At 38.9% G+C, this 87,158-nt stretch carries 80 protein-coding genes and 2 tRNA genes; 29 read left to right on the top strand and 53 right to left on the bottom strand.

All coding sequences use genetic code 11. The features are described from left to right. Positions 1-73: 73 nt before the first annotated feature. On the bottom strand, positions 74-811 hold the full coding sequence (locus KCG35_RS09615; protein WP_215819480.1) for an alanyl-tRNA editing protein: 738 nt from the start codon (positions 809-811) through the stop codon (positions 74-76). Between the two features lie 126 nt (positions 812-937). Here KCG35_RS09615 and KCG35_RS09610 point away from each other — a divergent pair, with 126 nt between their 5' ends. Continuing rightward, positions 938-2,332: an aminotransferase-like domain-containing protein gene (locus KCG35_RS09610; RefSeq protein ID WP_215819479.1), complete on the top strand. Its 1,395-nt coding sequence runs from the start codon at positions 938-940 to the stop codon at positions 2,330-2,332. Positions 2,333-2,482: 150 nt separating this feature from the next. Continuing rightward, positions 2,483-3,844, top strand: a complete 1,362-nt coding sequence (locus KCG35_RS09605) for a diguanylate cyclase domain-containing protein (protein ID WP_215819478.1) — start codon at positions 2,483-2,485, stop codon at positions 3,842-3,844. Positions 3,845-4,098: 254 nt separating this feature from the next. Here KCG35_RS09605 and KCG35_RS09600 read toward each other — a convergent pair whose 3' ends face one another. The 5 genes from KCG35_RS09600 to KCG35_RS09580 form a co-directional block, all read right to left on the bottom strand. Beyond that, positions 4,099-4,737: a response regulator transcription factor gene (locus KCG35_RS09600; protein WP_215819477.1), complete on the bottom strand. Its 639-nt coding sequence runs from the start codon at positions 4,735-4,737 to the stop codon at positions 4,099-4,101. A 5-nt stretch (positions 4,738-4,742) separates the two neighbouring features. Then, the gene (locus KCG35_RS09595) at positions 4,743-6,137 is read right to left on the bottom strand and encodes a cache domain-containing protein (RefSeq protein WP_215819476.1); all 1,395 of its coding nucleotides are present in this window, start codon (positions 6,135-6,137) and stop codon (positions 4,743-4,745) included. Positions 6,138-6,561: 424 nt separating this feature from the next. Then, entirely contained in the window at positions 6,562-7,656 is a 1,095-nt protein-coding gene (locus tag KCG35_RS09590; protein ID WP_215819475.1) for an ABC transporter substrate-binding protein, read from the bottom strand. Between the two features lie 301 nt (positions 7,657-7,957). After that, the gene (locus tag KCG35_RS09585; protein WP_215819474.1) at positions 7,958-8,704 is read right to left on the bottom strand and encodes a substrate-binding periplasmic protein; all 747 of its coding nucleotides are present in this window, start codon (positions 8,702-8,704) and stop codon (positions 7,958-7,960) included. Positions 8,705-8,947: 243 nt separating this feature from the next. Then, positions 8,948-9,706, bottom strand: coding sequence for a substrate-binding periplasmic protein (locus KCG35_RS09580; RefSeq protein ID WP_215819473.1), 759 nt, complete (start codon positions 9,704-9,706; stop codon positions 8,948-8,950). A gap of 582 nt (positions 9,707-10,288) precedes the next feature. Between KCG35_RS09580 and KCG35_RS09575 the strand changes: the two genes are divergently transcribed. Then, positions 10,289-11,302, top strand: a complete 1,014-nt coding sequence (locus tag KCG35_RS09575; protein WP_215819472.1) for a DMT family transporter — start codon at positions 10,289-10,291, stop codon at positions 11,300-11,302. On the opposite strand, the gene KCG35_RS09570 is transcribed toward KCG35_RS09575, so the two are convergent. From KCG35_RS09570 to KCG35_RS09550, 5 genes are all read right to left on the bottom strand, one after another. Then, positions 11,288-11,893, bottom strand: a complete 606-nt coding sequence (locus KCG35_RS09570) for an HAD family hydrolase (RefSeq protein ID WP_215819471.1) — start codon at positions 11,891-11,893, stop codon at positions 11,288-11,290. The two genes, KCG35_RS09575 and KCG35_RS09570, sit on opposite strands and share 15 nt — an antisense overlap. Positions 11,894-11,903: 10 nt before the next feature. After that, positions 11,904-12,767: an acyl-CoA thioesterase II gene (gene tesB, locus KCG35_RS09565; protein ID WP_215819470.1), complete on the bottom strand. Its 864-nt coding sequence runs from the start codon at positions 12,765-12,767 to the stop codon at positions 11,904-11,906. Between the two features lie 143 nt (positions 12,768-12,910). Further along, positions 12,911-13,618, bottom strand: a complete 708-nt coding sequence (trmH, locus tag KCG35_RS09560; RefSeq protein ID WP_215819469.1) for a tRNA (guanosine(18)-2'-O)-methyltransferase TrmH — start codon at positions 13,616-13,618, stop codon at positions 12,911-12,913. A 690-nt stretch (positions 13,619-14,308) separates the two neighbouring features. Further along, positions 14,309-14,599 carry a hypothetical protein gene (locus tag KCG35_RS09555; RefSeq protein WP_215819468.1) on the bottom strand — a complete coding sequence of 97 codons (291 nt, stop codon included), beginning with the start codon at positions 14,597-14,599 and terminating at the stop codon, positions 14,309-14,311. Between the two features lie 94 nt (positions 14,600-14,693). Then, positions 14,694-15,506, bottom strand: a complete 813-nt coding sequence (locus tag KCG35_RS09550; RefSeq protein WP_215819467.1) for an SDR family oxidoreductase — start codon at positions 15,504-15,506, stop codon at positions 14,694-14,696. Positions 15,507-15,838: 332 nt separating this feature from the next. Between KCG35_RS09550 and KCG35_RS09545 the strand changes: the two genes are divergently transcribed. Continuing rightward, entirely contained in the window at positions 15,839-16,621 is a 783-nt protein-coding gene (locus KCG35_RS09545) for a M90 family metallopeptidase (protein ID WP_215819466.1), read from the top strand. Here the strand turns inward: KCG35_RS09545 and KCG35_RS09540 are convergent. After that, entirely contained in the window at positions 16,618-17,349 is a 732-nt protein-coding gene (locus KCG35_RS09540) for an FAD-binding oxidoreductase (protein WP_215819465.1), read from the bottom strand. The genes KCG35_RS09545 and KCG35_RS09540 overlap by 4 nt on opposite strands. A gap of 101 nt (positions 17,350-17,450) precedes the next feature. After that, complete coding sequence (locus KCG35_RS09535; RefSeq protein WP_215819464.1) at positions 17,451-18,149, bottom strand: hypothetical protein; 699 nt, start codon at positions 18,147-18,149, stop codon at positions 17,451-17,453. 472 nt (positions 18,150-18,621) lie between these two features. Between KCG35_RS09535 and KCG35_RS09530 the strand changes: the two genes are divergently transcribed. After that, positions 18,622-19,569, top strand: a complete 948-nt coding sequence (locus KCG35_RS09530; protein ID WP_215819463.1) for a phosphatidate cytidylyltransferase — start codon at positions 18,622-18,624, stop codon at positions 19,567-19,569. Next, positions 19,547-20,206 carry a lysophospholipid acyltransferase family protein gene (locus tag KCG35_RS09525; RefSeq protein ID WP_215819462.1) on the top strand — a complete coding sequence of 220 codons (660 nt, stop codon included), beginning with the start codon at positions 19,547-19,549 and terminating at the stop codon, positions 20,204-20,206. Before KCG35_RS09530 ends, KCG35_RS09525 begins: the two co-directional genes overlap by 23 nt. 55 nt (positions 20,207-20,261) lie before the next feature. On the opposite strand, the gene KCG35_RS09520 is transcribed toward KCG35_RS09525, so the two are convergent. After that, positions 20,262-21,545 carry a zinc-dependent metalloprotease family protein gene (locus KCG35_RS09520; RefSeq protein ID WP_215819461.1) on the bottom strand — a complete coding sequence of 428 codons (1,284 nt, stop codon included), beginning with the start codon at positions 21,543-21,545 and terminating at the stop codon, positions 20,262-20,264. 34 nt (positions 21,546-21,579) lie between these two features. Further along, positions 21,580-22,281 (bottom strand): protease inhibitor BamI-like protein, encoded by a 702-nt coding sequence (locus tag KCG35_RS09515; RefSeq protein WP_215819460.1) that lies wholly within the window; start codon positions 22,279-22,281, stop codon positions 21,580-21,582. 568 nt (positions 22,282-22,849) lie between these two features. On the opposite strand from KCG35_RS09515, the gene KCG35_RS09510 reads away from it, so the two are divergent. Further along, positions 22,850-23,143: a PA4642 family protein gene (locus KCG35_RS09510; RefSeq protein WP_215819459.1), complete on the top strand. Its 294-nt coding sequence runs from the start codon at positions 22,850-22,852 to the stop codon at positions 23,141-23,143. Between the two features lie 91 nt (positions 23,144-23,234). Here KCG35_RS09510 and oppF read toward each other — a convergent pair whose 3' ends face one another. The 6 genes from oppF to KCG35_RS09480 all read right to left on the bottom strand — a co-directional run bounded on the left by oppF (position 23,235) and on the right by KCG35_RS09480 (position 31,257). Then, positions 23,235-24,227 carry a murein tripeptide/oligopeptide ABC transporter ATP binding protein OppF gene (gene oppF, locus KCG35_RS09505; protein ID WP_215819458.1) on the bottom strand — a complete coding sequence of 331 codons (993 nt, stop codon included), beginning with the start codon at positions 24,225-24,227 and terminating at the stop codon, positions 23,235-23,237. Then, positions 24,224-25,192: an oligopeptide ABC transporter ATP-binding protein OppD gene (oppD, locus tag KCG35_RS09500; protein WP_215819457.1), complete on the bottom strand. Its 969-nt coding sequence runs from the start codon at positions 25,190-25,192 to the stop codon at positions 24,224-24,226. The genes oppF and oppD overlap by 4 nt, the downstream gene beginning before the upstream one ends. A 12-nt stretch (positions 25,193-25,204) precedes the next feature. Then, positions 25,205-26,113: an oligopeptide ABC transporter permease OppC gene (gene oppC / locus KCG35_RS09495; RefSeq protein WP_215819456.1), complete on the bottom strand. Its 909-nt coding sequence runs from the start codon at positions 26,111-26,113 to the stop codon at positions 25,205-25,207. Positions 26,114-26,211: 98 nt separating this feature from the next. Beyond that, positions 26,212-27,135, bottom strand: a complete 924-nt coding sequence (oppB, locus tag KCG35_RS09490; RefSeq protein ID WP_215819455.1) for an oligopeptide ABC transporter permease OppB — start codon at positions 27,133-27,135, stop codon at positions 26,212-26,214. Between the two features lie 217 nt (positions 27,136-27,352). After that, positions 27,353-28,969 carry an ABC transporter substrate-binding protein gene (locus KCG35_RS09485; RefSeq protein ID WP_215819454.1) on the bottom strand — a complete coding sequence of 539 codons (1,617 nt, stop codon included), beginning with the start codon at positions 28,967-28,969 and terminating at the stop codon, positions 27,353-27,355. A gap of 953 nt (positions 28,970-29,922) precedes the next feature. Beyond that, the gene (locus KCG35_RS09480) at positions 29,923-31,257 is read right to left on the bottom strand and encodes an FAD-dependent oxidoreductase (RefSeq protein WP_215819453.1); all 1,335 of its coding nucleotides are present in this window, start codon (positions 31,255-31,257) and stop codon (positions 29,923-29,925) included. 907 nt (positions 31,258-32,164) lie between these two features. Between KCG35_RS09480 and KCG35_RS09475 the strand changes: the two genes are divergently transcribed. The 3 genes from KCG35_RS09475 (at position 32,165) to KCG35_RS09465 (ending at position 35,530) form a co-directional block, all read left to right on the top strand. Then, positions 32,165-33,544 (top strand): adenylate/guanylate cyclase domain-containing protein, encoded by a 1,380-nt coding sequence (locus tag KCG35_RS09475; RefSeq protein ID WP_215819452.1) that lies wholly within the window; start codon positions 32,165-32,167, stop codon positions 33,542-33,544. After that, positions 33,541-34,605 carry a tetratricopeptide repeat protein gene (locus KCG35_RS09470; protein ID WP_215819451.1) on the top strand — a complete coding sequence of 355 codons (1,065 nt, stop codon included), beginning with the start codon at positions 33,541-33,543 and terminating at the stop codon, positions 34,603-34,605. The genes KCG35_RS09475 and KCG35_RS09470 overlap by 4 nt, the downstream gene beginning before the upstream one ends. 337 nt (positions 34,606-34,942) lie before the next feature. Further along, a complete protein-coding gene (locus tag KCG35_RS09465) occupies positions 34,943-35,530 on the top strand; it encodes a YajG family lipoprotein (RefSeq protein WP_215819450.1) in 588 nt (195 codons plus the stop codon). A 101-nt stretch (positions 35,531-35,631) separates the two neighbouring features. Here the strand turns inward: KCG35_RS09465 and hemH are convergent, their stop codons facing one another. The 6 genes from hemH to hemA form a co-directional block, all read right to left on the bottom strand. Beyond that, positions 35,632-36,675, bottom strand: a complete 1,044-nt coding sequence (hemH, locus tag KCG35_RS09460; RefSeq protein ID WP_215819449.1) for a ferrochelatase — start codon at positions 36,673-36,675, stop codon at positions 35,632-35,634. 9 nt (positions 36,676-36,684) lie between these two features. Further along, positions 36,685-37,869 carry a Na+/H+ antiporter NhaA gene (nhaA, locus tag KCG35_RS09455; protein ID WP_215819448.1) on the bottom strand — a complete coding sequence of 395 codons (1,185 nt, stop codon included), beginning with the start codon at positions 37,867-37,869 and terminating at the stop codon, positions 36,685-36,687. Between the two features lie 213 nt (positions 37,870-38,082). Beyond that, positions 38,083-38,841: a HesA/MoeB/ThiF family protein gene (locus KCG35_RS09450; RefSeq protein WP_215819447.1), complete on the bottom strand. Its 759-nt coding sequence runs from the start codon at positions 38,839-38,841 to the stop codon at positions 38,083-38,085. A 144-nt stretch (positions 38,842-38,985) separates the two neighbouring features. After that, complete coding sequence (prmC, locus tag KCG35_RS09445; protein WP_215819446.1) at positions 38,986-39,837, bottom strand: peptide chain release factor N(5)-glutamine methyltransferase; 852 nt, start codon at positions 39,835-39,837, stop codon at positions 38,986-38,988. After that, on the bottom strand, positions 39,830-40,915 hold the full coding sequence (gene prfA, locus KCG35_RS09440) for a peptide chain release factor 1 (RefSeq protein WP_215819445.1): 1,086 nt from the start codon (positions 40,913-40,915) through the stop codon (positions 39,830-39,832). Before prfA ends, prmC begins: the two co-directional genes overlap by 8 nt. Positions 40,916-40,973: 58 nt before the next feature. Continuing rightward, positions 40,974-42,227, bottom strand: coding sequence for a glutamyl-tRNA reductase (hemA, locus tag KCG35_RS09435; RefSeq protein WP_215819444.1), 1,254 nt, complete (start codon positions 42,225-42,227; stop codon positions 40,974-40,976). A gap of 388 nt (positions 42,228-42,615) precedes the next feature. Between hemA and KCG35_RS09430 the strand changes: the two genes are divergently transcribed. The 10 genes from KCG35_RS09430 to KCG35_RS09385 all read left to right on the top strand — a co-directional run bounded on the left by KCG35_RS09430 (position 42,616) and on the right by KCG35_RS09385 (position 50,656). Next, positions 42,616-44,334, top strand: a complete 1,719-nt coding sequence (locus tag KCG35_RS09430) for a tetratricopeptide repeat protein (protein WP_215819443.1) — start codon at positions 42,616-42,618, stop codon at positions 44,332-44,334. A 19-nt stretch (positions 44,335-44,353) separates the two neighbouring features. Then, on the top strand, positions 44,354-44,992 hold the full coding sequence (gene lolB / locus KCG35_RS09425) for a lipoprotein insertase outer membrane protein LolB (protein ID WP_215819442.1): 639 nt from the start codon (positions 44,354-44,356) through the stop codon (positions 44,990-44,992). A gap of 24 nt (positions 44,993-45,016) precedes the next feature. Next, positions 45,017-45,871 carry a 4-(cytidine 5'-diphospho)-2-C-methyl-D-erythritol kinase gene (gene ispE / locus KCG35_RS09420; protein WP_215819441.1) on the top strand — a complete coding sequence of 285 codons (855 nt, stop codon included), beginning with the start codon at positions 45,017-45,019 and terminating at the stop codon, positions 45,869-45,871. A gap of 26 nt (positions 45,872-45,897) precedes the next feature. After that, positions 45,898-45,972, top strand: a tRNA-Gln gene (locus KCG35_RS09415). A 61-nt stretch (positions 45,973-46,033) separates the two neighbouring features. Next, positions 46,034-46,975: a ribose-phosphate pyrophosphokinase gene (locus tag KCG35_RS09410; protein ID WP_215819440.1), complete on the top strand. Its 942-nt coding sequence runs from the start codon at positions 46,034-46,036 to the stop codon at positions 46,973-46,975. A 206-nt stretch (positions 46,976-47,181) separates the two neighbouring features. Continuing rightward, positions 47,182-47,808 (top strand): 50S ribosomal protein L25/general stress protein Ctc, encoded by a 627-nt coding sequence (locus KCG35_RS09405; RefSeq protein ID WP_215819439.1) that lies wholly within the window; start codon positions 47,182-47,184, stop codon positions 47,806-47,808. Between the two features lie 26 nt (positions 47,809-47,834). After that, positions 47,835-48,428 carry an aminoacyl-tRNA hydrolase gene (pth, locus tag KCG35_RS09400; protein ID WP_215819482.1) on the top strand — a complete coding sequence of 198 codons (594 nt, stop codon included), beginning with the start codon at positions 47,835-47,837 and terminating at the stop codon, positions 48,426-48,428. A 31-nt stretch (positions 48,429-48,459) separates the two neighbouring features. Beyond that, a complete protein-coding gene (gene ychF, locus KCG35_RS09395; RefSeq protein ID WP_215819438.1) occupies positions 48,460-49,551 on the top strand; it encodes a redox-regulated ATPase YchF in 1,092 nt (363 codons plus the stop codon). Between the two features lie 120 nt (positions 49,552-49,671). Then, positions 49,672-49,748, top strand: a tRNA-Met gene (locus tag KCG35_RS09390). 290 nt (positions 49,749-50,038) lie between these two features. After that, positions 50,039-50,656 carry a hypothetical protein gene (locus KCG35_RS09385; RefSeq protein ID WP_215819437.1) on the top strand — a complete coding sequence of 206 codons (618 nt, stop codon included), beginning with the start codon at positions 50,039-50,041 and terminating at the stop codon, positions 50,654-50,656. A gap of 21 nt (positions 50,657-50,677) precedes the next feature. Here KCG35_RS09385 and KCG35_RS09380 read toward each other — a convergent pair whose 3' ends face one another. Beyond that, a complete protein-coding gene (locus KCG35_RS09380; protein ID WP_215819481.1) occupies positions 50,678-51,544 on the bottom strand; it encodes an AraC family transcriptional regulator in 867 nt (288 codons plus the stop codon). A gap of 227 nt (positions 51,545-51,771) precedes the next feature. On the opposite strand from KCG35_RS09380, the gene KCG35_RS09375 reads away from it, so the two are divergent. After that, positions 51,772-52,824 carry an NAD(P)-dependent alcohol dehydrogenase gene (locus KCG35_RS09375; protein WP_215819436.1) on the top strand — a complete coding sequence of 351 codons (1,053 nt, stop codon included), beginning with the start codon at positions 51,772-51,774 and terminating at the stop codon, positions 52,822-52,824. Positions 52,825-53,026: 202 nt separating this feature from the next. Next, entirely contained in the window at positions 53,027-53,974 is a 948-nt protein-coding gene (locus KCG35_RS09370) for an ABC transporter substrate-binding protein (protein WP_215819435.1), read from the top strand. A 31-nt stretch (positions 53,975-54,005) separates the two neighbouring features. Here KCG35_RS09370 and KCG35_RS09365 read toward each other — a convergent pair whose 3' ends face one another. Beyond that, positions 54,006-54,401, bottom strand: coding sequence for a hypothetical protein (locus KCG35_RS09365; RefSeq protein WP_215819434.1), 396 nt, complete (start codon positions 54,399-54,401; stop codon positions 54,006-54,008). Positions 54,402-55,292: 891 nt separating this feature from the next. On the opposite strand from KCG35_RS09365, the gene KCG35_RS09360 reads away from it, so the two are divergent. Further along, positions 55,293-55,628, top strand: coding sequence for an HU family DNA-binding protein (locus KCG35_RS09360; RefSeq protein WP_215819433.1), 336 nt, complete (start codon positions 55,293-55,295; stop codon positions 55,626-55,628). A 96-nt stretch (positions 55,629-55,724) separates the two neighbouring features. Here the strand turns inward: KCG35_RS09360 and KCG35_RS09355 are convergent, their stop codons facing one another. The 19 genes from KCG35_RS09355 to yiaY all read right to left on the bottom strand — a co-directional run bounded on the left by KCG35_RS09355 (position 55,725) and on the right by yiaY (position 74,749). Next, entirely contained in the window at positions 55,725-56,957 is a 1,233-nt protein-coding gene (locus tag KCG35_RS09355; RefSeq protein ID WP_215819432.1) for a beta-ketoacyl-ACP synthase, read from the bottom strand. Then, a complete protein-coding gene (gene fabG / locus KCG35_RS09350; protein ID WP_215819431.1) occupies positions 56,954-57,679 on the bottom strand; it encodes a 3-oxoacyl-ACP reductase FabG in 726 nt (241 codons plus the stop codon). Before fabG ends, KCG35_RS09355 begins: the two co-directional genes overlap by 4 nt. After that, positions 57,676-58,173, bottom strand: a complete 498-nt coding sequence (locus tag KCG35_RS09345) for a hotdog family protein (RefSeq protein ID WP_215819430.1) — start codon at positions 58,171-58,173, stop codon at positions 57,676-57,678. The genes fabG and KCG35_RS09345 overlap by 4 nt, the downstream gene beginning before the upstream one ends. Continuing rightward, the gene (locus KCG35_RS09340; RefSeq protein ID WP_215819429.1) at positions 58,173-59,363 is read right to left on the bottom strand and encodes a beta-ketoacyl-ACP synthase; all 1,191 of its coding nucleotides are present in this window, start codon (positions 59,361-59,363) and stop codon (positions 58,173-58,175) included. The genes KCG35_RS09345 and KCG35_RS09340 overlap by 1 nt, the downstream gene beginning before the upstream one ends. Then, entirely contained in the window at positions 59,360-59,953 is a 594-nt protein-coding gene (locus tag KCG35_RS09335) for a DUF3261 domain-containing protein (RefSeq protein WP_215819428.1), read from the bottom strand. Before KCG35_RS09335 ends, KCG35_RS09340 begins: the two co-directional genes overlap by 4 nt. A gap of 140 nt (positions 59,954-60,093) precedes the next feature. Continuing rightward, on the bottom strand, positions 60,094-61,344 hold the full coding sequence (locus KCG35_RS09330; protein WP_215819427.1) for an NAD(P)/FAD-dependent oxidoreductase: 1,251 nt from the start codon (positions 61,342-61,344) through the stop codon (positions 60,094-60,096). After that, a complete protein-coding gene (locus KCG35_RS09325) occupies positions 61,341-63,773 on the bottom strand; it encodes an MMPL family transporter (protein WP_215819426.1) in 2,433 nt (810 codons plus the stop codon). Before KCG35_RS09325 ends, KCG35_RS09330 begins: the two co-directional genes overlap by 4 nt. Before the next feature lie 7 nt (positions 63,774-63,780). After that, positions 63,781-64,389 (bottom strand): outer membrane lipoprotein carrier protein LolA, encoded by a 609-nt coding sequence (locus tag KCG35_RS09320; RefSeq protein WP_215819425.1) that lies wholly within the window; start codon positions 64,387-64,389, stop codon positions 63,781-63,783. Next, positions 64,376-64,825: an acyl-CoA thioesterase gene (locus tag KCG35_RS09315; protein WP_215819424.1), complete on the bottom strand. Its 450-nt coding sequence runs from the start codon at positions 64,823-64,825 to the stop codon at positions 64,376-64,378. The genes KCG35_RS09320 and KCG35_RS09315 overlap by 14 nt, the downstream gene beginning before the upstream one ends. Continuing rightward, the gene (locus KCG35_RS09310) at positions 64,815-66,356 is read right to left on the bottom strand and encodes an HAL/PAL/TAL family ammonia-lyase (RefSeq protein ID WP_215819423.1); all 1,542 of its coding nucleotides are present in this window, start codon (positions 66,354-66,356) and stop codon (positions 64,815-64,817) included. The genes KCG35_RS09315 and KCG35_RS09310 overlap by 11 nt, the downstream gene beginning before the upstream one ends. Before the next feature lie 10 nt (positions 66,357-66,366). Further along, a complete protein-coding gene (locus KCG35_RS09305) occupies positions 66,367-68,172 on the bottom strand; it encodes a glycosyltransferase family 2 protein (RefSeq protein ID WP_215819422.1) in 1,806 nt (601 codons plus the stop codon). After that, complete coding sequence (locus KCG35_RS09300) at positions 68,135-68,503, bottom strand: ApeI family dehydratase (protein WP_215819421.1); 369 nt, start codon at positions 68,501-68,503, stop codon at positions 68,135-68,137. The genes KCG35_RS09305 and KCG35_RS09300 overlap by 38 nt, the downstream gene beginning before the upstream one ends. Before the next feature lie 2 nt (positions 68,504-68,505). Next, positions 68,506-69,900: an AMP-binding protein gene (locus KCG35_RS09295; protein ID WP_215819420.1), complete on the bottom strand. Its 1,395-nt coding sequence runs from the start codon at positions 69,898-69,900 to the stop codon at positions 68,506-68,508. Then, positions 69,897-70,469: a COG4648 family protein gene (locus tag KCG35_RS09290; RefSeq protein ID WP_215819419.1), complete on the bottom strand. Its 573-nt coding sequence runs from the start codon at positions 70,467-70,469 to the stop codon at positions 69,897-69,899. Before KCG35_RS09290 ends, KCG35_RS09295 begins: the two co-directional genes overlap by 4 nt. 94 nt (positions 70,470-70,563) lie before the next feature. After that, the gene (locus KCG35_RS09285) at positions 70,564-70,815 is read right to left on the bottom strand and encodes an acyl carrier protein (protein ID WP_215819418.1); all 252 of its coding nucleotides are present in this window, start codon (positions 70,813-70,815) and stop codon (positions 70,564-70,566) included. A 127-nt stretch (positions 70,816-70,942) separates the two neighbouring features. After that, entirely contained in the window at positions 70,943-71,203 is a 261-nt protein-coding gene (locus tag KCG35_RS09280; RefSeq protein ID WP_215819417.1) for a phosphopantetheine-binding protein, read from the bottom strand. After that, positions 71,187-71,981 (bottom strand): lysophospholipid acyltransferase family protein, encoded by a 795-nt coding sequence (locus tag KCG35_RS09275; RefSeq protein ID WP_230409110.1) that lies wholly within the window; start codon positions 71,979-71,981, stop codon positions 71,187-71,189. The genes KCG35_RS09280 and KCG35_RS09275 overlap by 17 nt, the downstream gene beginning before the upstream one ends. After that, positions 71,981-72,730: a beta-ketoacyl synthase chain length factor gene (locus KCG35_RS09270; RefSeq protein ID WP_215819415.1), complete on the bottom strand. Its 750-nt coding sequence runs from the start codon at positions 72,728-72,730 to the stop codon at positions 71,981-71,983. The genes KCG35_RS09275 and KCG35_RS09270 overlap by 1 nt, the downstream gene beginning before the upstream one ends. An 867-nt stretch (positions 72,731-73,597) precedes the next feature. Further along, positions 73,598-74,749, bottom strand: coding sequence for an L-threonine dehydrogenase (gene yiaY / locus KCG35_RS09265; RefSeq protein ID WP_215819414.1), 1,152 nt, complete (start codon positions 74,747-74,749; stop codon positions 73,598-73,600). Positions 74,750-76,561: 1,812 nt separating this feature from the next. Here yiaY and KCG35_RS09260 point away from each other — a divergent pair. Next, the gene (locus KCG35_RS09260) at positions 76,562-76,954 is read left to right on the top strand and encodes a hypothetical protein (RefSeq protein WP_215819413.1); all 393 of its coding nucleotides are present in this window, start codon (positions 76,562-76,564) and stop codon (positions 76,952-76,954) included. 98 nt (positions 76,955-77,052) lie between these two features. On the opposite strand, the gene KCG35_RS09255 is transcribed toward KCG35_RS09260, so the two are convergent. From KCG35_RS09255 to KCG35_RS09235, 5 genes are all read right to left on the bottom strand, one after another. Then, positions 77,053-77,712: a hypothetical protein gene (locus KCG35_RS09255; protein WP_215819412.1), complete on the bottom strand. Its 660-nt coding sequence runs from the start codon at positions 77,710-77,712 to the stop codon at positions 77,053-77,055. A 285-nt stretch (positions 77,713-77,997) separates the two neighbouring features. Continuing rightward, the gene (locus KCG35_RS09250) at positions 77,998-79,209 is read right to left on the bottom strand and encodes a Bcr/CflA family efflux MFS transporter (protein ID WP_309227340.1); all 1,212 of its coding nucleotides are present in this window, start codon (positions 79,207-79,209) and stop codon (positions 77,998-78,000) included. 1,350 nt (positions 79,210-80,559) lie between these two features. Further along, positions 80,560-81,348: a TatD family hydrolase gene (locus tag KCG35_RS09245; protein WP_215819410.1), complete on the bottom strand. Its 789-nt coding sequence runs from the start codon at positions 81,346-81,348 to the stop codon at positions 80,560-80,562. Between the two features lie 128 nt (positions 81,349-81,476). After that, positions 81,477-81,740, bottom strand: a complete 264-nt coding sequence (locus tag KCG35_RS09240; RefSeq protein WP_215819409.1) for a hypothetical protein — start codon at positions 81,738-81,740, stop codon at positions 81,477-81,479. A gap of 45 nt (positions 81,741-81,785) precedes the next feature. Next, positions 81,786-83,627 carry a Na/Pi cotransporter family protein gene (locus KCG35_RS09235; RefSeq protein ID WP_215819408.1) on the bottom strand — a complete coding sequence of 614 codons (1,842 nt, stop codon included), beginning with the start codon at positions 83,625-83,627 and terminating at the stop codon, positions 81,786-81,788. A 172-nt stretch (positions 83,628-83,799) separates the two neighbouring features. Between KCG35_RS09235 and ppk2 the strand changes: the two genes are divergently transcribed. The 5 genes from ppk2 to KCG35_RS09210 all read left to right on the top strand — a co-directional run. Continuing rightward, positions 83,800-84,666 carry a polyphosphate kinase 2 gene (gene ppk2 / locus KCG35_RS09230; RefSeq protein ID WP_215819407.1) on the top strand — a complete coding sequence of 289 codons (867 nt, stop codon included), beginning with the start codon at positions 83,800-83,802 and terminating at the stop codon, positions 84,664-84,666. A 247-nt stretch (positions 84,667-84,913) separates the two neighbouring features. Further along, complete coding sequence (locus tag KCG35_RS09225; RefSeq protein ID WP_215819406.1) at positions 84,914-85,408, top strand: hypothetical protein; 495 nt, start codon at positions 84,914-84,916, stop codon at positions 85,406-85,408. Next, positions 85,398-86,015: an SCO family protein gene (locus tag KCG35_RS09220; protein ID WP_215819405.1), complete on the top strand. Its 618-nt coding sequence runs from the start codon at positions 85,398-85,400 to the stop codon at positions 86,013-86,015. The genes KCG35_RS09225 and KCG35_RS09220 overlap by 11 nt, the downstream gene beginning before the upstream one ends. 24 nt (positions 86,016-86,039) lie before the next feature. Beyond that, positions 86,040-86,534, top strand: a complete 495-nt coding sequence (locus KCG35_RS09215) for a copper chaperone PCu(A)C (RefSeq protein ID WP_215819404.1) — start codon at positions 86,040-86,042, stop codon at positions 86,532-86,534. A gap of 267 nt (positions 86,535-86,801) precedes the next feature. Next, on the top strand, positions 86,802-87,158 hold a 357-nt coding region (locus KCG35_RS09210; protein WP_215819403.1), incomplete at its 3' end, for a transporter substrate-binding domain-containing protein.

Genomic DNA, 87,158 nt, shown 5'->3' with positions numbered 1-87,158 from the left:
TACTTAAATATACTTCGTTAGAGGCAGTATACATCGAGTTAAATATAGTATTTTCTTTAAAAATATTGCCATATTATTCACAATGCAAGCCCAACACCTTTGGTTCTTCTGCAAAGCAAATAGTCACCCGCCTATTTTGTTTTCCTTTTGATTTAATATTAGAAACAACAAGCGCTGGAATTTCTCCTGTATTCGCTACATGAGTTCCTCCACAGGGTTGATAATCAATAGAATCAATTCGAATCATACGAATATTACCAACACCTGCGGGTGGTTTTACTGACATAGTTTTAACTAATTCTAGTTGTTTTTGCAGTAATTCTTCTGGTAATTGTTCCACTGACACAACATAATTAGCACAACAGAAATCATTTAACTGTTTTGTTATTTCTTCTTTGGTCAATGTTAACTCAGGACAGGCTAAGTCTATTCGAGCTGATGTCTCATTAATTTGACACCCTGTCACAGGAAAAGGTAGTACCGCTGATAACACGTGAAGCGCCGTGTGCAGTTGCATAAACTGATAGCGACGCTGCCAATCAAGTATTAGGTTAACCTGCAGTCCTACAGGAAGTACGCATGATTTATCTTGCAAATAGTGTACTACCTGACCGATTTCTCCCCCTTTTAAGGTATTCACAATTATTAACTGACTACCATCGCCAACAATTACCTTGCCTGTATCACCCAGCTGCCCTCCACCTTGAGGATAAAAGACAGTCTCCTGACAACGCAACCATCCTTCACCACTTTCCACTACCCTCGTAGCACATGTCTGAGCATAACTTTTTGTCAAAAACTGCATTTCCATAACGACCTTTCCCTGACAAAATTGTATCGATACAATTTAAAAATAAACTTATAATAATCGCTACAAAATAAAAACATTGTTAGTATTAATCAGCATACAATCAACTTCAACAAAAATATTGATACCATGACAATTCTTTGGATAAACCCCGAACATGTTAATGGGCAAACAGGCCCCAGCTATCAACGCATTGCAAAAGCGTATATTGAACAAATAAGAACATGCACGCTCACTCATCATAACCAGCTCCCTCCCCAAAGGCAGCTAGCCGACCGCTTGAGTGTTACTGTGGGCACCGTGTCACGAGCGTATAAACAACTGGAAGATCAAGGCTATGTATATGGACATGTCGGCCGAGGAACATTTGTTCGCCAACAACAACCTGATTCAGGCTTCCAAATTCAACAGCACATTGCAGAAAATCGTTCAGATCTGAGCCTGGGTATAGCCCCACTTACTGAGCAGCACTTTTTGCTCAGCCAAACACTAAAGCAAATGAGTCAACAACCTAAGTTTTTAGCATCGCTTATGGGGTATTACTCTGAGCAAGGCATGCCTCATCAACGAGAAATAATCGCAAGCTGGCTGAAGCAATTTAATTTAATGACTAGCGCTGAGCAGCTATTATTGACAAATGGCGGGCAACATGGGGTAAATATTGTCATTGCCAGTATTTGCAAACCAGGAGATACTGTACTGTGTGAGCAGCTTAGCTATCCAGGATTTATCGCCTCAGCACGTCAACACCGACTTCAGCTGCTTGGCGTTCAATTAGATGAAAAAGGTATTATTCCTGATCATTTTGAAGCACTTTGTCAAAAGTATCAGCCTCGCGCCATATACCTCAATCCAACGTTACATAATCCAACCACAAATACGACACCCGCTGAACGTAGGCAACAGATTGTTGATATCGCAAATAAATACAATATATGGATTATTGAAGATGATGTGCAGGGTCTTTTACAGCAGCCCCGTCCGCCCGCACTTTATAATTATGCGCCTGAACGTGTTTTTTATATTGGTAGTTTTTCAAAGCTGTTGGCGGGTGGTCTACGCAGTGGCTGGATTATTTCTCCACAAAGTACACTACCTTTGCTTGCCAGAAGCTTACGGGCCAACTGTTGGCTAACCCCCCCCATAACTCATGAAATAGCATGTCGCTGGTTGCAAGATGGCAGCGCCAATCAACTGATTAATTTACAGCTCTCCACATTAGCACAGCGTCATAAAATGGCAGCAAATATCTTGAGTTCTTTCAACCCTATCACCCACCCACAAAGCTACCATATTTGGTTACCCCTTCCTCCCATCTGGCAAGCTCAGGAACTGCATAATGCATTGGCACAAGAACACATTGATATAACGCCCAGCGCTTCATTTGCCGTAGGTAATGCCCCTATTCCTCAGGCTGTTCGAATTTCTATTAGCCATATAAAAGAAGGTAACCAGCTTATTCAGGCATTACAAAAAATCGCAGAACTACTAAACAGTATTCCTCCTGAACCAGAAGATTGGTAGTCCTGCTGCAAAGATAACATCACCGATCATATACCAACTGCTACACTTAACAGAAAATTAACGTGTAACACTTAAATAGCAGCACAGCACCAATAACAGCAGGAACAATAATTAATTATCAATAACTAGGTCAAAAAAGGTATAGTTATCTTGAACCATAGACCGTACAACGTACTGGTAGTAGCAAGTAATAATAAAGCACTCCATAACTTACTTAAAAACAGTAAGAAGCTTCAGGAAGAAGTTATACTGATTGCAGCCAGCTCCCTAAACGATGCTGTACAAACCATCGAATCATCTGAAATTGACGCAGTTATTGTCGATATTAATATTGGCTCTACATCACTTATTGAGTTTAATTATCAACATCCACAACTTCCCATACTTCTTGCGGGAGACCTGAGTACAGAGCTATCAGTTGACGAGTTGATTCATGAAGGGATGTATGACTTTCTGGATGTGGCAAACCTGCCTTTAACAAGTGTTGTAACCTCCATAAAATTATGCGTATCACGCTATGCTGCCCAAGGTATAGCCCATACTTGGCATCACCCTATTTTGCATAAACTAAAAAGCATGGAGCATATTTTTTCAATCACCTCACAAAAAGAAGACTCAACTTCAACCCAAATCCATAAAATGTTAGAAGCAAGTTGTGAACTCTTTGGTGAACAGTTTTGCTTTATATACCGTTTAATAAACGATCAATTTGCTGTAGATTTTCAACACGCTACAACAGAGCAAAAACCACTGATTAGCCTACCTATTCAAGAAAAACTTAATTATCTCGCAATTAACAGCCCTAATCCTATTCATTTTACCTACCAACAATTAAACGAGCATTTTAGTGAAGCGCAACTAGAACAAGTTACCAAATCATACATGGGTTGTCGAATTATCGTTCAAGAAAAAGTTTATGGGGTACTTTGTTTATTTAGTAATACGCCTCGAGTCATCCCTTATACAGGAATAGATATTAGCTTTCTGAAAATTCTTGCGGAATGGACGGGTACATTACTTAGCCGTCAACTTATTATTGACCAACTACAATATTCTGAAACTCATGATGCATTAACCGGACTACTCAAGCGTTATAGTTTCTTGGACCAATTAAAGCGTTGCTTTGCTAGAAGTCTATTATCAAATAATTATAGCTTTGCACTCATTATAATAGATATCAATAATTTCAAAGATATAAACGAACAATTTGGCCATACAGCTGGTGATGCCCTATTAAAACAGGTCACAACACGCTTACAGGCTAACACTCGCCCCAAAGATACTGTTGGCCGATTCGCAAGTGACGAGTTTATTGTTATAGTGGAAGATGCCGATCATCAACAGGCAGAACAGTGCTGTATGAGAATTCATAGCGCATTTACAGAACCCTTCGAAATTGAAAATACTAAAAGAAACGTTACATGTGCTATAGGCTTTGCAATAAGCCATGAACACCAAACAGAACATAACTTACTAAACGCAGCCGAAAGCATGCAGGTCAAAACTCAGTAACATAACCTCCAAGCCTTTATTTTCAACGATTTAATTAATACCCCAATAGTTAAGAATATATATCCATAACGAAGGGTTTTTAGGGGCGGCCGTCAAGCAAAGAAGCCCCAGGAGTTTATAATAATAAGTGACTGGGGTGAAGAGTGTCGACAACAAACCCTAAAAATGATTCGTGAAGGGTATATGCTTTTTACAGCTTATTTAAAGGTATTAGATCACATGGTAAAGTTATATGCGATTGCCCTGTAGCTTAATTACATAGCTTCTAAATTATGTGCTATTGCATAACGCGTTAATTCTGCCGTACTATTGATACCAAGTTTCCGTTTAATTTTCTGACGATGGGTTTCTACTGTACGTACACTGATGTGCAATTTCTTTGCAATATGTTTACTACCCTCTCCTTTTGCAAGCAAGGCAAGCACCATTTGTTCTCTTGGGGTTAGTGGTATATTTGGCGTCGTTGCTCCTTGCTCACTATCTAATAATGTCTGAGAAACAGTTCGACTCAAGTAGGTTCCGCCATGAAATACAACTTCAATAGCATTAATCAACTCATCTACAGAAACATCTTTAAGCACATAACCTGATGCCCCTGAACGCAAAGCACTCAGCAAATACTCTCGACTGTCATGCATCGTCAAAATCAATACAACTAAATCCGGATACCAGGATTTAATACGCTGTAAAACCTGTATGCCATTCATACCTGGCATACTTATATCCATCAACACAACATCAATTGGCGTATTTTCTATTTTTCGTAGTGCACTTTCACCATCACTTGCAACTGCAACCACATCTAAATTAGCTTGTTGCGATAAACGTGCTCTTATACCCTCTTGAACAAGGACATGATCATCTACTAATAATATTCTGATATGCTGACTCATAGTGACTATGAAGTTTCTTGTATAGCAAACAGAGGTAACTTGATTATTATTTTTGTACCTTTTTGAATTTTGGTATCAATGAACATTTCTCCTCCATGATAGCCTATGCGCTCACGCATATTTCTTAGCCCTACCCCTGTACAAACATCCGTTATCGCCGTGCCATTACCATGATGATTTAACGACATGCCCTGTCCATTGTCTTCAATATACATCATCAAGGCAAGCTTATTTACCTGAAACCAAAGCTTTACTTGCGTAGCGTTTGCGTGACGCTCAACGTTAGTTAATGCTTCTTGGGCAATTCTATACAGTGTTGTTTCTACATCACTTACCAACCTCAGGTTATCGACAGTGACATAATGTACCTCAATATGTGTGCGATGAGAAAAATCTCGACATAACGCTTCTAATGCAGGAAATAACCCCAGATGGTCTAATAAGCTAGGTCTTAAATCTCTTGATATACGTCTTATTTCTTGAATAGCCTCGTCCAAGCGCAGAATACCACACTGCAATTCTCGTTCTGCTGAGCTTTTTTTATTGACATGCTCTTTTGCCGCTTCTAACGAATATTTAATGCACACTAATAACTGGTTAATCCCATCATGAAGCTCCCTGGCTACTCTCGCACGCTCAGCTTCCTGTGAGTCAACAATTCGCTGAGTAAGCTCTTTTAACTTTTTATCTGCCAATTTTTTTTCACTGATATTGATAGACAAAATCAACATGATAATCATTGAGATACTAATAATTGTAACGACCAAAACTCGGACAAAGGTATTATTAAAGCTATTAGTCACTTGATTATTAAAGCTTTTTATTTCTTCATCTATATCATCAATATAAATACCCGAGCCTATCATCCACCCCCACTCTGGTAACGAAACAACATAGCCAATTTTAGGCATCTCTTTATTCACTGATGGCTTATTCCAACAGTACTGAAAGAATCCTCCTCCTTCTTTTGCAATTGTGACTAGCTCTTTAATGACTTGCTTGCCATTTTTATCTTTTACATGCCATACGTTTTTCCCCTGAATTTCAGGCAACATAGGGTGAACAATATTTGTACCGTCCATTGTATAAACAAAAAAGTATCCATCCGTATCAAAGCGCATACTATTCAGGAGATTCTTCACTTGCTGTTTTGCTGCAGCTTCCTCTTTATTAACATCGATAATATGACTAATGGAGTACATGGCAATATTTACATAACTTTGAAGTTCATACTTTTTTTCAGCCATGATGTTGTCTTTTACTATACGACGCTGTTCCTTTGCTAAATCAACAGATCCGAGAAAAAACATTAATGAGATCACCGTGATAACAACCACTAGTGGAATAATAGCTAAAAGGATTATTTTTAATTTTAACGAGCAAATCCCATAATCAGACATAGAGTTGTTCTCACTATTCCTTGTTTTAAAAAAATCTCCTATATCCTTTGCTGTGGGTATATTCAGTAAAGGTTACATAATGTTCAATGCAATTTTAATTACATCAAATTATTAGCAAAGTTATAACACGAGGAATATAATCTGCAACTGTGGTTCATTATTTTTATTGTCTAACAAACCAACAGATAAGTAGTTTTACTTAAGAAAAACTACTGAGCTAATTTGCGTAGTTTTGCGGATAGGTAAAATCAAAAAAAAAACATAGAATAGGAACTGTCCCATGCGGCTAATTGGCATGCTTGTTTGATCCTCTTGTCAGTGCAGATCTTTCAGTGAGTCAGGTAATAGGTAGTTTGAGTCAAGATCAGTACTGACCTTCTTTTCACTCCCTCTTATGCAAAAATCTCCCTGTTTGTCAAAAGACCTACAGAGAAAACACCTTGCTCATTTTTCCATCAGCATCCATTCTGAAAACCTCAAATTTAAACTGGTTTAGATCGCCCTCATCATTGAAAGATAATGAACCTATAAGCGTATCAAACGACTTCTGCCGTAAAGTATTGGCTATATCAGCTGGAACAAGAGACTTAGACTCTGATATTGCCTTTGCAAGCACCTGTACTGCAGCATAACTTGTGTAAATAAAAGGGCTACCCTCATCCAATCTTTCTTTGTGCAATCGCTCAACAATCTTTTTAGCTGCAGGCCACGTTGAAAAAGCAGGAGGTAGTGTTACCAACAAACCATCAGCAGCTTGAGAAGATAATGGCATTATATCCTGGCTAGCAATTGCCTCTGGTCCCATAGCTTGTATCGAAAGTCCCTGACGTTTACTTTGCCTAAGTATATGCGCTAGCTCTGGATAGTAGCCACCATAATAGATAAAATCGATTCCTTGCTTCTTCAGGATCTCCACTTCCTGATCAAAGCTCATTCGACCAACTTCTATCTCCAGCATCAACTTAATAGGAAACTTATTCTGCATAAGCGTTGCTTTAACTGCCTCTGCCACTCCCTTTCCATACTGTTGTCTATCATGAATTATGGCTAAGTTCTTAGGCTTATGATGCATAATATATTCTGCAGCCAATGGGCCTTGCTTTGAATCAAGCCCAATGGTACGAAACACAAACCGGTATCCTTGCTGAGTAATCGTAGGACTGGTTGAGGCAGGAGTTATCATCAATATGTTATTTTTTTCATAAATGGGAGCAGCAACTTGTGTAGCACTTGAACACAAATGGCCTATTACATATTGAATCTTTTGTTGAACAATTTTTTTCGCAACGTCAATGGCTTGTTGCGGGTCACAGGCATCATCAAATGAAATTAAGTTTAGGTGGACAGAATACGCTGAAGATTGATTAATATCATCCGCCGAATATCGAGCCCCAGTAAACTGCATATCACCATATTCTGTAACAGGGCCACTCCTAGGGCCAACCACTGCAACATTGACTTGGCTTCCAGCCCAGAGACTTTGTGAAACCCATAGCAGGATCACAAGCAATATTCGCATAAATATACCTACTTAGCGCTTTTAGTGATCAATTGCATTCAATTGGTATAAATCCTTCCTAAGTTATTTCTCAGAAATGATTTAAAATACCATTTATCCGGATCAATCTTAACATCCTGCAAAACAGACATCTTGAGTCAAATAAGAAAGTGCTACAAATATAATAGCTAATGAGGTATACTCTTCGCGAATCAATTTTATGGTTTGTTGTCTGTGCTCTTAACAGCCGCCGCTAAAAACCCTTCGTTATAGGTATATAACAAAAAATATCAATAAAATTCCATTATTTTTTTAATGAGTATTATCTAAAATAACTATTCTGAATTTCGTGAATACGCCCTGATTTATTTAGCTCTTCTGCAGCTTTTTGCATTTTGCTCACAACATCTGCTGGGACTTCCTTGTTAAGTCCAATAAACAAATCGATTTCACCAAATACAAAGACCTGCTTAACCGAAAGATCTAGCTTCTTTGCTAACATCTGCCCTGATAATTCACTCACTGCCCATAAATCTATCTTGCCTTCACCTAACTTCTTAGCAAGCCGATCATCTTTAAGCGATGTTTCTAAATTAAAACCATGGTCAGTCAAAAATTTTTCTTTAGCATCCCCTTTATAAGCACCAACAATATATTTCTTAGCATCATCAAGCTTGTTAACGGTAATACTACTATCTGCTTTAGCAAGGAAAACCCACTTATTCTTTGCTACTGGTCCTACCCACTGAAATAAACTCGCTCTTTCCGGCGTCCGAGCCATAGAAAAAATACCATATTCAGAGCGCTCTAATGTTTGTTCATAAATACGGCTCCAAGGAAAACGCAAGGTAATTTCACAAGATACACTTGCTTTCTTACACACTTCACGAACAACATTGGTTGCAATGCCTACTACTTGATCGCCTCGAGCAAAATTCCCCCCCCCTGCACTCATATTAAATGGAGGACTGTTTTCAGTAAGTAGTTTTAACTCAAAAGCGGGCAAGTTAAATGAAATACAGCCTAATAGCAAAAATATGTTGGCTATCAGCCAATTATTGCGGCTCATTAAAAATTACCTTTTAGAACAGGTAGTATTATCCATCCCACATAAAGCATTATACTTAAAACACTTCCTTAGCACTCATTAAACATTATTCATTGTTAATATAAATAAGTATGACGACAAGAGTAATCAATAGTCAATTTTAGATTAACTTCACAAAAAATTCTGGATATTTCTTTCAAAAATATCAAATAATAAACTATCGTTCATAAATTAAATATTTTACCTCATCTTTACCATTAAAACTTATAGATAACTATTGATCGTTTCTTCAATAAAGCCTTCTTTACGCATCTCATCCAACGCACTTTGTAGTTTATTAACAACCTCATCAGGTACTTCTGGATTAAGTGCTAAATACAGGTCTGACGTATTAAAGGTAAATACTTTCTTAAGGTTTCTAACCCCTTCTTGTTGAGCAAGATAACGTCCTGATGGATCACCTGTCGCCCAAAGATCAATTTTGCCCTGATTAAGTTTTTTCGCATTTTTGTTATCTTTTAACGATAAAATCAGTTCAAAACCTCGTTTTTGCAAGAAGTTTGCTGTGGCATCCCCTTCATAACCACCAACACGATATTTTTTAGCATCTTCCAAACGAGAAATAACGATTGAACTTGATTCTTTAGCAAGAAAAACAGAATCAAATTGAGCAATAGGCCCTACCCACTTAAACATTTTCTCACGATCCGAATTACGGACTGTGGAAAAGAGCCCATAGTTACTTTTCTCACGAGTTAAGTTAAAAATTCGATCCCAGGGAAAACGAAGTGTTAACGTATATCGAAGACCTGCCCGTTTAAACATCTCTCTGACAACATCTGCTGAAATACCATCAATATTATTATCTCGAGCGAAGTTTTTGTCATTGACGCTCATGTTATACGGGGGAAAATTCTCTGTGAGTAAAATAACTTTATAGTTAGGATCAATATCAGCTGTAGAAATATTAGCAAACCCAGCTGCCAGGCAGAGTACACACCATTTCAACCATTTATAGAACATGCCACTAACCTCGTTACTCGCTTACTTTATTGTTAGTTTAGGACGTGTGGCGTTCCTTGCTTAATAATCTCCTGTCAATTAAATGAAGTTCCGCTACATAGTATACGCATATAATTTACACAAGCGTTTTAACTTATACATTTTGAAAATATATTTAATAAGGAACAAAGTTTAAAAAACCTTGCTATTAAAATCTACTTTGTTATCTATCAACGCAGGTTATTAATTCATAACTGTCTAAATTATAAACGTTAACTAGAATGCTTCTAACTTATAATCCTATTCAAATATCTGTCAAGTGCTTTTCTCATAAGTTTTAAAGTAAGTCTACTCATCGCAAAAGGTTACATATAACCATAACGAAGGTTTTTTAGTGAGGCTAGTCTGACCAGTTAAGACGAGCGATAGCAACAACGGTTGTTTTAAAAGCCCAAGCTGGGCGGTTATGTTCATACAAGAATGCCAACAACGCCACCCTTTTGCCCTAGGTGTATAAAAATGATTGGTGAAGGGTATGCCGCTAAGTGAACAGGCATTAGTAACTAACCAAAAACCTCAGCGCTAAGGAACACATTGTGCGTAATGCCTAAACTTAATGTAGAATACGAGTTCAATATATCACTTCATTTAAGTTCAGCCATCGGCTATTGGTATATTTTTAACCATCCATTAATAGGAAACATTATGACGTATGCCCAGCGTTCTTCGGAGCTATATGGCATTTCACTTGCTGCGCTCGGCTTTTTATTATTCAGTTTGATGGATGCCAGTTCAAAATGGTTAACATCCAGCTACCACTTTGCACAAATCAGTTTTTTGACGTTCTTATTTAGCTTGTTGCCAATAGGGTTTATTCTACTACGTCAACGTAAAGGCAGTCGTAGTATCTTCAAAACACAACGACCTACACTTCAGTTAACACGAGGACTGGTCCTGTTAGGACTGAGACTTTGCGCTTTACTCGCCTTTAGTATGATGCCGTTAGCAGATAGTTTTGCACTCATTCTGACAGGCCCAATCATCTTGGCACTCTTAGCTCCCTTATTGTTAGGTGATAAGCTGAATAAACGACAAATTATGGCCATCATGATTGGCTTTTGTGGCGTATTAGTTGTACTTCGACCTGGGATGGGTAATTTTAATATCGGTATGTTAGGGGCTCTTGGTACCGCATTATGCTTTGCCCTTAATACTATTATGCTACGTATTATGAGCAAATCTGAGCAACAAAGCACCACACTCTTCTACGGTTGTCAGGTACCTCTCATTATTTCCGGCATACTCATGCTTTATTACGGATACACACCACCTACAGCTCAGGATTGGCTCATTTTTGCACTGTGCGGTTTTTTGAATGGTCTCGCGCAAATGCCAATTTTTGCTGCGTTAAAATATATTCCAGCCCCCATGGTCGGAGCCTTTCAATACTCTGTCGTTGTCTGGGGAGTTATTCTTGGCTACTTCATTTGGGGAGATATTCCTGATGCCTTCATAATAATTGGTGCAGCCCTTATTGTGTGTGGCGGATTAGTTATGGCTATCAATCCAAAACAGTTTCGTCGCCAACCCTTTACGGATAACTCAACTCAACCTTAATAATTCTTCGAGTGCAACTAAATCGTTGCACTCAACATCAGCGTATTTGCTATAAGCAAACTGTTGACGATAGTCCACATGAACAGTGGTTACTCCTGCAGCACGTCCCGCTTTTAAATCATGCCAATAATCACCCACAACAACTGTCTGCGCAGGAGCACAGGAAAAGTGAGCCATCAACTGTAGAACACCCGCTGGCGCTGGTTTTGGGGCTGCTTCTTTACGACCAATCACAGCTTCTGGCGAAAAGAATTCATCAAGCCCAATCATCGCTAGAGCTCTCAATGCATTTGCACGTGTATTTCTCGTCAAAACTGCGAGAGAAGCAAATTTACTCAAATAATACAAGCACTCTTTTACACCCGCTGCGGCTTCACTTTTTTCCACAAGAGACGTTTCTATTGACTCCAGCGACAGATGTAAACGATGGGCTTTTTCTGGCGCTTGCTGTTCAATAAACGTTAAAATATCTTCTTCTCGTGGAATAGATAAAGACTCACGAATTCCAATAAAATCATGAACAGGTTTAGTTAAGGTACCATCTAAATCAAAAATCCATAGAGATTTATTTTTTAATGAAAATGGCTTCATTTTAGGCTACTTATTTTTCATGCTGCCTGATTAATCCTTCCTGCATTGTTGAGGCAACCAATTGTCCCTGCCGGTTAAAAAACTGCCCTCGCACTAGTCCTCTTGCGCCTGAAGCAGATGGACTATCTACAGCATAAAGTAACCAGTCATCCATGCGAAAGTCTTGGTGAAACCACATAGCATGGTCTATCGTTGCAATTTGCATATTTTTTTGCCACAGAGAAACTTTATGCGGCAATAATGCCGTTATTAAGAAATAAAAATCTGATGCATACGCTAATAAATATTTATGCACGCGAAGATCATCAGGCATAGTACCCGTTGCCTTGAACCATACATAGTTAACAGGGTCCCGTCTTTCTGGCGCAAGCGGGTTCACTGGGTTTACAGGTCTTATTTCAATTGGCTTATCGCAGGTTAATTTTTCTCTTAACGGTTCTGGAATTAAATGCTTAAATTTTCGAGCCATTTCAAGCTCTGACATTAATCCTTCAGGACCAGGAACCTCTGGCATGCTATCCTGATGCTCAAAGCCATTCTCTTTACGCTGAAATGAGGCTGACATGTACAAAATAGGCTTACCATTTTGAATAGCCGCAACACGACGCGTTGTAAAACTTTTTCCATCGCGTATGCTATGCACATCATAAACAATTGGCTTAGAAACATCACCTGGACGTAAAAAGTAACTATGAAATGAGTGTACACTACGACTTTCATCTACTGTTTGCTTTGCCGCTGATAGTGCCTGCCCCATTACTTGACCACCAAAAACCTGTGGAAATCCCAAATCCTGGCTTTGACCTCTAAACAGGTTTTCCTCAATTTTTTCCAATTGCAGTAATGCTAACAGATTATTTAATACATCAGCCATAGATTACCTCAAATACAAAACTCATAAAAAAATGCTTTATTACTACCTGAGTTTAGTCAGTATCTAAAACATAAACTTTTTAAAACTATTTCTTGCAACCAAAAACAACTATGTTACATCCTAAAAAATGCTAACGTTTCCGTTTAATCATGTTTTTTTACTGAACTATTCAGCAATGCTTTCACCTGATTATACCACTGCTGTTGCTCAATAATTATCCCTTCATGATCCAGTGGAGGATAAGGCAGTTGGTGTTTATCACAAAGTTCAGCCACTAAAGGGTGACACCACCTAAACAGTAACTGCTGATAAACAAATTGTTCAAGCCTAACATGATTATAAAGCCCTTTATTCTCACGTTGTCGTTGTGCTTCACTTAAAATAATAGCGGCTGCAACAGACACATTATATGATGCCACCATACCTTGCATAGGAATAATAATATGCTCATCTGCAACCTCAGCAGCCGTTGCACTGACGCCCTGCTTCTCAGCCCCAAGTAAAATTGCACAAGGTTGTGTGTAATCAACCACTCGAAAGTTCACTGCTCGTGTCGAGAAGTGTGCAGCAAATATCTTAAAGCCTGTAGACTTCAAGTAATCAATGCCCTCTTGCACAGTATCATACGAGCGTCGAGTAACCCATTGGTGGCTACCCATTGTTGTACCAGGAAGGCTTCTATAACCTACTCGAGGGAGAGTGTAGTGAAACTCACCAATCCCCACAGCATCACATGTTCTTACAATAGCTGCTAAATTATGAGGTTTATGCACTCTGTCAGTGACCACAGTCAAATCTGGCTGACGACGATCCAAGGTTGTCTTATATCGCTTATAACGCTCAGGAGTCACTCAGTGTTCCTTCTAATTTACTACTACTGAAATTATCGCTATATACCACTAATCACACACTCTATTCACCTTTTGATTCAGTATATCTGCTATTAATGCACTTTTGGAGCGCCAAGTAGAACGACAGACTTAGCATCCACTACCGTAATGGATATACGAACACCTGCTTCTACTCATGTTATTTTAGTTTTAATTATTGCTCTTTCATTAATTTCGATCCCCATTTTTACTCAAGAAAATTTTATATTTAATACGGCAAGGGAATATCGCAGGGCAATCTCATATAGCTTTACCTTTATAAAAGTCATTTTCTAAAGCACCTTTGCCTAAAGTCTGTATAACGCCCTTCAAACACGTCGAGAATCCTGCCCTGGAGGCTTGGTTTCCGCATCCTTTCGGTAAACAGTTCGACCCAGACTTTGTTTGCCAATGACCTACATCGAAAAACCACAGATTGTTCATTTAATAATGATTGAGGTATAGCAAAAAGTAGATTTGCAGTACTTGAATTAGTTTGTGAAACAGGTGCTGGGAGCGACGCGTTATATAATGAAAAAAGGATATAGGGGAATATCCATAATATATTCATTTACAAAACAATTTGGTTATTTTTTCACCGATAAGGGGCTGACTGCAAACACTCCCCCCCCCCTTGAGTCCTAGAATTTGCAGAGGGTAGAGCAACATTTCCTAGTCTGTGTTATGTGGCTTACTGTTACATTCACCTGGGTAATATCCATAGACTTTTTCATCTGCACAGGCTTCACAACTATTTGACTTTTTCACCCACTCAACGGCTTCATCACAAGGTGTTGTTACACAACGAACCCCCGTATCACGCTCAGCACACACAGGTTGATAATTACGAGTACAAAACTCTGGTCTCGTCTCAGGGCAAGTAACATAATTTGCAGGTTGTTTAGCTACACAACCAACACATATACCCAATAATATACAGATAAAACTAAGATACTTTATCATCAACCTTATACCTTATCATCTTAAGCCTTATACCACTGCTGATTACACGCAAAGAAAAGGATATACTACTCTAATTTCCCATTCTCAATAATATTTAGGAATGACCCTGTTGCTCTTTCTTAATCTTTAACATCAAGCGCTCAAATAAATGCGGACAGAAATATGAAAGCATACGTGCTCGTCGACCTACATTTGACAGCACTAATAACCGTTTACGTTTTGTCGCTGCCTGATAGATCTCATCAGCCACATCAACGGGTGATGCTAACTGTCCAACCAACGAAAAAGGGGACTTAGTAATTGAACCATCGCCTTCAAGTGCATTTTTATGGATATCAGTGGCCGTAAAACCTGGACACACCATCATAATATTCACACCATCCTCATCAACTTCCAGTCTTAGACTTTCAAATAAACCATGTAATGCATGCTTGCTCGCACTATACCCAGAGCGATACCACATAGGTGTAAAGCCAGACATACTACTTAACGTGATGACTAACCCTTTACTATCTAATAATGCCGGTAAGGCTATTTTAGTGCAATATAATGCACCAAAAAAGTTGACATCCAACACACGTCGAAATACGGCAATATCTGTATCTATAAAAGCACTCCGATGTGTAATCCCTGCATTATTTATCAATACATCAATTCTTTTAAAATGATCAAGAATCAAATTAAAAGCATATTCAACATCACCTTCTCGACTTACATCACACGCAAGCCCCAATGCACGAGTATTAAGAGCTTCCAAATGATTAGCTAATGCATCAAGTTGAGATTGGTCAAGATCAATTGCAGCAATCCAAGCGCCTGCACGAGCAAAACGCAAGCACAGCTGTCGCCCAATCCCTGCACAAGCGCCTGTAATGACTACAACTTTATTACGAAAAAAATATTTCATTATAAAAGCATATTATTTTAATTATTCTTAAAAAACTCATACTAAAGAATAGCAAATTTTTTATTACGTAGCGGTTACCTTTTTCTCAGGAAGAAGTTCAAATCCAAATGCTATTTCAGTCACAAATGGATAATCACAAGCCATGTACTTGAATAATCACCAAAAGTCTTCATATTATATTACCTGGTTATCCACCAGAAAGTGCATACTCTGAAAGGGTATATTTCTTTTTACTTGCCCATAGGAATGTATTAGTGCCTGACGTTACACTCGTCATTTATACAGCAGTCTGTATTATTATACTGAGCTTTGTAGTATTCAAAGTATTTATAATGCCACAACTCCGGCGTAAACGTGTTCTCAGAACAGCATTTCCACAAGATTGGCATGATATCTTAAATAAAAATTTTGCTATTTATCACTTATTGCCTCAATCATTAAAACTCAGACTACAAAAATTAATCCAACTTTTTTTGTTAGAAAAAAAATTTTATGGCTGCCAAGGGCTTTCTTTAACAGAAGAAATTCGAGTAATCATTGCAGCACAGGCTTGCCTACTCATATTGAACCAACCCAAAGCATGGTACAACAAGTTACAATCAATCCTTGTTTATCCTGGTGCTTTCACCGTCCCTGATGCCCAACATTCTGAGCAAGGCATTGTTTCCTCAGCGCCTTCTCACCGTCTAGGTGAATCCTGGCATAATGGACGAATTGTTCTGTCATGGGATGATGTCATTACCGACAGTCGTCACCCACAACGAGGCCAAAACGTGACCTTTCATGAGTTTGCCCATCAGTTAGACGCTGAAGATGGGTATACTGATGGCATTCCTATTTTAGGTCCCAAACACAGCTTTCAACACTGGAGCCATTTGATGGCTGAAGAATTGGCACGCTTAAGGCACGAAGTGATAGTAGGTATCCCTCATGTAATTAACCGATATGGTGCTACAAATGCTGCAGAATTTTTCGCTGTGGCAACAGAAACTTTTTTTACTCATCCCCACCAACTGGCAATGCATAACCCAGCATTATTCCAAATTCTACATAGTTACTACCATTTAGACCCTCGAACCTGGACAAATAATCAACAGAAAAATACAACAACTTAATGATTTAGGATGTATTTTTCACGTTTTATTTGAGAGGCTTTTAAACCTTTTTCTTTTGTAAAAAGCGAAAAGCAACGATCCACCATATCTGGATGACCACAAAGCATAACTAAAGCGCTAGGGTGAGTATCAAGCACAATTAATCTGTCTTGTACATACCCCAAATGCCCATGTGGCAAATTTGTTGTCTGCAATCGACTGAAGCAGACAGAAAAGCGAAAGTTTATAAACCTCTCTGCAAGCATTCGAAAAGGATAATAGAAAAATAAATCTTCAGTATTTCTTACACCAAAGAATAGCTCTATTTGACAGCCCTTTTTCAGGTATTCTTCCAGTTCAGGCAACATGGCATAAAATGGCGCTATGCCAGTACCTGTTGCAACTAAAACAAGCTGAGGTGGACACTCACTAGCCTTTGATAACAATAAACGTCCATAAGGCCCTTTTAACCAAATTTGCCAACCTGGCTGCGCATGCTGAAACTGGGTAGAAGCGATACCATTAGCCAATAAGGTTGCAACAAGACTCAATGAGGTCATTCCTTGATACGGAGGTGAAGCTATACTGTAACTTCTGGCTACTTGCTGCCTGTTAACATCCCACTCAAGCTTGATAAACTGTCCTGCTTGGAAGCAGAAAGGTTCAGATAGCTGAAAGCGCAACCATAACACCCGTGGTGTTAATAGCATTTTACTTAGCAATGTAATTTTTTGACTCGATATATCCATTAGGTCTTTTCAATGTAAACTGCGCTGTCGTTTTAACTTATTAGACTAGCTCATTTTACATTTACCTAAACCCCTTTAAGTATGATCAAAAAACAATCACACTAGGTATATTGAGCGACAGAAGCTTTTATATCAATGTGTGTTTGTAATGAAGCGCCAATTAATGGTTTATCACCAACACCAACAACACCCAATGATTTAGCTTGCTTTTGCATAGCTGTTTCAGCAACTGTACGCATTGCTTTTCTCAAAGGCTTACCTAACTCTGAATACCACTTTTTCTGTAGTCGAAAATCTACCAACTGCCTTCTGGTTGCTTCATCAATTAACATGCAGCCATGATCTAACAGCATGACCATCCTTAGTAAGTTCCAAACAAGCGGGTCATTCCAGAGCACTTTGTATTGAACTTTGTTGTTAACCGCAGTTGCACACTGGGATAAATGTCCTGACAAGTCAATTTTTATTCTGGTTATAACTTGTTCCATCTGCTGATGTTGCTCTAATATCAATTTATCCCATTGTTTAATTTTCTTTTCGGCTTGTTGATCACCTAATTGCACACGATATGTCATTCTTTTAATCATTTTAGCAACGGCTTTAATGTCCAGCACTCTGGCGCCATTCACAAAGGCTTCATGATTATCCAGATGACGCATAGCCAAGGGTGAATAGATAGACAAAACACCAAACACCTTTTTAGAGCTAACTACTTCACCTTGCTTGATCTTTACCGTATTAATTGCTGCTTTGCTGTGCAAGGTTTGGCTATCGTCAAATACATCAACTTGATTACTCATCCCATAATACTCCTGCTATCCCTATTCAAACTAGGGCGCACTCTCAACTGCATATACTTTTGCAATAATGTCAAATTTATGAAGTAGAAGCGCTAATCATAAAGCGAGAGCTACACATAAAAGCAAGGACAGCTATGTTTTATAATCTATGTGTGATAGGTATAACTCTCATCAACGAATCTGTCTTAGCTTTTGACCACAAATATTACACTAGTGCTATTTTCATAATGGGAGAGGCCTCACAGCATAGTTTACATTCTGCAATAATTTTGAAAAATCAAACCTATTTTTACACGAATGTGCAAAATATCTGTTTTCCTCTTCACATTACTCTCTTGAACTCAATTCGTAGTATACTCACAACACTGTATACTTTTTTCATTTTTGTACCACCTTACAAGAGGCATTCATTAAACTTGTTACATAAAGATAAACTGTACATTTGTCAAAACTTATTCTTCAAAGGAACTTTATGAATAACCCGTTACTCGGTATACCCAATATCATCTTTATCATTTTTGGAGGAATATACAGCCTACTGTGTCTTGGCTCATTACTTATTTATCGTTTAAAACAACGTTTATCCGCTCGTGATTACCAAGAATTAACCAAACGGATTAATGCTTGGTGGGTGATGGTGACTATTATTTTTTGTACCTTTTTAGTACCTGAAGGGTTTACTATAACAGCTATTGGCTTTCTTAGTTTTTTTGCTTTCAAAGAATTTGTATCACTTATTCCTACCCGCCGTACTGACCACCGCCCCATCTTTTGGGCCTATATTGCAATTCCCCTCCAATTTTACTGGATCTATATAGGTTGGTATGGCATGTTTATTATTTTCATTCCCCTCTATATGGCACTTTTTTTACCCATGCGTATGGTATTGATTGGTAATACCAAAGGATTTATGGCTGCAGCTAGTACAATAAACTGGCTACTTTTATTTACCGTTTTTTGTTTAAGTCATATGGCATACTTTCTGAAGCTTCCTGATAGTGTTAACGAACACGCAAGTAATTATGGCTTAATTTTATTTTTAGTGTTACTTGCGCAATTTAATGACGTTATGCAATTTACTTGGGGGAAACTATTAGGCAAACATCCCGTTCTATCAACAGTAAGCCCTAAAAAAACAACCGAAGGGTTTATTGGAGGTTTAATAATTACCACATTATTAGCCTATCTATTAGCCCCTTACCTGACCCCCCTCACGGTATGGGAAAGCATAGGTGCAGGGCTAATGATTGCTACATTTGGCTTTATTGGAGATGTTTCCATTTCTGCCGTTAAACGCGATCTGAATATTAAAGACAGTGGCACTCTAATTCCTGGACACGGCGGCATTCTTGATCGTGTTGATAGTCTAATTTATACCACACCATTATTTTTTCATTATGTCTACTACTTACACTACTAAAACAAAAACCAAGTGGCTCAAACTATTTTTTTTTGCTGCGCTTATTAAAATTCTAATTGGCCTACGCATTTATAACCGTGAGCATTTACCTGACAATGGGCCTGCTATTGTTGTTGCCAATCACAACAGTCATCTCGATGCTATTGTATTGATGAGTTTATATCCGCTTAAAAAATTATCAATGGTAAGGCCTGTTGCAGCCGCAGACTATTTCTTAAGAAATCGTTTCCTTTCATGGTTTTCAACGCATGTATTAGATATTGTCCCCCTTTCTCGAAATAACACACAAAATAAAGAGGATCTCTTACACCCCTGCCATCAAGCATTAATAAATGGTCAAATACTCATTTTATTTCCGGAAGGAACTCGTGGTGAACCAGAACAACGTCAACCATTAAAAAAAGGAATTTATTATTTGAGCCAAGCACATACAGAGTGTACGGTTACCCCTGTTTTTATCTACGGACTCGGCAAGTCACTACCCAAAGGAGAAAAAATTATTGTTCCGTTTTTCTCAGATATTGTCATTGGACAATCAATTCCAGCAGCATCTAATGCCTCTGATTATATAGTCAACCTACAAGCAAGCTTCGATCAACTATCAAGCAAAATAAAAACTGATCGTTATATCATTTAAAACATAAAAAAAGCCACACATTGTGTGGCTTTCACTAAAATTATCAATATCTAATTTATAATTGCTTTATTCTCACATTATCTACAAAGAATCCTTTATATCCAGGAGTATACATATAAAGTTCAGCATATTTAATACTTTGATTAGGGACATTAACTACACCCTGTAATGTTGTCCAACGCCAACCAGAAACACTTTGTGTACTTACAGGAATCCACTGATACTGACCATTAGTATTTACAACATAAAGATATGCATATAATGGCGTTGAAGTACTTATCCAAGTATCAAAGCTAACTTGGAAATTTTCCCCTGCTTTAATATGCTCTTTCACATTGCCAATAGTTCCCGTCCAGTAGTAACTGCTGTTTTTAACTTCCAGTATCTGGTTACTTCTGTTCCGATGATCATAGGCATAGTTTAATGAACTATAAAACCCATTCCACCCTGACATTGATTTTGCAAAGTCATAGGTGAAGTCACTCTTTTGTTGTGTATAAACTGGTGTAGTTGTTGTGTTAGTAGTATTCGTCACTTTAGTGGGGCGGAAAGAAACAAGCTGATTACCCATTTCAGATAACGCTCTACTTGCATCTGCAACATTGTCACTGCCACAAGCTCGTCCTTCACAAATATTTTTTCTGGGGTTAGAGAATATAGGTTGAACATTCCAGGTGCCATAAGCTGAAGGATAAGCCATAGGTGTGTGAAATGTATTATTTTCACCCCAACCTCTACTGAACGTGAATGAGCCTAAGCTGTGATAATAGGGGTTATAACCACTTTCATTATCTTGAGGTAACGAGTGGCGAAGCCCCATATTATGGCCTGTTTCGTGCGCTACAATATAAATATAGCAATTTACTGCTGACAGGTTATAACCATGATCACCTCTTGCTGAATTACGGTAAAAAGAACCATCATTAGCGCCACTGGAAATCCAGCCAATACCACATGACTCTCCAGGAGGGTTTTTATAAACAACAGAAACAATATCAGCACCATATTTATCACGTAGCTGATTAATCCGCTGGTCATAACTTACTTGATTTAATTTTTGGTTCGTTGCCCTATTAAGATCGCCAGCCCAATCTACTTTCTGAATATGGACAATTCTGGCATCAAATCCTGCATCACTATTTTTTAACGTGCGGTTAAAGTACTCAACAAAACTATTAATTCGAGCATTTATATCTCGCCCTTCCCACGTTGTTGTCGCTTCAGGTGTATATAACAAAAGCATATCGAGTGTTTTTGCTTCTGCGGCTGAAAGCATAGTTAAACACGATAGTCCTATTGCTGTACTTAACCCAATCATTTTATTTTTTAATAATTTCATAATTTCCCTCTATTTAGTATCGGCTTTTGTTTACTTAAGAGTGTTCATGACCATGAACGTTATTATTCGTTAGTTGGTTTTTATCTATACCTGGAGGTAATGGCTCTTCAACTTTAGGTTGAATCAAGCCATCATTTTCATCAATGAATTGTTGTTTAGCGCGCTCTTTTTCATCAATTATTTTTGTTTTTCCTGTTTTATTATCAACAATAACGGTATAAGTTGAGTTTGCTGTAATAATCGTAAGATGAGTATCAAGCTTACCTTTAACGACAGAAGCACCTTGAGTTGTATTTGGAATATCTCCACTTACAATATCTATATCCCCAAACCCTTTTTTCTGTTTAGAAAAAGTTACTGAAAATGGAATCTGCTCTTGTGGTATTTGAAATGTCAGTGTTTGACCTGGAGCTAAAGAAGAAAACACTGCTGAATCAGTTTTTGTTTCATAATAAGTTAAGCCTTCCGCATCATAAGTCGGCTGCCACTCATCTACGCTCCATAATGTATTAGCTCCAATATTATTGACTTGCTTTGCCTTTTGTTCTTTCGTTTGATGAACCACTTTTTCTTGTAAGAATGGAAGATGAAAATCCTGCTTTACTTCAGGCGCTTCTACACTATTTTCACTTATTTTAATGGGAGTAGTGTTTGACTCTGTTAGTTTAACCAAACCTACGATGGCTGAGCCAAAGATAAAGCCTGCAACGGCTAGAGCTGTTTTTTTATGACGCATCCTTGTTACTCTTTATTACATTTTAAGGGTAATTAATACACGCAATTTATACCTATTCCGTCATAATTTTGTTTTGAAGCTCATCCCAAAACAAAGCGCATTTATAAAAACAATTGGAATTAAACAACTATTTTTTATTTTAAAAATATATAGTCCTTTAGGATTAGCATTTATCAGATGGCATTATGTATAGCCATAACAAAGGTTTTTTAGTGGGGCTAGTCTGGCCTGTTAAGACTAGCAATAACAACAAATCCTACTAATGTGTCGAATCTAGAAGTAAAAATTTTAAGGGATTAAAGGAAGTTATAAGGAGGGAAAATAACAATATATTTTAATGATTCATCTTTTCATGAAGTATACATCATTCCTATAGGAGCTTTTGCTATTTTCAAGCACCTAAAAATCGAGCTATAGGTATACGATCATAATCACTAAATATAATTCTATATAACCTTATCATTAAAAATTATAACAAAGTCTTTTACATTCAAGCAGATAGAAGAATAATACTGAGTAAGTTATTGAGTAAAAACAACGTCTACATACTGCAAACACTGTGAATAGCATGAAAAAAGACAAACAAAAAGTAATCGGAGAAACTCTAAGCGATGATCGCATTAAATCGCTTCTTGAAGTACATCCAGCAGATGATACTCCGGTAGGTTACTATATTTTACAGAGAGCCTATCAAAGCTTACGGGAGGATGACTTTGCTCACTTCTTAAGCTTTTATGTAGAAGCAGGCTTTGACATCAATGTAACAAATCCGTCAGGGAAGACTTTTCTAACACTTTTGTACCAACACGCAGAAGCTTCCCCCTATGTGACAGCCATGGAAAAGTTGGGAGCCAGTCAATAATAACCAGCATCCAAATACTTACTTCCAGGCACAAAGAAACGGCAAGTTTTCACTTGCCGTCAATATGATAAAGCCGAGTAGACACTTTCAGTTACTCATCCACTTTATGACATGCGACTCGATGCCCATCACGTGCTATCAATGTTGGGCGCTCACGAAAACAACGATCCTCACTGATCGGACAACGAGTACAAAAAACACAGCCAACAGGTGGGTTGATGGGTGATGGCAAATCCCCCTCCAATAATTGCATTTGCTTCTTACGTTCTTTTTCTGGATCAGGCACCGGAACAGCAGAAAGAAGTGCCTTTGTGTAAGGATGCAACGGATTATCATACAACTCGTGCCTATCGGCTAACTCAACCAGATTACCCAAGTACATCACCATAACACGATCACTGATGTGCTTTACTACGCTCAGATCATGAGCAATAAACACCAATGATAATCCCATCTCTCGTTGTAGTTCTTTCAGTAAGTTGACCACCTGGGCTTGTATAGACACATCCAGAGCACTCACAGGCTCGTCACATATTACGAGTTTAGGCTCTAAAATAAGTGCTCGAGCAATACCGACACGCTGACATTGTCCACCAGAAAATTCATGGGGATAGCGGTTAATCACATTTTGCAGAAGACCAACACGCTTCATCATGACTTCCACTCTTTCCTCAACCTTTCTACGAGCCAGGTGGGGATAAAAACTAATCAATGGTTCGGCAATGATTTCACCAATGGTCATTCTTGGATTTAAGGAGGCTAACGGATCCTGAAATATAAATTGCAAATCCTGCCGTTTAACCCGAAGCTTTTTCTCATCAAGTTGAGTTAAGTCCTGTCCCAGCCAAAGCACCTGACCATCCTGAGCAGGAATAAGCCCAATTAATGCTCTCGCCAAAGTCGATTTGCCGCACCCAGACTCACCTACAACGCCTAGTGTTTCGCCTTCATAGATATCAAAACTCACGCCATCAACAGCTTTTAAAACAGGCTTAGGGTCCCATGGCCAACGACGCCCTTTGTCAACCTGAAAGTGCACTTTTAAATCACGGATTTGGGCTATGACATTCTGTTGTGTAATCATGCGACCGCCTCCTCTTTCAGATGACAAGCACGCTGTTGATAATTATTAAAGGATGTTAAGGCTGGTTTCTCTGTACGACAGAGATCTACAGCATGTTGGCAACGTTCCTGGAATGGACAACCTTTAGGTAAACTCAATAAATTGGGTGGATTACCTGGAATGGTCCGTAATTCTGCCTGATCACTCTCTAAATCAGGAATAGAGTCAAGTAACCCTTTGGTATAAGGATGTGTTGGTTTGTAGAAAACATCTTGGACAGAGCCATACTCCATGGTACGACCAGCATACATTACCATGACTTTATCACATAGCCCTGCCACGACACCTAAGTCATGAGTAATCATAATAATTGCCGTATTAAATTCCTTTTTTAATTCCTGTAATAATGTGATGATTTGTGCCTGAACGGTAACATCCAATGCTGTGGTAGGTTCATCAGCAATAAGCAGTTTAGGCCGGCACAGCAAAGCCATCGCAATCATAACCCGTTGCCGCATTCCTCCCGAAAATTCATGGGGATACATATCGAAACGCTTTTTAGCTTCAGGAATTTTTACCGCATCCAATAATCGAATTGATTCTGCTTTAGCTTCCTGCTTTGACATATTTTTATGAAGGATTAATACCTCCATTAACTGCTTGCCTATTTTCATATAAGGGTTAAGGCAAGTCATCGGATCCTGAAAAATCATAGCGATTTTTTCAGCACGAATTTTATTTAATGTTGAAGGTGGTAAGTTTAAAATATTTTGCCCTTCAAACTCAGCTGATCCTGATACTTGACCATTTTTTGCGAGCAATCCCATCAAAGAAAATGCCATTTGGCTTTTTCCTGAGCCTGACTCACCGACAATACCAAGTGTTTCTCCCTCAGATAAGGAGAATGTTAAATCATCAACTGCGGTAACCACACCATCATGTGTAGAAAACTGAACTTTAAGATTATTTACTGCCAGTAATGACATACTATCTTCTCCCTAGCGGTCTTTGGGGTCTAATGCATCACGCAAACCATCACCAATAAAGTTAAAACAAAATAGTGTCACTACTAGAAATCCAGCAGGAAACAATAACTGCCATGGGTATAAATCCATGGTTTTACGTCCTTCAGATATGAGGGCCCCCCAACTCGTTTGGGGTTCTTGTATGCCTAATCCTAAAAAGCTCAAGAAAGACTCAAATAAAATCATGCTTGGTACTAACAAAGTGGCATAAACAACCACCACACCTAACACATTAGGAACAATATGCCGTGTAATTATTTTATTGGTGCGCACACCACAAGCATGAGCAGCCTCAATAAATTCTTTATTTTTCATACTTAATGTTTGCCCACGCACTATCCTGGCCATATCCAACCACGACACCATGCCTATCGCCACAAAAATGAGTAAAATATCTCGCCCAAAAAATGTTACTAATAAAATGACAAAAAACATAAAAGGAAATGAATTCAGTACTTCAAGGGTACGCATCATTAAATTATCGACTCTCCCCCCCAAAAAACCTGAAATAGCACCATAAAGTGTACCAAATATAACAGCCACTAATGCACCAGAGACACCGACTAGCATCGATATTTGTCCACCCATCATCGTGCGTACAAATATATCTCTACCTAAACTATCTGTGCCAAAGTAATGTCCATTATCCATTGATGGTGCAACATCCATAGCCCCCCAGTCGGTATCATCATAGACATACTCACTGATACTGGGACCAATAAATGTCATTATCGTAATTAATAACAGTAAAACTAAGCTTGATATGGCGGCTTTATTTCTAATAAAGCGTATCCAGGCATCCTGCCATAAACTTCGCCCTTTAACCTCAGAAGCTTCTACCAGATTATCCAGTACATTGATTTTTTTGGTTAGCGTCAACATGTGTTTATCTCTTCTCTCACCGGCATTATTTTTTTGTCTTTCACTGATGACAGATACATTATTTTATTTTGAAACTGTATCAGTGAAGACACTCTGTTCTATGCATAACGAATTTTAGGGTCGATAAGCCCATACAAAATATCGACAATTGCATTAAAACTAATTGTTAAAACACCGATTAAAATGGTTAGTCCCATTACCATTGAGTAATCACGATTTAGCGCACCATTCACAAACAGCTGACCAACACCACCAATATTAAAGATGGTTTCTATGACAACTGATCCAGTAATAATACCGACAAAAGCAGGACCTAAATAAGATACGACAGGCAGCAACGTTGGACGTAATGCATGACGGAAAATAATATATCCACCTGGTAAGCCTTTTGCTCGAGCTGTACGGATATAATTACTATTTAAGACCTCAATCATACTCCCCCGAGTTATACGTGCGATAGCCGCAATGTAGTGCGTTGCCATTGCAATAACAGGTAAGATCATGTATTTAAACTGACCATCGTTCCAGCCACCCGCTGGAAGCCATCGGTACATAATGGCGAATATCAACACCATAAGCGGAGCCAATACAAAGTTAGGAATAACGACTCCCGTCATCGCAACGGTCATACTGGTATAGTCAATCCACGTATTTTGTCTTATCGCTGCCACCACACCAAATGTCACGCCAAACAATACTGCAACAACAAAAGAAGCAATGCCTAATTTGGCTGAAACAGGAAATGCCTGAGCCAACAATTCATTAACAGTATAATCCTTATATTTAAAAGAAGGACCTAGATCTCCTTGTAGTAAATTACCAAGATAAATAAAAAACTGTTTCCAAACAGGTTCATTTAAATGATATTTTGCTTCGATATTGGCAAGCACTTCAGCTGGGAGTGCTCGTTCGGAGGTAAATGGGCTTCCTGGTGCAGAATGCATCAGAAAAAAAGAAATGGCAATCAAAATTAATAAGGTGGGCACAGCAATAACAAGTCTGCGCATAATTAGCTTTAACATAAACTGATCCCGCCGTAGCAATTGCCGACTAGTTTTTATTCATAATATATTTAATTATTAAATAAAAATCAGAGCCAGCGCTTTTAGCTATAACGATTTTTTAAGACTTATAACCAATAAATCAGCTCAATAACAAATAGTTTGTACTATTAATTATCGAGCTAATATCACAGGTTACTCTCCTTGTATATACTCGCTATAGATATGCTTTGTATTGTTAATGTTTGATGATGTAATAATCTTTTGAGTAAATATTATTCAGTGGGTCCTGATTGTGGTAACCACCAACAAACGGCTTAACAAGACGGGCTGTCACATCATGATAAATGGGTGCAATAGGCACATCACGGGCAAGCAGTTGCTCTGCTTTCAAGTAAAACTCACCAGGATTTTCAGCTTTAACGGCATTAACAAGCAACTGGTCATACTCAGGATTGTTATACTTTGGATCATTCAAGCTGTTCTTTGATGTCATCAAATCAAGCATGGTTGATGCTTCATTATAGTCACCATTCCAACCAGCTCTTGCTACTTGGAAATTACCTAAACGCTTATTATCAAGGTATGTTTTCCACTCTTGATTTTCGAGTGAAACTTTAGCGCCTAACGTTTTTTTCCACATGGAAGCAATTGCGACTGCAATCTTTTTATGATTGTCATCTGTATTGTATAGCAGCGTAAAAGATAAAGGCTTGTCTTTTGAGTATCCTGCCTCAGCTAATAACTTTTTCGCCATTTCATTGCGTTCTTTCTGAGATAGCTTAGCAATGTTATTCTCAGGTGCTTTAAACCCATCAATATTTGCTGGGGTTAAATTAAAGGTTGGTAACTGTCCCATACCTAATATTTTGTCAGTAATTACTTCTCGATTAATTGCTAATGATAAAGCTTTTCTTACTTTTACATCATCAAATGGCTTTTTACGTGTGTAAAAACTGTAGTAGTAAGTTGATGCCTGACTAGTGATGTGTAATTCGTCAGCCATTTCTTTTTTAATACGCTTAAACTGCTCTATGGGTAACCGCTCATAGGTCAGATACACTTCATTAGCACGATAACGATCAAGCTCAGCATTCCGCTCTTGAATCGGTAAAAAGACAACTTCATTTAAGACGGTGTGCTTGTTGTCCCAGTATTCAGCGTTACGCTCTAAAACAATTTTTTCATTAACAACCCAGCTCTTTAATTTAAACGCACCGTTGGATACCATTTTGCCAGGACGAGTCCACTGACTACCAAGTTTTTCAACCACTTTTTTGGGTACTGGGTATGTGGTTGTATGCACCATCATCTTAACGAAATAAGGTAAAGGTTTCTCCAGTGTAACTTGGAAAGTATGACCATCAACAGCTTTAACACCTAATTTAGATCTATCTTCTTTACCATTGATAATAGCGCCTGCATTTTTAATTGCCGCAAGCTCAAAGTACCAAGCATAATTAGACGCTAATTTAGGATCGACACCACGTTGAAAGGCATATACAAAATCTTCAGCAGTGACTGGGTCTCCGTTTGACCAGTGAGCATCTTTACGCAAGTGGAAGGTATAAACCATCTTATCTTTGCTAACATCCCAGCGTTCAGCAACACCAGGTATTACACTGCCATCCTGGGCATTAGAAACAAGCCCCTCAAACAAATCGCGCGCTATGGCTGAACCAGGTGTTCCTTCAATCTTTTGAGGGTCTATAGAGGCAGGCTCTGAACCATTGCCCCGAATGAGGCGTTGTTCTTTATCCAGCTTTACTCCTTCTGGTACAACAGCAGCATGTGTGGCAATGCCTATACATAGAAAGGACATACACACAGCATGTGAGATCTTTTTTAGTATCATAGTCAAGACTCCTATTGGCAAAACAAACGCAATCAACTTTTCATTATGTTTTCATTATTTTGGCGTTTACTACGCAATACCCATAGAGAGTCATTATTAGCGGGCCAAGCTTCTGCACAATAAGTGACAGCAGCTTTCAACTAATTTAAAAAGTGCTGACTGTGCCAAAAAAGTAATGTAGTAATTCCACTGACTACTTCCTGAGTGACTGGATAACAGTACACTGGCAACAAGATCTAAACACACCCTCTAAAAATGACTAGCAAAGGGTACAAGCTTCAGAGTAAGTCCCCTTCCCCTGAGTGCTCATTGGTACACAACCTATTAATCTCTTTTTATAAAATAAAATACACTCAAAATAAACAATCTGTTACATTCTAGATAATTATTATACAGTCAGCAAACTAAGTTTACTAAAGGCAAGTGAGCTATAAGACGCCAAAATAAAGATATTTCTAATATAATCCTTTACTGAAGGTATCTGTGAAGATAGCTCGCCCTACTGATTAAAGGCTGTTTTTCCTATAGAATGAGTAAAAAATACAGCGCTAAAATATTACTAGAAATATAAATTTTACTTTATTAGCGCGCTGTCAACCTTAACTTCAATAAAGCCTAATTTAGAGAACACAAATAAAAAAGCAGTGAACAAGTCACTGCTGAAAAATAACAATTTGGAAGGAGTTAACACTTTTTATATCCAGCATAAAAAGTGCCAAGTTTGCTTAATCTATTAAATAATAGCTTATGCCATTAAAAAGATTTGTGTGCTATCAGCAGCAATAGTGTATTTAAGATTACTCAACACTAACTAGTTTTCTATTCGTATGAAAAATAGCCTATTAATACACAAAAAAATTAACAAGTAGATTATCAAATGCGCACAATAAAGGTGCAGCACGATCTAAATTAGTGCACAAAAAAGGCCCTTAAAGGGCCTGATTAAAAAACAATCACGCAAACAATGTCTCTTTAAATTTATTTTCATCAAACTCACAGCCTAAATAGTCAACAATTGACCGCAAGTCTTTCTCCGCATTATCCAAACAACTGGTCCCTCCTGGAGAGGGTGTCATGTTAAAGATAATACCTTTTTCTTTAATTTTGGCCTCGCCCATTAATAGCTGTTTTTTCTCTTTATCAATTAATTGTGGCCTTACACCACCAAATCCTTTCGCAAAAGAAATATCAGCTAATGTCAAAGAAGGAATAATTTTTTGGGCATCTTTTAAGAATAAACGACGTCGGACATAAGGTACTTCAAATAACATATTCTTAAAAATGTAATTACGAATATCAGGTACCTTTAATAAATCCCAAAATACCTTAACGACAGCACTATCTAATCGAAGTACTTTTAAAAAGTCTAAAATAGTTCCGGGGTTATAACGCTCCAGCATCGGCAATAATAGTGCTGTAGGTCCAAACCGGGTTTTGCCATCTACCAATACATCAGGATCGCCATGAATAGCGGCAAAAGGAAGTTTATCATTTTGAACAGTATAAACTTTTCCATTTAATACTTTAGGAGTGAAGTAAAAGCTCCCCGCCATAGGCATACAAGAAAAATTTAAGCCATAGCCCATTTTCTGAGCATAGAGCAAGCTATGTCCACAAGCAGATACAACAACAAATTTAGCAAAATAGTCACCTTTATCTGTTACTACTCTAAACCGTTCCCCATCTTGACGAATGTCCTCAACTTTTGTACCTAAGCAAATATCGATGGACTTGTCTTGAACCTGCTTTGCCTGTGCCACAAAAGAGCGAGCGAGTGCAGCAAAATCTACCGCTGTGTACTCATCTACAGCACCTAGTGCTGCCAGCTCTTCTGGCCGTTCGCGACCGTTGAGATTAACGACATTCGGTTCGACTTTGGCGATATCGCTTTTCTCAAACAACTCCATACTGGGAAAATGTTGCTTAAATACCTCAAAACGTTCTCGAAGAAACTGACTCTCCTTTGCACCAACCCCCAGTACCATTTTGGGGTATTTGAACACAATTTGCTCATATTCTTCTTTTGGCAATTGCAAGGCGTATGTTCTAAGCATATCTGCAGCACGCTTGACAACAAGAGCCTTTTCCAAGGAGTAGTTGGTTTCAATATCGCCGCAATGGATTGTCTGACTGTTATTACTACCTTTGGAGCTCACCTGAGCCAAGTCATAGTACTTTTCAACTAAACAAATAGACTTGAGGTTAGTAAATTTTGCGAGTTCATAGAGGAGTGCGGTACTGGATACGCCACCGCCAACGATCAATACATCATGGGTATGTACAGTCATAACTGCTTCGGCTCTCTAAGGTGCTTTTAGTATGTTTATAGCTTCACGCGTTGAGATTGCTGCGACTGGATAAGTACAGCGCTCTCATTATACCGAATTCAAACCTATTTGACTGCGTATTCCCATTGATATTAAAAATGGTGAATATAAATCTAACTTATTCTTATCTATAGACTCAAAGTATCAGCTGTATGATGCCACAGCTACTTTCACATAAAGCCTAAACTTAAGGAGTGTTTTAACTCCCAACAAGTAAGAGGCTTTTGATATAACACGGCTCATAAATTACACCGCATATTAGAACTTGCTCTTAATCAAAATGAGACGTAGAACAAAATTATTTAGCAAGATGCCACATAGTAAACTGGTATAATACGCTCCACAAAATTACTAATAATTGTCATTATTTGATGGCTATTCTTTTGATTAAGATAAATCTTATATAGCATACAGGTTTCCTGCATTGTCTTTTAGTGAGGTATCTTAATGACTTACATTATCTACATCAATGTAAGCTGCAACGCAGTAAAAAGAGCGTATTACTCACTCAAACTGTGATAACTTATCGCAAGCATTACATGTTTAAATTATGATCAAACAAATTATTTCTGAGGAGTACTTATCCAAAACAAAGCAATACATAATTGATAAGCTGTCTTATTTTACTGCTTAATACAACACGTATCATCAAACTATGAGCCAATACACTAGATACAACTAAATAGACATTAGTCAAAATTAGGTATAACTCATTTGCTATTTGGGCCATACATTGTCAAACGCGATTAATACGTCAACTCCATCGTCCTTATCACAGACCCCTTCCGTCTGGCAAAGTATACGTTTACCCATTGCCTACAAGCTTGCTTTTATCCTTACCCTCACAATGACCGTAGGTATGGCCATCATGGGTACAGTGATCACAACAAATCAATACCGCCTAATGAGAGAGCAAGTAGATGATTTTGGTACCACTATCGTTAATCAGCTTGCTGCCGCAGCCCAAGAGCCCCTATTTACTGATGATTTAGTTGGACTAAAGGTTTTAACCAACAATCTCTCCAATGAGTCAGATATAAAAGGTGTGGCAATTTACACCAATAATGGCGAACTCATGGTTGCCCAAGGTTATATTCCACAAGCAACTGTCAACGAATTACTCATTGAAGAAAACCGGTTACCTAATCACACATTTCGCATCGAATGGAAAAAACCTGGAAGTTATTCTGAAAAAGCCGAAATGGTTGCTTTTGTTAGCTCCATCCAGTTCCAAGATGTTGTTGCAGGATACGCAATGGTTAGTTTTAGCCAAGTGCGCATGTTTGAAGTTGTACGCAGTTCCGTCAAAGGAATTATCCTCACAACAGTAATCCTGTCATTACTGATGAGCTTTATTGCTATCGTTATGGGGCGCCGTCTATCTAGACCCATTCACAGCCTTATGAATGCAGCCTCTGCAGCACTCAACCATGGTAATGAAGAAAAAAACGTCTCCTTATCTCAGGATGAGCTTAGCTATCTCGCCGCCAGCATGAAAACATTAGCAAAAGGCTTTGGTGAACGTTCACAGATTGAGTCTATTTTTTCACGCTTTGTATCTAAAAGTGTGGCCACACAGCTTTTGGAAAAAATGGATGAAGTCACCATTGGTGGAGGACAACAAGTCGAAGCCACTGTTGTCTTTGTAGATATTGTAGGTTTCACCAGCTTATCAGAAAACATGTCACCAAAAGACGTTGCAGCCATGCTGAACGAGTATTTTAGTTATTTTTATGAATGCAGCACGGCTTTTTCAGGTATTGTAGATAAATTTATTGGTGACTGTGCAATGGTTGTATTTGGTACACCAACACCAGATGACGACCATCGATTAAACGCTATTGCTTATGCTGTTGCCGTACAAAAATTAATTCGCGTTGTCAATAAAAAACGACAAGCAAATGGTCTATTCCCTGTCAATGTGAGGATAGGAATGAACTGTGGTTTAATGCTAGCGGGTCTCTTAGGCGCCAATGAACGCTTGGAATACACTGTTATTGGCGATGCAGTTAATTTAGCTTCCCGTTTAGCAGACAAAGCAGGCTCAGGACAAATTATTATCCCCTCTAGCATCTATGAGCACCCAACGGTAAAAAACAAGATTTGTGTACAACACCATGGCACCTTATCGCTTAAAGGCAAAGCAATGGAAATAGAAGCCTTTCGCGTGACTAATCTCACAGGTGAATATCACGAGACAATGCGAGAATTAGTCAAAAAGATTCTCCACGAGGCGCAAGACCAATGAAATACTCGTCATTTCGCTTCTCTATCTTAGTTGCATTATGCTGTATACAGCTTACAGGGTGTCGACTACCTCAAGCTTTCCTCACCTATAGAGAAAAACCACCCTATCCAACCAAAAACGTTGAATCCTTAACAGCAGAAGCAGAGAAAGCAGCAGCAAACCAAAAGTGGCATACGGCACTTACACGTTATGAGCAGGCATTAATGCTCAAACCTGATGATGAAAAACTGCAAGCCGCTTTTGAACAAACACGATCACAACGTGATATCCATATCACCAAGCTACAAAATCGACTTTATTTATTACAAGCCACTGTACTCAGTGATGAAATTAACTTACTTGAAGAAATGGCAGAGGCTGATCCGAGCAATTTACATATTCGTCAACAACTCAAGTCAGCCAAAGCAAATCAAGGAGAACTGTATTATTTTTTACTACAGTGTGCCGACAATGCTGTAGCTTTAAAACGATCTCAACGAGGACTGGAGTGCCTGCAATTAGCAAGTAAACTGCCATATCACACAGCAGATGAAGAGCGAATAACGTCTCTTAAAAAGCAATTAGCCAAAATTGCAGCCCAAGAACAACAAGAGGCACTTGCCGCACGAGCCCCTGTAAAACCATTGCATGCTGAACTTCTTGCAGAGCAAGCCGAACAACGTCAACAAGAGAATCAGCAAAACAAAAATGCCGCTAATAATATCAAGCAATTGAGCAAACTTCAGGAACGTTTTTCTCTAGCATTACAGCGGCAGGATTTTCTGTTAGCCCAATCGTTATTCAGCCAAATTGAGAAAATAGCGTCTAACGATCCTGACCTTAAAAAACAACGAAAAGCACTAAAGCAGCAAACCCAATACTATGTTCAGGCACAAACCCAAAAAGGCATTGAGTTATACAGCACAGGGTATCCAGAACAAGCGCTTGCGACATGGAAGCCATTACTGCAACTAACGCCAAAAAATCAGGAACTGCATAATCACATTGATCGAGCTAAACGTTTTCTGAAAAAATTAAACCAGTTACAAAAAGATAATCACGACGACATTGCAACTCACTAATGTCTGACAGATAAAGAAAAAAATATTAAGGCAAACACGCTCGATTTAGAATATAAATGCTTATTGCACAACCGAAGTCTCAAAGTGATAAATATCACACAAAAGACCAAAACAGTGTCTAAAGTGAGTGACCTGACATTTAATCTATCTTATGGTTTTTTATACTAAATCTAAAATAGAACGATTGATTAACGATGAAAGGGGTTAGAAAAACCTCTAATGTCGATTATCACACTATGCCATTTATTTAAAACGTTACCTTAGTGTTTTGCTTTTTACTTAAATGGTGAAAGCTACACAACACGTTTGGTTAAGTCTGACAAAGCGATGAACTAGTATGATGAAAAAAATGATATCTGCAATATGCCTGGGTTTATCCATACTACTTGCCATGACTGGCTGCGTCTTGTCTCCCCAGCAAATTGATGTAAACCCTACGATCACACTACCAACACGTGTACCTGTTGTGCAACGTACGGTAACCGTTAATGTACAGGACAGTCGCCCAACGAAAGTATTGGGGACACGAGGTGGGTTATACGATAAAACAAGTACAATCACGATTCATAATGACCTTTCTAGAGCCATCAAACATGCTGTAGAACAAGGGTTACTGCAAATGGAAATGCGAATCGACAACCAAAACCCTAGTGTGAAGTTCAATGTGTACATTGAAGAAATAAACTACGACACACCAGACAATAACTATGTCACTCAAGTTAATGTCTCTGCAACAGTTAAAGCCGTTGCTGAAATTGGCTTAAAACGATACACAGGACGCTATCAATCCTCTGCTAAACATCGTGTCGTAAAAGCACCATCTGATGTAAAAAACCAAGAAATTATTAATGACCTGTTAAATGATGGCTTAAGTCGTATGTTTAACGATCAAAGCTTGATTAGGTTTATGCGCTCAAACCCATAAGCCACTATTACAGGCCAAAAGAAGTTAGATACCACTATCAACACTTAGCTCAATTGATATTTTGATAGTGGTATCCAATCTACTTCATTTTGTGCTTAGTCTTATACTTTAACTCTGGACAGCTTGGCAGGTGACTTTTGCCACCATGATGCCAATACATCAGTCCAAGCGTCATGATCGTTAAGGCAAGGGATCAGCGTTAAAGACTCACCTCCCGCAGCCTTAAATATTTCCTCACCTTGAATTGCAATTTCTTCCAAAGTTTCTAAACAATCAGAAACAAAGGCTGGACACATCACTAACAGCTTTTTCACCCCCTGATCAGCTAACGAAACCAGCTGTTTACTTGTGTAAGGCTCCAACCATTTGGCTTTACCTAAACGAGACTGAAAAGCAACAGAATACTTATTCTTTTCAATTCCTGCTTTTGCGACAAAGGCTTCAGTGGTTTTAAATACCTGAGCTCGATAGCAGGTCGAGTGCACGGCTGAGTTTTGTTGACAACAATCAGCAGAAGACAAGCAGTAAGTACCTGTTGGGTCATCTTTACGAATATGTCGCTCTGGCACACCATGATAACTAAAAAGCAAGTGATCATAAGACGCCTGAAGAAAAGGCTTTGCCACTTTGTACAATGCATCAATATACGCATCATCTTCATAAAACACGGGGTGTACATAAACGGGTAAACGTATCTCTTGATCACGAACAATACGCTCTAATTCAACGACACATGTTTTGACTGTAGACATCGCATAGTGAGGGTAAAGAGGTATAACAAGCACTTCTGTTACATCAACTCGACTGGCTAAATTCACTAGCTCCTGCTCAATACTGGGCGATCCATAACGCATGGCATAACGCACACATACCGCATGTGTTTTATTTGCCAACTGTTCAGTCAACCGTCCAGTCAGTACTTTCAACGGTGAACCTTCTGGCCACCAAATACTGGCATACGCCTCAGCTGACTGCTTAGGACGGTGTGGCAAAACAAAACCACTCACAATCAGTCGTCTCAGAAGATAAGGAAGATCAATAACATATTTGTCCATCAGGAACTGATTTAGATAACGACGAACATCAGTGACTGACGGCGAATCAGGTGAGCCAAGATTAACTAAAAGTACTGCACGCCCTTCCATTAGTCGTCCTTAGTTGGCTAATGACTTTTGATTATTGGGAGCGTCTTTAAGCACAAGGTAACCAGCAATACCTGACAATAAAGACCCAAATAAAATTCCGATACGGTCAGTCATTAGATAATCACTACCAAGCTGCTCAAATGCCAGTGAGCCTATAAACAAGCTCATGGTAAAGCCAATACCACATAATAAAGCAACCCCATATAGCTGCCGCCATGTTGCATGGCTAGGGAGTGTAGCTAAACCCAACTTAACCAATAACCAGGTGAAACCAAATACACCTAATTGTTTACCTATAAACAGTCCACCAATTACCCCCAAGGGAATTGAGTCAGTTACTGACTTTAAATCATCCATACTTAAACCAACCCCTGCATTTGCAAAGGCAAAAATAGGTAAAATAGCAAAGGCCACCCAGCCATGAAGCCCTGTTTCCAGTTTATGTAAAGGCGAAAGCACTGTGTGATTTCCCGTCCTTAGCGGAATTGTGAACGCAATAAGTACACCCGCTAATGTTGCGTGAACGCCAGACTTTAAGACACACACCCACATAATTGTTCCTACAACCATGTAAGGCCCTAAACGCAAAACTTTAAAGCGATTAAGCAGTATTAATGTCACCAGGCAAATTGAAGCGGCAATAATGGATTCTATTGATAAGTCACTGGAATAAAATATAGCAATAATAATAATCGCTCCCAGATCATCAATAATTGCCAGCGCCATTAAAAAGATTTTTAGTGAAGGTGGAACGCGATTGCCTAATAGAGAAAGCACACCAAGTGCAAATGCAATATCTGTTGCCGCAGGAATAGCCCAACCCTGGAGAGCTAAAGGATCCTCGTAATTCATTAACACATACACAGCGGCAGGTGCTACCATGCCTCCCACTGCAGCCACAGCAGGTAAGAGTACTTTACTGGGAGAGGACAACTCACCAGACAAAAATTCACGTTTTACCTCAAGCCCAACAACTAGAAAAAAAACAGCCATCAAGCCATCATTAATCCACAACAAAATTGGTTTATCGACGCCTAGCTTACCAATTTTAATCACAAGCTCGACTGACAAAAGCTGATCATAAATATAGGATAATGGTGAGTTGACACAAATCAGTGCCAAAATTGCGGCAAGCACCATAATTATGCCACTGGCTGGCTCTTTGTGTAAAAAGTGCTTTATTTTTTCAATCATTGATACCCCTGAATAAACAACATCGAAAATTTATCACTAGCATCACTTAAGCTATATTAAAAGGCCAGCATATATTAACAAGACAGATAGATGCTACCCTGCATACTGCTCATTTTCATAGCACTCTCATAATTTAAAGCTTTTGTAGTTATTCTAAAAAATGTGTCGTTGTATCAGGCTTAATTTGTCAGAAACGTTGGTCCGAAATACCGCTTATGATGTCTGGACTCCACACACTTTGCATTGAGTATCTTTCGTCAGTTTAAGTGAACGCCACTCCATATGCTTCGCATCCAGTACCAATAAACGTCCAACCAGTGTCGTGCCAAAGCCAATCAATAGCTTAATCACTTCTGTTGCCTGTACTGTACCAATCATCCCAACAACTGAAGCTAAAACCCCAGACTCACTACAGGTCATAGGTTGCTCTTCATGTCCTTCTGGATATAAACAGTGATAGCATGGAGAGCTTGACTCCCTCGTATCAAACACAGTTACCTGCCCTGAAAGACCTATAGCGGCCCCAGAAACTAAAGGCTTTTTATGATGAACACAGAACTTATTTAACACATAACGTGTTGTGAAGTTATCTGTCGCATCGACAATGACATCTGCTTGCTGGAGTTCATCAGGTAACTCCGTTTGCGTAAGTTGGCTTTTTACCGTAAAAATCTGTGTTGCAGGGTTAAGCTGTTTAAGTGCTTTGCTTGCTGAAAGCACTTTATCCATACCGATCGACTCAGTACAATGCACTATTTGTCGCTGTAAATTAGACATATCCACTTGGTCAAAATCAACCAAGACTAACTCACCCACTCCAGCTGCTGCAAGATACATACTCACTGGTGAACCTAACCCACCAAGACCAACAATCGCAACGCAACATTTTGCTAACGTTTCCTGCCCTTGAATATCAACATCCGGTAGCATAATTTGACGGCTATACCGGAGCAGCTCTTCATCACTTAGCATAGGGTAATTTCCTTCGACAGATAGACCTCTTCACAGCAACTGGACAAGCTAGCCAACGCGAAATATTTCAGCATAACCATGGAAGACGAAATACAACTGATGATGACTTAATAGCCATCATCAGAAGCCCATAACTGGAGTAGATTAACAAGAGGGCCATATCCCCCAAGTAATACGCTCATTCCCACCAAAATCAAATGCTGACTGCACCTGTGTATAACCTAGTTTGGTTAACAACTGTCGTACTGCTTCAGCCTGTTGAAAACCATGCTCAAAATACAGGCGACCATCAGACTTCAAATAGCGTGTACTCGTCAACGCAATATGATTAATTGCCGCCATACCTTTTTGCTCAGCAACTAAAGCAGATTTTGGTTCAAAACGAACATCCCCTTTCAATAAGTGAGGATCACAGGCATCAATATACGGGGGATTACTGACAATAATATTGAACTGCTCTGTTTTTGGAATAGCAGCAAACCAGTCACTTTCAAAAAACTGAATATTGTTGATGCCAATCCGCTGCTGATTTCGCTTGGCTAAAGATACCGCTTCTGGCACAACATCCACCCCCAACACGTGCCAGTTAGGGCGTTCATAGGCAAGTGCCAATGCAATAGCACCCGTGCCAGAGCCTAAGTCCAGCACATGGTTACCTTGCACTTTAGCATGATGCTGCAACACAGTTTCAACCAATAGCTCTGTATCCGCACGTGGAATGAGGGTGGCACTTGACACCTCAAGGTCAAATTTCCAAAACCCTCTTTCCCCCACTAAATGAGCAACAGGCTGGCCTGATTTCCGTGCATTTAACAGTGCTATAAAAACAGCTTGCTGCTCGTTAGACAGTGTTTTTTCTGGCCAGGTAAAGCAGTAACTGCGAGGCTGCTGCAAGACAAAACACAACAAGTGCTCCACATCCACTTCTGGCTCATCACAAACTGCTTCCAAGTCACGGGCCATCGCCAGAGCTTGAGCAATCGTTAACTCAGTCATCACTCATTGATGCCAGTAGCTCAGCCTGATGCTCATGAAGCAGTGGCTGTATTACTGAGTTTAAAGACCCTTCCATTACTTCTGGCAGCTTATACAACGTTAGATTTATACGATGATCAGTAACCCGCCCTTGTGGATAGTTATACGTTCTAATCCGCTCTGAACGATCGCCACTACCCACCAGACTCTTGCGCTGATCAGCCACTTCTTTACGAGCCACTTCTTCAACTGCAGAGTTTAGCTTTGCCGCCAGTAAAGACATCGCTTTTGCCCGGTTTTTATGCTGAGAGCGCTCATCCTGGCATTCAACAACAATGCCTGTTGGTAGATGAGTTAAACGAATGGCAGAGTCTGTTTTGTTGACGTGCTGTCCACCAGCACCAGAAGCTCGGAAAGTATCAACACGCAAATCTGCTTTATTGATTTCTACCTGCTCTATTTCATCAGGTTCAGCCATGATCGCAACAGTACATGCTGAAGTATGAATACGGCCTTGTGACTCTGTTTCAGGCACACGCTGTACACGGTGAGCTCCTGATTCAAACTTCAACTTCCCATAAACACCTTCACCGACTACACGACTTATGATTTCTTTATAACCACCATGTTCACCTTCATTAGTGCTTACAACTTCAACTTTCCACTTTTGTTGTTCAGCAAAGCGGCTATACATACGAAACAAGTCGCCTGCAAAAATTGCTGCTTCATCACCACCTGTTCCTGCACGAATTTCCAGAAAAATATTGTGGGAATCATTCGGATCCTTCGGCAATAGTAAAACCTGCAGTTCCTGCTCAAGGTCCTCAATTAGCTTTGCCGTTGTTGCCAACTCTTCCTGAGCCATTTCCCGCATTTCTGCATCGCCATCTTTGGCTAAAGCTTCAGCTTCTTCGTGATCTTCTTTGGCTTGTTGATACTTTTTAAAGCAACTGACAACATCCTCTAAATCGGCATACTCTTTAGAGAATTTACGAAATCGCTCCTGGTCAGTAATGACTTCAGCATCACTTAAGAGTGCGGCCAATTCTTCATAGCGCTCGGCCAGGTTTTCTAATTTAGCGTGAATAGAAGGCTTCATGATCCTCAGACTTTCAAGTGTTAATGCTTTAATAAAATAACAGGTATAGATTCAGGGGCTATTGATCAGTTTCAAAAAGGTGCTGTGCCCAATTGACCAAATCCATCCTTCCTTCAGCCCCTGCTTTCTTGATTTGCACACTGGGTGCATGGGTTAATTTATTGGTCAGTGCACGTGCAAACTGTGCTAACACAGCCTCAGGGTCTGCCCCATTCTTTAATTGACGTTGGGCTTTCTCTAGCTCAGCTTCTTTGAGCATATCAGCTTTTCTTCGAATAGCTTTGAGCACATCAATAGCATCAAGCTCTTTCAGCTTGAGCATAAATTCTGCAGCACCATCAATCACCAGTTTTTCTGCTTCAGATGCTGCTTGTTCTCGCTGTCGAACATTTTCATTAATTACTTCTCGAAGATCATCAACGGTGTATAAATATACATCAGCGAGTTCACTGACCTCCGGTTCGATATCTCTAGGAACCGCCAAATCAACCATAAACATTGGGCGATGCTTACGAATTTTTAATGCTCGTTCAGTAGCACCTTTACCCAACACCGGTAGCTGACTAGCCGTTGAAGCAATCACTATATCCACTTTGGCAAGGTAATCGGGAATATCCGCCAGCGCAATTGACTGAGCATTGAACTTGTCCGCTAATTGAGCTGCCCGATCTAAAGTGCGATTGGCAAAAATAATAGTTTTAACGTTGGTATCAAATAAGTGTCGAGCGACAAGCTCAATGGTTTCCCCAGCACCAATAAGCAATACAGATGTTTCTGATAAATCAGCAAAGATTTGTCGAGCCAGCGACACAGCAGCATAAGCGACAGAAACTGGATTCTGGCCAATAGTGGTTTGAGTTCGTACTTGCTTTGCAACAGCAAAACAAGTCTGAAACAGGCGCCGCAATGCAGGTCCAACAGTACCCGCTTCTTGTGCTTGAGCATAAGCGGTCTTAATTTGACCCAGAATTTGTGGCTCTCCCAACACCATAGAGTCCAAGCCACAGGCTACACGAATAAGATGTTGAACGGCCTGCTCCTGTAGGTGACAGTATGTGTAGTTACTCATATCTTCACTATGTAAGTGATGATACTCCGAGAGCCAGTGGAGCAGTGCACTAGGCTGAACCTGGTCAAGCGAGCAATAGATTTCTGTTCGGTTACAGGTCGAAAGTATGGCTGTTTCTCTGACGCCTGTTACTTTCTGGGCTGACAACAACGCATCCTGCAATCGCTCAGGCGTAAACGATACGCGCTCACGCATCGCAATGCTTGCCGTATTATGATTTATTCCCAGCGCCAAAAAACCCATATCACTTCACTAATTATCAGGACTAGCTCACAGCATTAATATACCCCTAGCGAAGGGTATAACATCAGTTTTTACAGCTCGACAATACCGAACTTAACTTATTCTTAGGCTCAAAGCCCGCGAATTTTCCTATGAATAACCTATAACTGCAACCAGCCTGTAAGGATTACAAAATATTGCGTCTGCATTGAACAGTTTATCAATCAATCAGTCTACACTTGCAGAATACCCCTAAAACTGCCAATGTGAACATTCAAAAAAACCATGAGAATGTTTCTTTCTAAAATAAGACTTGATTTGCTTGGCTTTACATAAAACCAATGAGACAGGCGTTTTTGTGCTTGGTAAGTGACTGGCGAACTATCGATTACGTAGGTATTAAACATTGATGACCACACTTCGCAATGGAACACTCTTAATAACAGTTACCCTTTGTGCCACACTCGCAGGTTGTACCGGGCTCAAACCTTCCGAGAATAAAGAAACATCACAGCAAACCGAAGCACCACCTACAGCCTCATTCAGTCCAGATACCTTATATGCTTTGCTACTAGCAGAACTGGCGAATAAGCAACAACGCTTTGATATTGGGCTGGGCAACTATCTGCGTGAAGCCCAAAAGACCAAAGACCCAGGTGTTGCAGAACGCGCTTACCAAATCGCCCAGTATATTGGTGCCAAGCAGGCAGCTCTCCAAGCGGCATCATTGTGGAGTGAAACTGACCCCCAAAATACCCGCGCACTCCAAGCCAAAGCCATTCACTTAAGCTATAACGGTCAGTTCGAAACTGCCCTACAAGCAATGCTTGACTCGTTGGCATTAGACGGAGAAACCCACTTTGACTTTATTGCGCTAAACGCTGCAGAACTACCAAATTCAGAACGTACCAAACTCATTGCTATGTTTAATAAAGCACTAGCGAAGTATCCTGAAAATATACAACTACGCTTTGCTAAAGCATTACTGTTAGAGCAAAACGAACAATACCAGCAAAGTCTGGAGCTGGTTGAAGAAGTCTTGGATGATGGCAAGCCAACACCAAAAGCCATCAACCTCAAGGGACGTTTACTTATCCATCTGAAAAAATATGAAGAAGCAGAAAGTTACCTAGCTAAAGCACTCAAAACGCATGGTGACGATGTACGCCTTCATCTTCTCTATGCACGCACCTTGATCCATCAGAAAAAGCTAGATGAAGCCCAAACACAGTTTACCAAGCTGCAAAAACTTTCACCTAATGACTCAAAAATCATTTTTTCATTGGGGTTAATTACCCTAGAAAACGAAATGTATGAAAAAGCAGCAAGTTATTTCAGCCAGCTACGTAATGATAAACAACTAAGCAATGCTGCAAACTATTATCTTGGCCGTATTGCTGAAGAGCAGAAACAATTTGATGAAGCTATCCAATTTTATACCGAGGTCGAACCAAGCCAGGAGTTTTCCCAGGCTTACTATCAGCTAGCATTAATTTTATTAGAAAGAAATCAAAACAAAGCTATTTCTGATCACTTTAATCAAGCGCGTAAAAAATTCCCTAAACTTTCAGCACAGCTTTATATGATTGAAGCCGAGGCATACAGTAATCAGCAAGTCTACCCTGAAGCCAAGCGCACCCTTGACCAAGCGTTACAAACGGAGCCGAACCATATTAACCTCCGCTACGCACGCGCAATGATTGCTGAAAAAATGGACAACCTTGAGCTTTTAGAAGCAGATCTTCGTTCAATTATTAAACTGGACCCCAGTAATGCACTGGCATTAAATGCACTAGGCTACACCCTGGCAAATAAAACCAGTCGCCTGCAAGAAGCTAAAAAATTAATTGAGCAAGCCTATAGCATTACTCCCAATGACCCTGCTGTTATTGATAGCTTGGGTTGGGTAGAGTTTCGCCTTGGTAACTATCAAAAAGCGTTAACTTTACTTCGTAAAGCATTTGTTGCATTTCCAGACCACGAAGTTGCGGCACATTTAGGTGAAGTATTATGGGCAATGGGCAATAAACAAGAAGCCCTCGATGTGTGGCAAAAAGCCCTGCAAGAAAAGCCAGATAGTGAAATTCTGCAAAGCACTATGCAACGCCTCAACGTACAAAAACCATAGATTTTAACCAAACTATCTTATGAAGACATTTCGCTCAACTCTTATAGTGACACTGACATTACTTGCCAGTGGATGTTCTCTATTGCAAAACGTAAAAACAGATTATTGGCCATTTGATAAAGAAAAGCAGACGCTTAACCTTAATGAACGAGAAAAGTATTGGCTACAACATCAACAACAGCTATCGAAAATAAATACCTGGTCATTAGAAGGTAAACTGGGTATTCGCACTCCAAATGACAGTTCCAGTGCCTACTTAGATTGGGAACAACAAAGCCACCTATATACTATTCGCTTATCAGGGCCTTTAGGTCAGGGTGTTGCTGAAATCATGGGTAAACCTGGCTGGGTTGTCATGAATACAGCAGATTCTAGGTTGTTTACTGCTGATAGCCCAGAGCAGTTACTTGCACGTGAACTTGGCTGGACACTACCCATTTCTAATATGCAGTACTGGATTAAAGGTATTCCTGACCCATCCAGTGATACCCAGCCTAATCTTAACGAGCAAGGCCTTCTTGCTGAAATAAAACAAAATGGCTGGAAAATTAAGTACTTTGATTACCAGCAGTATAATAGTCTCTGGCTGCCTAGAAAGATTCGAGTGAGTAATGACCAGTACAAATTAACCTTCATCATTAGTGAATGGCAATTTTAATCAGGACTCATGTAATCCATACCTATGCAGCAATTAACACTACCCGCCCCAGCAAAACTAAATTTGTTTCTTCACATTTTAGGTCGCAGAGTTGATGGCTATCATCAACTCCAAACCTTATTTCAGTTTCTTGATTTATCCGATGAAGTCACGATAACAACGCGAGACGATGGAAAGCTCAATTTACTGACTCCTTTTCCTGGCCTGGCTGATAGCGATAATTTAGCGATCAAAGCTGCAAAAATACTCCAATCAGCAACAAACTCTTCTCTTGGTGCTGATATTTCAATTAAAAAATGCTTACCTATGGGAGGAGGTGTTGGCGGAGGTAGCTCTAATGCTGCGACTGTCTTACATGGTCTAAATATACTTTGGCAAACCCACCTCTCAGATACAAAACTTGCCGAACTGGGACTAAAGCTTGGAGCTGATATCCCTGTGTTTATCCATGGACATGCAGCCTGGGCAGAAGGAGTTGGTGAACAACTTACCCCCATAGAGCTGCCAGAAACTTGGTTTATTTTAGTTAAACCAAACTGCCACATTAGTACAGCTAAAATTTTTCAACATCAGGATTTGACAAGAGACTCTGATCCTATTACAGTTGCCGCCTACTTGCAGCGGGGTGCCAGAAACGACTGCGAGGCAATTGTTAGAAAGCAATATCCAGAGGTTGATAAAGTTTTCAAATTGCTTAATAATCTGGCCCCGACAAGATTGACCGGAACAGGTGCTTGTTTATTTGCAACTTTTGCAAACAGACAGAGCGCCGAACAAGCTTTAAAGCAGCTGCCGGATGATCTGCAAACCTTCCTTGCAAGAGGATGTAACCAATCAATGTTACATAAACACTTGCAAAGCCGGACGAATTCAATATAATTCGCACCCGGTAACACACAAGACATTGGGGTGTAGCCAAGCGGTAAGGCAACGGGTTTTGATCCCGTCATGCGGAGGTTCGAATCCTCCCACCCCAGCCAAATTAAGTTTCACATCATCCATCCCAACCCATCAAAAAACATGACCAAAAAGGTAATTACCGTGTCTAAAATGATGGTCTTCGCGGGCAACTCAAACCCGGATCTGGTTCAGAAGGTTGTCGATCACTTAAGTATTCCCCTTGGTCGCGCTTACGTCGGTCGCTTCAGTGATGGAGAAGTCGCTGTAGAAATTAATGAAAATGTCCGTGGAAAGGATGTTTTTATTATTCAGTCCACCTGCGCACCCACTAATGACAACTTAATGGAGCTGATCGTTATGGCTGACGCCTTACGCCGCTCCTCCGCCAACCGCATAACTGCTGTTGTCCCCTATTTTGGCTATGCTCGCCAAGATAGACGCCCTCGATCTACCCGTGTCCCCATTAGCGCCAAAGTGATTGCCGACATGATCACCACAGTAGGCATTGACCGATTATTGACGGTTGATTTACACGCAGATCAAATCCAGGGCTTCTTCGATATTCCTGTGGACAATATTTATGGTTCACCCATCATGCTGGATGATATTTCCCAGCAACGGATTGAAGACCTCATCATTGTCTCACCTGATATTGGTGGTGTGGTACGCGCACGCGCTATCGCCAAAAAACTCAATACAGATCTAGCCATCATTGATAAACGTCGTCCTGCTGCGAATCAGGCCGAGGTAATGAATATCATTGGCGATGTTGATGGACGCACCTGTATTTTGGTTGATGATATGGTTGATACTGCCGGAACACTTTGTCAGGCAGCTCGCGTACTGAAAGAAAAAGGTGCCTCCAGAATTCTGGCTTACTGTGTGCACCCTGTTCTCTCTGGACGTGCGATGGATAACATTAACTCATCCCAACTTGATGAGCTGGTTGTCCACAACACAATCCCCCTGTCATCAGCAGCTAAGCAGTGCAGCAAAATTCGTCAATTGGATATGTCACATCTGATTGCTGAATCTGTTCGCCGAATTAGCAATGAAGAATCTATCAGCGCCCTATTCCGTTGATTTAGCATTCTCATTCAAGCAGATCTAAACTTGTGGAGGTAAATTACTTACCTCCACTCTCCCCAGTTGTCAGCAAAACCTTAAAAAATGCGAGCAAGGGCCTTAAAAATAGGTTATCATTCGCGCGCCTTTTCACAGGCGCTCTATTGCTGTGCTCTTGGTCGCGAGAGATCACAGTGTATTTGATTTAGTTTAGGAGAGTTTCAATGTCCAACGAATTTTCTTTAACACTGGAAAAGCGTGAAGATGTAGGGAAAGGTGCGAGCCGCCGCCTGCGTCGAGAAGCGCAACTAGTTCCAGTTATTGTATATGGTGGTGAAAAAGCCCCAACTCAAGCAGCAATTACTCAAAAAGATATTGCTAAAGCTCTGGAAAATGAAGCGTTCTACTCTCACATCCTAACGCTTGAGCTTGATGGCCAACAAGAGCAAGTGATTCTAAAAGACCTTCAGCGTCATCCTGCTAAAGGTTTCATCATGCATGCTGACTTCTTGCGTGTCAGTGCTAACCAGAAAATTACTACTCACGTACCTTTACACTTCATTAACGAAGATAAAAACGTTGGTGTAAAAGCTGGTGGTGTTGTTGCTCACTCTGCAGTTGAAGTTGAAGTTCGCTGTCTGCCAGCAAACTTGCCTGAGTTCATAGAAGTAGATATGACTGAGGTTGAAATAGGCCAAAACATTCATTTGTCAGACCTAAAACTGCCAAAAGGCGTTGAGCTGGTTGAACTATCTCATGGTACAGACCACGATGCACCTGTTGCCGTTGTTCAAACCACACGAGCTTCTGCAGAAGAAGGCTCTGCTGACGAAGAAACTTCTGCAGAGTAATCTGAGGTTTTGCCAACATGGCTAAAATGATCCCCGAAGCAAACATTCAGTTAGTTGTCGGCCTAGGGAATCCTGGTGCCGAGTATGTTAATACTCGGCACAATGCTGGCGCTATCTTTGTTGAAGGGTTAGCACGGAATTATGGTGTAACCCTTCACCCCGAGAAAAAATTCCACGGAGAAGTGGCGCAAGTTAAGGTTAAAGGGCAAACCCTACATTTGCTTATCCCTACTACATACATGAATCTTAGTGGTAAAGCCGTTCAAACTTACGCTCATTTTTACAAAATCCCTCCTGAAGCCATTCTTGTTGTCCATGATGAATTAGATTTACCGCCAGGAACTGCCCGCTTGAAACAAGGTGGTGGTCATGGTGGTCACAATGGCCTGCGAGACATCATTAACAAGCTGGGAAACTGCAAGGATTTTTTCCGCCTGCGTATCGGCATTGGTCATCCAGGTGTTAAAGAGCAAGTTGTTGGCTTTGTGTTAAATCGTGCGCCACGACAAGAACAGGATTTAATTGATGCAGTCACCCATGAGGCAATTCACCTTTTACCTGAAGCAATCTCTGGCTCCTGGCAATTAGCAGTACAACAGTTGCACCGTTTTAAAGGCTAAACATACTTTTCAAGCGAAAGGAACACACACCATGGGTTTTAACTGCGGTATCGTTGGTTTACCTAACGTTGGTAAATCCACTCTATTTAATGCACTGACCAAAGCAGGCATTGGCGCTGAAAACTTTCCTTTCTGCACAATTGAGCCTAACTCAGGTGTAGTTCCTATGCCTGATTCCCGACTAAATGCGTTAGCAGAAATAGTAAAACCAGAGCGAGTAATTCCTACCACTATGGAATTTGTTGATATCGCAGGCTTGGTTGAGGGCGCGTCAAAGGGCGAAGGATTAGGCAATCAATTTCTTGCTAATATCCGCGAAACTGATGCAATTGCTCATGTTGTACGCTGCTTTGAAGACAGCAATGTCATTCATGTATCCAATCAGGTAGACCCAGCCAGTGATATCGAAGTCATTAATACTGAACTTGCCTTGGCTGATTTAGAAAGTGTTGAGCGCCAATTACAACGAGTCGTAAGAGTGGCTAAAAGTGGTGATAAAGATGCGATCAAGCAAAAAGCAATGCTTGAAAAGCTCATTCCTCACTTAAATGAAGGACTTCCAGTTCGTTCACTCTCTCTTACAGAAGATGAGCAAGCGCAAATCAAGCAATTCCACCTGTTAACCACAAAGCCAACGATGTACATTGCTAATGTCAATGAAGATGGCTTTACTGACAATCCTTATTTAAAAGTGGTCGAAGACATTGCAGCTAAAGAAGGTGCTGTAGTTGTTCCTATCTGCAACAAACTTGAGGCAGAAATTGTTGAGCTTGAAGATGAAGAGCGTGACGAGTTCCTTGCTGATTTAGGTATGGAAGAGCCAGGTTTAGATCGGGTTATCAGAGCAGGTTATCAATTACTCGGCTTACAAACTTACTTCACGGCTGGTGTAAAAGAAGTAAGAGCCTGGACGACCAAAATCGGCGCAACAGCACCTGAGTCAGCTGGAGTGATTCATACAGACTTTCAAAAAGGTTTTATCCGTGCTGAAGTCATCAGCTACAATGACTTTATTTCTCACAATGGTGAGTCAGGCGCTAAAGAGGCTGGAAAGTGGCGCCTTGAAGGTAAAGACTATATTGTACAAGATGGTGATGTTATCCACTTCCGTTTTAATGTGTAACCTATAACCTTTGCCAAGCATATATAATGCAAGCTAGGGCTATAAACATTGATAGGTTAAAAAGAGCATTACAAGGGGTTGACATTAAACATAAAACCCCTAAAATACGCGCCATCCTTTGGCTACGTAGCTCAGTTGGTTAGAGCATCGCATTCATAATGCGAGGGTCAGTGGTTCAAATCCACTCGTAGCTACCATATTTTAAAAGACCGACAACATGTCGGTCTTTTTTTTGTCTGAAAACCAGCCCATCATCACTTATTTTCACTCACCTTTTAGTCTGTCGTATTCACTTTGACTTCAACAAAACTTAACTTCCCTGAATGCTATGTTCAGTATTTAAAACTTAAAATAGCCAGCTCTAAGTTTGACTTAAATCATTTATATTCAGAAGTACCCAAAACAACAATTTAAAAATTTAATATTGCCACTAAAATACCTCTCCTTTCTATTAATAACTTTATCCTTATCTAATAGCAGTAAAAAAATGAATAAACTTGCAACGCTAATAATTGTATATTTAATTTCACTTATCTCTGGCTGTGCAATGTACGAAGGAGGCAATATACCCAGTACATCGCTAGATAAATCAAATATTAATATCAAAAATAAAAAATCACTTTCTTTTACGTCTCTAGCAAAAGGAGGATTTTCAAAACCATCCAAGCAGCCAGAATTCGCACAAAATATTATTAAAGGTGAGCTTACAACTGTTCTTGAAAAATCAGGTTATTTTAGCCGTATATCAACCAATGATCCTGAGGCAGAGCTAAAACTTGAGCTAATAATTACTGAAGCAGGCAACCCTGCAGCCCTTATACCAGCATTCATTACAGGTTTAAGCCTATATACAATTCCATCCTGGGCAACATCTAACTATGAAGTCAATGCGATTATTCAGAATAAAGAAGGTCGTCAGAAAAAATATCTTTTGAAGGACTCTGTCACCTTAGTTCAATGGTTACCTATGATATTTGCGTTTCCATCCCATGACTTTTCAGTAGTACCCAAAGTACGTAAAAATATGTACCGCTACCTTTTAAAACAAATAAAAGATGATGGTTTTCTTGACAAAACTAATACGGCTATCAGCTTAACGAATTAATATGACTGAGTCCTATCTTACCTAAACTTTATCCTGGATAGGACTCACTCCAAAATAACGCTTATAATCCCGACTAAATTGATTAATACTTTTATAGCCTACAGCAGAAGCCGTTTGTGTAACATTAAACTCATCATGGCTCAGTAATAACTGTGCTTTAATTAATCTGAGTCTTTTCAAGTACTGTATAGGAGAAGAACGGGTAACTTGTTTAAAATGGTGGTGAAATGTTGAAAGACTCATATTCGCCCTCCGTGCCAATTGCTCAACCGAAATATCATCTGCCAGCTCTGAATGCATTTGAGTCAAAACTTGAACAATTCGAGAATAGTGCCCTTGGTTTTCGACTAAGGCTCGTAATGCAGGTCCCTGCTCTCCCTGAAGCGCTTCAAAAATAACCTCCCTAACTCTATTACGCCCCATCACTCTGGCTGCCTGAGGATCATGCAAAGCGCGTAGAAGTCGTATGACAGCCTCTTCCATGCCTACTGTCATCGCAACTGAACCCATTGGTTTTGGAGGTTCTGAATTATCGTCATTAGCTAAAGGGTCATCCAGTGCGAGTACCAGCTCTGCTAGCGTAGCTGCATCAATACTGACAGACATGCCAAATAAAGGTGCCTCTTCAGATGCGAAGGTTTCACATTCAAAAGGTAAAGGTAAGGTTTGTACTAAATAATGACCAGAGTCGTAATGAATCTCCCTATCACCTAAATAGCCAATTTTGCGCCCCTGGGCAACAATACACAGGCTAGGCTGGTATATCAAAGGGACTCTAGGCTGTGGTTTGTGGCTCGAAAAAAGAGACACTTCAGGCAATAGCGTTTCAGAGATTCCATCATGTTTTACCAACAGACGAATAAGCGCCATCATCACTGGACAATTCATACTCAATCTACCATAAAAGGTTATTTCTAGCATACTCCAGTATGCCGTTGGTGAACCTCTCAGTTCAAGTAAAGAGAAGCTACTTGGAGGAATTGGCAAAAATACCGTACTTTTGTTGATGGCAACCAATTCAAGAACAAGCACAATAAAGACAACATCATTGTCAGACCGAAAACTGCGGTGAGAACCCTTTCCCCCCTTCTCTTTCTCAATAGGGAAAAACACATATGACCACTACGAAAGCCTATGCAGCACAGTCAAACACATCAGGGTTAGCGCCTCATAACATTGAGCGACGCACACTCAGAGAAGACGATGTCTCTATCGAGATAGACTATTGTGGCGTTTGCCACACCGATATACACTTCGCCGAAAATGACTGGGGAATGAGCATTTATCCCGTAGTGCCAGGCCATGAAATAATCGGACACATCACTGCTGTAGGTAACAATGTAACCCGTTTTAAGGTTGGCGATACTGTTGGCGTAGGATGCATGGTGGACTCCTGTCGTATATGCTCTGCATGCAACGAAGGTCTGGAGCAGTTCTGTCAGGAGGGTATGGTCAGTACCTATAATGGACAGGATCGTCATGATCAACAAATAACCTATGGTGGTTATTCTGAAAATATTGTTGTCAGTGAACGTTTTGTTTTAAACATACCTAGTCAACTTGATCCTGCTACAGCAGCTCCCATTCTTTGTGCTGGCATTACAACCTACTCTCCCCTTAAGCACTTTAATATTCAACCAGGACATAAAGTTGGAATACTTGGTATGGGTGGCCTAGGTCATATGGGGGTTAAATTTGCCAAAGCTATGGGCGCTGAAGTGACTATTTTTACCCGCTCAGAAAGTAAAGTAGCAGAAGCAAAAAAACAAGGTGCAGATCATGTTATTATTTCCAGAGACCCTGAGCAGATGGCTGCGGCAACAGAAACTTTTGACTTTCTGTTAGACACAATTCCTGTTCAACATGATTTAAACCCATACATTAACTGCCTTAAATATGATGGTGTACATATTCTAGTTGGGCTATTAGAACCTATCGAACCCGCATTACAAGCCAGTGTTTTAGTCATGAAGCGTCGTATACTTGTAGGCTCGCTGATTGGAGGAATCCCTGAAACGCAAGAAGTTCTCGATTTCTGCGCAGAACATGATATTAGCTGCGACGTTGAAATGCTTAAAATTCAAGATATTAACTCAGCCTATGAAAGAATGAAAAAAGGCGATGTAAAATATAGATTTGTAATTGACATGGCGAGCCTTAAAAACTAAATATTCATTAAAAAATAAAATTAGCCACCAGCCACTAAACGCTCATTTCAATGGGCGTTTTTTATAGTCAATAAAAACAATAATACAAAGTACTATTTTTTAAATCGATCACTCACTCAAAACAAAATTAATCATTAAAAGCAAGTATGCTATATACCTTAATACTGCTATTCTCTAAACAAATAATCTAACTTTTATTTTAATGAAAAAACTAACCTATCTCTCTCTCTTTTTTCTGTTATCTGTTCCTACAAAATTATTAGCTCAAGAACAGAAAAAAGCACCAATCACCATTGCGTTAAACGACTGGGCAAGTCAAATTGTAATATCTTACGCTATTGGAGATATATTGGAAAAACAAGGTTATAAAATTCTCTACCGAGAAATAACGACCAATAAACAATGGGGTGCATTACGGCTTGGTGAAATTGACTTACAGCTTGAAGTCTGGGAAGGTACAATGGCTAAAGAGTTCAATAGAATGGTTGAACAAAAACTTATCATTGATGCCGGAGCCCACAATGTTGTAACACGTGAAGAGTGGTGGTATCCAGCTTATGTCGAAAAACTTTGTCCTGGGTTACCTAGTTGGACTGTATTGAATCAGTGCTCAAATTTATTCACTATGGACTATTCAGGATTAAAAGGTGTATATATAACAGGTCCCTGGGATAAGCAAGAAGGCAAACGCATTCGTGCACTTAAACTAAACTATCTACTGAAAAAGATCGGCGGAGAAGCTTTCAGGCCAACGATATTACTCGCTATAAAAAAACAAACACCTTTACTTATTATGAACTGGACGCCAAATTGGGTTGAGCGTAGAGTAGAAGGAAACTTTGTAGAGTTCCCCCCCTTTGAGCCAGAATGTATTTCGACCCCTAAATGGGGACCAAATCCCTATGAAACAATGGACTGTGGTAACCCTAAAAATGGTTGGCTTAAAAAAGCAACATCTAAACACTTTCCTAAAAAATGGCCTTGTGCATTCCAATTTATAAAAAGAATTAACTTTAACAACCAAATGGTTTCTGAAGCATCTGCTCTTTACGAATACGATCGTTACTCTTATATGGATGCCGCAAAAAAATGGTTACAAACTTACAAAAATAATATAAATCAGTGGCTTTCAGCAAAGTGTTTACTGTAATCGCCTTTACTCTTTAAAAGATACACTCGAGTTAGTGCTTTTTCTTTAGTTCCTTCAATTTATTTTTATATTTTAACTCATAGTTTTTCTGTTCCTCTATAGATATAGCACTATCTTGACCAAAGTAGTCATTTATCAGCTCCATTGACTGTTGATGATATACTCTCTCGTGCTCACGAATTACAGGATAACCAAGTTTTTCATCATGAGGAAAAGAACCGTTTTTAATAGTGCTCCCCTGGCAAAAAACACAGCCTTTTTCATCTATTTGAGTCGAATATTTTTGTTCCACGTCTGATGATAAATCTTCACTCTGAATTATGTCGCCAATATCAATGTTCAGTAAACTGGAAGCCTGCACTATATTTCCATAACTAGTAAAAAAAAGACACGCTAAAAACTTCAAACCATTTTTTTTATCAATCATATTCAGCCCTACCCATATTATCAGAGCCAAGCAAATGAGATGCACTAACATCGTAGCTTTAAAGATTCATACAGTGAGCTTATACACTAATAAAGTGGACAGATCCCTGACAAATAAGACTGTAGATTAAACGTCCCAAAACTTAATGGTCAATACGGGTAATTACTAGCTGTATAACAATAAAATCACTGAAAGCTACTCGGTATTAAAGGGCACCTCTAAAGCAAGTGATGAACTTAAGTTACAACACCCTCACTAGCCTGACACATCTTCTGTAAGATTATTAATCAGCTTCAGGCTTCCTTTCTTGGAGTAAGACAAAGACAAATGCATACAAACTAGTCTAGAAATCCCCTTTAAGCAGAGCTTCATCTCCTACTAGATACAGCAACGTTACTTCTCACTATACTGTAGAAAACATACAGTTCTATCACTACACATAGCTTCTTTAGCATTTCACCCCCCATTCTCTGCAAGCTAGATAGAGCCAGCTAACGTAGAAAGATTCGATCATTTTCCCATCCACAGGAAAACTCACTAGGCTAGTCTATCGAGGGAAAAAGCTATATATGATGTTTGAAGAAGGAAAAATTGAACTCATACCGCGGCCAACTTAGTGCTTTTAACCTTGAAACTCAACACTCTGTACATTAAGTGTCACCTTCTGTATATACTCTACAGCCTTGATAACCCTATTTTAGTTAGACGAAAAGACTAAAGGTTATGTCTTTTTCTAGTAAGATATACGCCTACTGAGCTATGCTAATACTATTACGGCTTTCACAAAACAGCTAAGAAAACAAAATTTAACTCAAAGAATAGTTTTTCTAATTGTCATAATCCAATAGTTGTATTATTTTTTCCTTGTAACTCTTATGAAGGGGTAATGTCATGGCCGCAGCCAAGAAAGCAACAGCTATCACCGAACGCTACACTAAAACGCAAATTCTTAACGAAATTGCTGAAAACACAGGCCTTACTAAAAAGGATGTTTCAAATGTACTTGATGGGCTAACTGAAGTAATTGAACGTCATATCAAAAAACGTAGTTGTGGTGAATTCACCCTTCCAGGACTTCTCAAAATCACCACGAAGAAAAAACCAGCTGTTAAAGCCCGTAAGGGAGTCAATCCATTCACAGGTGAAGAAATGATGTTTAAGGCCAAACCAGCTTCTATGCAAGTCAAAGTAAGGCCTCTGAAAAAGCTTAAAGACTTCGCACTTTAGTGCTTCGACCTTTAACTATTTTCTTCTCCATCACCCCCTGATGGAGAAGAATCCTTCTTAACTAAAATGAAAAACTGGATGTAAGTAATATTTTAACTACTCACCAAGCCAGCGCTTGAAAATCAACGATGTATTAATCCCACCAAATGCAAAGTTATTGCTCATTACATACTGACAGTGTCGTACAATGCCGTCATTCATAATGTAGTTTAGCGGTGCACATTCCGGGTCAGGATTAACCAGATTTACTGTTGGTGCAAACCATGCCTCTTGCATCATGTTAATGGACAACCATGCTTCTATTGCCCCACATGCCCCCAAAGTATGACCAAAATAGCTTTTTAATGAGCTAATAGGTATATCATCACCAAAAACATCATACGTTGCTTGGCTTTCTGCAATATCACCTCGTGTTGTTGCTGTTCCATGAGCACAGAGATAGTCAATATCTGATGGATTTAGCCCTGCATCCTTAAGAGCAATACGCATTGCTTCTGCCATTTGCGCTGCATGAGGTTGGGTTACATGAGCTCCGTCAGTATTGGTCGCAAAACCAATTACTTCAGCAATAATGTTTGCTCCTCGACGCTGTGCATGCTCTAACTCCTCCAAAACAAAAGTACAGGCACCTTCACCAATCACTAAGCCATCTCTATCTTTATCAAATGGCCTTGGCGATAAGTGAGGTGTACTATTCTGTGTACTTGTTGCATACAAGGTATCAAATATTGCAGCTTCTGTTGGGCATAACTCTTCTGCCCCACCTGCAAGCATCAATGGTTGTAATCCATATTTAATGGTTTCATAAGCAAAACCTAACCCCTGGCTACCGGATGTACAGGCACTGCTGGTGGGAATTAATCGACCTTTAATGCCAAAAAATAACCCCATATTAACCGCAGCTGTATGCGTCATCATCTGTATATAGCTCGTACCTGTAATCCCTTGTGTCGTATGATCACTCAGCATACGACCAAAACCAACCATGGGTGTCGTACTGCCTACTGACGAACCATATGCAATACCCATTGCCCCAGAACTAATTTCCTCAGACTCCAGCAAGTCAGCTTCCATTAATGCTCGCTCAGCAGTTAGTGTTGCCATTTGCGAGACCCGCCCCATACTACGTGTTTTTTTTCGTGTGTAGTGTTTTGGCAAGGTAAAATCTACGACAGGAGCAGCCAGATTAGTCAACAACCCCTCATACTTCTCCCAGTCAGGCATTTGACAAATACCTGTGCGTTTAGCTTGTAAAGCAGATAGCACACTTTCCCAGCTATCACCCAGCGAGGTTATGGCAGACATACCTGTGACGACAACTCGTTTCATCCGCTTAATCCTCCATCAACACAAATTACTTGCCGGGTTATATAAGCTGCTGAAGGTGACAGTAAAAATGCAATTGTTGCAGCGACTTCATCAGCTAAACCTGCTCGTTTAGCAGGTATTTCTGTCAACAGTTGTTCACTCACCGCCTCAGTCATATCCGTATCAATTAAACCTGGCGCAACACAGTTAACCGTGATTTTGCGCTTTGCAAGCTCTAAAGCAAGTGCTTTTGTAGCACCAATAATGCCTGCTTTAGCTGCACTATAATTCACCTGCCCCCGATTGCCTCGTACTCCAGAAACTGAAGATAACGTGACTATTCGACCAGGCTGGCGTTGCCTAACCATTGGCATGACCACTGGGTGTAACACATTATAAAAACCATCAAGGTTAGTGCTTAAAACACTGTCCCACTGCTCAGGCTCCATCGCAGGAAAAGCATTATCACTATGAACCCCAGCATTACAAACAACAGCATAATAAACGCCATGTTCAGTCATATCGCTCTCTATGGCTTGTTGCACTTGAGCTCGATCACTAATATCAAACGGTAACAGTTGCCCACTCCCACCCTGAGCAAGAATTTCCGCTAATACTTCTTCTGCTGCCTGTTGTCCACTGCGATAATTTATAACAACGTCATACCCTTGCTGCGCAAGCATAATTGCTGTTGCTTTACCAATACCTCGACTGGCACCAGTAATTAAAACTCGTTTTTTCATAACACTGACTGCTGTAGCATCTGAGAGGGATCATCGGGTTGAAAAGCATTAACGGAGGCTCGAACCAGCCACTCATTATCTTTCAATTTTTCTGTACAAGGATTAACGCCATCTTGAGCTTGATACAGTATGGACTCAAAAACACTTAAGCCATTGTCTTCATAAATTTCTGTCGCGCTAACCCAGTAAGTGCTCTGTGGAAAAAAACCTTCTACCTGCGTTTCAAGACGGCGAGTGCCCAATAAAAAACCAAGCTTAATTGGCTCATGATTGAGGTAATGATTTAGCCCTGTGTAAGCAGCTATGGTTTGTGCCATATACTCCAATCCAACCCATACTGGCACATAACCTTCATCAACTACAAAGATATTACTGGCATCCACAGTAAATTCTGCCACTATCGTTTTATCAGCAAATGCAAGCACTCTATCAACTAAGCACATTGACTGACGATGAGGAATAAGTTGAGTAATAGGAATAGCTGACACATCCATTAGCTAACTCCAAATAACAGGCTGACATTATTACCACCAAAGGCAAACGAATTGCTCATGGCAACGTTTAACGAATCAAGCGAAGTATTAGCTTTTACCAACGCTAATGAAGGTAGTTTCGTATCAGGACAGTGATCCCAAAGGTGAGGAGGCAGCAAACGTTCTGGGTTGTATGTTTTTGAGAGCGTCAACCAACAAATAGCAGCTTCAATCGCGCCAGCGGCTCCTAAAGTATGTCCTGTCATTCCTTTTGTTGAGCTTGCAGCTACACCCTGAGCAAAAATAGCCTGCATGGCTAAACTTTCCATCGCATCATTTTGCTGGGTAGCTGTACCATGTAAGTTAACATAATCAACATCCGCCGCCTCAATCTCTGCATTTTGCAATGCTCGTCTCATTGCCTGTTTTGCGCCATCACCTTCGGGATGAGGGGCAGAAATATGATGGGCATCAGATGCAGCTCCTGCACCTAAAAAATTAATCTCAGCAGGCTCTCGCTCCATCACCATCAAAGCAGCTCCTTCACCAAGCGTAATGCCAGAACGATTCTGACTGAATGGATTACAAACATCTTCAGCAACAGACTCCAAGCTCATAAAACCATTAACCGTTAACTGGCATAAACTGTCAGCTCCACCAACAATCACAGCATCACATAAGTTACTTTTAATAAGCTGTTGAGCGCTGGCAAATACATTTGCACTGGAAGAACAAGCTGTGGAAACCGTATAAACGATACCTGATAATGATAAGCTTCGTGCTACAAATGCCGCAACACTTCCCATCTCCTGTTGTGTATAGTGGAAAGCATCAGGTAATGAATTCGTCTGTTGATAGCAAGCAACAGCTTTTTCAACTTCCCAAACACCTGCTGTACTTGAGCCAATAATAACACCAATTCGATGAGCACCATATCGCTGGCTCAGTTCAGACACATGATCTGCTATCTGTAAAATAGCCGCCTGTAAAAGCTGACTGTTTCTACAATGATAGCTTTTATCTGTAAGCTTAATTGGCGGTAATGACTCACGAACGGCAGCCAACGCAACGTCTTTATCTGTCGTAAACTCACGAGATAGTTGAATACCCTGTTGCCAGCCATTGAACAAACGGGTAGTAATTTGTGTTAAATCAGAACCCAGGCTACAAATCATACCTACAGCAGTTAACCCAAACTGAGATGAACTCATAGTTGTTGTCGCTCCACTGTTGTAATCTGTATGTTATAGTGCCGTAGTGGGTTGTTTAACTGAATATCCCACTGACTTGGCCGACGTTGCCGATAGCTGATAACGATTTGTTGCTGATGCTGAAAATCAATCAAACGTTTTCTTAACACAACTTGCTTACTCAGCTCACTGGATTTATCAACCTGTTGAGGTGCTGTTTGCTCTTCACGAATGACAAAACCTTTTGCCTCTACATTCTTCTGTAAAACTGCAAGAGGGGTATATACCCATAAAAAATCTCGCATAATATAATTTAAATCTACAGGTATTTCTGGTAAATGATGTTTTTGCTCAATGTTGTGTCCATCATAAGAAATGGTAAACAAGCGTTGGCCTAAATGACTTAAACCAACAAGTGTAATCCGCTGAGGAGTTAATTCTGCTTGTGTTAACAATGAAAGTGACTGATCTTTAAAATGAATTGACACATTTTGGGTTAACACAAAAGGCTTTTTAATCCAATTTAATTCGGGTAAGAGTGCTGGCCTAAATGTCTCTGCACCATCACCGTTACTACTCAACGTATTTGACTGATTTTTTGTAAACCACATACTGCAACCACTTAATATATAACAGCATACGATTACAGCTAGCAGCTTATAATTAAACTGATTATTCTTTGAAGCATTTTTTAGTATAGAAAAATTTGTTTTTAGTTGTGCCATTAACTTATCCAATCTATATATCAACATCACTGACACAACTCTGATATCAGTCTTATAAATTTTTGCGAATCCTGTACTACAGGATTACGCTTATCCCAAGCATAACCCGCTAAAACAGAACAAATCATTGCTGTTACTTCAGGGTCTTTATTGGGGTAGCATAATATGGGTAATAATGTTCCTTCATACCAAGCATCCACGAATGCTCGAAAGGTATTTATCCCCCCTAATAGAGGCTCTACGAATTGTTGTTGCCAACATACAGTCTCACCGGCAAATTGTCGTTTTAAAACATCACAAGCAAGTTGTGCCGATTTAAAGGCAATAGTGACTCCAGAGGAAAACACAGGATCTAAAAACTCACCAGCATTGCCCAACAATGCATACCGATCGCCATAATAAGAGTTAACGCTGGAAGAGTAACCAGCAATTTGTTTTACCGGATATTTGTAACGCGCCCCTTTTAATAAATTTGCTAAATGTGTATCAGCATGGAAAATACGCTCAAGTGTCTGATCTAAACTTAAACCGTCAAACTGTTGGTAAAATGTTGGTGTAGCAACAGCCCCTAATGATAGGGAGCCATCAGAAAATGGAATTAACCACATCCACGTTTGGCAATCATGTGGATGAACCGTAATAATAATTTTATTTCGGTCAAATGTTGCTAAAGGTATTTGATCAATAACATGGGTAAAAAGTGACTGACGAAATGGCAAGCTTGAGGGTATTTCAAGATCTAACAATTTGGGCAATACGCGACCGAATCCACTTGCATCTAAAATAAACTGAGCTGTTTCAGTGTGAACATTGCCATCATTATCATGCCATTCCAAACGAATACCATCATCAATATATTCAACGTATTTTACAGTCGCCTGATAAGTAACTTCTGCACCTTTCTTTTCAACTTGATTGGCTAGTATTGAATCGAATTTATCACGTTGAACTTGGTATGTTACTCCCCATCCTGGTGAAAATTTATTTCTAAAATCAAATTCAACGTGCTCTTCCTGCCAACGAAATATTGCTCCATTTTTATGTTGAAACCCAGCTTCAACAATAGGTTGTAATAAATTAACCTGCTCCAAAATTTCCATCGTTTGTGGCAATAAACTTTCACCAATAGAAAAACGTGGGAATTGGCTTTTTTCGAATATTTTAACCCTTAACCCTTGTTCTAATAAATACGCTGCAGCAACGCTGCCAGCAGGACCAGCACCAATAATTATTACATCAACAGACTGCTTACCTGGTTGCAAAAGAATATTCTTCATACCGAGAACCTCTTTGTCTGTTGTTTCATATCATTCTGTTTAACATCACTATCGTTTAAGCAACTTCTTGTATTTTTTCTCAAACTGCATGGAGCCCATAAAAATGCTAATAAAATACCTATCAGTACAGTAAATCCAAACGTTTGAACAGCGTTAGTAGAACTTAACGATAGTAAACCAAATGCTAAAACGGTTGTTCCCGCTGATAATAAAATTGCAATATAAGTACTTAACCGACGTTTTTTGTCTTCTTGCAAAAATAGCGTATAGTCAATTCCAATCCCCATAATAAGGATAAATGCCAAAATATTAAATAAGTTAATGGGCTGAACCAAGGTTCCCACCAAAGCAATGGCCGTTAATGCAGCAGTCAAAGGTGGCAACATGATAAATAATGCTTTAAACCATCCATAACGCCATCCCAAAAATATATAAATAAATAAGTATGCCATGAATGCTAACTTTACTATCAGCTGACGGTAACGAGACAACACAGTTGTAATATCATCTGCTTTACTAATAAAGAATATATCTGAGTCTTTATCAGTTAAGTGACGTAATGCTGCTAGATCATTAACATCCGTTAGTTGAACAACAGCTGCATATCCTTGCGTATATTTACCAAGCCATAAATTGCTCATATACTGACTAACAGAACTTGAAAACCAGTGATGTATTGTAAGTAAGGATGAAACTTCAGTGCCTTTTTCGGGGGAACTTATTTTAAGTTGAGACTGATAAGCCGCTAATGCTTTTTGCTTCGCATCAGCCGTAAACCCTAACTTATCTAAAAGCAATCTTAATTGCTCAGTGGGCATTTTCAAGTTTAATAGTTTTAAATTACTCATTTGCTGGCGCTTTGATGGTACCCATTGAACAACACTACGAGCATGAGCTAATGCTCCCTTTTTAATGAGAGGTGCCAGCTCTATTAACAGCTTTTCCTGTTTCTCCAATAACGCTTCTTCTGTCTCAGCGGTTACTATATAAAACTGACTGATTGCATTTTGACCTGTCAAAGCCTTTAACTGTTGATCATGCCATTGACGCTCAGGAGATAGCTGCTGTAACAAGCGTATATCATCGTTAACAGGCAAATTAATAAATAAGGCCAGTGCTCCCATTAAGCACAGTATCAGAATTCCCCATAACGATTTTTTTGAAGCACAGTGTAAGTGATACTGATGGAGACTAAGTAAAAACTGCTGATTTAAAAATCCTGTATTGCTACTGGGTTGTTCACATAAATAAGGTAAAAATAATATTACCGTTAAAAAAGCTGCAAGTAGCCCACTTGCCGAAAAAAAACCAATTTGTACTATGCCAGGAAAAGGGGCTGCCATCATAGGAATATAACCTATTATACTCGATAACATACCCAAACCAATTGCTGGCGTAATTTGTTGAATAACACGTTTAGACGAAAAGTTTACAGCTTCTGCCTGACGTGCTGTGAAATAATGAAAGGTATAATCAACAGAAATTCCAATTAAGCTTGCACCAAATACGAGAGTCAACCAATGAACTTTATCAAACAGATAGCTGGTCAGCGTAAACGCAACCAATACTCCTACCCCAATAGTAAGCAGACAGAAACCCACAGGCTGTAGAGAACGGAAAATTACTCTTGTTAAGATAATAATACCAATAATTGAAATTATACTTATAAAGCTAATATCTGACTGGGCATTTCTCGCCCCTGCTTCAGCATGAAATAAAACACCCGAGTATATCGCTTCTGTTGAAACATACTTCTCTTGCAGATGCTTAACCCAACGCTCAATGCTCACAACAGCTTGATGTTGTAATCTTAAATTAAATACATCAAATGTTACCTCTGAACTGATTAAAACATAATAAACACCTTTCGCTTCAACCATCAGTAAATCATCGACGAGAGAGAGTTGAGTACTGGTTGCAGGAGATAAATGTTGAAGCTGCTTATTAAACAATAACAGAGGATCACTTTGTAACAGACGACTGCTTACCATTTGGGTAGGGTTAAGCAATTGCTGCTGAATAGCTTGCTCCCAGTCAACAAGTGTCCTCGACTTGAGTGCTTGTTGCTGGCTGGCAGTTAGCCGCTGATAACGGTAAGGATAATAAAAGTGGTAAAAAGCTTGTTGCTGTGCTCGATCATGGCGTAACACAGTATTTTTCCATAACTTACTTTGGCGAAGTTTATGGGTAAATTCTTCTGCTGCCTTAATAGCTATTTTTTTATCCTTATTACCAAACAAAAAAACAGCTCTAGAATTATTTTTGCTTATAAATTCGGAAGCCAGGTTATTAATCTCTGGTTGTTGTTCAGTTTCAGGTAACAGTGCCATGATATTTGTTTCAATAACACCTTCTTGCTGTAACTTTATAACTAATAAAGTACAAACAATAAATAAACTGAATAACCAACCCCAAAATCGCAATCTCATAGAGTATTTAACCTGACTTACGATCTTGATAAGTATGAGTTTGTACATTAAGTAATTTTATCAATGTCTTATCACCATTAGTCTCGGTAACATGAATAACCTCAACTAACTGATTAATAATCAGTTCAACATTGTCTAACCCTTTGCGCAATAAAGCATCTTTTGGACGTAAATCTAACACCCATTTATGCTCATTCAGCTTTTTGACAGAAATAGAGAAAAATTGCTGTAGTTGTTCTTTATTTCCAGTAAATAAAGGTCTGAATATCGCACTAAACTGTTTTAACGCCTGATTATTACCCATTGCATCTGTTTGACTGACTGATTTTGACTGATCAATAACGCCGTTTTGGTCAAAAACGAAGTGTTTTGCAACAGGGGCAGTAATTACCCAATCAATTTTATCATTAGTGACTTTAAATGAACCCTTCGATATAAGCGGTTTACTTAACACTGAAATATGTTTTTCTTGTAAAAAGTCACCCGTTAATTTTTTTGCAGACATTTGTTGCTGCCAATAACGCCAAAATACGTCATCAGTGGAATCTGCTTGAGCTATAAAAGACAGAGCAATTGCGCAAAAGCAACTAAAAGCGATAAGTTTACTGCGTAGCATAGTATGCCCTCATCTTCTCAATTAAAATCTCTGGAGATGAAAAAAGCGTTTCACCCGTTGTCATATTTACAGCCATTTGTATAGTGGTTGCTTTGGTGAGTGACTCTCCATTCTCTCCTATTATTTTGTATGCAAGCTTCAGGCGATGCTCATACTCTACAAGCTCAGTGATCACTTTCAAACTCTGGTCAAATCGCGCAGATTTAATATACTTAACTCGCAAATCAACAATAGGCCAAATATAATTTGAAGCTTCCATTTGCTGATAGGTGTAATCAATTTTTTTCAATAAATCACAACGACCTAATTCAAAGTACTTCAAATAATGTCCATGCCAAGTAAGCCCCATGGAGTCAACATCAAAAAAAGGTACATTAATGTAGGTCTCAACAGACAACTTTTTTGATTGAGTTGATGTATACCCCTCATGCACCATATAAACTCCACTTTTGTTGCTGAATAGCTTTTGTTAGTGATCTGAGATCTGACTCTAGCGGACGATCTTCAACAATGAAGGCAATATCCTCAACTAACAGATCATACATATCCTGCACATGAGATGTTAATGTACAGTCCCCACTCTTTTGATGCTGACGAATACCTATCGCCTGGCGAACAGCTAATAAACCAGCAGCGGCCACTTGTTCAGTTAATTGCAATACACGTAAACAATCACGTGCTGCAATGGTTCCCATACTCACTTTGTCCTGGTTGTGACACTCTGTTGACCGGGAAAAAACACTTGCGGGCATTGTTAATTTCAAGGCCTCAGCAGTCCATGCAGAAGCTCCAATTTGCACAGCTTTCAAACCATGGTTAATCATGGCATGAGATGATGTCGCTGCAGACAAGTTAGCAGGAAGCCCTTGATTAAATTTAGTGTCCATTATCAGTGCTATTTGTCGATCCACTAAATCCGCAAGATTCGCAACAGCCTGCTTCATACTATCCATAGCGAAGGCTATGTGTCCTCCATAAAAATGGCCACCATGATAAATTTTTTGATTAACACCATCGATAATCGGATTATCATTTGCGCTATTTAATTCTGTTTCAATAAATTGTCTGAACCAAGGTAAGGCATCCTGTAAAACCCCAATAACATGAGGTGCACAGCGCAAAGAATAACGGTCCTGCAACCTTTTTTCTGTATTATATTGATCAACCACATCAAGATCCGCTCTTAACCAAGCCGCAATCTGATTTTGGCCCTGATGAGGTTTTACTGAAAACAAACCTTCAGCAAAATGGTAAGGGTTTCCTTTCAATGCAATGGACATCATTGCAGTAATACGTGTCGTCAGTTTAGCCAGGTAGGCGGCACGGCTATAAGCAAGACATGCTAAAGCAGTCATTACCGCCGTACCGTTCATAATTGCTAGTCCTTCCTTTGGCTGTAAACGAATACTCTCAATATCAAGTTGTCTGAATACATCGACTGTTGATAACCGTTGACCTTGATACCAGACCTCTCTTTCTCCCATTAATACAGCTGCAATATAAGACAATGGCGTCAAATCACCACTGGCACCCACAGAACCTTCTTGTGGAATAATGGGTAAAACTCGCTTATTGAGCAATGTAACTAATAACGCTAATAACTCAGGGGTAACACCTGAGTAACCTTGCGTTAATGAGGCTAAACGAGCGGCTAAAATAGCTGCACTTTCTTCTTCTGAAAAAATATCACCTAAACCACAACCGTGAAATCGCATCAAGTTAATAGGTAACTCATGAACACGATTAAGTGGAACACCTACTGTGCATGAATCACCATAACCTGTGGTAACTCCATAAATTTCACCTTCTTTAGCTAGTAACGCTTGTAAATAATCGACGCCAGCCTTTATTTTTTGATTAAATTCTTCGGTTTTACTTAGCGTAGCTAAAGTTTCTCCTTGCGCTAATGAAGTGATATCTTCAATAGCAAGAGGCGCATCTCCAAATGTGATTCTTTTTTTTATCATAACAAGTCAATTATCCTTTACTATCACTTTTATTCACTGCTTGCTCATATTTTACTTTTACTACAGAAGATAAATTATTTGAGGATGACTCATGTTCACTTATATTTGTTTGCCAAAAATCAAAAAAGTTAAACCACTGCAATGGATCTTGTAATACATGATTTTCAAGTTTAACTACATAATGCTGACAAAGTTTATCAATTGTTTCCTTTCGTGCTTTCCTAGGAACTTTTTCTCCATCAAAAATTTTATCAAATATCATATGGTATTTTTTATGTTTATAATCCTTAGCACAAAACAATAAAAAAATTGGACACTCTAAAAGTAGTCCAAGTAAATATGCTCCTTGTGGGAAAGCTGCAGGCTTACCCAAAAAATCACATATTAACGTTCTGTCTGAGCCAGTAACCGGAACCCTATCCCCTGCAACAATAATAACTTCCCCAGCATCAACCTTTGCCTTCAAGTTAACAGCTACTGTCATATCAATCGTATTTACTTCAATCAGATTGATTTGGGTATCAGGGTTTAATTTCGCTAAAAAACGATTAAACTTAACAGCATTCTCAGAGTGCACTAAAACATTAAATTTACGTGCATAACGCCCCTGCGTAATTGCACGACAAATATCATTATTGCCATAATGACTGGATATCAGGATACATCCTTTATTATTATCAAGTGCATGAATAAAACTTTCTGCATTATGCATGGCAATATTATCTTTACTTATTTTCCCTGTCCAAATAGCAATTTTATCTATAAACTGGTCACCGAAACGTATAAAGTGAAGCAAACTCTTTTTTAATCCATTAAATGCAAGCGAAGCAGATTCATTGGCTGGCTTATAAGCAAATGCCTGCTTTAAAAAGTTTGACGAGACCTTTCTAGCATCCGTAGAAAATAAATAATAATAAGTAATAACCGGATACAGTAAGCAGCGTAATCCCCATTCACCAAGAAATCGATACACCCAAAAAGTAAGTGTTAATGCTAACCAACCACCCTGCTCTTTAAATGAACTCCAGTGAGTCGATTGTTTGCTTTTATTCTTCCCCAAAATACGTTTAGGTAAACGAAGCAACATACCGCACACTAAACGAGTGTGCATAATTGTTAAGCCAGCATTATCCCAAAACATTTTAAAATGGGATTTTCCTTGCTTAGGATAGGTAATTGGTGTTGGAATTGAATATACAGGAATACCTTCCCAAAAAAGTCGCACCATAATTTCTGTATCAAACGCCATTCGATAGGGTAGTCGATACTGATTTATGACATTCATTGTGCTATCTACTGGATAAACTCTAAAGCCAATCATAGAGTCTTTAATCGCGAAAGATAGTGTTTCTAACCAAACCCAAAAATGGGTAAGATAGCGCGCATAAAAACGCACCTTAGGCACATTATTATCGTAAATAGGTATCCCAGTAATCAAAGCTTCAGGAAATTCAGCTGCTTTCTTTAACAGCTTGGCAGCATCAGGCAAATGGTGTTGTCCATCTGCATCTATTTGTAAGGCATGAGAAAAACCTTCAATATAAGCCTGTGATATTGCCCTAATGATAGCTGCGCCTTTTCCTTTATTTTCATCAAGCCGAATTACACTTACGAATTCATTTTGAATGACTAATTTTTTTAAAGCATTCTGAGTTGACAAATCACTACCATCATCAACCACAATAACACGCAAGTTCAATGGTGTTAAACCATCGATCACTTGTTTAATTGTTTCACCATGATTATATATCGGTATTATAATACACGGACGAAACACACTAGAGTGACTCATCATAGATAATACGTCCGCTACCATAAATTACATCACCTGCACTATAAGTAAAACTAAGCTTTCCACACTTATTATCGACTAATTTAAGCGTTAACTTAGTGTTTGGCTTTATAATTCGTTGAAATTTAATGGTTTCAATACGATGTACTTTAAATGTTCGTAATAAGTATTTTTGGGCAAATAACATAACCCAATGAACTTGAACAACACCTGGAAGTATAGGCATATCAGGAAAATGCCCAATAAAATATACGCTATCGGACTTAATATTAATTTTAATATCAATACTTATTAAATCAATATCCTGATTACTGACCACCTCAATAACGTCTGGTAACAGTGGCTGATCGCTCATTTTCATTGTATCCATTTTTTAAGTTCAGCCTGCACTAACTTACCCTCTGTGTTAACCGGTAACTCTCCTACATACTGCCACTTCTTCGGTAATACAATAGCCTCAAAATAACCTTCTAAGTATTTCCTAAGCACCTGATTTAACGCGAATTTTCCTTGTTCTTTTAAAAAGGCTTCCCCTAGAGTCGTCAGTACCACGATACTAACTAAATACTGACGATGATCATCCACTGCTAATACAACAACATCCTCTATAAAGGAATGCTTTTCCAAACATATTTCAACTTCAACTAACGAAACACGTTTTTCTTCAATTTTGACAATACGATCCATACGTCTCAGTAAGTGAAATGTATTTTCTGTAACTGGGTATATTTGATCATCTGTATCAAACCAACCTTCATAACTCATATAGAGAGAGTTAATGCTTAGTCTACCTTCTTCAGTCATTTGCCAGTTTACCGTAGGGAAACTTTGCCATGGTGTATCTTTACAGACTTGCTGGCGATAGGCTATTCCTCCAGTTTCTGTACTCCCATAAATTTCCACAGGTAAAGAACCAAAACATTGCTGGATATGTCGAGCGGATGCTAATGGCAAAACCCCACCAGAAGAAAATATTGTTTTGACCCCATGTAACTTTGAACCAGAACAGTCCAAATCAAATCGCTTTAACAACGCAGGACTACTTACCCAAACCAAGGATGAAAATTTTTCTACAGCGGCCAGTACATTTTCAGGGTAATTGACAGTTTCGCGAATAATGGGTCTACCACATAACAGTGGCCAAAGCACACGAAAAAGCAGCCCGTAGATATGCTGAAATGATACAGATCCTATAAAATATCCATCATTTATCTGCCTAAACCAGCGCTGATGTAAAGCGCTCACTTCATCAATTAAATTTACCCAGTCCTTCGTTATTTGCTTAGGCTGGCCCGTACTGCCCGAAGTGTAAAAGTGGACTTTCAAAGTACTATATTCCGGGGTCACTATTTCAGTGACAGGTGTAATAATATCGAGGGTTGCATAAGGTGTTATTGATGGAATCTTTTTAATAGGAATTATACTTGGTACTTTACTTTTATCAGTCAAAAGTACATCAATTTCATGAGCAATAGATGCCAAAAAGGCAGGCTGTCCATTGGGTAATAATACAACTTCTTTTTTCGCTAACGTAACCGCTAATAAGGCTACAGTAAATAAAACAATATCTTCACAATAAATTGCATAACGTTGAGCTGATGATTGATAAATTTCTTGCTGTAAGTGATTGATGGTATGCAACAATGCCTGCCATCTAATTTCTTCACCATATAGAGAGACAAAGACTGGCTCAGACCGCTGACAAATATTGGTTAAAACTTCATTTATATCCTTAGGCAATTCAACCTTCATAGGTTATCCCTTGGTTCAATAACACACTTACGAAAACACCACTCTATGGCAAACCAAAGCCCCATAATGACATAACTCACTGAACCATTGTAAATAGTCCAAAAGGCCAAAGAACCCTCAACAGCACTCCATGCAGCAACAGTTCCATTCATCAGAAAAAATAAACACCACCACAGCGTAACAAGTCTTGTATAACGAACGGCATACTCACTTAGATCAGGCTTCTTTAATCGAGCAAAAACCTCAATTACAGTCGGAGGGAACCATAAACTAAAAGTAAACCAACATAAAAAACCAACACTGACAATGACAGGATAAAATCTAAGTAACTGTTCATTTGCGCTAAGTGCACTGCTACCAGTAATAACGATACCTATCACAGAAGCTAGCCAGAGTTGTGTCTTCATAGCTTTAGTGAGCATATTACGAATACACAAAAGACGAACGATAAAAAAAACACATAAAATAAATGCTATCCACCGTGGGTTAAGATGATTGATCCCCCAATAAACCCACAGAGGATAAATAAATAAAATTATGCCAAGTAACAAACCCAGTTTTTTTTTCATAATGCACTTAATGACACTTGTAACCTTTATTTAGTTGCCTATGGTTGTGTAGTGCTTAGCGGCTAGTATTTCAACAAAATGACAAGGCACCTTCTCAAGACTCAACTAACAATTGCTGAATAGCATCAATCAAATTTTGAATGGTTCTAACTTGCTTGAATGACTCAGGTTGTATCTTTTTCTTGGTATAATCTTGTAGTGTAATAATCAAATCAACAGCATCAATACTGTCTAAGTCAAGGTCCTCATATAATGTAGCTTCCAGTGAGATATCATCTACAGGAACTTCAAACTTGTCGACCAATACGGTTTTTACATGCTCAAATATTGCTTGTTTAGTGTCCATATACAACCTACTTGTTACTCTTTGCAACGGCTAACTTATCAACGTACTAGATCTAGATAGATAAATGATGAATGCTATATCCATACCCAAGTGCTTTTGTTGCATACCTTAACGCCTGATCACTACTTTAAACACTACGCTGGGACTGAATAAACTCAGCCAAAGTATTTACTGAATAGAAGAATTTTTTATTATTATCATTGTTAGCTTCTAGCTTTATTTGGTATTTTTTCTTCAACGCCAACCCCAATTCCAGCGCATCAATAGAATCAAGCCCTAGCCCTGTGGTAAATAAAGGATCATCACTGTTAATATCAGACGAAGTGATGTCTTCTAATTCCAGTGTAGAAATAATTAGCTGCTTTAACTCTTCACGCAACTGATTCATGTATTACTTCCCCTTGGCGATAACATTTTTGTAAATACTGTGTTAAACGTCTAGCACTAATACTTAGCTCATCATTTTTCGTTATATAAGGTTTAGTTGCCAGACAATCTCCTACCCTAATTGTAAAGTGCATTTTGCGCTCAGGTATCTGATACCAACGATGTGATTTGGTTAAGGCGCTAGGCTGACAACTGATATAAACTAATCTCATCGAAACCTGTGCTCTAAGTGCGATATTTGCTGCTCCACGACGAAATACTTCAGGCTTTCCTGGCTCAGTACGTGTTCCCTCGGGAAATATTAATAAATTATTCCCTTTTTTTAACGTATCAACACAATCGTCCATTAAAGATTCTGGTGTCGAATTACTTATATAACCTGCTGAATGTACTACTTTTTTTAAAAATGGGTTATGCCATAATGCTTCTTTAACTACACAATCAACACGAGGAAGATAGGACATCAACAATACAACATCTAATAATGTAGGGTGATTAGCAATAACCATAACACCGTTATCACTTTTCAAATTTTCGATATTAATTGTTGTGATAGATAACACACCCAAACCACGTAAAATACCAATAAAAAAACGAAAGCTTTTAGAGATAAACTTCTGAGTTCTACACTTACGCTGGTCTTTACTTTTTACGTTAAATAAAATTACTGGGAATATGACAAGCGCAATAAATAACCCTCCAATCCCAAACAATGCAAACCCAAAGCCTGTTGCTACAACCCGCCAGTAGTAGTTCAAATGACGAAACAGCTTCCTCATCACGCTTTAACCCACTCCCAATGCATCATACCATCAGTGTGACTAATACCCTTTTGCTTTGGAGTCAACCAAAAATTCAAAAATTTTTCTGGTTGTGATAGCTCATCTTTTAATGTGTTATTTGCTACAACCCCTTTCATTGAAATAACTTGACCTTGTCCATATTCAGGCAATGACAAAACCCAAGCAGATGCACCATGAAAAGGCTTCTCATCGTTAAACCCCGTTAACATGTCAGTTAACGGCTCATCATAATAAACAAATAATACATGATCTATTTCAGGCTGTGATGTTAACTGCAACCACGCTTCTAAAAATCCAGCGGCTAAGGTTGAACGTCCCGCGGAAACTGCTGAAATGGCAGCAGTATTTTTTGTTAAGATGGATAAAATACCCGCTGTTCCGTTATAAACAGAATGACTGAAGTGTATTGGTGAAATATATTCTTGCCCCCTAAGATCCTTTAACATTTGAAGCATTCTTTGAGTATCACCATGACGTGATCCAAATACACAGGGCATATACTTACAAGGAGTATCTTCTAAACATTTTAATGCCACATACAACCCTAGTTTTCCTAGAGAGCTTAAACGGCGTTTATATACGGCAGGGATAATTGAATAATCAGGTTGCTTATTAGATGTTTTAAATGGTTGTTTATTTTCTTGCCAACCATTCCCATGACTACCTACTTCTACTTCAGGCGCACACACGTACCAATGATTTACACGAAAGCTAATTGACAACATCCTTCCACTTCTAAGACTAAACATGTCCAGCATGATTTATTTCAAACGTCTTTGTATACCTTTCGCAAATCATTTTTATTTGGAAGCAAATAAGCACTTTCATGACGCAACAAATCTTTCCACTAAGGACTAAACTAATAAAAAAGCTAACTAATTCAATTTTTCATACAGTTGGGAATGTTTTCTTTTTATTGCTCGATTATTACCTCAATACTGTGCACACTTTGTTCTTATCAAGGCAGGTTGAACAAAAGACAGAAACTACTAGAATGTAGCGACTAAAACTCATTCCTCCCATGTTCCCTATCCTTAGGGGCCATAGTAAAAACGATTTTGCTCTCAATGTCCAATGTTAATAAGCTGCAAAGGGATCTAATTGCTGCATTATTGACCAATTAGCAGCTTTTCAAGACAAAGTATTTTTAGCTTGTAATATTATCTACAACATAGGATTATACCCTTGTACAACATTGTACAATCACACCGAGCTAGCTACCTAGGCAAAACAATCAAACATAAACGGAAGTAATAGTCTCATTTTTTTCTGAGTACTGGGCTTAAACTCCTCACAAAAATACACTCACTTACAAATTTATTTTTGTATAGTCACCCCAATATGGATTGCAACCCTTTTCTCATACTTAATGAGATACGTTATACAAACCTACCCTTATAGATTAATCTATCTTTGAGAAGAGAAAACTATTGGTGAGAAGAAAGTTCACTACAAACAGGTAAGGTAGTAAATTTATCAATCACTCCAAGCACTTATAATAACTATTATAAGTACCTGGACTGACCTTAACGAGTCTCTTAAACAATTGATCCTAAAAGACCAGTCATACTACTTAATATAGACAGGACAAGCTACATTGCAGCTTTAAAGACTTCCACAATCTCTTCATGAGTTGCTTGTTTTGGGTTGGTTAATCCACAAGCATCTTTTAGTGCATTATCAGCTAGCGTTGGTAAGTCTTCCTCTTTTACCCCCAACACCGTTAACCCTGCAGGTATATTGACATCACTCGCTAGCTTCTTCATTGCTGTTATCGCACACTCAGCAGCTTCATTGACTTCAAGCCCTTGAACATCACACCCCATAGCTTTCGCTACATCTTTTAGTCGCTCCGGACAGACTTGACTATTATAAACCTGGACGTGAGGCAAAAGAACTGCATTACAAACACCATGTGGCAGATCATAAAAACCACCCAATTGGTGTGCCATTGCATGAACATAGCCTAAGCTTGCATTATTAAATGCCATACCAGCTAATAATTGCGCATAAGCCATACCTTCTCTGGCATCTTTATTCTGGCCATCAGCAACAGCATTGCGTAAGTGTTGACTAATTAACTCAATGGCTTTAAGTCCACACGCATCAGTAATAGGTGTAGCGATAGTAGACACATAAGCTTCAACAGCATGGGTTAATGCATCCATTCCTGTGGCTGCTGTCAGCGCTGTTGGCATGCCCATCATCAGTTCAGAATCATTGACAGAAATGATTGGGGTTGTGTGTTTATCCACAATGGCCATTTTAATATGAGTGAGCTCATTAGTAATAATACTAAACCGAGTAATTTCACTTGCAGTGCCTGCCGTTGTATTGATAGCTACAAGAGGAAGTTGTGGCTTACCTGATTTATTTACCCCTTCATAATCTTTAATCTCTCCACCATTGGTCGCAACTAATGCAATACCTTTGGCACAATCATGCGGTGACCCACCACCCAGAGAGATTACAAAGTCACATTGATTGTCTTGTAATAACTGAAGCCCTTCTTTAACATTAGTAATGTTTGGGTTAGGTCGTGTTTTATCATATACAACTGTTTGCAAACCATGCTGTGAGAACAATGCAGTTACTTTATCCACAAGACCTGCTTTTAAAAGCCCCTGATCTGTAACCAGTAATGCTTTTTTGAAGTTTCGACTGGCAATATCCATTACTGCTTCTTGCAAACAGCCAAATCCCATGTAATTGACTGTTGGCATATAAAACTGAAAAGCTGCCATTATAACCCTCTCTGCTTAAACTATAGTTTTAGAATACTTATGTAAAATACGTGTTTTGTCTTATTAATTTATTGATTAAACTCAATGCTGAAACCATTAAGCAATGCATTTTTTACACAAAAGACGACAAACAACTACTGTCTAAAATTAGCAAGCTAAGACGTTCACTAAAAATAATAAATTATTTACAGCATAAAAAGGTCCGCACTTAGTCTTTACGCCAATTTTTGGCTATACAAGAAAGGTAGAGGATCGCAAAATAGCGTATTTATAGAAAAGCATAATGCTAAACGTCTACTTTGGACTGACATCATACCCCTTGCCACCTAGGGGTATAAAACTCATTGAATATATTGTTTATTGATTAGTACTTTGTATACTTCCAACTCAGCTATTAATGCCAGTCTATTAGTGTATTAAAACTTAACAATATCAACGTAAATCGTACTAAAGCTGAGACATTAAAGCTATTGATTGAGCAAGTAAGTTATTGCAACGAATTTACATTGTAAAACAAAAAAGATATCAACGATGTTAAGTCTTATAAACCACTAACTAGCCTCAGCCATGAGGAAATCCAGCCATCAACGAAGATTTTGCTTTAGCCATAATAGTGTAGGATAATGCTCACTTACTTTTAACAATTTAATTTACCATTAAGACTTTAAGAGAAGAGCTAAGAAATGTAGTTCTTGAATTATTAGGTGTGAACAGTGTTCTTAAACATTAGCTCCTGAATTCTAATGTAAATGCCTCCCCTTTGCTTATATTACTCGCGACAATACTTTAAAATATAGGCATATAGAAGATATTAACGAGATTTGTCTGATAAAAGCAGATAACATGCAAATAATCACGTGAGTAGAACCACCAAGTAATGCCTTGAAGGGGGACAGAAATAAAGAACAAAGACAACACACCCTAAAAAACATTCACAAAGGATATATAGTTAGCAAATTGAATTGGCATCAACAAGTAACCAGTGTTAATATTGTTAGTATAGACTTATTCTGTCGCCTCAAGCTATTGCAAAGGTTGACCAAAGCCCCTGGACTCAGGTAGAGTGTGTACTTATTCATTCAAAGGGTTGTGTTGTTGTAATAAGCAAGGTTGCTAAGAACTGACAACGACTCTGCTACTCTACAATCGTATTTCTGCTTGGTCATTTCATTAGCAGTAGCTTGTGTATATGGCTAGTAGTTGTCATTGACAGTGTGTGTAACACAAGGTATGTTGCAGCTTGCATAACATAATAACCCAAGACACTGAGTAGTTATTGGTACTACGTATAACCAATATAACAATTTGGTTTGGTCGTATGAATACACTTTCCTCCCAGCTGAGGATAACAGCTTAACTTTCAGAAACTTCTGAAATCAAACGGCCTAATTTTAGTAACCCAGTGTCTTATACCCGCTACAAAGGATCTTTAGGTATTGTTGTAAGGCAACACAATGATGAGAGCTTAAATAGACAAGTATCTCAGAAGGTATTGCTAAATGATAACTGTATCTAGAGGGGCTTTTGAAGTGGGTATATTTGTGCGCGGTAAAAGGTAAAAATAACTTGAGTGTTATGCCTTGTTTAGCTAATTGCTGCGCATAGAATAAGTAAATTTGTATTCATATTTTAGTTTTTTAATTGTTTTAAGTAACTCGGCCAGGATTATTTAGCAGTTTTCATTTAAACCATTATTAAAATAAACACGGGTGATACGATATTCAGTGTTAGTCTATGGTTTAATTTTCCGCTCAATGGCTGAAAAATCTAAGATCATTATTGGGTCAAATAAGTCTTTTAAGTGAGTGTTAGATGAAAAAATATTTATGTTTACGTGCTCGTAACAGCCGTGATGCAAAATTAGCCATTAATATCCATCAAGGTAAAGTTATTCGAAGCAACCCAGATGCTGATCCAGCATTTCGCAATATGTTGGAAGCATTAACTAATAAAGGTTTAAAGCCAGAGATTAATGACTGCCGGCTTTTCTGCTTTTTAGTAGAAGACCCTAAAAACACAGACTTCTATCAGTTTAATGAAGTTGAGCTAGAAATCTCAGATGATTGGTTTGAAGCAGAAAAATCAAAAGTAAGACATTTAGTAGGTGCCGCTTATTGTGAAGCTACAGCCAAGCTCGCTGATGAAATTCCTATGAAAGACCAAAAACGCAAGATAAATTACCAAGTACCAAAGGAAATGATCTAGCTTCAACTAGCTTTGCGGCGCGCGTTCATCTTATTTTTGGCGCGCCTAATTTACCGTTTAATTCAAATGTTATTCCATTTAGCCCTACCCCTCTGGACTTACTTAGCAGCCATCGAAGCTAAAACGCTTCTAAACGTTTCCATTTCTAACTGGTAACCTAGCACTTTTAGCAACTGTCCTGGATATCGCTTATCTGCAATAAATGCAACTTGACTGATTGGACCAATAGTTGTGTTACCAAAGTAAGTTCTTATATTTTGACTCACTTGGTGGTAATAAAACTGCTCACGAAGCATATAACCTTTATTGTTTAATGCTAAGCGCCAGATATACCTGTCATAAATGTTTTCTGGCTCAGGCTCACTATCACGCTTCATAAACATGATCACGGGATAGTCAGTGACAGCATACTGGCTTTCGTCAAACGCATTATTAAAATGTTCTAAGTTAAAGTCCCTAGCATACATTATATTGAAAAGAATGCCGGATTTATCTGGAAATACAATCTGTATTCTTCCTTTGCGTTTCTGATAAGCCTTTCCTTGAGCAGGTACTTTAAAATGGTAAGGACCAATACTTACCTTACCTGATAAGTCTTTGGTTAAGCGCGTGCTAGTCAAACTATCCTGCGTTGCTACTTCATCACATGCAACACCACTACATTGAGGACTTAAATCATCATGGCTAGGTGTTAGTGAACATGCAGTAGCGAGAACCGAATAGCCAACAACAAATAATAGTTGATAAACTCTTCTCATTAACTAAGCATCCTGTTTTCAACAAACACTTTATACTCTGTTAAACACCATACACATACCATTTAAACCTCCTCACCACTGAGACCTTAATAACCTACAACTGTAGAAGCCATCGTATATATTTAAAGTCCATAGTAAAGCACCTGTACTACCAAAGAACTTAGTCGTCCTATTTGTCCACCATTTAATAATTTTTTTGGCTTCAATTCCGCCAAACAGTACTCGTCTAGCAACTTTATTATTCAATACCAAGTGGAGGCAATAAACTCTTTGCTACAGTAGGACTTAAGACACATACTGCTTAGCAGCAGAAGCCGTCATCACCCAGCACCACAGACTAAAAGCCCCTCCTATCATCCCTATCACTGCAACCCACTGCCAAGGAGTCAATACACTTCCCAGAGATACAAGATACATTGAACAAGCAGCTCCAACAAAGGTCGAAAAACTAAGAATAGCAGAAGCAGTGCCTGCAAACTGTTTTACCCCCTCTAAAGCTTGGCTATTCGTTACAGGACGCATCACCCCAATAGAAAAAGTTATAACTAACATACAAATAACAAAGTCCTGCAAAACAGCATCGCCAGCGAATAAAAACATAGCCAAAGAGGCCAGTAATATTCCTATTTTTCCAATTAACATCAAATACCTTGGTGCTAAATAATTTCTTAGTTTTGAAAAAACGAACGCGCCAGCCATCAACCCAAACGCATTCAAAGCAAATAACAAGCTATACATCTGGGCAGAAACCTCAAACTGATCCATGTAGATTGCAGGAGAGGCTCCAATAAATGCAAACATAGGTAAAATACTACACATCTGCATCCAATTATGTTGACGAAACCAGCTATTTCTTAATAATTTGACATAGCTAATCAACACATCACGTGTTGACGTTAATACCAGTTGATTAACTGTCTCTTTCAGTTTAATACACCCATATAGTGCGATACCCCCCAGTAAGGCTTGTGAGATAAAGAGCCAAGGCCAAGCTAGATAATCGACCATAATCGCCCCAATCATAGGTGAAACAATTGGAGCTATCGCCATAATCATAGTGATATAAGCTAAAACGTGTTCTCGTTTTTTGCCTTGATAAACATCTTTGCTGATCGCTAAAGCAACAACAGAAGCGCTAGCAGCACCAATAGCCTGTAAGCAACGGAAAACAATTAATTGATTAAGTGACGTTGAAAAAGCACATAAAAAAGATCCTATAATGTAAATACTGATTCCATTTATTAAAACTGGCCGTCGACCAAACCGATCTGATAGCGGTCCATAAATCAACAGAAAAAGACTAAAAAAAGTAAAAAATAATACTAATGTCAAATTAATACCTGTCAAAGAAGCTTGCCAGGTGTTTTGTAGTAACTCCATAGCCGGTAAATACATATCTGTTGCTATTGGAGGAAAAGCCGCAAGTAGAGCTAAAAGTGGAATCAAATAAGGTTGTGACGTATTTTTGCTCAATGAAAAGCTCCTACTACATGAGATATCATTTATGGTGCTCTATGAGTAATAAATTAGAGAAAGCAATCCTAAAAAACATACATTGTTGATCGCACCTACTTACTGATTAGCCATGAGACTGAAAATTCTATAATAATCACGGCCTCCATTGTAAAACTTAAGGTTTCGCTGACTTCTTACTCATATTTTAATTTTCTTGAAAAATGCTGTTAAATTTACATGCAGGAAAATACAACATTCAAACAACAGCTCACAATACTTATTTACTTAAGGATACCTCTAAAAATGGTGTTTTTTTTGTAACATCAAGGAAAAGTGCATTTTTTTAGTGTTCTTAAATAGAATATCTTATTATCCGAAACTGCATCTTTTTACAACACCTTCTTTAAGAATAAGAAAAAATTGCTTAGCCTCATCAGTAATCTTGCTGAAAGATTAAGAGATAAAAGAAACAATAGGAGATTGAATTTATACTCCTAACCATTCTGAACACATTCCACAACAATAGCATTTCCTCTCAAACCTAGACCATCTAATAGATACCCTATTCAAGATATCCCTACTTCTAGGCACTCACTTCTTTGTACCTTACTTTACGAGCCATGAAGCTATCCCAACATGTCTTGATATAGATAACCGGTTATCAATGATTAAGTTTATGCCGTTCAGCAGTCTACTAGCGCCGTTGTTTTACAGAAATAAATAAAGCTACCACTAAGGCATTGAATGTTTTAATAAAATGGACATATCCACACAATTAAAGGGAGTATAATATTTACTGACCTGCCTCTACTATACACCTGATACATCCTATTAACGAGCCTAGCGTTCTGTTAGGCACCTTTCTCGCCACAAAGTAGTCACCTCATGCCAAATGAAGTCAACCTAACAGAATAAATTCAATGAACTGTCATAACTTGTTTTTTATGCGTTATACTTATAATTATGTAAGCTAGATTATAGGTGAACACTATGTTTTCACTTTATGCCGAATTTCAAAACCTGCTTGGTCTATTGCTCATACCATACGCTGTTTATTTACTTTTTCGCATTTTCTGGCAGGAACGCCATGCACAGTAAACTAATAAATAGTTGATATTGCGTTATTATTGGCTTCTACAACAAACACCTGCATACATACCCAGCACATAGGCCCCAGACACATAATAATTGTAGATGGGGCTTATATTAATAAGTGACTGAAGTGAAGAACGCTGACAACAACCCCTAAAGATGATTCGTGAAGGGCATATCGTAGCTTGAAAGCCTCATATTAAGCTTTTTAGATTTTGTAATCCACAGCAACATAATTGTGTTCAATTCACCAAACTAAAGAAGGCGCAACACAATAAAAGATTAATATATGAACACTTACTACAAAAGACCAAATACTTCTTTTGAGTTTTGAGCACATATTTCAGCTAGATGTTCTTTAGCGATACCTCGAATATCTGCAATAACTGAAGCTATTTTTGGCAGGTTTAAAGGTGAATTCCTCTCTTCTCGAGCAAAGTCTGGAGGCATATTTGGCGCATCAGTTTCTAACACTAAAGACTCTAAGGGTAACTCTTTAACTAATGTTCTCAACTTGGTTGCACGGTCAAATGTAACAGCCCCCCCAAAACCTAGTTTATATCCCATTTCAATTAGTCGGTAAGCTTGTTGGCTACTTCCAGCAAACGCATGAACAATACCTTTTTTTGTTACCGGGTAGTCTCGAAGTATTTTCGTCAACTGGTCAAAGGACTTTCGCGCATGCAACACTACAGGCAAATTGTGTTTATCTGCTAGCTTAACCTGCTCTAGAAAGTAATGGACCTGACAGTCAACATCCAGTTCTTTTAACATGTAATCAAGGCCAATTTCACCCACAGCAACAATACCAGGGTGTTGTTGCGCCAGTAAACTATCCAGCTCTAACAAGTGCTGTTCCATGTGTTGAGCTAAGAAGTAAGGATGTAAACCTAACCCACCCACACAGTCTACTCCCGTATGCTGCCCAGGAATTAAACGCAGCAAGCCCAGTAGTTTGGCCCAGTTAGCTTGAGTAATTGTTGGGATAAAAATATTGGTTACCTGCTGTTCAGCACATTGCTCTAACAGCTCCGTACGATCTTGATCAAAGGCTTCGAAATTAAGGTGACAATGGCTATCAAAATACACGACAAGGTGGCTCCTTTGACATGAAATACGGCGATATAGCCGACTAGTATAGCTAATTTTTAGCTATTTTGATGTGTTATATCTTTTCTAAGTAATAACATGCAAGATCATACTCAAGAGGGTAGAACCTACTCTGATGGTTTACCATTCAGATCTTGTAATGCCTGAATGCCTTTCTTACGCCGTTCTTTGATAATCGCAATCTCATCTTGAAGCTCTGCTCGACGTCTTTTACTTTTTTCATCATTTAACTCTTTTTCTAAAGATTTTTGTTTTTGTTTCAGTTTTTTTAATACTTTTTTTATAGAATTTGCCTGTTCCTTCTGCTCAACAAGAGAACTATCCAAAAAAGCCTTAACTTTATTTAAACGTCTAATTAATTTTTCTTTCATAAAGAAGCTTAAGTTAGTTAAATCATGAAAAAATAAACTATATAGCTAACGTGACCCCTTATGCTTTTTAAGGATTGCCATGAGCTCATCCTGATCAAGCTCCATTTCTTGTTCAGCCTGAATAATATCACCGGTTGCACGGCGAAAGATACCAATAACACTATCCACAAGATTATTACAAATGGAGTGAACATAACCACTATCATTAATCAGAGAGCTTGCAACCATAGGATCAATTCGACGCATCCGTATCAACTGTTCCAGTGCACCATTACTTCCAATATCCTGCTTGGCAATGGCTAGCTTTATTAAATCTGTTTTTGTGGCCAAGTCATCGGCATCTGATAATAACCTCAGCTCATAAATTTGTTTCAAAATAATGATGATGCGTAGCCTCAATAAATCATATTGTTCCCTTACTACATCGTTATCAGACTTTACATAGTTTGCTAAATTTTTGTGAAGATGTTTTATATCTTTGATAGCATCAACTATTTTTCTACAAGCAAGCTTCAGAGAAAATACTTGTGTACTTTGCTCAAGACTAAGGCCTGATTCAATTTGACTACCATAACGCAAAATATCAGCATAAACACCTTTGATATAACGCTGATATAATTCATCAATATTCACCGTAACCAGCTCGGTTTCAAGATTTAAAAGCTCTTTTAACTCTTTTGTTTTTTTTATTTCAAAGGCTCTCACAAATACACCTAAAGATACAATCTGATAAGCATTTTGAAATAAGTGAACTGACTCTTTTACCATAGCCTGCATAGCAGTCTCAGGGTAATTAAGCGAAATTTCACTTAAATACCTTGCCCTATGTATACTTGTATCTTTCGTATTTATTGATAATCCACCAGCCCTGTAGTCAGGCAACAACCTCACTAACATTTTTACTAAATGACCTACAAATGGCAGTAATACAACGATTCCAACGGTATTAAAAAGCGAGTGAAAAAGAGCCAATTGCATAGTATAGTTGTTTGAGTCAATCCCAATAATGCTTGAAAAATGCCCTACGACCCAAACCATCTGCTCTATAAACAGTAAGGCTATTGACCCTGTTAAAACATTAAATACTAAGTGCGCAGCTGCCAAACGTTTGCCTTGAATATTGGCACTTAATGCACCCAGTATTGCAGTAATAGTTGTACCTACATTGGCCCCAATAGCAACCGCAAGAGAGTTTTCATAACTGACTTGATGAGAAGCTAATGCGGTAATAATTAAAATCAACGTGGCATGGCTTGACTGCATAACCACCGTTGCAATAATTCCAATTAACGTATAAAACAATAGGCCTGATATACCCGTCATAGCATACTGAGATAAATCCACACTGTCTCGAAAGGCTTCAAAGCCCTCCTTCATATAATGAATACCTAAAAACAAAAGACCTATACCAATGAGCACATTTCCAATACCTTGCAATGCTTTATTTTTATCAAACTGGAATACCAAACCAAATACAAGTAAAGGCATCGCATAGCTACTAATATTGACTTTTAAACCAAATGCAGCTACCAACCAAGCACCTGTCGTGGTACCTAAATTAGCACCAAAAATGATTCCTATCCCTTGGCTCAGACCAATTAATCCGGCACTTAAAAACGATATTGCAATAACGGAAACTAAAGAACTTGATTGAAGTAACGAAGTTGAAATGATACCAAATGTCAAACTTTTCCACATTTTATTTGTAGAAAAATGAAGTAATTTTTCTAAAACTCCTCCCGTAAAAGCTTTAAACCCCTGTTCTAAAAAAACCATTCCCAGCAAGAAAACAGCGACACCAGCAGAAACAACCTTAAAGTCAGGACTTATCCAAAAACCATAGGCAAGTAAAATAAGAATGGTGGGTAATAAAATTTTTTTTAGCATTAAATGATAGTTTCTCACCCAATAGTATTCTGAAATGCTATTTTTTTAATAGGCTTACTATTTCATATATGGCATAAAATTGAACATGTCCAGTCATTAATTATATACCCACTACGTAACCTAATGATTGGTATTAACACTATCAGGAATCAATAGCTTGGGAGACAGACTCGTGGTTGACCCAAAGCACAGCAAACCGATCAAGAGTAAAAAAGCTATTTATCGTGGTATTGCCGATTCTCAGGTTATGACGAAGACGGAAAAACAAAAAGTAAAACGTCGCTATGAACGAGAATTAAGGAAGCTTCAAATAGAGTTAGTCAAACTGCAGGAATGGGTAAAACAAAAGCACCTTAAAATTGTCGTTATCTTTGAAGGCCGCGATGCTGCAGGTAAAGGTGGTGTAATCAAACGTATCACTGAGTTCCTAAGTCCACGAATTTGTAGAGTTGCAGCGCTACCAACGCCAACCGAACGAGAACGCACTCAGTGGTATTTTCAACGTTATGTCACACATTTACCTGCTGGTGGCGAAATCGTCCTTTTTGACCGAAGCTGGTATAATCGACTAGGTGTTGAGAGTGTAATGGGTTTTTGTGATGAGCATGAACTCATTGAGTTTAGTCGCTCTTGTCCAGAATTTGAGCGAATGCTCGTCAGATCAGGTATTATTCTCATTAAATATTGGTTTTCCGTTAGCGAAGAAGAGCAACGTAAACGTTTTGAAGCACGAATCAATGATCCTTTAAAACGCTGGAAACTGAGTAGTATGGATCTGGAATCTAGGCGTCTTTACCATAAATACTCTGAAGCAAAAGATAAAATGTTTGCTTACACGGATATAAAACAAGCACCTTGGTATGTTGTGGACGCAGACGATAAAAAACGTGCACGCCTGAATTGTATTGCTCACTTATTAAGTATTATTGAATACAAAGATGTGCTCCCTAAAAAAATAAAATTACCTGAACCAGAAGAAAGTATAAAGTACGTACGACGCCCGTATCACGAACAAACATTCATCCCAGAAATATACTGATGTTTAGTCTTTTCAATATATTATTCCCGCTTTTACCAACTACACGCCAACATTAACAGTCCGCTTAAAACCATCAACACAGCCTTTACCCATATAATTTTTATGGTTAATGTAAGGACTGTACATGGCATGTTAAGCCTCGTCAGAGCCATATGATCTCTATTGCTCCTAACAAAGCAAGTGTGACAATATGTCGCACCTTAGCAGCTGTTTATTATTACTAATACTTCTATAATCGGCATTGAAAATGATTATCGTATCTAAATGGCTTTCAGCAGAACGCTCAAGTACATCACTGGTAGTTTTAGGCTTGATACTATTAGCAGTTATTGTACTGCCTCGTTGGTTTTTGCAAGATAATACCCCTTTTGTAAGCACATCGAGCCAACACTGCCAACTAACTACTGAGCCATGTTTGTTAACGAAGTCATCGCCTGTATTTACGCATTTACAGGTTACGCCGATATCTCTGCCTTATGATCAGCCAATAACGTTTAACATAAAGCTTCGTCAGGCTGCGGCACAGGATTTTGTCACACTGCAAATGATTGGTAAGACAATGAATATGGGGTTAATGCCAATTAAGTTAAAGCAGGTAGCACCTAAGCAGTTTGAAGGTAACGTAACACTCAGTTATTGCACCATTGATCCCAATATGCAATGGCAGGCAGACCTAAGACTCCACACGGCAAAAGGTATACACCAAATCCTTATTGATTTAATACCCAACAATGACGCCTAAAAGAATAGTCCTTACTGCACAATGTCTTCTCGCACTTGCCATTATCATTACGGCATATTTTCAGTTTTTTAAGACTGATTCTGCCCCCTATTCTCCCACAAGCCTTATGTTAGGTGAACACGCTCCTGACTTTACACTTCAATCAGGCCAGTCTTCCGTTTCACTTTCATCTTTTAAACATAAACAAGCTGTTGCCATTTATTTTGGTTACACCTCATGTCCTGATGTTTGTCCAACGGGCATGAGTCAACTGGCTAATGCAGTAAAGCAGCTCACACCCCATGGACAAACTCAAATTCAAGGATTAATGATTACCCTTGACCCTCAACGGGACTCAGCTGAGGTTGTTAACACTTATGCCCAATTTTTCTTTTCAGACTTTAAAGGGCTAAGTGGTCATCCCACGGCTATTAATACTGTGGCCAATCAGTACCATGTCATTTACCAGCGTAAGCCCAGTGTTGGATCCGCACTGCAATATACGTTAGACCATAGCTCGAACTTTTATTTAATTGATAAGCAAGGCATCCTTCGTCATGTCATGCCTCATACCGTTCCAACGGATGTGCTCGTTAAAGCACTACGATCACTACTCAACGACAACTAAAAAATGGAGTAATAAGAGGGAAACATGAGCATCAACCTATCGTCAACTACTCGCAAGAACTTGATAACTACAGGTATTACATTCGCACTGAGTTTGCTAAGCTGCAGCGCCAATGCAGAACAAGCAATCACTATAAATGATGTATACGTGCGTGCTATGCCACCAACAGCCCAAAACACTGCAGGCTATATGCAAATCCACAACCACAGCAAGCAACCTGTTAGCCTTATAAAAGCTGAAAGTCCGCTTGCAAAAAATGTTGAACTGCACTTGAGCAAAATGGATGAAGGTGTAATGAAAATGATTCAGCAAAAGGTAATCATGATTCCTGCTGAAGGCAGTACCCATCTAAAACCAGGCGGTTTGCATATTATGTTTTTAGGGTTAAAAAAACCTAGCAACGAAGGCAGCAAAACAACGCTAAAATTAACCTTTAGCAATGGCGATCAACTAACAGTTGATGCCCCCATTATGAAAACGCCTAACCCTAGGGGCGATATGAAACATGTCCAAAACTAGCGATTAAGACAGTATCATTCACTATTAAGGTCGTAGATACTCCTATTGTGAATTATATTTATAATTTACGATAGGAGCTTTCATATTACTTACCGCAATATCTTTTGTTCTTACATGACTTTATTAAACAGCACTTTTATGTTCACACAAAATGTTGCTTTCTCCATTTAATTAAATCATTCCTCAAAAATATCACAACTTTACGAATGAGCTAGTCTGGACTAAAACTCTAAAGACTTGCTTTTTCTAAAAAAGGAATGAACTGTCATGCATAAACTTATGGCCTTCATAACATTGACTGGTAGCCTGGTACTAACCAACCTAGTCATAGCAGCAGAGTCTGTCACTATTATTGCCGATGAAGACTATCCTCCTTACTCTTATAAAAAAGATGGTAAAATGGCTGGCATTTACACAGATATTCTACGAGCTGTCTTTGATGCAATGCCAGATTATAAAGTCACCATTGAAGGCGTACCTTGGAAGCGTGGATTAAAAATGATGGAAGATAGTGATTCATTTGCTTTATATCCACCTTACAAACATGCAGGACGGCCTTACATGGAGTACTCAATGCCCATTCTCTCTGAAGAAGTAGCAGTCTATTGCATAGATAAAGTATTA

Origin of the sequence: Zooshikella harenae, from assembly GCF_018837975.1 — a bacterium.
GTDB lineage: Bacteria > Pseudomonadota > Gammaproteobacteria > Pseudomonadales > Zooshikellaceae > Zooshikella > Zooshikella harenae.
Note: the sequence above shows the minus strand (reverse complement) of the source record. Positions and strands in the feature narration are given on the sequence as shown.

Bases quoted from the DNA above. Each gene is read 5' to 3' on its own strand.
- KCG35_RS09575 (WP_215819472.1), top strand. From the start codon at position 10,289: ATGCCTAAACTTAATGTAGAATACGAGTTCAATATATCACTTCATTTA.
- KCG35_RS09285 (WP_215819418.1), bottom strand. From the start codon at position 70,815: ATGGACACTAAACAAGCAATATTTGAGCATGTAAAAACCGTATTGGTC.
- KCG35_RS09240 (WP_215819409.1), bottom strand. From the start codon at position 81,740: ATGAAAGAAAAATTAATTAGACGTTTAAATAAAGTTAAGGCTTTTTTG.
- oppD (WP_215819457.1), bottom strand. From the start codon at position 25,192: ATGTCATTACTGGCAGTAAATAATCTTAAAGTTCAGTTTTCTACACAT.
- KCG35_RS09465 (WP_215819450.1), top strand. From the start codon at position 34,943: ATGATGAAAAAAATGATATCTGCAATATGCCTGGGTTTATCCATACTA.
- KCG35_RS09550 (WP_215819467.1), bottom strand. From the start codon at position 15,506: ATGAAATATTTTTTTCGTAATAAAGTTGTAGTCATTACAGGCGCTTGT.
- KCG35_RS09510 (WP_215819459.1), top strand. From the start codon at position 22,850: ATGAAAAAAGACAAACAAAAAGTAATCGGAGAAACTCTAAGCGATGAT.
- KCG35_RS09535 (WP_215819464.1), bottom strand. From the start codon at position 18,149: ATGAGTAATCAAGTTGATGTATTTGACGATAGCCAAACCTTGCACAGC.
- pth (WP_215819482.1), top strand. From the start codon at position 47,835: ATGATCCCCGAAGCAAACATTCAGTTAGTTGTCGGCCTAGGGAATCCT.
- KCG35_RS09515 (WP_215819460.1), bottom strand. From the start codon at position 22,281: ATGCGTCATAAAAAAACAGCTCTAGCCGTTGCAGGCTTTATCTTTGGC.
- KCG35_RS09260 (WP_215819413.1), top strand. From the start codon at position 76,562: ATGAAAAAATATTTATGTTTACGTGCTCGTAACAGCCGTGATGCAAAA.
- KCG35_RS09255 (WP_215819412.1), bottom strand. From the start codon at position 77,712: ATGAGAAGAGTTTATCAACTATTATTTGTTGTTGGCTATTCGGTTCTC.
- KCG35_RS09615 (WP_215819480.1), bottom strand. From the start codon at position 811: ATGGAAATGCAGTTTTTGACAAAAAGTTATGCTCAGACATGTGCTACG.
- KCG35_RS09430 (WP_215819443.1), top strand. From the start codon at position 42,616: ATGACCACACTTCGCAATGGAACACTCTTAATAACAGTTACCCTTTGT.
- KCG35_RS09280 (WP_215819417.1), bottom strand. From the start codon at position 71,203: ATGAATCAGTTGCGTGAAGAGTTAAAGCAGCTAATTATTTCTACACTG.
- hemH (WP_215819449.1), bottom strand. From the start codon at position 36,675: ATGGAAGGGCGTGCAGTACTTTTAGTTAATCTTGGCTCACCTGATTCG.
- KCG35_RS09310 (WP_215819423.1), bottom strand. From the start codon at position 66,356: ATGATAAAAAAAAGAATCACATTTGGAGATGCGCCTCTTGCTATTGAA.
- oppF (WP_215819458.1), bottom strand. From the start codon at position 24,227: ATGATTACACAACAGAATGTCATAGCCCAAATCCGTGATTTAAAAGTG.
- KCG35_RS09335 (WP_215819428.1), bottom strand. From the start codon at position 59,953: ATGTGGTTTACAAAAAATCAGTCAAATACGTTGAGTAGTAACGGTGAT.
- fabG (WP_215819431.1), bottom strand. From the start codon at position 57,679: ATGAAAAAACGAGTTTTAATTACTGGTGCCAGTCGAGGTATTGGTAAA.
- KCG35_RS09360 (WP_215819433.1), top strand. From the start codon at position 55,293: ATGGCCGCAGCCAAGAAAGCAACAGCTATCACCGAACGCTACACTAAA.
- KCG35_RS09470 (WP_215819451.1), top strand. From the start codon at position 33,541: ATGAAATACTCGTCATTTCGCTTCTCTATCTTAGTTGCATTATGCTGT.
- KCG35_RS09305 (WP_215819422.1), bottom strand. From the start codon at position 68,172: ATGGTAGCGGACGTATTATCTATGATGAGTCACTCTAGTGTGTTTCGT.
- KCG35_RS09215 (WP_215819404.1), top strand. From the start codon at position 86,040: ATGAGCATCAACCTATCGTCAACTACTCGCAAGAACTTGATAACTACA.
- ispE (WP_215819441.1), top strand. From the start codon at position 45,017: ATGCAGCAATTAACACTACCCGCCCCAGCAAAACTAAATTTGTTTCTT.
- KCG35_RS09295 (WP_215819420.1), bottom strand. From the start codon at position 69,900: ATGAAGGTTGAATTGCCTAAGGATATAAATGAAGTTTTAACCAATATT.
- KCG35_RS09480 (WP_215819453.1), bottom strand. From the start codon at position 31,257: ATGACTGTACATACCCATGATGTATTGATCGTTGGCGGTGGCGTATCC.
- KCG35_RS09585 (WP_215819474.1), bottom strand. From the start codon at position 8,704: ATGAGCCGCAATAATTGGCTGATAGCCAACATATTTTTGCTATTAGGC.
- KCG35_RS09405 (WP_215819439.1), top strand. From the start codon at position 47,182: ATGTCCAACGAATTTTCTTTAACACTGGAAAAGCGTGAAGATGTAGGG.
- oppC (WP_215819456.1), bottom strand. From the start codon at position 26,113: ATGTTGACGCTAACCAAAAAAATCAATGTACTGGATAATCTGGTAGAA.
- KCG35_RS09325 (WP_215819426.1), bottom strand. From the start codon at position 63,773: ATGAGATTGCGATTTTGGGGTTGGTTATTCAGTTTATTTATTGTTTGT.
- KCG35_RS09290 (WP_215819419.1), bottom strand. From the start codon at position 70,469: ATGAAAAAAAAACTGGGTTTGTTACTTGGCATAATTTTATTTATTTAT.
- KCG35_RS09520 (WP_215819461.1), bottom strand. From the start codon at position 21,545: ATGAAATTATTAAAAAATAAAATGATTGGGTTAAGTACAGCAATAGGA.
- KCG35_RS09225 (WP_215819406.1), top strand. From the start codon at position 84,914: ATGATTATCGTATCTAAATGGCTTTCAGCAGAACGCTCAAGTACATCA.
- KCG35_RS09580 (WP_215819473.1), bottom strand. From the start codon at position 9,706: ATGTTCTATAAATGGTTGAAATGGTGTGTACTCTGCCTGGCAGCTGGG.
- KCG35_RS09545 (WP_215819466.1), top strand. From the start codon at position 15,839: ATGCCACAACTCCGGCGTAAACGTGTTCTCAGAACAGCATTTCCACAA.
- tesB (WP_215819470.1), bottom strand. From the start codon at position 12,767: ATGGCTGATGTATTAAATAATCTGTTAGCATTACTGCAATTGGAAAAA.
- KCG35_RS09570 (WP_215819471.1), bottom strand. From the start codon at position 11,893: ATGAAGCCATTTTCATTAAAAAATAAATCTCTATGGATTTTTGATTTA.
- yiaY (WP_215819414.1), bottom strand. From the start codon at position 74,749: ATGGCAGCTTTTCAGTTTTATATGCCAACAGTCAATTACATGGGATTT.
- KCG35_RS09235 (WP_215819408.1), bottom strand. From the start codon at position 83,627: ATGCTAAAAAAAATTTTATTACCCACCATTCTTATTTTACTTGCCTAT.
- KCG35_RS09300 (WP_215819421.1), bottom strand. From the start codon at position 68,503: ATGAGCGATCAGCCACTGTTACCAGACGTTATTGAGGTGGTCAGTAAT.
- KCG35_RS09555 (WP_215819468.1), bottom strand. From the start codon at position 14,599: ATGATAAAGTATCTTAGTTTTATCTGTATATTATTGGGTATATGTGTT.
- KCG35_RS09525 (WP_215819462.1), top strand. From the start codon at position 19,547: ATGTCTACTACTTACACTACTAAAACAAAAACCAAGTGGCTCAAACTA.
- KCG35_RS09330 (WP_215819427.1), bottom strand. From the start codon at position 61,344: ATGAAGAATATTCTTTTGCAACCAGGTAAGCAGTCTGTTGATGTAATA.
- KCG35_RS09485 (WP_215819454.1), bottom strand. From the start codon at position 28,969: ATGATACTAAAAAAGATCTCACATGCTGTGTGTATGTCCTTTCTATGT.
- KCG35_RS09275 (WP_230409110.1), bottom strand. From the start codon at position 71,981: ATGAGGAAGCTGTTTCGTCATTTGAACTACTACTGGCGGGTTGTAGCA.
- lolB (WP_215819442.1), top strand. From the start codon at position 44,354: ATGAAGACATTTCGCTCAACTCTTATAGTGACACTGACATTACTTGCC.
- KCG35_RS09270 (WP_215819415.1), bottom strand. From the start codon at position 72,730: ATGTTGTCAATTAGCTTTCGTGTAAATCATTGGTACGTGTGTGCGCCT.
- hemA (WP_215819444.1), bottom strand. From the start codon at position 42,227: ATGGGTTTTTTGGCGCTGGGAATAAATCATAATACGGCAAGCATTGCG.
- KCG35_RS09370 (WP_215819435.1), top strand. From the start codon at position 53,027: ATGAAAAAACTAACCTATCTCTCTCTCTTTTTTCTGTTATCTGTTCCT.
- KCG35_RS09595 (WP_215819476.1), bottom strand. From the start codon at position 6,137: ATGTCTGATTATGGGATTTGCTCGTTAAAATTAAAAATAATCCTTTTA.
- KCG35_RS09475 (WP_215819452.1), top strand. From the start codon at position 32,165: ATGGGTACAGTGATCACAACAAATCAATACCGCCTAATGAGAGAGCAA.
- KCG35_RS09365 (WP_215819434.1), bottom strand. From the start codon at position 54,401: ATGATTGATAAAAAAAATGGTTTGAAGTTTTTAGCGTGTCTTTTTTTT.
- prmC (WP_215819446.1), bottom strand. From the start codon at position 39,837: ATGACTGAGTTAACGATTGCTCAAGCTCTGGCGATGGCCCGTGACTTG.
- KCG35_RS09600 (WP_215819477.1), bottom strand. From the start codon at position 4,737: ATGAGTCAGCATATCAGAATATTATTAGTAGATGATCATGTCCTTGTT.
- KCG35_RS09375 (WP_215819436.1), top strand. From the start codon at position 51,772: ATGACCACTACGAAAGCCTATGCAGCACAGTCAAACACATCAGGGTTA.
- KCG35_RS09590 (WP_215819475.1), bottom strand. From the start codon at position 7,656: ATGCGAATATTGCTTGTGATCCTGCTATGGGTTTCACAAAGTCTCTGG.
- oppB (WP_215819455.1), bottom strand. From the start codon at position 27,135: ATGTTAAAGCTAATTATGCGCAGACTTGTTATTGCTGTGCCCACCTTA.
- KCG35_RS09530 (WP_215819463.1), top strand. From the start codon at position 18,622: ATGAATAACCCGTTACTCGGTATACCCAATATCATCTTTATCATTTTT.
- KCG35_RS09540 (WP_215819465.1), bottom strand. From the start codon at position 17,349: ATGGATATATCGAGTCAAAAAATTACATTGCTAAGTAAAATGCTATTA.
- KCG35_RS09345 (WP_215819430.1), bottom strand. From the start codon at position 58,173: ATGGATGTGTCAGCTATTCCTATTACTCAACTTATTCCTCATCGTCAG.
- ychF (WP_215819438.1), top strand. From the start codon at position 48,460: ATGGGTTTTAACTGCGGTATCGTTGGTTTACCTAACGTTGGTAAATCC.
- prfA (WP_215819445.1), bottom strand. From the start codon at position 40,915: ATGAAGCCTTCTATTCACGCTAAATTAGAAAACCTGGCCGAGCGCTAT.
- nhaA (WP_215819448.1), bottom strand. From the start codon at position 37,869: ATGATTGAAAAAATAAAGCACTTTTTACACAAAGAGCCAGCCAGTGGC.
- KCG35_RS09340 (WP_215819429.1), bottom strand. From the start codon at position 59,363: ATGAGTTCATCTCAGTTTGGGTTAACTGCTGTAGGTATGATTTGTAGC.
- KCG35_RS09315 (WP_215819424.1), bottom strand. From the start codon at position 64,825: ATGGTGCATGAGGGGTATACATCAACTCAATCAAAAAAGTTGTCTGTT.
- KCG35_RS09320 (WP_215819425.1), bottom strand. From the start codon at position 64,389: ATGCTACGCAGTAAACTTATCGCTTTTAGTTGCTTTTGCGCAATTGCT.
- KCG35_RS09610 (WP_215819479.1), top strand. From the start codon at position 938: ATGACAATTCTTTGGATAAACCCCGAACATGTTAATGGGCAAACAGGC.
- KCG35_RS09450 (WP_215819447.1), bottom strand. From the start codon at position 38,841: ATGCTAAGTGATGAAGAGCTGCTCCGGTATAGCCGTCAAATTATGCTA.
- KCG35_RS09385 (WP_215819437.1), top strand. From the start codon at position 50,039: ATGAATAAACTTGCAACGCTAATAATTGTATATTTAATTTCACTTATC.
- KCG35_RS09220 (WP_215819405.1), top strand. From the start codon at position 85,398: ATGACGCCTAAAAGAATAGTCCTTACTGCACAATGTCTTCTCGCACTT.
- KCG35_RS09380 (WP_215819481.1), bottom strand. From the start codon at position 51,544: ATGAATTGTCCAGTGATGATGGCGCTTATTCGTCTGTTGGTAAAACAT.
- KCG35_RS09355 (WP_215819432.1), bottom strand. From the start codon at position 56,957: ATGAAACGAGTTGTCGTCACAGGTATGTCTGCCATAACCTCGCTGGGT.